The following is a 115343-nucleotide window of genomic DNA, read 5'->3' on the forward strand; positions in this document are numbered from 1 at the left end:
GGCGATTGAAACTTTTGTCCATCGTATTGCACGTCACATCGCCGGACATGCAGCGTCTCTGCATCGGCTCGACGGCATCGTGTTTACCGGCGGCATTGGCGAAAACTCCCGGCTTATTCGCCACCTGGTGATGGAACGTCTGGCGGTGTTCGGCATTGAGATCGATCCGGTAAAAAATGCCCAGCCAAACAGCTCAGGCGAGCGGATCGTCACTACGCCGACCTCCCGTGCCGCCTGCGTCGTGATCCCCACTAACGAAGAAAAAATGATCGCACTGGATGCCCTCCGTCTTGGAAAGGACTGTCTGGCTGCGGCGTACGTCTGATACAGAGAGAAAATCATGAAGGTAACGATTGATACCCGCATCGCCCCCTACAGCGACGCGTGGGCCGGTTTTCGCGGCAATGACTGGCAGGACAGTATTAACGTGCGCGATTTTATTCAGCACAACTATACCCCGTACGAAGGCGACGAATCGTTTCTTGCGCAGGCGACGCCTGCTACGACGGCGTTGTGGCAAAAAGTGATGGAGGGGATTCGTCAGGAAAATGCGACCCACGCCCCTGTCGATTTTGATCTGAATATTGCCACGACGATCACGGCTCACGGCCCGGGATACATCGATAAGAAACGGGAAACGATCGTGGGTCTGCAAACGGATCAACCGCTGAAGCGAGCGCTGCATCCGTACGGCGGGATCAACATGATCCGCAGCTCGTTCGAAGCCTACGGTCGCGAAATGGACCCGCAGTTTGAGTATGTGTTCACCCATCTGCGGAAAACCCACAATCAGGGGGTCTTTGACGTCTACTCGCCGGAGATGATGCGCTGCCGTAAATCCGGCGTGCTCACGGGCCTGCCGGATGGTTACGGGCGAGGGCGTATTATTGGCGATTATCGCCGCGTGGCGCTTTATGGGATCCGCTATCTGGTGAACGAGCGCGAATGCCAGTTTGCCGACCTCCAGCCGAAGATGGAGCGGGGCGAAGATCTCGAGGCCACCATCCGCCTGCGTGAGGAGTTAGCGGAACATAAACGCGCCCTGCTGCAGATCCAGCAGATGGCGGCCGCGTACGGCTACGATATCTCTCGTCCGGCGATGAACGCGCAGGAGGCGGTGCAGTGGCTCTACTTCGCCTACCTCGCTGCCGTGAAGTCGCAAAATGGCGGGGCCATGTCGCTCGGGCGCACCGCGACCTTCCTCGATATTTATATTGAACGCGATATGCAGGCAGGGCGTCTGAATGAGATCCAGGCGCAGGAGCTGATCGACCATTTCATCATGAAAATCCGCATGGTGCGTTTCCTGCGCACGCCGGAGTTCGATACCCTTTTCTCAGGCGATCCGATTTGGGCCACGGAAGTAATCGGCGGTATGGGGCTGGATGGCCGGACGCTGGTCAGCAAATCGTCGTTCCGTTACCTGCACACGCTGCACACTATGGGGCCTGCACCCGAACCCAACCTGACGATCCTCTGGTCAGAGAAACTCCCGATCGCCTTTAAGAAATATGCCGCAGAAATGTCCATTGCCACGTCGTCATTGCAGTATGAAAACGACGATCTGATGCGCGTGGATTTTGACAGCGATGATTACGCCATTGCCTGCTGCGTCAGCCCGATGGTTATCGGCAAGCAGATGCAGTTCTTTGGTGCGCGTGCCAACCTGGCGAAAACGCTGCTGTACGCCATCAACGGCGGGGTGGACGAGAAGCTGAAGATCCAGGTCGGGCCTAAAACCGACCCGCTGCTGGATGACGTGCTGGATTATGAAACCGTCATGGCGAGCCTGGATCATTTTATGGACTGGCTGGCCGTACAGTATGTCAGCGCGTTAAACCTCATCCACTATATGCATGATAAATACAGCTATGAAACCTCGCTGATGGCGCTGCACGACCGCGACGTACACCGCACTATGGCGTGCGGGATTGCCGGTCTGTCGGTGGCGGCGGATTCACTCTCGGCAATTAAATATGCCGCCGTGAAACCGGTACGTGACCATACCGGGCTGGCGGTCGATTTTGTGATAGAAGGAGAGTACCCGCAGTACGGCAATAACGACGATCGCGTGGACAGCATCGCCTGCGATCTGGTTGAGCGCTTTATGAAAAAAATTCAGGCGCTTCCGACGTACCGCAACGCGGTGCCGACGCAGTCGATCCTGACCATCACCTCCAACGTGGTCTACGGTCAGAAGACCGGTAACACGCCGGATGGTCGTCGTGGTGGGACGCCGTTTGCGCCTGGCGCTAACCCGATGCATGGACGCGACCGCAAGGGGGCGGTTGCCTCGTTGACCTCGGTGGCGAAGCTGCCGTTCACCTACGCCAAAGACGGCATCTCGTACACGTTTTCCATTGTGCCGCAGGCGCTGGGTAAAGACGAAGGGGTGCGTAAAACCAATCTGGTGGGCCTGCTGGACGGTTATTTCCATCATGAAGCCTCCATTGAAGGCGGCCAGCACCTGAACGTGAATGTCATGAACCGGGAAATGCTGATGGACGCCATTGCCCATCCGGACAATTACCCTAATCTGACGATCCGGGTTTCAGGGTATGCCGTGCGGTTTAATGCGCTGACGCGCGAGCAGCAGCAGGACGTCATTTCACGAACCTTTACCGAGGCGATTTAAATCCGTGGCCTCTTTCAGCCCCCTCAAAAGGGGGCTTTTTTATTTCGTGAAGCCCGTCACTTTTGGCAATTTTTTCTATTTCGTGTTCGATAAGAGAAAACTTTGCTTAACTTTGAGAAAGACCTGATAAATTGTGTGGCTTTTTTCTCTCACCTCCCCGGTATGATCGCTCCATTCCAATAATACGCGCCTGCAACCCTCACACTCATTATCGCTGATGAGTGGAAACTCAAAATAATAACTGTCTACCCTACAAAATAAGCGAGAGCCCAATGGATACGGCGACAAACAGCAGCGTAATAGTGAATGACTCCCCGGCGGCAAGGCGGGCGGGAATGAGTGAGCGTGAATGGCAGGACGCGATTAAATTCGACAGCAATGATACCGGCTGGATAATCATGAGTATCGGAATGGCGATCGGCGCAGGGATTGTTTTTCTCCCGGTGCAGGTTGGTTTAATGGGTCTGTGGGTTTTCCTGCTTTCATCGATAATTGGTTATCCGGCCATGTATCTTTTTCAGCGGCTGTTTATTAACACGCTGGCAGAGTCACCCGAATGTAAAGATTACCCAAGCGTCATTAGCGGCTATCTGGGCAAAAACTGGGGCATCTTATTAGGCGCGCTCTATTTTGTGATGCTGGTGATCTGGATGTTTGTTTACTCCACGGCCATCACCAACGACAGCGCCTCTTATTTGCATACCTTTGGCGTGACGGAAGGTCTGCTGTCCGAAAATCCGTTCTACGGTCTGTTTCTTATTTGTATTCTGGTAGCGATTTCTTCGCGCGGTGAAAAGCTGCTGTTTAAAGTCTCCAGCCTGATGGTGCTGACGAAGCTGTTTGTGGTGGCGGCGCTGGGGCTGTCGATGATAGGGCTTTGGCATCTGGCAAACGTGGGCATGCTGCCCCCGATGGGCCTGCTGATTAAAAACGCCATTATTACGCTGCCCTTCACCTTAACGTCGATTCTGTTTATTCAGACCTTAAGCCCGATGGTCATTTCCTATCGTTCACGTTCGACCTCCATTGAGGTGGCACGCCATAAAGCGCTACGGGCGATGAATATCGCGTTTGCCATTCTGTTTGTGACGGTCTTTTTCTATGCGGTGTCGTTCACGCTCGCCATGGGGCATGACGAAGCGGTAAAAGCCTACGAGCAAAATATCTCCGCCCTGGCGATTGCGGCGCAGTTTATTAGCGGTGACGGCGCGGGCTGGGTAAAAATCGTCAGCGTGATCCTGAATATTTTTGCCGTAATGACCGCCTTCTTTGGCGTCTATCTGGGCTTTCGCGAAGCGACGCAGGGCATCGTAATGAATATTCTGCGCCGTAAGATGCCTGCGGACAAAATTAATGAACGCAGCGTGCAGCGCGGCATTATGCTTTTCGCCATTCTGCTGGCCTGGAGCGCCATCGTCTTAAATGCCCCGGTTCTGAGCTTCACCTCTATCTGTAGCCCGATCTTCGGCATGGTGGGATGCTTAATTCCGGCCTGGCTGGTCTATAAAGTCCCGGCGCTGCACAAATATAAAGGCGTATCGCTGGTGATCATTATTATCACCGGGTTGCTGCTGTGTGTTTCTCCTTTCCTCGCGTTCTCCTGAGGTATGAATAAGGTTGTCACGATGTCAGAGCAAATCAATCCTAAATGGACGCAGTTTATTCAGGCTGTACAGGAAGAAGTTAAACCGGCATTAGGCTGTACAGAACCCATTTCGCTGGCGCTGGCCTGTGCGATGGCTGCCGCGCGACTGTCCGGTGACGTCACGCACATCGAGGCCTGGGTTTCGCCTAATCTGATGAAAAATGGTTTAGGCGTGACGGTGCCCGGCACGGGTATGGTCGGGCTGCCTATTGCTGCCGCGCTGGGCGCTATCGGGGGAAATGCCCAGGCCGGGCTGGAGGTGCTGAAAGCGGCGTCTGATGACGCCATCGTCCGGGCAAAAGCCTTGCTTAACGCAGGAAAGGTCCAGGTCAATCTGCAGGACCCCTGTGAGGATATTCTCTACTCGCGGGCCTGTGTCTACGCAGGCAAAGCGTCTGCCAGCGTGACCATTGCCGGGGGCCATACCCGCGTGGTGCAGATTGTCTGTCAGGGGGAAACCTGTTTTTCCCTTGATGAGCAGCAGCAAAGCGGCACAGTCGATCCGCTCGGGGTGCTCGCGGATACCACGCTTGCGGAGATTCTGGAATTTGTCGAGCAGGCGCCGTTTTCGGCCATCCGCTTTATTCTTGAGGCCGCGCATCTGAATGACCGTCTTTCTCAGGAGGGATTGTCCGGCAAATGGGGGCTGCATATCGGCGCGACGTTACGTCATCAGCAGCAGCGAGGGTTTATCGCGGAGGATGTCGGATCGTCGATTGTGATTCGTACCAGCGCCGCGTCGGATGCCAGAATGGGCGGCGCAACGCTGCCCGCCATGAGCAATTCCGGATCGGGTAACCAGGGCATTACGGCCACGATGCCGGTGCTGGTGGTGGCAGAACACCTAAAAGTCGACGAAGAGACGCTGGCGCGTGCGCTGATGCTCTCGCACCTGTCTGCCATCTATATCCATCACCAGCTTCCGCGTTTATCCGCACTGTGCGCGGCCACAACGGCAGCCATGGGCGCGGCGGCAGGGATGGCCTGGCTTCTGGACGGGCGCTATCAGGCGATTGCCATGGCGATAAGCAGCATGATCGGCGATGTCAGTGGAATGATCTGCGATGGCGCGTCGAATAGCTGTGCGATGAAGGTATCCACCAGCGTCAGCAGCGCGTGGAAAGCGGTGATGATGGCGCTGGAGAATACGGCTGTCACCGGCCATGAAGGCATTGTTGCCCACGATGTGGAACACTCCATTGCTAACCTGTGTGCGCTGGCATGTCGGTCAATGCAGGCGACTGACCGACAAATTATCGAGATTATGGCGAGTAAAATTTAACGGTTTCCCTCTCCTTGCAAAGGAGAGGGGGCGTTTACACGGGTAAATCAATCAACAGCGCGCGCAGCGGTGAATCAGCTACCAGCGTAATATTCGCTTCATCACGAATAAACGCCCCGTCACCGCAGGTGAGCGCTTCTTTCTCTTCCGCATGCGTTAACGCGTGCACGGTGCCATGAATCGACTGCAGATAAGCTCGCGGGCCGTGAAGCTGGAAACGGGCCTGCTCGCCTTTTTTCAGGTCGATATGGTGTATCCATGCCTGCTGGCGCAGTTGCAGACTCTCCTGACTGCCGTCCGGCGAGGCGATAAGCTGCTGCTGGCCTCCCTGAAGGGTAACTTTTTGCACCAGCGGATTTTCGCGCTGTGGACAGGCATCCAGCCACAGCTGCATGCGGGTCAGCGTCTTATCTTTGCTGAGATTATGTTCGCTATAGCTAATACCGGGTTGCGTTGAGATAAGCAACGCTTCGCCTGCCTTCGCCTGGACATGATTGCCCTCGCTGTCGCGGTATTCTGCTTCGCCTTCCAGGATGATATTCAGGATATCCACTTTCGGATACGTGCGTGGCTGGAAGGAGGCCCCGGGTGCGAGCACTTCCTGATTCAGCACGCGCAGTGAGGCGTAACCGAGCAGTTTAGGGTCAAAGTAATGTCCAAATGAGAAGGTGTAGCGGGCCTGCAGCCAACCGAAATCGGCCTGTCCGCACTGTTTTGCTGTTCTTGTCGTAATCATAAAACTGCCCTCTCTTTACACTAAAACAATGGTAAAGGTATGGACGCTTCATTGTTAGCCAGATATTCTGCCCGGTATGTTCAAATTTCCTGAATGAGAACGAAATGGCTAAAGAGAGAGCTTTGACGCTTGAGGCGCTGCGCGTAATGGACGCCATCGACAGGCGGGGCAGTTTTGCTGCGGCGGCAGATGAGCTGGGGCGCGTACCGTCCGCCCTGAGCTACACCATGCAAAAATTAGAAGAAGAGCTGGATGTGGTGCTCTTCGACCGTTCCGGTCACCGAACCAAGTTCACCAACGTGGGCCGTATGCTTCTTGAGCGCGGCCGTGTGCTGCTGGAAGCGGCAGACAAGCTCACCACGGATGCAGAAGCCTTAGCCCGCGGCTGGGAGACGCATCTGACGCTGGTCACAGAAGCGCTGGTCCCCACGGTGGCGCTCTTCCCGCTGGTGGATCGTCTGGCCGCCAAAGCCAATACGCAGCTTTCGGTCATCACAGAGGTGCTGGCGGGGGCGTGGGAACGTCTGGAAACGGGCCGGGCTGATATCGTTATTGCGCCGGATATGCACTTCCGTTCCTCTTCAGAGATCAACTCGAAAAAGCTCTACAGCGTGATGAACGTCTACGTGGCGGCACCGGATCATCCGATTCACCAGGAGCCGGAGCCGTTATCCGAAGTGACACGTGTGAAGTACCGCGGCGTGGCCGTGGCGGATACCGCGCGTGAGCGCCCGGTATTGACGGTTCAGCTGCTGGATAAACAGCCGCGTCTGACGGTCACTTCACTGGAAGATAAACGTCAGGCCCTGCTGGCAGGACTGGGCGTGGCAACAATGCCATACCCTTTCGTCGAGAAAGATATTGCCGAAGGACGCCTGCGCGTGGTCAGCCCGGAATATACCAGCGAAGTAGACATTATTATGGCGTGGCGTCGTGACAGTATGGGCGAAGCCAAATCCTGGTGTCTGCGTGAAATACCAAAATTATTTGCCCACAAATAAAAACGTTGCCCGGTGGCCTTTCGCCACCGGGCGATGAATTATGTATTCAGTTTGGGGTTGGCCCCGAAGCGGTTGTCGCCTACGGTCCCTTTTTCACAGAGGAAACACAGCAGAACCAGCCAGCCAATAACAGGGATCACGATAAGTAACAGCCACCATGCGGAACGTTCGGTATCATGTAAACGACGGAAGGCCACCGCCCAGGTAGGGATAAGCGTCAGGATAGAATACAGGGCAGAAATAGAAGCCAGAATCCACACATCCAACATAACGACGGCTCTTGAAAGCGCCAGCGTTATCAACGTATTGATCAGAATGAACATCCAGTACTCTTTACGACGCGCGCGTCCACTAAAACCAAAATAATTTTTTAATACCTTCAAATACCAATCCATAACACCTGTCCTTAGACATTTAACCCGCTCGTTCATTGAGCGAACAATATTATAGGTGGCAGTAAAATACAGGCGAAGAGCGGCGAAGCAAGTTTAAGAATAACGAACACTTTTTTTGAACGTTAAACACCTGCGACACCGCAGAAGGGATCAATATTGCTTTAATTTCGGATCGGGTCCAAAACGGTTGTCGCCAGGCGTGCCGTTCTGACAGTTGAAGATCAGGATCACCAGCCAGCCGATCACCGGGATCAGCAGAAGCAACAACCACCACGCCGAGCGATCGGTATCATGCAGACGACGGAACACCACCGCCCATGAAGGCAGAAAGACCAGTATCGCGTAGATTGTTGTGAGAATACCTTCGCCGCCTGCGCGCTCCCAGCCGAGAATTTTGTCGACAATCCCCAGCACCATCGCCAGGATGAAGTTCACCAGAATAAACATCCAGTACTCTTTGCGACGGGCGCGGCCACCAAATCCAACGTAGTTTTTTAGTACTCTTAAATACCAGTCCATTTTCCTTGCCTCGATAATCAGTCAATCACTTGTTTTTTAAGCAATCAAGGTAAGGATAGCTGGAGATTATGAATTAAAAAAGGGCATTTCCTCGTCATCCTTTACGCGGCCTGTGTGCTGGCTGGAATCGCTTACCCCAGTCACGTACGCCGGTACGCTCCTGGGGTTCGCACAGGGCGAATTATTAAGGTTAAAGATTGATGTCCTGAATAATTAACCGAAACGGACGTCGCGACCGTGCGGCTCGTCGAGGTCCTGCCACGGGCCAATGGAAATAATACCCGTCGGGTTAATCGTTTTATGGCTGCGATAATAGTGGGTGCGAATATGATCGAAATCGACCGTTTCAGCAATTCCCGGCGTCTGGTAGAGATCGCGCAGGAAGCCGGACAGGTTGAGATAATCGCTGATGCGATGCTTATCGCATTTAAAGTGGGTGACATACACCGGATCAAAGCGCACCAGCGTGGTCCACAGTCGGATATCCGCTTCGGTCAGACGGTCGCCGGTGAGGTAGCGATGCTGGCCAAGGATCTGCTCCAGACGCTCCAGCGACTCGAAGACCTTCGTCACCGCTTCGTCATAGGCTTCCTGGCTGGTGGCGAACCCGGCTTTATAAACGCCGTTATTGACGTTGTCATAAATCCAGCTGTTCAGCTCATCAATTTTGTCGCGCAACTCGACCGGATAGTAATCACCCGCACGCGCGCCCAGCGCATCAAATGCCGTGTTGAACATGCGAATGATCTCCGCCGATTCATTACTGACGATGGTCTGATTTTTCTTGTCCCAGAGAACAGGGACAGTGACGCGGCCGGTATAGTGCGGATCGGCGCGAAGATAGAGCTGATACATAAAATCGTGGTGATACAGCGTGTCGCCGGTGGCGGCCGGGAAATCGCTGTCAAAGGTCCAGCCGTTTTCCAGCATGAGCGGATTCACGACGGAAACAGGAATGAGCGATTCCAGCCCTTTCAGCTTACGGACGATCAGCGTGCGGTGCGCCCACGGACAGGCGAGAGAAACGTACAGATGATAGCGGTCTTTCTCCGCGGCAAAACCCTCTTCGCCACCCGGCCCCGGTCCACCGTCCGCGGTGAGCCAGTTTCGGAAAGCCGAAACGGAACGCTTGAAGCGTCCTCCAGTGGATTTGGTGTCATACCAGGTATCTTGCCAGACGCCGTCAACGAGTTGTCCCATGTTTTCCTCCTCTGGAAAGCAAAAGCGAGGAGAATTCTCCTCGCTTTGTTTAATCAGTATAGCGTGATTACCACTTCTTATTCAGCACGCGGTCAATGCTGTATGCGCCAGGACCGGTGATAGCCAGAAGCAGGAAACCGCCAGCAATAGTCAGGTTTTTCATGAACATCAGAGAGTTCATGCCTTCCGCAAAGTTGCTGTGGAAGATAAAGGCAGTCAGCAGGGTGAAGCCTGCGGTAAACAGCGCTGTGGTACGGGTCAGGAAGCCAAACAGAACGGCCAGGCCGCCGCCGAACTCAAGCAGAATGGTCAGCGGTAACAGGAACCCCGGAACGCCCATCGCTTCCATATATTGCTGGGTACCTGCGTAGCCGGTGATTTTGCCCCAGCCTGCGGTGATAAACAGAATTGGCATCAAAATGCGTGCGACCAGTACACCAACATCTTCTAATTTTTTCATTTTACTCTCCAGGGAACCACAATGGTTGCTGATTATTTTTTGTGTGCAAATCCGGGGTTATACCGCGTGTTTGCTGTCGATGGAGAGGATATTAAACGTGACGAATGACAATTGTTAGCAAGGAAAACTGTCAAACTTCATCAAAGATATTGAGCAAGGGAGAAGGGGAGATGAACTTGCCGGGCAAAAGGCGTACCGCCCGGCAACTTCAGGCAGACTAACGTAACTGCTGCTGACGTAACGTGGCTTTTACCAGACGCCATGCGCTCCACACGCCAAAACCGCGGCGCGCCCAGCGAACCAGCATGCTGGGGTGGCGAACTGTCCAGATAGCCATCACGCTGCTCCCGACCAGTGCCCAGGAGCGTAAGCTCAGCAGGGTGTTCCAGCCGCGATCGTAAGAGTGCGTGACCTCGAGCCAGTCGCGACGGCTGGCAGAAAGATCCAGCCGCTGCTGCTGGATCTCACTGAGCAGATACGCTTTACGCTTCAGACGTTCAGTTTTGCTGCTCACGACTTGTCATCCTCCAGCAGGGAACGATCGTTAGCGAGCTCCTGGCGGGTGTGGCGCAAAAACGTGGACTGGCGCGCTTTACGCAACGTCCAGATACCGCCTATTAATGCGGCCACCAGCAGGACAACGGTGGTCGCGATCATCGCATTCAGTCGATACTGCGGGTCAATGGCCCAGATGATCAATACCATCAGGCTCATTAAACCAAACGCGGCAAAGAGCATGGTCAGCCCCAGCATCAACAGCATCTGGAAGAGATTTGCTTTCTCCTCTTCCAGTTCAATGACCGCCAGACGTACGCGCGTTTCGGCAATGCCCACCAGCGTGGTTAAAATCCGCTGGCCGATGCCGAGGACGTTTTTAGCAGGCCCTTGTGCGTTACGAGGATCTTCCATAATCAACGACGCGTCAGGAGTACGCCCAGAACCACACCCACGGCGGCACCGATACCAACGCCCGTCCACGGATTATCGCGAACATATTCGTCAGCACGAGCAGCCGCTTCACGCGTTTGCTTCGCCAGCGCATCGCCGGTTTCACCCAGACGATAGCGGCTCTCTTTCAACGCGCTCTCTGCTTTGCTACGCAGTTTGCTCAACTCTTCTTTCGATTTATCGGATGAGGAGTTCAGCACCTCTTCCAGGGTATCCGCCAGGGATTTCAGTTCAGCGCGCAGATGTTCTGAGGTGGTATCTTTAGACATGATTTTCTCCTGTGAGATTTCCGTTAACTCAATATTCGCGAGCTTCCAGCGCTTTCAGTTCTTCCTGTGCCTCTTTCAGTTTCTTCTCGCGCCTGGCAATCTTATCCGCATCACCTTTCTCGTTCGCTTCTTTCAGGTCCTGACGGCGTTCCGCTATCTCTTCCTTCTGTTCCGCGATTTTTTCCTGATGTTCAGCACGCAGCTTACTGTCTGAGCAGTTGGCTTTGACTTCGCTCAACGCTTTTTTCAGACCGTCAATACGGTTCTGGTTGTTATGCTTTTCGGCATAACTGATCTCGCGTTGGATCTCCTGCTCCTTCTCCTGACACAAGGTGTTAGCAAAAGAGGCCGTGCTGATTGAAAAAAGGGCTAATGCCAGAGTGATGCGGTATTTCATTATAGAAACCTTCCATTGTTTACGGTCTGCCCAAGGGTGTGACCGTTTTCCAGTTACAAGCGGAGAACTTCTGTTGGGTGCTCCGCGTACTTAAGCATAGTAAGTAAACGGCAATATCACCAAAGTGAGTGAAAAGATTCAGAATCCTCGTAATTAGCCAAACCGGTGCGACGTATCGCGCAGGCGGGTTAACCAGGCAGAGGTGCGGCTGTCATCATCCTGTAACGCAATGATATATCCGCGCGGCAGCGTTCTGTCGAGGACCTCTTTAGCTGCAATACTCTGTGCGCTGGAATCAAATTTGATCAGCAGAACATCGTCTTGCGGGGTAATACTTTTAAAGCGAATGCCGTTAGCGTCCAGATGGTGCCAGACGGAAAAACCGTCCGGTACGCTGGACCCCTGATTCATAGGGCGAATCGCCAGCGTAGACTCCTGATGCTGAACCGCAGCCCAGATCAGAATCATGATGCTTAATAGCATCAGCGCAGCCATAGCAAAGGAGAGGCGGCGCAGAGAATGGGGTGAGATTGCCATGTTATCCCTTGGCTCCGTATTTCTTTTTCCAGAGCACATAAAGAGAGCCGAGCAAGCCAAACACCAGCAGCACGACCGGGAGCAGCATCAGGCATGACATCAGCTGATCTTCATACTTGAGGAACACCGGTGTTTTGCCCAGCAGATAGCCCAGCGTGGTCAGAATAAGCACCCACAGCAGGCCGCTCATCCAGTTGAAGAACTGAAAACGCGCGCTGCTTAAACCGGAAAGACCCGCAATGGTGGGCAATAAAGTCCGCACAAAGGCAATAAAGCGCCCCAGCAGCAGGGCCGACAGCCCGTGTTTGTGAAACAGATGATGGGCACGCTGATGGTAATGCGCCGGCAGATGAGAGAGCCAGTTCTGGACAATGCGCGTATTGCCCAGCCATCGTCCCTGGATATAGCTCACCCAACAGCCCAGGCTGGCGGCAATGGTCAGTAAAAGCACCGTCTGGGGAAAGGACATCGCCCCTTTAGCACAGAGAACGCCGACCAGAACCAACAAACTGTCGCCAGGCAGAAAAGCGGCGGGAAGTAATCCATTCTCAAGGAACAGAATCATAAACAAGACGAAATAGAGCATACCAATCATCGAGGGATTGGCCAGCGTTTCAAAATCCTGAGCCCAGAGGGCATTCAGTAATTGGGTCAAAAGTTCCATTCAGTGTTCCTGGAAATCGGTTAACGTCATGCCTGTTTTCCGGGGTAAACAGCACGGCGACATTATTATGATTTCATTATGGTCGCTCGCGGACACATGGTGGTGGCCAGAACTGTTCCCTGTTAAATGGCGGGGTAAGCAAGCACTAACTTCTAAACAACGGCAATTTGAATCCAATTGTAACAAAGCCCAACGTATTGCGTCACAGTATTTACCGCATGCTGGAAAAATGATTTTGGACTATGAAACAGAGAGGAGGCGAGGGGATTTACACAGGCTGACACTATATGTATTTTGCTTACCTCTTTCAGCCAGAAGGCGCAACGAAGCGCCTGCCAGCCGAAAGGAAAACTATTTTGCCTGACTGGCGGCGGTATCGAGATGAACGACCGGATTATCGGCAAAAAGATAGCGGTCGGCGTTGAATTCGAAGTCGTCGCTGGTTTCGTTAAACAGCATCAGCTTGGTGTTCTCCAGATGCTGCCACATCGCCAGTTTCGCCGCGTGCGGATCTTTACGAATCAGCGCTTTAAGAATTTGGTCATGATCGTCACACCAGTTATCGACGGTGCGTAAATCAATATGATCGTGCAGTTTCTTCCAGTACGGGTTATGAACGCGCTGAGTCCACATTTTTTCGACAATGGCGGCCAACGCCGTGTTTTGCGTGGCTAAGGCCACCTGAACGTGGAACTGTAAATCCCATTCGGAATCGCGGAAGCATTTTTCTTTGCGCGCTTTATCCTGGATCTCCATCAGCTTCATGATGTCTTGCTTCGTCACCTGGGTCGCGGCGAATTCAGCGATATTGCTTTCGATGAGCTGACGCGCCTGAAGCAGTTCAAAAGGACCATAGCTGGCAAACTCCAGACTTTCATCCGGCACCGGCGAGTGTTTTGGCTGGTTCGAGATAACGTGGATCCCGGAGCCTTTGCGCACTTCAACGTAGCCTTCCACTTCGAGCATAATAATGGCTTCACGAACCACCGTGCGGCTGACGCTCTTCTCATCGGCAATAAAGCGTTCGGCGGGCAGCTTATCCCCGACAAGGTATACGCCTTGCTCAATGCGATCTTTCAACTCAGCAGCGAGCTGCTGATAAAGGCGGCGGGGTTCGGTGATTTCCATATGCGCTCCAGGCAGGGTACGGCGGATTATTTGTTATACCACTTTTGCGCGCCAGTCTCCAGATTTCGCCATGAAAAAAGCCGCCCGCAGGCGGCTTCTGTGATATGACGCGTGACGCTAACTTTGAGTGGCGGGTCCCCCCAGGGACTCTTTTTGTAACTCTTCCGCCGATTTGCTTTTCAGCACCGTCCAGATCACCACGGCACCCAGCAGGTCGAAGATAGCCAGCACCGCGAACAGCGGGCTAAAGCCAATGGTATCCGCCAGCGCACCGACCACCAGTGCGAACATGGTACTGGCGGTCCAGGCGGCCATACCGGTCAGGCCGTTGGCGGTTGCCACTTCGTTACGTCCAAAGACGTCAGAAGAAAGGGTAATCAGCGCACCGGACAGAGACTGGTGAGCAAAGCCGCCGATACACAGCAGGGCGATGGCGACATACGGGCTGGTGAACAGACCAATCATACCCGGGCCAATCATCAGCAGTGCGCCCATGGTGACCACCATCTTACGTGACACGATCAGGTTCACGCCAAACCAGCGCTGGAACAGCGGTGGCAAATAGCCGCCAACGATACAGCCCAGGTCAGCAAAGAGCATCGGCATCCAGGCGAACATCGCAATCTCTTTCAGGTTAAAGCCATACGCTTTAAACATGAACAGCGGGATCCAGGCGTTGAAGGTCCCCCAGGCCGGCTCTGCCAGGAAACGTGGCAGTGCGATACCCCAGAACTGACGGGTGCCCAGAATCTGTATAACGGACATTTTTTTGCCGTTGTCGGTCTGGTGCTGAGACTCCTGACCGCCAATGATGTAATCACGTTCTTCGTCAGAGAGTTTTTTCTGATCGCGCGGGTGTTTGTAGAAAATCAGCCAGGCCATGGCCCACGCAAAGCTCAGCACGCCAGAGATAATGAACGCCAGCTGCCAGCTGTGCATCACAATCGCCCACACCACCAGCGGCGGAGCAATCATGGCACCAATGGAGGAGCCCACGTTGAAGTAGCCCACCGCAATGGAGCGCTCTTTTGCCGGGAACCATTCGGAGCTGGCCTTCAGGCCCGCAGGGATCATGGCGGCTTCTGCCGCACCGACCGCACCACGCGCCAGCGCCAGACCACCCCAGCTTCCTGCCAGCGCCGTAGCGCCACAGAAAATAGCCCAGGTGACCGCGAAGAAGGCATAACCGATTTTGGTGCCCAGTACGTCCAGCAGATAGCCCGCAACAGGCTGCATGATGGTATAAGCCGCGGAATAGGCCGCGATGATGTAAGAGTATTGCTGCGTGGAAATATGCAGCTCTTCCATAAGCGTTGGCGCTGCCGCCGCTATGGTGTTACGCGTCAGGTACCCCAGCACGGTGCCCATCGTCACCAGTGCAATCATGTACCAACGTAACCCTTTAATTTTACGCATGTAAAACCTCATCGTTATAGTAATGCCGCGCCGGGGCACGGTAATAACTCGACCGTTGCCGGGAGCTGTCTTGTAACGGGAGGGCGTAACGGGAAACAAATCCCGGAACGGCCCGAACCTTGCCAGTTGTAATCGTGCATAAGTCGGTATCCGTACCGCTAATTCCGATGATTAAACACCGGTAACGCATTCCGTCGGCTTATATGTTGCGACGGCGAAAAGATAACTTGTCATACAACTTTAAAAGGTGAGTGACATCACAAATGTGTGAATCTTTGTGTGGTCATTATTTACCGCCGACAAAGCCAGGGCTGGCGCGGCTTGCGCGAGGGTTTACTCCTTTCAGGGTAATTAATTTGTCGACGTTTATTGATCTAACTCACGAAAAAAACTACTGACGCTGGAAATTGGTGTGATAACTTTGCAGCATCTGAACATATGCTTTAGCTTTCTGACGCTCTCGTTATAGAGGAAGACGATAATGACGCCGTTTATGACCGACGATTTCCTGTTAGATACCGAATTTGCCCGCCGTCTTTACCACGACTACGCAAAAGACCAGCCGATTTTCGACTACCATTGCCACTTACCGCCGCAGCAGGTGGCCGAAAATTATCGTTTCAAAAACCTGTATGACATCTGGCTGAAAGGTGACCACTATAAATGGCGCGCCATGCGTACCAACGGCGTGGCCGAGCGCCTGTGTACGGGTGATGCGAGCGATCGCGAGAAATTTGACGCCTGGGCGGCAACCGTGCCTCACACCATTGGCAATCCGCTCTATCACTGGACGCACCTTGAGCTGCGTCGTCCGTTTGGCATCACCGGTAAACTGCTTTCGCCTGCCACCGCAGACGAAATTTGGGATCAATGCAACGAACTGCTGGCACAGGATGCCTTCTCTGCACGCGGCATCATGAAGCAGATGAACGTGAAAATGGTCGGCACCACGGACGATCCTGTCGATTCACTGGAGCATCATGCCACGGTTGCGAAAGACAGCACGTTCGATGTCAAAGTGCTGCCTAGCTGGCGTCCGGATAAAGCGTTCAACATCGAACAGGCAACGTTCAGCGACTATATGGCGAAGCTGGCGGAGGTTTCCGATACCGATATTCGCCGCTTTGCCGATCTGCAAACCGCGCTGACCAAACGTCTGGACCACTTCGCTGCTCACGGCTGTAAAGTGTCTGACCACGCGCTGGACGTGGTGCTCTTTGCCGAGTCTAACGAAGCCGAACTCGACAGCATTCTGGCACGTCGTCTGGCGGGTGAGTCCTTAAGCGAGCATGAGGTGGCGCAGTTTAAAACCGCCGTGCTGGTCTTCCTCGGTGCGGAATACGCCCGTCGTGAATGGGTACAGCAGTATCACATTGGCGCGCTGCGAAATAACAACCTGCGTCAGTTTAAACTGCTGGGTGCGGATGTCGGTTTTGACTCCATCAACGACCGTCCGATGGCGGAAGAGCTGTCGAAACTGCTGAGCAAACAGAACGAACAGAACCTGCTACCTAAAACCATTCTCTATTGCCTGAACCCACGCGATAACGAAGTGCTGGGCACCATGATCGGCAATTTCCAGGGTGAAGGTATGCCAGGCAAGATGCAGTTCGGCTCTGGCTGGTGGTTTAACGATCAGAAAGACGGTATGGAACGTCAGATGACGCAGCTGGCGCAACTGGGCCTGTTAAGCCGCTTTGTGGGCATGCTGACCGACAGCCGCAGCTTCCTTTCTTATACTCGCCATGAATATTTCCGCCGCATCCTGTGCCAGATGATTGGCCGCTGGGTGGCTGCGGGCGAAGCGCCAGCCGATATTCAACTGCTGGGCGAAATGGTGAAAAACATCTGCTTTAACAATGCGCGTGACTACTTCGCCATTGAACTGAACTAAGGCCGTTTGAGGTTGATATGCAATACATCAAGATCCATTCGCTGGATAACGTTGCGGTAGCCCTGGCGGATCTGGCCGAAGGCACCGAAGTGACTTTTGACACGCAATCCGTCACCTTACGCCAGGCGGTTGGCCGCGGGCATAAGTTTGCGTTAGTCCCCATCGCAAAAGGGGAAAACGTTGTGAAATACGGGTTGCCCATTGGTCATGCGCTGGCGGATATCGCGCCGGGTGAATACATTCATTCCCACAATACCCGCACCAATCTCAGCGATCTGGACGAGTACAGCTATCAACCTGATTTTCAGGCCGAAGAAGGGCAGGCAGAGGATCGCGACATCGCGATCTACCGTCGCGCCACGGGTGAGGTGGGTATCCGCAACGAACTGTGGATCCTGCCGACCGTGGGCTGCGTGAATGGTATTGCGCGTCAGATTCAGAATCGTTTTCTGAAAGAGACCAACAATGCCGAAGGAACCGATGGCGTATTCCTTTTCAGCCACACCTATGGCTGCTCGCAGTTAGGCGATGACCATATTAATACCCGCACCATGCTGCAAAACATGGTGCGCCACCCGAACGCGGGTGCGGTGCTGGTCATTGGCCTTGGGTGCGAAAACAACCAGGTGGATGCTTTCCGCGAAACGCTGGGGGATTTTGATCCTGAGCGCGTGCACTTTATGGTGTGCCAGCATCAGGATGATGAAGTGGAGGCGGGCCTGGAGCAGCTTCACCAGCTGTATGAGGTGATGCGTCATGACCAGCGTGAGCCTGGCAAGCTGAGCGAGCTGAAATTTGGTCTTGAGTGCGGCGGGTCTGATGGCCTGTCCGGAATCACTGCGAATCCAATGCTGGGCCGATTCTCGGATTATATGATCGCCAACGGCGGCACCACCGTGCTGACCGAAGTGCCGGAAATGTTCGGTGCAGAACGTATTCTGATGAGCCACTGCCGCGACGAAGAGACGTTTGAAAAAACCGTCACCATGGTGAACGACTTCAAACAGTATTTCATTGCCCACAACCAGCCGATTTATGAAAACCCCTCGCCGGGCAACAAAGCGGGCGGGATCACGACGCTGGAAGAAAAGTCTCTCGGCTGTACCCAGAAAGCGGGCGCCAGCCAGGTGGTGGACGTGCTGCGCTATGGCGAGCGTCTGAAAACGCCGGGTCTGAACCTGCTGAGCGCACCGGGTAACGACGCCGTGGCGACCAGCGCCCTGGCGGGAGCCGGGTGCCATATGGTGCTGTTCAGTACGGGTCGCGGTACGCCGTATGGTGGTTTTGTCCCCACGGTGAAGATTGCCACCAACAGCGAACTGGCGGCGAAGAAAAAGCACTGGATTGATTTCGATGCCGGACAGTTGATCCACGGTAAAGCGATGCCGCAACTGTTGAATGAATTCGTGGATACCATCGTTGAGTTTGCAAACGGTAAGCAGACCTGTAACGAGAAGAACGACTTCCGCGAGCTGGCCATCTTTAAGAGTGGTGTGACGCTGTAGTCAGTGCCCTCCTGCGGGAAACGGGCGGAAACGGGCGTTAATAGTAAAAACGGCAACCTTTTGGTTGCCGTTTTGCTTTTACGTTAGCCACCGGGCTTTTGGTCTACCCGCGTAACGCGTTCTTCGCTAAACGCGCGTCTTCTGCCTGGCAGGCGGCGGCAGTGAACAGCACGTCGGTAGAGGAGTTCAGTGCGGTTTCGCAGGAGTCCTGCAACACGCCGATAATAAAGCCGACGGCCACCACCTGCATGGCGATCTCATTCGGGATGCCGAACATGTTACATGCCAGCGGAATCAGCAGCAGTGAGCCTCCCGCCACGCCCGATGCGCCACAGGCGCACAGCGATGCCACCACGCTCAGCAGCAGGGCCGTTGGCAGGTCAACCGGGATACCCAGCGTGTGAACCGCCGCCAGCGTCAGCACCGTAATGGTGATGGCCGCGCCCGCCATGTTGACGGTTGCGCCCAGCGGAATGGAAACCGAGTAGGTGTCGCGATCCAGATTCAGCTTCTCGGCCAGCGCCATATTCACCGGAATATTCGCGGCAGAGCTGCGGGTAAAGAATGCATACACGCCACTTTCACGCAGACAGGTCAAAACCAGCGGATAAGGGTTACGGCGGATCTGCCAGAAGACCAGCAGCGGGTTAATCACCAGCGCGACCAGCAGCATACAACCAATCAGGACCATCAGCAGTTGAGCGTAGCCCCAGAGCGTCTCGAAACCGGTGGTCGCCAGCGTGGAGGAGACCAGGCCGAAGATACCGATGGGCGCAAAACGAATCACGATTTTCACGATAAAGGTCACGGCGTTCGAGATATCGTTAACCAGGTGTTTTGTGGTTTCGTTACCGTGACGCAGCGCGAAGCCCAGGCCAACCGCCCAGACCAGAATGCCGATATAGTTTGCGTTAAGCAGCGCATCAATAGGGTTTGAAACCATGCTCATCAGCAGGCCGCGTAAGACTTCCACAATGCCGGATGGCGGCGTGATATCGCCCGCTGCGCTGGTCAGGTGCAGCGTAGACGGGAACAGGAAACTGAACACCACCGCGGTCAGCGCGGCAGAAAATGTCCCCAGCAGGTAAAGGAAGAGGATAGGGCGGATATTTGTTTTCTGACCGTGCTGATGATTGGCAATCGACGCCATCACCAGCATTAACACCAGGACCGGTGCGACAGCTTTTAGCGCGCCCACGAACAGCGTGCCCAGAATTCCCGTGGCTATCGCGGCGGGTTTTGACACCAGCGCCAGCAGAATACCCAGTACCAGCCCGACCAAAATTTGCTTAACGAGGCTGCCCTGCGCCAGGCGCGCAAGAAGACCATTGGAGTGTGTGCTCATACAAAATTCCTAAGTGAAATTGCGTTCCATCCTGGATGTGCTCTAAGTCACATTTATGTCCGGATGTAAGTAGATGTTTGCCTGGATGAGTATAGGGAAAGCGCATGCGGAGGGAAGCGTAAAATGCTGGATTTTACGTGTTGCGTCATAATTTTTAACTAATTCGTTACAATAATGTGGGGTAGCGCTATGCGTACCCGCAGAAGGTTCTGCCCGGCGGCTCATGCGCCGGGCAGGACGATTATTCCACGTGTTGCTTCTTATCGTGCTGGCGGTTAACCCAGGTATTGATCAACAGCGTCACGATCAGGATCCCGAACACCACGCCGAGCGAAATCGCGATCGGAATGTGGTAGAAGTCGACAATCAGCATCTTGATACCAATAAACACCAGAATCACCGACAGGCCGTACTTCAGCATGGAGAAGCGTTCCGCCGCCCCTGCCAGCAGGAAGTACATCGCACGCAGACCCAGGATGGCGAACAGGTTAGAGGTCAGGACGATAAACGGGTCGGTGGTGACGGCGAAGATAGCCGGAATACTGTCTACCGCAAAAATGACGTCGCTCAGCTCAACCAGGATCAGCACCAGCAGCAGCGGGGTGGCGAACAGCAGGCCGTTCTTGCGCACGAAGAAATGCTCGGTTTCGATTTTATCGGTCATGCGCAGGTGGCTGCGGATCCACTTCACCAGCGGTTTTTCACCAATGCCGGTCTCATCCTCTTTCGCCAGCGCCATTTTGACACCGGTGAACAGCAGGAACGCGCCAAAGACATACAGCAGCCATTCGAACTGGGTAATCAGCCAGCTTCCGGCGAAAATCATGATGGTACGCAGGATTATCGCACCCAGCACGCCGTACACCAGCACGCGACGCTGGAGGGCAGCAGGCACCGCAAAATAGCTGAACAGCATGAGCCAGACGAAGACGTTATCCACCGCCAGCGCTTTTTCAATGAGATAGCCGGTCAGGAAGGCGAGCGCCTGAGGATCGGCGACCGCACGGCCTTCGGTTGATGCAAGATACCACCAGAAGGCGGCACAGAAGAGCAGAGAAAGGGAGACCCATACCAGCGACCAGACGGCAGCTTGCTTGATGGACATGCCATGTTCACCGCGACGGCCCTGCAAAAAGAGGTCAATCGCCAGCATGATCAGCACGACAACCGCGAATCCGCCCCACAACATAGGAGTGCCGACAGAATGCATATTATTTTCCTTACACATAAAAACAAAAACGGCCATAGTCAGAAGACGATAGCCGTTGCGTTTTATATGCAGGGACCTCGCCTTCCGGCAAGGTCTCACTTACAACCCATAAAGCACGCTTAGCTGCTTTACGCGTTGCCCGGCGACCGGATGCGATAATGCACGCATCGTAATGACGACCCACCGGCAATGAAGTTACTCCCCTTTGCAGGTAACAAAATATGTCAGGACAGTGATTTCGTCAATGCCCTGACCGATTTCATTACACAGCTTTACGCGGTCATTTCCGCGTTCACGCCGTCTGCCGGGAACACCACGCCCGTTTGCCGACGGATTTCCGTCTGCAGCTTCGCCGTGGTACGACTGACGGCAAGCCCCGGGTGGTTTACTTCGTTGTTTTCAACCAGGCGCGCGAAGACCTCTGCCTCATAGAGCATAGTGTTAATATGCTGAGGCTGCGTCAGCTCTTGCGGTTTCCCTCCGCGCGGCACAATGCTCACTTTCTGGCACTCGGAGATTTTCTCAATCACCAGCGAGCCAGCTTCGCCCTGAATTTCGCTCGGTAGTACGGAATCACTCACCTTGGAGTGCTGCAGCGTTACGCTGAAATCCCCGTAATCAAGCACAACCAGGCCGTGCGCATCCACGCCGCTCTCCAGCAGGCTGGCGTGGGCCGTCACGCCGTGCGGCTCACCCCACAGCGCCACGGCAGAGGCGAGGCAATAAAAGCCGATATCCATAATCGAGCCGTTGGAGAAGGCCGGATTAAAGGTGTTCGGGTTTTCGCCGTCCAGATAACGCTGATAGCGCGAGGAATACTGGCAGTAGTTGATAAAGGCTTTACGCACTTTGCCAATTTTCGGCAACGACTGCTGTAAAAGCAGGAAATTAGGCAGGCTGGCAGTTTTAAAGGCTTCAAAAAGCACCACCTGATTTTCCCGGGCCAGCGCAATGGCGGCCTCTACTTCCTGAATATTCGAGGCCAGCGGCTTTTCGCAAATCACTTGTTTTTTATGCGCAAGGAAGAGCAACGTTTGCGCAGAGTGAAGCGAGTTCGGGCTGGCGATATAGACGGCGTCTATTGCGTCGCTTTGCGCCATCTCGTCAAGCGAGGTAAACAGATGCTCGACGGGATAATCACTGGCAAAGGTCTGCGCCTGTTCAAGGCGGCGTGAATAGACGGCGGTGAGTTTGAATTTGCCGGTTTCATGGGCGGCGTCGACGAACTGGCGGGTGATCCAGTTCGTCCCAATGACTGCGAAACGTATCATAAACGTTTACGTACTCCGTAGCGGGGAACCTTTTGTCACTGTAGCACGTGATTATTGCAAAACCAGTGCGCTACTGCGCATTACTCTTTAACGATAAATGCGTCAGCCACAAACGGGTGTCAAATTCCAGCTGGTGATACTGCGGCTCCATATGGCAGCACAGCGAATAGAACGCCTTGTCATGCTCTTTTTCCTTGAGATGCGCCAGCTCATGTACCACGATCATACGTAAAAAAGCCTCTGGCGCAGTGCGGAAAACGGTCGCCACGCGGATCTCAGCTTTCGCTTTCAGCTTGCCGCCCTGTACGCGAGAGATGGCGGTATGCAGACCCAGGGCATTTTTCAGCACGTGGATTTTGTTGTCGTACATCACCTTATTGATCGGCGGTGCGCTGCGCAGGTAACGATTTTTCATATCCTGCGTGTACTGCCAGAGGGCTTTATCCGTCGCGAAATCATGCGTACCCGGATAACGCTTTTCCAGTACGGCGCCCAGCTTTTGCTCGGCAATTAAGCTGCGAACCTGGGAAAGTAAGTTCTCCGGGTAGCCCTGGAGATAAGTAAGTTGGTTCATCAAAGCCCCAAATGATCAATAAAACGGGTATACTCACGCACCCTTTTCAGGGATAACGCCAAATTTTACCACTCAGGAGGGCCGATGAGCCACTTAGACAACGGTTTCCGTTCACTCAACCTTAAACGTTTCCCGGAAACGGACGACGTTAACCCACTGCAGGCGTGGGAAGCGGCGGATGAATATTTGCTGCAACAGTTGGATGAAACTGAAATTAGCGGCCCGGTTCTGATCCTGAATGATAGTTTCGGCGCGCTGGCCTGTGCGCTGGCTGAACACTCGCCTTACAGCATCGGTGATTCATATCTCAGTGAACTGGCGACGCGTGAAAACCTGCGTCACAACGATATCGCTGAATCCAGCGTTAAGTTTCTCGACAGCACCGCCGACTACCCACAGGCGCCGGGTATCGTGTTGATTAAAATCCCGAAAACCCTTGCGCTGCTGGAACAGCAACTGCGCGCGCTGCGTCTGGTCGTGACCCCTGAAACCCGCATCATTGCCGGCGCGAAAGCGCGCGATATTCACAATTCCACCCTGGAGTTGTTCGAAAAAGTGTTGGGGACAACCACGACGACGCTGGCCTGGAAGAAGGCGCGTCTGATTAACTGTACCTTTACGCAACCCGCGCTTGCAGAGGCATCACAGACGTTAAGCTGGAAGCTGGAAGGGACCGACTGGACGATTCACAACCATGCGAACGTCTTCTCACGTACCGGTCTGGATATTGGCGCGCGCTTCTTCATGGAACATCTGCCGCAAAATCTGGAAGGCGAAATCGTCGATCTGGGTTGCGGTAACGGCGTGATTGGCCTGACCCTGCTGGAGAAAAACCCGGAAGCCAGCGTCGTCTTTGCCGATGAATCGCCGATGGCCGTAGCCTCCAGCCGCCTGAACGTTGAAACCAATATGCCAGAGGCGCTGGACCGCTGCGAGTTTATGATCAATAACGCCCTGTCGGGCGTAGAGCCGTTCCGTTTTAATGCGGTGCTCTGTAACCCGCCATTCCATCAGCAGCACGCTCTGACGGATAACGTTGCCTGGGAGATGTTCCACCACGCCCGCCGCTGTCTGAAAATCAACGGTGAGCTGTATATCGTGGCGAACCGCCATCTGGACTACTTCCACAAGCTGAAGAAGATCTTCGGCAACTGCACCACCATTGCCACCAACAACAAGTTTGTGGTGTTAAAAGCGGTGAAGCTGGGACGCCGTCGCTAAGGGCGCTGTGCCCGGCGGCGCTTTGCTTGCAGTGGCCTACGGTTTTGTAGGCCCGATAAGCGCAGCGCCGCCGGGATAAATTTAAATCTCTAGTGCCAGCTTCGTCCCTTGCGCAATGGCACGCCGCGCATCCAGCTCCATCGCCACGTCACACCCGCCAATTAAATGCACCGTTTTGCCCGCCTTACGCAGGGGATCAACCAGCTCTCGTCGCGGCTCCTGTCCGGCGCACAGAATAACGTTATCCACAGGCAGGACCTGCGACTCACCGCCCGTCAGCACGTGTAAACCCTCGTCGTCGATCTTCTGGTAGCTCACCGCCGGGATCATTTTCACACCGCGTGAAAGCAGGGTAGCGCGATGGATCCAGCCGGTGGTTTTGCCCAGTCCTTCACCTGGTTTGCTGGCTTTGCGCTGAAGCATCACAATCTGACGCGGGCTTTTTGGCAGCTGCGGCCCTTCCGGACGAAGCCCGCCCGCTTGCGTCAGGCTGGTATCAATGCCCCATTCCACACAAAACTCAGCGATATTCTGGCTGGTGGCTTCGCCGGGCTGGCTTAAATACATTGCCGTATCAAAGCCGATCCCGCCGCAGCCGATAATAGCCACCTTTTCGCCCACCGGCATTTTGTCCCGCAGTACGTCCAGATAACTCAGTACCTTAGGATGATCGATACCTTCGATCTCAGGCGTGCGCGGGGCGATCCCGGTGGCGACGATCGTTTCATCGAAATCGAAAAGATCGTCCGCAATGACATACTGATTAAGCCGCAGATCGACGTCCGTCAGGTCGATCATTCGGCGGTAGTAGCGCAGCGTCTCGTAAAATTCCTCTTTGCCGGGGATCTGTTTGGCAATATTAAACTGCCCGCCGATCTCTGCCGCCGCATCGAATAACGTCACCTTGTGGCCACGCGCCGCGGCATTGACGGCAAACGCCAGGCCTGCCGGACCGGCACCAATCACCGCCAGGCGTTTTGATGTGACGGCCGGAACGATGGGCATTTTTGTTTCATGACAGGCCCGGGGATTGACCAGACATGAAGTGACTTTGCCTGCGAAGATCTGATCAAGGCAGGCCTGATTACAACCAATGCAGGTGTTGATCTCATCGGCGCGTCCGCTCTGCGCTTTGGAAAGCAGTTCGGCATCCGCGAGGAACGGGCGGGCCATCGACACCATATCAGCGTCGCCGTTTACCAGCAGATCCTCTGCGACCTGCGGATCGTTAATCCGGTTGGTGGTCACCAGCGGGATTGAGACGCGGCCCTTGAGCTTGCGCGTGACCCAGCTAAATGCGGCGCGGGGAACGGCGGTGGCGATAGTGGGGATGCGCGCTTCGTGCCAGCCAATGCCGGTATTGATAAGCGTCGCGCCCGCAGCTTCCACGGCCTGTGCCAGCCTGACCGTCTCTTCGAACGTGCCGCCACCCTCTACCAGGTCAATCATCGACAGGCGAAATACGATGATAAAATCGGTGCCGACCCGCTCGCGTACCGCGCGGACCACGTCGACGGCAAACCGCATCCGGCGGGTGTACTCTCCGCCCCATTCGTCGTCGCGCTGATTGGTGCGAGCGGCCAGAAATTCATTAATCAGGTAGCCTTCAGAACCCATGATCTCCACGCCATCGTAACCCGCCTCCCGCGCCAGCGCCGCACAGCGAGCGAAGTCATCGATTAACGCCAGAATCTGGTCATGGGTCAGCGCATGGGGTTTGAAAGGGTTAATGGGGGCCTGAATCGAGGACGGAGCCACCAGATTCGGTTGATAGCTATACCGTCCGGTGTGCAGAATCTGCAGGGCAATTTTGCCGCCTTCGCTATGCACCGCGTCGGTTATCATCCGGTGATGCGGCAACTGGCTGACATCGTTCAGCACCGCACCGCCCTCCATTGTCACGCCGCTTGACGCCGGCGCCACGCCTCCCGTCACAATCAACGCCACCCCGTGGCGGGCGCGCTCGGCATAAAAGGCCGCCAGACGCTCGGCCCCGTCCGGACGTTCCTCCAGACCGGTATGCATCGACCCCATCAGGACGCGATTTTTAAGCGTGGTAAATCCCAAATCGAGCGGGGCGAATAACGACGGATAGCGGCTCATACTCTCTTCCAATGTAAAATTATTGTTATGTGGTCGGATGAGTTACTAATTTAGCCAGTCGCGGGCAAAAGGGAAAAGGGGAGTGCAGTGAATGTGATGGGATTCAAAGATCTTATCCGGATTCCCTTCAGTGAAGAGTGTGAGGCAAGCTCCGTTTTTTTGCAGAAAGCTATTTTATTCTCACCTTCAATAACGCTAACACATTGATTATTAACAAGGTGAATATGAAATGATTAATGGTTTAGCCTCATCAATGTATCTTCCCGCCACGCTCTTTGAAACTGTCACGGGCTTCAATGCCCATTATGCGGACGATATGAAATGCGGCGACATGGGGGATCGGGAATTGCTGTCGTTTGGACTCAAAGATGTTTCAGCAAAAGTCGATCCTTACCGGCTCGTGCGCTATGACTTCCCTCTTAGATATCCTCTCGAGGGATTTTTAGGATCGCCTCCGCGCGGAACAAAAATTTCGCATCAGGAATGCGTTAATATTTTATTTACCGAAATGAAAGAGCTTTCGGCAATGTTTTCATTTACGGGTGAATATAAGATGTTGATCCGAGAGCTGATTGATCATTTTAGATTTGGAAAAGGGAGTAATTTCTACAGCTTAAGATTGAATGCCGCTTTTCAAAACAGGATTGAAAGGATGAGTCATGAAGGTCCAGCTTTTAAAATAAAAGAATCCATTCATGATTATTTTCTTTACAATAAACATGAGCTAAATATAAGTTCACTTATACATGATTTAAAAGTGGTTTTATATACTGCAACCTTGGATAAATTTAATTCTAAAACAGATCGAATAAATGGACTTGGTATATCAATTCACGATATTTCAGCACAAAATATAACCCTTCTCGATCTTCAGAAATACGCCATGGGATGGGATGCTACGTTAATATTTAAAGCTCAGGATCATTTTGGACTGGACATTATAGATATAAAAAAAGACAAATACAGAAACTTTCGTTTCTTCCGTATCTGGTTCTTTTTACAGAGGCACAGAGATTACGCTTTTAAACCCTTCTTTACTGATTTCCACTCTGTAGTGAGAATAGGTGAATATTAATGAATAATAAAATGGCAAAAATGCTTCTGTTGCTATTTTTATCAGGAGGTTTTTATAACCTTTGGACACTGCGCCCTGTCAATATAGCATATGTCTATTCTGATGCTGGCTCAGATCTGTCTATCGTTGTAGACCATTTACCCTGGACGGACAAAGAAAAAATAGACTGGTATATGTCTCGTCGAGAAGAGTTAGCGCGTAACTATCCTTTATACAATGATTCTATACATTCTATCAATATCCTGGATATCGGTGAGGGATTTACAAATTATAATGAAATGCCAGACGAGGATCTTTTGTGTTTTCCGACTATTCAAACCGACCGCAGTTGTATCCTGAGGGAGCATTTATTGATTGTGAATGAATACCCGGATCGCAAAGCTGTTTTTTATATCGTAACTGATCAAACGACATATCAACTCGTCGCAGGGGATAAAATTGAACGCGTCCAAAGGCCAGATTAATGGCGCAAATTTAAGTTGACGATGTTGCTGCACAAAACATACGTTTTTTAACTTCAGGAGTACGCCATGGGATGGGATACCACGTTAATATATAAATATCAGGAACATTTTGGGCTGGACATTATAGATATAAAAAAAGAGATATACAGAAATTTTCGTTTCTTCCGTATAGGGTTTTTTTTGCCACGGCACAAGGACTTTGCCTTCAAACCACTTTTTACAAATTTTCAAGCCGTCTTTCGCACTGGTGAGTATTAATGGCTTTCCTTCTGTTTATGAGAAAATCACTGGCAGCACTCTTTATCATTGCTGCATTATATAATATGTGGTCTTTGCGACGGATTAACGTTTTAATGGTCGATCATATTTTAGCAGGTGATTATGTTATTGCTGTTGATCATCTTCCCTTAACAGACAGAGATAAAATAAATTGGTTTAATGATAATAAAAAAGTGCTGCAAGAACAGTTTAACATTTCAATAAGTGATTTTAATAATATTGTCATCATGGAGGCTGTAGAGGGTGTCAGAGATATTAATAACCATTGGGATGAAAATTATTATTGTTTCACTCAAACGAAAAGTGAATTCCGGTGCGTTGATAAGGACCTGCAGGTAAATATATATCGTTCTGAGGATAATACTTTGACATTCTATATACATAGCTATGGCGGTGTTTATGTGCAGGCGATGGATGGCAGTATAATTAAAACTAATTATGAAAATTATTTTTTGGATTTGGATGACAGAATAGGAAAAAATCTTGACCGATGGCTGCTTCGTTAAACATTCTCTCTTTTCTTTCACGTGTGCTGGCGCAGCGATCATCGCTGCGCCAGCGGCCTGTTTTTAAGGCGCAACAGAACGTACCGTTTTGACCAGTCCCGGCGCCTGCCACATCGATGTCGTCAACCCGCTATCCACCAGCCCAAGCTGATCGGCGTATACCGCCTGCCACTTCTGCATCATGCCGTCGTACAGGTCACGGTGTTCTGGATTGGGCGTAAATTCCCGGCTCCATTTCACCAGTCGCTCGCCGGTTCCGGCCATATCGGCATATAACCCTGCGCCGGAGCCCGCGGCAATCGCACAGCCCAGCGCGGTTGCCTCTTTCACTTCCGGCACGCGCACGGGCAGGCCGGTGACATCGCTTAAAATCTGGCTCCAGAGTGCGCCTTTGGCGCCGCCGCCCGCAAAGACCAGGCTCTCAAACTGCACGCCAGAGAAACGGGAAATTTGCGCCAGGTTACAGGCGGAGACAATCGCCGCATTCTCTTCAAGGGCGCGGAATAAGGTCGCTTTATTGCACTTTTCCGGGTCAATGGAGAGGTTAATAAACGACGGGGCGGCGTGATACCACTGTTTGAAGTGCATCGCGTCGGAGAAAATAGGCATCACGCCGTGCGAGCCAGCCGGCACGCGTCCTGCCATCTCTTCGAGCAGGGAGTAGGTGTCCATCCCCATTCGTTCGGCGATGAGCTTCTCTTCAGCACAGAACGCATCGCGGAACCAGCGCATGGTTAGGCCGGTAAAGAAGCTGATTGACTCTGCCTGCGCCATACCGGGGATCACATGAGGGTTAACGCGAATATTCATGTCAGGATCGGTCCGCACCTGCGGCAGGTTGACGACCTGCTGCCAGAACGTGCCGCCCAGCACCGCCGTTTGTCCGGCGCGGACCACGCCTAATCCCAGACACCCCAACTGCACGTCACCGCCGCCCATCACCACCGGCGTGCCTTCGCGCAGGCCGCTTTGCTGCGCGGCTTGCGGGGTAATCACGCCGAGTACGGTGCCGGTCTCTTTCACGGGCGAGAGAATATCGGCGCGCAGTCCGGCCATATCCAGCAGTGCCGGACGCCAGTCGCGGCTAAAGAGATCCAGCATTCCCGTGGTGCCCGCGTTCGACGGGTCAACGGCCAGTTCGCCGGAGAGCTTCGCCGCCAGCCAGTCGCTGATCATGGTGATGGTCGCCGCGTTGCGGTAGATGTCAGGCCGATGGTGGGCCAGCCACAGCAGGCGCGGCATGGCGCTCAGGGCCAGCGTCTGGCCAGAGACGTCATACACCTCGGATTCAAAACGGTCGTCGTGGATCTCTTTGAGTTCAGCCACCTCGCGGCTGGCGCGCGCGTCAACGTTCGCGCAGGCCCAGATGGCGTCGCCGTTGCGATCATACAGCACAATCCCTTCCCGCATTGAGCAGCAGGCGACCGACTGAATCTCTGCCCCGGTCAGGTGGGCGCGATCCAGCGCCTGATGAATACACTGGCAGGCCAGGCGCCAGTTCGTATCCAGATCGAACTCCATGGAGCCGGGAACATTTTCCACGCTCAGGTGCTTCCACTCGGCCTGGCCGACGGAAATTTGAGTGCCGTGTAAGTCAAAAATCACGGCGCGAACGCTGCCTGTCCCTGCATCTAACGCTAAAAGGTAACTCATGAGCATGCCTCAAAGTTAGCGCGGGGTAAGGGGCTCTCAGTTCGCCAGAGCCAGCACCGCGCGGGCTGTCGTCTCTTCCGTCACCAGGCCATTGATACGGCGACCTTTCAGTGCGGCATATATTGCCTCTGCTTTCTCTTCTCCACCGGCGACGCCAACGATGGTGGGCAACTGCGCCAGTTCGTCGAGCGTCACGCCCAGTAACTCCTGATGGATGTCCAGATCCTCAACCCGTTCACCTGCGGCGTTGAGGAAGTAGCCGAGAATATCGCCCACGGCGCCTTTTCGCGCATACATGAGCTGTTCACCTTCACTGATGTACCCTGAACGCAGGATAGTGGCATCGCGATGCTGATTCACCGCGCCAATCCCGACGACCGCCACGTCGGCGGCGGTCGCTGCGAGGATCACATCCCGCACGCTGGTTTCACGACGCAGGATCCCGGCGACTTCCGCCGATGAAACCCGAAGCGGCGCGGGGATCATGCTGACGCGACACGCCGCATCCAGTTGTCCAATCCCGGTCATATAAGGACCGACACCGCCGGACAGGGTGACCAGACGTACCTGCTGAGAGCTGATAAATCCGCTCAAATGCTGCAAACAGCTCATGGTGGTTTCACCAAACCCCACCGCCAGCAGCTGGCCTGGCTCCAGTACCCCCATCAGCGACTGCGCGGCGCCAATGCCCAGCCGGACGTTCATCGGGGGCGTATTCAGCGCGGGCAGGACGCGTGCCAGCTTCAGCCCAAACCGTTGCTGTAACTCGGTCTCCAGCGCCAGACACCCCTCGTAGCGGGAGTTGATCTGCACGCGAATCACGCCGGACTGCCGGCCTTTTTCCAGAAGCCGGGAGATTTTCAGGCGCGGCAGGCCAAGGCGCTCGCCAATGTCGTTCTGGGTCAGCCCATCGTGGTAGTAACACCAGGCGACGCGAGCGACCAGTTCCTCTTCCGCCAGCGCCAGCCCGGCAAACCGTCCTTCTTCAGCAATGCGTTTATCGCTCATGTTTGAACTCTTATAAAAATTTAGAACATATGTTCGTGATGACGCGAAGGGAAACTGTGAGCCACGCGACAAAACGGATCTTTTAGATTCTTTTGGTTATATCTGGATCTAAATCGATAAAACTGTGATCCCTGCACGGTTGTAAATATAGTTCACCGTCTACGCTTTTGAACATTATTAAATCTAAAAATCATTTGTTCAATAGCGGAGCGATGATGACAGTTCTGATTGAGGCGTGCGGTATCCATAAAGCATTCTCCGGGGTGCCGGTACTTAAAGGCATTGATTTCACGCTGCTTTCCGGTCAGGTGCATGCCCTGATGGGCGGGAACGGGGCCGGAAAATCAACGTTAATGAAAATCATCGCAGGGGTAGAGACGCCCGATAAGGGTGAACTTTGTGTGGCAGGAAAGCCTTTTGCGCGCCTTAAACCCGGCCAGGCTCATCAGCTAGGTATCTACCTGGTTCCGCAGGAATCGTTGTTATTTCCCAATCTGACCGTGCGCGAAAATATCCTTTTCCGCCTGCCGCGGGAGAACGATCTTCATCAACGCCTCGATGACAAACTCCAGCAGCTGCAGTGTCAGCTCAATCTGGATGCGGCCGCCAGTACGCTGGAGGTGGCGGATCAACAGATGGTCGAGATCCTCCGTGGCTTAATGCGCAATGCGACGATCCTGATCCTGGATGAACCAACCGCATCGCTCACTCCCGGTGAAACCGAACGGCTCTTTCGCCAGATCCGCGCCTTGCAGGCGCTGGGGGTCGGTATTGTTTTTATCTCGCATAAGCTGCCGGAAATCCGCCAACTGGCCAGCCATGTCTCGGTGATGCGCGACGGCGCCATCGCCCTGACCGGGGAAACGGCCCATTTCGATGACGCGGCGTTAATAGCGGCGATGACGCCCGTAAGCCGTGAGCAGGGGCTGAGCGATACACAAAAACTGTGGCTGGCGCTGCCCGGTAATCGCCGGACGCAGGCGCAGGATTTTCCGGTTTTGCGGGTTGAGGATCTGACCGGTGAAGGCTTTATCGATCTGAATATGACGATCTACGCGGGGGAGATCGTCGGGCTGGCCGGGCTGGTGGGATCCGGGCGCACCGAGTTTGCCGAGACCCTCTACGGCCTGCGTCCGGTGCGCGGGGGGCGGATCTGGCTGGAAAATCAGGATATAGGTGGGGAAACGGTGCAGACCCGTCTGGAAAAAGGGCTGGTGTATCTGCCGGAGGATCGACAGGTCTCAGGCCTGTTTCTTGATGCGCCCGTGCGCTGGAACACCGTCGCGCTCAACGAGCCTTCCCTCTGGCAACAGCCGCAGCGCGAAGCCGCCGTGGTGGAGCGTTATCACCGGGCGTTGGGGATCAAACTGACCCATCCTGACCAGCTCGTCCGCACGCTTTCCGGTGGCAATCAGCAGAAGGTCCTGCTGGCGCGCTGCCTGGAGGCGAACCCATTGCTGCTGATTGTGGATGAGCCCACGCGCGGGGTGGATGTCTCCGCCCGGGCTGATATCTATCAGTTGATCAAAAGCGTGGCCGCCCAGAACGTGGCGGTACTGATGATCTCAAGCGATCTTGATGAATTTCCAGGGCTGGCCGATCGCGTACTGGTCATGCATCAGGGGGTACTGAGCGGGGAACTGCCGGGGCAGGCGGTGAGCCTGGATCGCATGATGGCCCTGGCCTTCGGAGGACAAGCATGAAAACGCTACTCAAAAACCGTGAACTGAGCGCTTTTCTCGCGATTATGGCGCTGTTTGGCGTTCTGATTGCGCTCAACCCTGCTTATCTCAGCTTTCAGACGCTGGGGATGATCTTCGCCAGTTCGCAAATTCTGATCCTGCTGGCGCTGGGGGCGACGCTGGTGATGCTCACCCGCAATATCGACGTTTCCGTTGGGTCCACCGTCGGGCTTTGCGCCATTGCGGTCGGCGTGGCGCTGAATAATGGCTACAGTCTGCCGGTTGCGATGCTCTTCGCGTTGACCATCGGCGCGCTGGCGGGGGCGTTTAACGGCCTGCTGGTGGTAGGGCTGCGTATTCCGGCGATAGTTGCCACACTGGGCACGCTCGGGCTTTATCGCGGCGGGATGCTGTTATGGACCGGCGGGAAATGGATAGAAGGGCTGCCACCGGCGCTGAAGACGCTGTCCGAACCTGTACTTATCGGTGTTTCACCGCTCGGTTTTCTGGTGCTGATCCTGGCGGGCGTAAGCGCCTGGATTTTCTCGCGCACCGCCTTTGGCCGCGATTTTTATGCCGTTGGGGATAACCTTGCTGCTGCCCGACAGCTGGGCGTGGCGGTGAACCGTACGCGGATGATCGCCTTTACCCTCAACGGCATGCTGGCGGCCTGTGCAGGGATCGTCTTCGCCTCGCAGATTGGCTTTGTGCCCAACCAGACCGGCAGCGGGCTGGAGATGAAAGCCATCGCCGCCTGCGTGCTGGGCGGTATCTCTCTGCTGGGTGGAACCGGAACGCTGGTTGGCGCGTTTCTCGGCGCCTTCTTCCTGACGCAAATCGATACCGTGCTGGTGCTGTTCCGCCTGCCCGCCTGGTGGAACGACTTTATTGCCGGACTGGTGCTGCTGGGCGTGCTGGTGCTCGACGGACGGCTGCGTCAGGCGCTGACGCGTCATCAGCGGGCGCTGAAATACAGTCGTTTCCAGCCGGGAAACAGAGGGGGAAAGCACGTTACCCCGTTTCCAAAACGCAAAAAAGAGGTGGCGTAAATGAAGCTTAACTGGGCATTCACGTTACTGATTTTACTGGTGCTGGAAATCCTGCTGTTCGGCCTCCTCAATCCGCGCATGCTGGATATCAACATGCTGCTTTTTAGCACCAGCGATTTTATCTGCATCGGCATTGTCGCGCTGCCGCTGACGCTGGTGATCATCAGTGGCGGGATCGATATTTCGCTGGGTTCTACCGTGGGGCTGTGCGCCATTGCTCTCGGGGTCATGACGCAGTTCGGCCTGCCGATGTGGATGGCGATCCCGCTTACGCTTCTGCTTGGGCTGCTGTGCGGCTTATTCAACGCCGCGCTTATCCACTACACCGGCATCAGCCCGCTGGTCATCACCCTCGGCACGCTCTATCTCTACGGCGGCGGTGCGCTGCTGCTTTCTGGCATGGCGGGGGCGACGGGTTACGAAGGGATCGGCGGCTTACCGGACAGCTTCACCGCGTTCGCGAATCTCACGCTCTTTGGTTTGCCGATCCCGCTGGTGCTGTTTGCAGTGGTGACGCTCTTCTTCTGGCTGATTACCCATCGTGGGCGCTTCGGCCGCCATCTCTTCCTGATGGGGCAAAACCCGCGCGCGGCGCGCTACGCCGCGCTGTCGGTCAACGGCATGCCTTACGTGCTCTATGGGCTGGTGGGCGTGGCATCGGCGATGGCGGCGCTGGTGATGGTCTCCTATTTCGGCTCGGCGCGTTCCGATTTAGGCCGCGATCTTTTAATGCCCGCGCTGACCGCTGCCGTACTGGGCGGGGCCAATATCTATGGCGGCTCGGGTTCCGTACTGGGTACAGCACTGGCGGCGCTGCTGGTGGGGTATCTGCAACAGGGGTTACAGATGGTCGGCATCCCCAACCAGGTGTCGAGCGCGCTGTCAGGGGCGCTGCTGGTGGTGGTGGTGATGGGACGTTCGCTGAGCTTGCACCGAGAGTGGGTGCGTACTTTCTTCACAAAACATACCCGGAGCTTAAGATGAAAATAAAACTGATAGTCATGTGTCTGGCGCTCAGCGTGGCGGCAGCACAGGCCGCCGATCGCATTGCTTTTATCCCGAAACTGGTGGGCGTGGGCTTTTTCACCAGCGGCGGCAACGGCGCGAAGGAGGCGGGCAAAGACCTGGGCGTTGATGTGACTTACGATGGCCCGACCGAGCCTAGCGTCTCCGGGCAGGTGCAGCTTATCAATAACTTCGTCAACCAGGGCTATAACGCCATTATCGTCTCGGCGGTATCGCCTGACGGCCTTTGTCCGGCGCTCAAGCGGGCCATGCAGCGGGGCGTTAAGGTACTGACCTGGGACTCTGACACCAAACCGGAATGCCGCAGTATCTATATTAATCAGGGCACGCCAGAGCAACTCGGCGGCCTGCTGGTGGAGATGGCCGGAAAGCAGGTCACCAAACCCAATGCCAAAGTCGCGTTCTTCTACTCCAGCCCCACCGTCACCGACCAGAACCAGTGGGTGAAAGAGGCCAAAGCCAAAATCGAGAAAGATCACCCGCAGTGGCAGGTCGTCACCACGCAGTTTGGCTATAACGACGCCACTAAATCGCTGCAAACCGCCGAAGGGATCTTAAAGGCCTATCCGGATCTGGATGCGATCATCGCCCCGGATGCCAACGCGCTGCCGGCAGCCGCGCAGGCAGCGGAAAACCTGAAGCGAGAAGGGGTGGCGATCGTTGGATTCAGCACGCCTAACGTAATGCGTCCGTACGTTGAGCGCGGCACGGTAAAAGCCTTTGGCCTGTGGGATGTGGTGCAACAGGGCAAAATTGCGGTCAATGTCGCCGATCGTTTGTTGAAAAAAGGCGATCTTAACGTGGGCGACAGCCTGGACGTAAAAGGTCTCGGTACGCTGAAGGTCGAGCCGAACAGCGTGCAGGGCTACCAGTATGAAGCGAAGGGTAACGGCATTGTGTTGCTGCCGGAGCGCGTGGTGTTCACCAAAGAGAACATCGGTAAATACGATTTCTGACGGGGGAGAAAATGGCTGATTTAGACGACATCAAAGACGGCAAAGATTTTGGCATTGGCACACCGCAGGTCAACGTACCCTATACCCTTAAGGGCTGTGGCGCGCTGGACTGGGGGATGCAGTCCCGACTGGCGCGTATTTTCAATCCAAAAAGCAACCGTACGGTGATGCTGGCCTTCGACCATGGATATTTTCAGGGCCCGACCACCGGGCTTGAACGCATCGATCTGTCGATTGCCCCGCTGTTTGCCGAAACCGACGTGCTGATGTGTACCCGCGGCATCCTGCGAAGCCAGGTACCGGCAGCCACCAACAAGCCGGTAGTGCTGCGCGCCTCGGGCGGCAACTCGATTTTAGGCGAGCTGTCGAACGAGTGCGTGGCCGTGGCGATGGAAGATGCGCTGCGCCTGAACGTCTGTGCCGTGGCGGCGCAGGTTTACATTGGCAGCGAATTTGAACACCAGTCGATCAATAACATTATCAAGCTGGTGGATGCGGGAAACCGCTACGGGATCCCCACGCTTGCCGTTACCGGCGTGGGCAAAGAGATGGCGCGGGATGCGCGTTATTTCTCGCTGGCCAGCCGCATTGCCGCAGAGATGGGCGCCCAGTTTGTGAAAACCTATTTTGTGGAGGAGGGGTTCGAAAAAGTCACCGCCAGTTGTCCGGTGCCGATTGTCATCGCCGGAGGCAAAAAGCTGCCGGAGCTTGAGGCGCTGGAGATGTGCTTCCGCGCGATCGATCAAGGGGCATCAGGCGTGGACATGGGGCGTAATATTTTCCAGTCCAGCGCGCCGCTCGCCATGCTCAAAGCGGTGAAAAAAGTGGTCCATGAGAACCTGAGCGCCCGTGAGGCGTTCCAGTTCTGGCAGGACGAAAAACAGGGAGAGGCAAAATGAACGTGACGTTAGTGGAAATAAATATCAAACCCGAGCGCGTGGATGAGTTTCTGGAGGTGTTTCGCGCCAACCACGAAGGGGCCATAAAGGAGCCGGGAAACCTGCGTTTTGACGTCTTGCAGGACCCGCGGGTGAAAACCCGATTCTATATCTACGAAGCCTACAAAGACGAAGAGGCCGTAATGGCGCACAAGCAAACGCCCCACTATCTGGCGTGCGTGGACAAGCTTGAGGCGCTTATGTCGGAGCCGCGCAAGAAGCGCTGCTTTATCGGGTTGTTGCCGGAGTAGAGCAGCGCCCACGGTGACCACGCAGGCGGATAAGCCTGGCGGCGTAACGTCCCCCTCCCGCCGGAGGGGGAGGCGTATCACGCTTCTTCCACACTCACCCGCATGGCGGCCAGCGCCTTGCGGGCCGCTTTCAGCACCTGCTCGCACTGCTCTATCGTCAGCGTAAGCGGCGGCTCAATCCGGATCGTTTTGGAATTATTCAGCGTTCCGGCGACCAATACCCGCTGGCGGAACATTTCGCTCGCAAAGGTATAACCGGTTTCGTTATCGACAAACTCAATCGCCATTAACATCCCTTTTCCCCGTGCATCCTGCACCAGATCCGGGTATTCACGACCCAGTTGCAGGAATCCATCCAGCAGCATATCGCCTTTCTGCTCTGCCTGGGCAGGCAGGTTCTGTTCCAGCAGAACGTTGATGGTCGCCAGCGCGGCGGCGCAGGAGAGCGGGTTGCCGCCGAAGGTGGTGGTATGCAGGAAGGGGTTGTCAAACAGCACCGAGAAGACCTCTTCGGTTGCGACCGTCGCCCCAATCGGCATCACCCCGCCGCCGAGCGCTTTGGCAAGGCAGAGGATGTCCGGCTGAACATTTTCGTGTTCGCAGGCAAACATCTTGCCCGTGCGTCCCATTCCGGTTTGCACTTCATCCAGGATCAGCAGTGCGCCAAACTCATCGCACAGCTGGCGAACCGCAGGCAGATAGCCCGGCGGCGGCAGGATCACGCCGCCTTCACCCTGGATGGGCTCCAGAATCACCGCCGCCACATCATCTCCGGTTTTCCGGCAGTCGGTGAGCTGGGTCCGCATGGCATCAATGTCGCCAAACGCCACATGACGAAAGCCCGGCAGCAGCGGCATAAAGGGGTTGCGGAAGGTTGATTTGGCGGTGGCAGACAAAGCGCCGAGCGATTTGCCATGGAAAGCGCCGGTAGTGGCGATAAAGGTGAACTTTCCGCGCGGCGACTGATAGGCCTTAGCGAGCTTAAGCGCCGCTTCCACTGACTCTGTGCCGCTGTTGCTAAAGAAGCTGTATTTCAGTTTACCAGGCGTTAATGCGGCCAGCGTTTTCGCGAGCATCGCGCGAAGCGGGTCGAGTAATTCCTGGCTGTGAAGCGGTTGTTTTGCGAGTTGATTCTGTACGGCGGAAACCACAACTGGATTACGGTGCCCCACGTTGAAAATGCCAAAACCCCCCAGGCAATCTATAAATTCCTGTCCCTGGGTGTCGACAAGCGTATTCAGACTGCCCGCCTGCCACTCTACGGCTCCGTAATCCCCGCCAGCGGTAACAGATTTTCGATACTCTAAAAATCCCGGATTCACATGCTCTTTGAAGTAATCAATCACCTCTCGGTTAAGTTGTTTCATCTCCTCATGATCAAGCGTTTGCTTCTCAATGAGATTCAGTGCGTGCGCGGTACAGGCAAGAGCCGAGGCGCTGGAAGGTAACCTGTTCAAAATAAGCTCCGGAGGATCGCGTATCACATGATACTGCGTTAAGTATTGCAGGGATTACGCCACTTCCGGGGGCTTTACGAAAATCGGGATAAACGCCAGGTGAAAATAATATTGCGCAATATTTAATCATGCCGGAGGCGGGGGAGCCTGGTGTCCCGCTGCGCTTTTGTGAAAGAGCAAGACCCCTTTCAGGGCAATTGCACCACGCAGGTGCATGTCGGAGAATGTAGCCATCGTTAACCTATCCTCCTTTGTAGGTAATTTCTTTATGAAAGTATTCAAAATCAATCAATTAAGAAAGCATACAAAAAGTGCGGTTTAGCTTAAATATGCGATCTCGATCGGTTTTAACAACTAAAGATAAATTCTTTACCGCCGAAAAGAGATTAATCCACAAATTTAACAATCGAATAACCTGCAAGGGATGCCCATCATGTTTTCTCAACCCTACGTCAGCCAGAATGAATATCCGCTGAACGACGACACCACGTTAATGTCCACCACCGATCTGCACAGTCATATGACCCATACCAATGACACCTTTGTGCAGGTGAGCGGCTATCAGCTTCATGAATTGCTGGGGCAACCTCACAATCTGGTCCGCCATCCTGATATGCCGAAAGCCGCGTTTGCGGATATGTGGTATACGCTCAAACAGGGTGAGCCGTGGAGCGGTATTGTTAAAAATCGCCGCAAAAATGGTGACCACTACTGGGTGCGTGCGAATGCGGTGCCGATGGTACGCGGTGGGGAAGTGACGGGCTATATGTCGATTCGTACGCACGCCACGAGAGAAGAAATTGCCGCGGTTGAGCCGCTTTATCAAGCCCTCAACGAAGGCCGATCCAGCAAGCGAATCCATAAAGGATTAGTGGTGCGCAAAGGCTGGCTGGGTAAATTACCCGCCATGCCGCTACGCTGGCGCGTGCGCTGCGTGATGGCAGGATTATTTGCCGTACTGGCCGCCACGCTGGTGGCAAGCCAGGGCGGGCTGCTGGCGGTGGCGGCCAGTGCGCTGGTGACGATCCTGGGCACGATGGTGTTTGAGCAGCAAATCGTGCGTCCTGTAGAGAACGTGGCCCGTCAGGCGCTGAAAGTGGCGACCGGCGAGCGCAACAGCGTGGAACATCTTAACCGCAGCGATGAGCTGGGGCTGACCCTGCGGGCAGTGGGGCAGCTGGGGTTGATGTGTCGCTGGCTGATAAATGATGTTTCAAGCCAGGTGGTGAGCGTGCGCGACGGCAGCGATCGTCTGGCAAAAGGCAACGACGATTTGAACGATCGTACCCGACAGACGGTTGCCAACGTCCAGCAGACGGTGACCACCATGAACCAGATGGCGGCATCGGTCCAGAGCAACTCTGAAACCGCGGCGGCGGCGGATAAGCTCTCGATGGCGGCCAGCGGTGCGGCAACGCAGGGCGGGAATGCGATGCAAACCGTGGTGAAGACAATGGATGAAATTGCCGACAGTACCCAGCGCATCGGCTCCATTACCAAACTGATTAACGATATTGCCTTCCAGACCAATATTCTGGCGCTGAACGCGGCGGTAGAAGCGGCGCGTGCCGGCGAGCAGGGAAAAGGCTTTGCGGTGGTGGCGGGCGAAGTTCGACATCTGGCCAGCCGGAGCGCCAATGCGGCCAATGATATTCGCAAGCTGATTGATGCCAGTGCGAATAAAGTGCAATCGGGCGCCGACCAGGTTCACGCAGCAGGGCGGACGATGGACGACATTGTGACGCAGGTGCAAAACGTCACCAGCCTGATTGCGCAGATCAGCCACTCCACGTCTGAGCAGGCGACGGGTCTTAACGATCTTACCCGTGCCGTCGCCGAGCTGGATGGCATTACGCAGAAAAACGCCGATCTGGTTGAAGAAAGCGCCCGCGTCTCGGCAATGGTGAAGCATCGTGCGGGTCGCCTTGAAGATGCGGTAACCGTGCTCCATTAAACTCAACCCGTTCCAGTAAAGCCGTTTATTTCGCCAGAAATAAGCGGCTTTTTTGTTCAGCGTCCTTGGGCTTATTTGTGACTTTTTTGTTAAAATAATATTAAGTAACTAAATAATACCGTTCATTTATTTTTCCTGCAGAGAATCTGGCTGCGGGCTGATATTTAAAAATAATCCGTTCCGGTGGTTGTATAACGATCGATTATCAATAATTAATAGTCCCTGCCTATCCATATCGACAGTTATGAAATATAAAAACGATCAAAGTCATAAAGTTAGCGGAGAAGTGACCGATAAAACTGAACGTTGAGGAATAATCCCATTGATGGAGTATATATGTTCTTACGTAACGTTAAGATCGGCACAAAGTTATTTTTGGCTTTCGGGTTCTTTATTGTCTTGATGATCGTGAGCGCGAGCCTGTCGCTGATGAGTCTCAATCGAGCTAATAACGGAATGCAATCTATTATCTCCACTGTCTATCCCACAACGGTTAAAGCTAACCAGCTCATCGATAATTTTCAGGAATTTGTTAGCACTCAACAGCTCATGCTGCTGGATGAAAAAGGCACCTATGCGGGGGAATCACAGCAGCGCCTGAAAGCCATTAGCGGGCAGATTACGCTGATACTGAAGGATTTGAATGCAGCCCTGAAGGATGCAGAATCGCAACGCATTCTGGCTGGCATTGGCGAGGTGCGCCAGCAGTACCTTGACTCCCGTTATCGCATTTTACAGTCCGTGCAAAACAACGATCGTGCCGGGGCGATTGAGGAGATGATGACCCACACCGTCACCCTGCAGCGGGCCTATAAAGCCAAAGTGCAGGAGCTGATCGCGGTGCAAAATAATGAGATGAAAAGCGCCGGTAAACAGGTGGAAGGCGATTTCACCACCAACCGTCTGATGCTTCTCGCGCTGACGTTGATAAGCGTTATCGCCGGTAGTGCGATGGGCTGGTTTATTGTGCGATCAATCACTCGCCCGCTCGGCGAGGCGGTCACGTTCGCAGAAGCCATTGCCGAAGGCGATTTAACCCGCACGATATCTGCGCGCTCCGGTGATGAAACGGGCCAGTTACTGCATGCCCTGATGGAGATGAAAACCCGGCTCCTGACGATCGTCCAGCAGGTGCAAACCGGTTCGGAAAACATCTCCAGCGCGGCGGCGCAGATTGTGGCAGGAAACCAGGATCTGGCAGCCCGAACCGAAGAGCAGGCCAGCTCCGTTGAGCAGACGGCCGCCTCCATGGAACAGATCACCGCGACGGTCAAAAACACCGCGGCTCATACCGGTGAAGCAACAACTCTTTCCGCAGATGCCGCGACCGTGGTGAAAAACAACGGTGAGATGATGAAGCAGGTCACGCAAAAAATGCGCCTGATTAATGACACCTCCAACCGGATGTCTGACATCATCAACCTGATTGATGCGATTGCGTTCCAGACCAACATTCTTGCGCTGAATGCGGCCGTCGAAGCGGCGCGCGCGGGTGAGCATGGACGCGGCTTTGCGGTTGTGGCCGGAGAAGTGCGTCAACTGGCGCAAAAAAGCGCGTCATCGGCGAGTGAAATACGCCAGCTTATCGAAAGCTCGACCAGCCAGACTCAGGACGGTATGAACCTGGTGGAAAAGGCCAGCGGCCTGATTAATGGCATGGTCGGCAACGTGGAAGGGATGGATATGATCCTGCGCGAAATCCGCCAGGCCAGCCATGAGCAGACCGAGGGTATCTCGCAGATCAACAGCGCTATTGGCCTGATTGACTCCACCACGCAACAAAACTCCGCGCTGGTGGAAGAGTCTGTTGCGGCGGCGGCTTCCCTGAACGATCAGGCCCTGCACCTGAAAGAGCTGGTAAAAGTATTCCGCGTGCGCGAGGAGGCGCTGGCTTAATCCAGCTGCGTTATGTCCAGCGATGCACGGTCAATAATGCCGATAATCTGTTTAAGCTGTGCATCGCTTAGCCCTTCCTGGTTCACTTTGAGATCCAGTACGGCTTTAAAGTTATCTAATGCCCGCTTCATCTGCGGGTTTTTCCGCAACTGAAAGCCCACGCAGCGCGCTTTCACGCGTTCCTGTATGTGCTCCAGATGTTCCTGGTTTTCGTCCAGCCAGTGCTGTCCGGCGACGGTAATGGCAATTTTCTTCCGCCCGTTTTCCTCTTCAGAGATAGTGATGAACTGCTGATCCTGCAGGAAATCGAGGGTAGGGTAAATCACGCCCGGGCTGGGGGTGTAATTACCCTGCGTCAGGGTTTCGATCTCCTTGATAAGTTCATAGCCGTGGCTCGCATTGCGGGTGAGAATCTCCAGGATCACCAGGCGTAACTCCCCGTGCCCAAAGAAGCGCTGACGACGCCCGCCGCCGCCGTGGTGCTCACCGCCGCGTTGGTGGTGCTCGCCACCACGTCCGTGGTGGTGGTGACCGCGCTCAAAACCGTCGTGTGAATGTCGCATGTTGTCTCTCCTTAATTTGATATATCTAATTTATATCTAAAAATGATAAATGTGCAACAAGCATGGCCAGTAAATTTATAAATTATTAATATTAGAGGGTTTTTGGTTGTTTTCTGCCACCCGGTTTACGCCGCATTTTCTATATCAAAAAAATTCTTGCATTCTTCGTGGATAGCAATCATTATCATTTGAACCAATTTTAGATATATCGTAATCACATTCATGAAGGCAATGACATGACATCTACCCGCTATCCACAACGTGTTCGTAATGAACTGCGCTTTCGCGAGCTGACCGTGCTCCGCGTCGAGCGCGTGAGCGCTGGTTTTCAGCGTATTGTCCTGGGCGGCGAAGCACTGGAAGGCTTTAGCTCAAAAGGATTTGATGATCACAGCAAAGTGTTTTTCCCGGCCCCCGGCACGGCCTTTGTGCCACCGGTCGTCACGGAGGAGGGTATCGACTGGGGAGAGGGCGTGCGCCCGCAGGCCCGCGACTATACGCCGCTGTATGACGAAGGACGCCATGAGCTGATGCTTGATTTCTTTGTGCACGATGGCGGTATCGCAAGCGACTGGGCCGTGCAGGCAAAAGAGGGGGATACGCTCACTATCGGAGGACCGCGCGGTTCGCTGGTAGTACCGGAGGATTATGCCTGGCAACTCTACGTGTGCGATGAGTCCGGCATGCCCGCGCTGCGTCGTCGGCTCGAAGCCATTGCCCGATTGCCGGTTCGCCCGGAGATTCATGCCGTGGTCACCGTTGGGGATGCCGCTTATCAGGTGTATCTGGCCGATCTTGATTTCAACATCACCTGGATACCGGGGCATGACGAACAGGCGATCGCCGATCATCTGGCTTCACTGACGGTGCCAGAGAATGATTATTTCATCTGGCTGACCGGGGAAGGAAAAGTGGTGAAACGGCTGAGCCGCCAGTTCGACACTGAGGCGATTGATCAACAGCTGGTGCGTGCCAGCGCATACTGGCACGCTAAATAGCTACGCGGCGGTATCCAGCTGCGCCTCGTTCACCTGATGTTCAAGCGAGGCGCGCACGTCGTGCAACGCTTTCTCCTGCTGGGCGAAATAGCTTTCCATATTGCTCAGTGAGGAGACAAGAAGCCACGACTCCTCTTTTTCCAGCTCGGCCAGTTCATTGACCAGCGTGTCGATTTGCTCGCGCACCTGCGTCATTTTTTTACGGATGCGCTCTAGATCGTTCAATCTGTCGCTGGCCATCAAGGGCTCGAATCCTTGTTGCAGGCGTGCGACCAGGGAACGAATCGCTTTTACGTCACCGCGTTGCTTAGCCTGATTGAGCTGGACCATCATGGCATTGGCCTCTTCTTTCAGATCGTCAGCGACCAGATCCGGGTGACAGAGTTTACTTGCCTGCCGCCAGAGCCGTTTCAGCTCGTTTTGATCTTCTTCAGAAAGATCTTTCCCTTTACGCAGCCGTATTTCAGCATCGTGGTGCTGCTCACGATACTTTTCGTACTCTTCGTTTGCCTCATCCCGGGCCTGTCGCGCCGGCTCTTCTTCCCGCGTCAGGCCCGTTTCCAGCTCCTGCGCTTCGTTCAGCAGATTGGCAATAAGATCGCTTTGCTGCTGTAAATGCTTACGCGCGTCGCTGGCCTGTACCGAATCGGCGGGCAGATCGCGCCAGCGCTGGGTGAGCGTCGCAAGCACCTCTACCGCCTGCGCCATATAGTGCTGACAGCGGCGATAATCCTCTTGTCTGCGACGAAACTCCGCCTGCTGGCGGCGCAGATTGAGTTCCGCGAGGGTCTTTCGCAGCGACAGGATTTGCTGCATCAGCGGGCCCAGGCGTGAGAAATAGAGATCGTTAAATTCATCCAGCTGCTGCACGCGGGCATTGCGGCGATCGATAAGGTCTCGCAGGCGCTCTTCCAGCGCTTTCAGTTCCAGCTTGCTGGCGGCCACCTGCGGATCGCGCCACTGGGTGATAGCCCGTTGGCTTTGCAACCATTGCGTTATCGCCGCCATCGCCACGGTGTAATTTTTATTCTCAAGCGCGGAGACGATCGCCTGTAGCTCTTCGTCAAACGCTTCACTTTTCAGCCGTGCCAGTTGGCTCAGAATGATGTCGTCATCTTCCAGCTCAATGGCATTTTTAATGATTTCTAGCCGTTTGATCGGTGTGCTCATGATGCCTTTCGCTTTGGCGCTTAAGTATTTGAGTTAAGGATAGTTGTGGTCACAGCTACAGGAAATAATACACACGGATGATGATCGGCGCGACGGATGATTTCTTTAGTTTTTATGGTTTGTGAGGAGGATTGGGGGATCTGATGGGAGATCGATAATGGGGAGTATCCTTTATTGAGTTGAGTAGACTCACGATAAACGTGTCGAAGAAATCATTACTGATGGCCCGGAAAGCGGTATGAGTTAACGATGGAATTTTAAATAGTGGATAACCTATTGTTTTTACTAGAGATAGGTAATTTTTTGATATTTTATGACTCGAAATGGTTCCTCCATGTAAGAATGAAAGATTCATGGCCCCTGAACTGCAATCTCACTGTGTTTAGACCCTACTACCATTTTTTATGAAAGAAGTTATAATCCAGTATTCTCCTCCTCTTAAAATATCACCATGGATTATTTATTTTTAATACTGTTAGTGGCATTCACATTTGCAAACGCATCACTTATACGCACTAAAGCGTTAATCGTTGTGATTTATATATTAATGTTCGCTTTCTGGTTTGTTTGTAATATGTTCACCGGAAATGGTGTGACAGACGCAGTTTATTATCATTTAAAGAGCGATATTCATGGGGCATCAGTCGACGATATTCTGCCAAAGGTTTATGCAGCGTTGTCTTTTATTTCCCTCTGTTTACTTATCTTAGTGGGCGCATTTAAATTCAGGAAAAAAATTTCCGCAAAAAAAGCCATAATTTTCAATGGCCTCTTTGTTGTAATTTGTTTGGTGGCTGTTAGTCAGTCGCGTGCATTAAAAAATGTATATAATTCTTTTCCGGATGATTCGTTCGGGAAAGGCTTCGAGGTGGCCGAGAAATACAATGGTGTAGATTACAGAATTGATCATAAATATAACTATGTATTTATCTATGCAGAAAGTCTCGAAAGGACTTTAAGAAATATAAACGGCGTGAACTATATTCCTCATATAAGCCGTATTGCCGATAACTATCTTGATTTTACAAATATTGAACAAATTCCTGGCATGGGGTGGACCATGGCCGGGATGGTTAATACCCAGTGTGCTGTTCCATTAGTTCTTCCTCAGGGTAATAGTGCGAGCAATATGTCACACTTCCTGGCTGGTGCCGATTGTATCGCAACGCATTTACAAAAAGCGGGTTATGCTACGGAATTCGTACGAGGTAGTGACAAAGAATTTGCCGGTGGCGACAAATTCTTTTCCCAGCATGGATGGCTATACCAGCATGACAAAAATTATTTTTTGGATAATAACTTATTGAGCGAAGGGGAAGTTAGTGGCTGGGGGGTTCATGACGATAAGTTGATAGATCACGTCTACAGTGAGTTTGAGCGTCTTTCGAATAGTCGAAAAAACTTTCTGCTCTCATTTTTAACAGTTAATACTCATCCACCTGCAGGTACCTACTTATCCGTTTGTGACGGGAATATCCCTGACAATATTGATAATCCTATGCTGAAATCAGTCAGTTGCTCTGATTTTTTATTAGGACGACTTATTAATAAAATTATTGATTCTGCCTATTTTGATAATACTATAATCGTCCTTGTGTCAGATCATTTAATGATGGCAAATTCGGCTAGTGATAACTTAGATAAAATTCAGGATGCACGACGAAATAATTTTATTATCATTAAAAAGGGTTTGAAGGCACAACAGATTGTTAAACCAGGTACCTTATTAGATGTTTGGCCAACTATTCTGGATGTCTCATCTGCCAGCAATCCTGACTTTGGATTTGGCCACAGTCTGCTGAGTACTACCAAAAGTGATATATTGAGTGCATGGCATGAAAGTAAAAATATCAGTAATTACCTGGGGTTTGCATCATCTCTCTGGAGCTTTCCATCGCTAAAAGATCCAATGAGGTACAACGGTGATTCGTTAACTATTGGTCAGCAGCAATATCGAATCCCTCTCTATGGAATTGCGGATAAAAATAAGAATATCAAGAGTGTTTACTTCGAAGCTTTTGCGCTAAATGCTCAAAAACTCATTAAGGAAGGAGATACGCTATTTTACATTAATGACTGTTCCATGACATCAGAAAATAAAAAGGGACTTTGCGGTTATGAATTAACCAAACAGGAGACAACTCAATATGAGATTAGGGATAGTGGTGTAGTTAATCGTCATGTTATTCATACCGGGTCGCCTTTATATACGAAGGACTTTATTTCAATATCTTCAGGTCCTCTGAATGTTGAGACGGGTATCAATGATGGTTTTCAAACGTTTGAAATGCCACGCGGCATGAATTTTTTCTCCATTTATAATGGCCGCCTGGAAAAAAATCATCAATTCGGCTTTGATACTTGTAACAACCAACAGATTGACCTGAAAATGGTGAACCAACGTCTGCATGAAGAGGGTAGGCGTCTGCTCTTCGCATCCAATGATTCAGCGTTTTGTATTCCCTATGAAGTCAGGCCGTCGATCAATCAAGTGTTACGTTCTGATGCAGCCAGCAACCTGGCTTCCAGACAACAGGTAACGGGTCTCTATGGCAAAAACGAAACCCAGTCCATCATCGGTGTGCCTGAAAAACCACTGGATATTTTTGTTTCGAAGGACGACCTTAAACTTTACCCGCTTTGCACTATTTTCAGCGAGTGCAAATAACCTTCACACTAGCCAACGCCTGCTAATCTTAACCGCACAAGACCAACAAAAAAGCCACTCGCTAGAGTGGCTTAATTATATGATTTTAAAGCTAAAATTTGGTGGCCCCTGCTGGACTTGAACCAGCGACCAAGCGATTATGAGTCGCCTGCTCTAACCACTGAGCTAAGGGGCCGTGGCGGTGAATTATAGAGTAACTCCCCTCAGCAATCCAGCCATTCGCACCTGCCTGCTGTTTTTATAAACAATGCATAATCAATCCTTTATACTTGTATGATGATGCATTGATCGGGAGTAAGGATGATTAACGATATTTTGGCCCCTGGCCTGCGGGTGGTGTTTTGCGGTATCAACCCGGGCAAGTCCTCGGCACACACGGGTTTTCACTTCGCGCATCCGGGAAATCGCTTCTGGAAAGTGATTCATCAGGCGGGGTTTACCGACCGACTACTGAAGCCGGAAGAAGAGCAGCATCTGCTGGATACGCGCTGTGGGATCACGATGCTGGTCGAGCGGCCTACGGTGCAGGCGAGCGAGGTGAACCTGCACGAGCTGCGTAGCGGCGGGCGGGAGCTGGTCAAGAAAATAGAGGATTATCAGCCTGCTGCGCTGGCGATCCTGGGAAAGCAGGCCTACGAGCAGGCGTTTAGCCAGCGCGGGGCACAGTGGGGCAAACAGAGTATTTCCATTGGCGTGACCCAGGTCTGGGTATTGCCGAATCCGAGCGGACTGAACAGGGCGTCGCTGGATAAGCTGGTCGAAGCGTATCGGGAACTGGATGAAGCGCTTATCGTGCGGGGATTATAACTGCCGGAGCCAGCGGCTCCGGCAGCACTGTCAGAACTCGAAGCGTGCGCCCATATTATAGCGGCGTCCTTCCAGCATGGCTGACTGGTTAGAGGTGGTGGTGTAGATCGGATTCACGTCAAACAGGTTATAGATACCCGCCATCAACGTGATGTTCTTGTTCAAATGGTAACGCGCCCCTAAATCAACCAGCGCGTAGGCCTCGGTAGAACTCGATTTACCGATATCCGGTGAGTTACTGCGCCAGCTTGCTTTCGTCCACAGTTCAAGATCGTTTTGCGCGTTCCAGGTCAGGGACAGGTTAGCCATACTGGTTGGGAAATCGTTCAGCGCATAGCCTTGATACTGTCCGCTTTTCTGCTCGCTGTGGGTATAGGTGTAGTTCGCATTTGCTTTCAGGGCGGCTGTCACCTGCCAGTCACCGTTCAGCTCCAGACCATAGATTTCCGCATCGCTGACGTTGAAATACTGTGAAACCTCTTCCGCTTGATACCCGTTGTAAACGCACTTCTGTGTGGCTGTTGCGGTACAGATCGTGTAGTCACTGATTTTATCTTTAAATTTGGTGAAGAAGACCGTGGCGTCCAGCGCCAGCGCGTCCTGCTGCCAGTAGACACCCAGTTCGGTGTTAACGCTCTTCTCCGGTTTCAGGTCATCGTTGCCGATCCCAATGAAGGAATAAGGATAGGACCCATAAACGCTGGTGAAACCTTCATTATTCTGACGCAGATCCGGCTTTTTATAGCCTGCCGACACACCGCCTTTCAGCGCCCAGTTCTCATCCAGCGTCCAGTTACCGTAAAGCTTCGGCGTGACGTGGTAGCCAAAGTAGCTGTCGTGATTCAGACGTGCCGAGGTGGTCAGAGTAAAGTCCGGGACTATCATCCACGCATCTTCAGCGAAAATCGCCCAGCCGTTGCGGGTGATTTTGCTGACCGGCTCTACGCCCGGTACTTCCTTGTCTGCGATGCCGAAGGTGTCATTCAGTTCGTTACGGGTGAAGTTAGCCCCCAGCGTCAGCTTATGATCGCCCAGCGTAAAGGTGTTCGCACTGTTGGCCTCATAGTTACGCTGCTTGATAAACTGTGAACTCATGCCCGGCACGCGGTATTCCGTTTTGGCGTTTTCATAGCTGATAAAGTTCTTCACCTCCAGCAGATCGTCGCCGTACCAGGCGTGCTGAGAGAGCGACGCGGCGTCGCGATCGAAGTCCCATTGCCAGGCTTTATCGTTGTGAGATTTAACCTGATGCCCTTTAACCACGTTCAGATCCCACAGCTCGGTATCGGTCGGCGACATATTAATGGTCGCATCCAGGTTACCTGCCTGATGCTTCACAAAGCGCTCGTCCTGTGGGCTGTCGTCGTCCCGACGATCGAGATAGTCCGCTGCCAGGCTAACGCCCAGCTTGCCCGGAACGATCGGTCCCATCAAAAAGGCATTCGTCTGATTGGTATTACCGTATTCGCTCTTCTCCTGCAGGAAATAGTTATCCTCCAGTACGCCGGTCCATTTATCGAGGTTATAGGCTTTTTTGGTGATGACGTTGACCACGCCACCAATAGCGTCCGAGCCATAGAGCGAGGACATCGGGCCACGGATCACTTCGATGCGCTCGATGGCGGCAAGCGGCGGCATAAAGGCCGCTTCCGTGCCGATATGATGACCATAGGGGCGGGATTCCCTTGTCGCCTGTTTGATCCCGTTAACCATATAGGCGGTATAGGTGGAGTCCATGCCGCGCATCTGCACATCGCCCGTGGCAAGGCTGCCGTGACCATTACCGACCAGGACGCCAGGCATTTCGCGAAGCGCTTCGGTGACGTTCTGGTTCGATCGGGTGTTCAGTTCTTTTTCACCCATGACGGAGATGGTAGCAGGCGCTTCGCGGCGCTCCTGGCTGAAACCGGTGGCGGTCACCACCAGTTCATCTTCGTTAGCGGGGGTAGTTTCTTCGGCAAAAACGGCCGCAGGAAGGGACGTCAGGGCGAGTGAAATCGCCAGCGCCATGCGTGTCTGGTTAATCACGACGCTCTCCTCAGAAGTGGGTTAAATCGAGTTTGAGTACGTAATCAGCCTTATTGGCTTTTTCATCCTGCTTCACGCTGACGTAGAGCGTTTTGCTGTCCGGCGAAAGCACCATACTGTTTGGCATGGCCGCCGTTTTTACGCTGTGTTTTACGCGATAGGTGTCGGCGTCGATGACGCTTATCTGACGGGCGTTACGGTGCGTGACGTACACTTCGTTGCGCGCCGGATTGTAGAGCGCGGCAATGGCGTTAGGCGTCGGAATGCGATGGATGAGCTTGCCAGAGTCGAGCTGAACGACCAGCACATCGGCGGTATTGGTATCGGCGATAAACCCTACGTTTTTGGCCGGGTTAAGGGCGATGTTGAGGAAGTAATGTTCAGGCTCGCGAGGATCGACTTTTACGCGGGAAAGTTCCTGAGACGTTTTACCGTCCAGCGTGATCAGTTCGCCTTTGCCGGTGACGGCGTAAACCTTATCACTCGCTTCATCGACTGCAAAACCGACCGGGTCCATCTTTTTAAGCGTATGAACCAACTCTTGTTTTTGTGTGTCGATTACCCAAAGCACGCCTTCATCTTTACTTGCGATACCCGAGACGTAGAGGCGCTGATGCTTTTTATCCAAAACCGCTTCACGAACATGAGCGCGGGTTTTGGCGTCCGACAGCTGGATGGTCTTCACCTCTTTGTTGGTACGCGTATCCATCACCGTGATTGAGCCATCCAGGGCATTGCCTAAAAACAACAGATGATTGGGTTCATCCAGCGCGACAGAAAAGGGGCGACGTTGAGTCGTGATACGATCTTTGATGGCGAGAGAGTCAGCGGCGAGAAGGAAAACGTTGCCTGCGGGTTTATCTTTCTCAAAAGAGGGCGCAGAGGCGACATAGAGGGCGTTTTGCCCGGCATCATAGGCCAGTTCATAAACACCCGGGCCAAGCGGCTGTGATGGGAAAGGCTCTTCAGTAAATTCCTTAGCGAAGAGTGAACCAGCGTGAAGTACCAGAGATAGTGCAATCGCACTAAAGAGTTTTTTCTGCAATGTATTGATAGACATGTAATTTTTCTTTACAGTAGTTTACGAAAAGAAAAATGATAATGAAAATAACTATCATTTGCAATTGCATGTTTATGCGGCGACCCCTACCAATTTTTGTACCTCCTGATGGTCAGGCAAAAAAAAAGCTCCCCGAGGGGAGCTTTTCATCTGCAGGACAGATTAATCGTCCAGGAAGCTACGCAGGACTTCAGAGCGGCTAGGGTGACGCAGTTTGCGCAGGGCCTTCGCTTCGATCTGACGAATACGTTCGCGGGTAACGTCGAACTGTTTACCCACTTCTTCCAGCGTGTGGTCGGTGTTCATATCGATACCGAAACGCATACGCAGGACTTTTGCTTCACGGGCGGTCAGGCCAGCCAGCACGTCGTGTGTGGCAGCACGCAGGCTCTCGGTAGTGGCAGAGTCCAGCGGCAGCTCGAGGGTGGTATCCTCGATGAAATCACCCAGATGTGAATCTTCATCATCACCGATTGGTGTTTCCATGGAGATAGGCTCTTTGGCGATCTTCAGCACTTTACGGATCTTGTCTTCCGGCATCAGCATGCGTTCAGCCAGCTCTTCCGGCGTTGGCTCACGGCCCATCTCTTGCAGCATCTGGCGGGAGATACGGTTGAGTTTGTTGATCGTCTCAATCATATGCACCGGGATACGGATGGTGCGTGCCTGATCCGCGATAGAGCGGGTGATAGCCTGACGGATCCACCAGGTTGCATAGGTGGAGAACTTGTAACCACGGCGGTATTCAAACTTATCTACCGCTTTCATCAGACCGATGTTGCCTTCCTGGATCAGGTCCAGGAACTGCAGGCCACGGTTGGTGTATTTTTTCGCGATAGAGATAACCAGACGCAAGTTCGCTTCAACCATCTCTTTCTTCGCACGGCGGGCTTTCGCTTCACCGATAGACATACGACGGTTGATGTCCTTCACCTGCTCGATGGTCAGGCCGGTCTCTTCTTCGATCTGCTGCAGCTTGGACAGGCTACGGTAGACGTCTTCTTTCACGTCGTGGAGCTTTTCAGACCACGGCTTGTTCATGGCGATAGCGGCGTTGAACCAGGTTTCGCTGGTTTCGTTGCCAGTGAAGAGCGTGATGAAGTTTTTCTTCGGCATCTTGCACTGCTCAACGCACAGTTTCATGATGATGCGTTCCTGGGTGCGCACGCGATCCATCATGACGCGCATGCTGTTTACCAGGTAGTCGAACTGCTTCGGCACCAGACGGAACTGTTTGAAGACTTCAGACAGCTTCAGGATCTGTTCCTGAGCGGCGGCATGGCTACGGCCTTTCGCTTTGATGGTGTCACGTGCCAGTTCGTACTGTGTACGCAGTTCGGCAAACTTCTCGCGAGCCAGCTCAGGGTCGATGCTGTTGTCGTCATCGCTGCTATCGTCGTCGTCTTCTTCTTCTTCGTCATCGTCCGCTATCTCTTCCTGAGACAGTTCAGAACCCACGTGGGTAGCGGTCGGTGCCAGGTCTTCTTCTGCGTTTGGATCGACAAAGCCAGTGATCAGATCGGACAGACGGGCTTCTTCAGCCTCGACGCGATCGTACTGTTCAAGCAGATAGGTAATGGCTTCAGGGTACTCAGCAACGGAACACTGAACCTGGTTGATGCCGTCTTCGATGCGTTTCGCGATGTCAATTTCGCCTTCGCGGGTCAGCAGTTCAACGGTACCCATTTCGCGCATGTACATACGAACCGGGTCAGTGGTTCGTCCGATTTCGGATTCCACGCTGGAAAGCACCTGTGCGGCAGCTTCTTCAGCATCTTCGTCGGTGTTGTTGGAGTTTTCAGCCAGCAACAGATCATCGGCATCCGGTGCTTCTTCCATCACCTGAATGCCCATGTCATTGATCATTTGGATGATGTCTTCGATTTGATCTGAATCGACGATATCTTCCGGCAGATGGTCATTGACCTCGGCATAGGTCAGATAGCCTTGCTCCTTACCGCGTTGGACAAGAAGTTTCAGCTGTGACTGCGGGTTTTGCTCCATAAGACGGTATCCACACTTATTTCGTTTGATTGGTGTCGGCGGTGCTGCTACCAACATTTAAAGCGAGGGCGTACTTATATTAGTGCCGCTGCCTCTCAGTGCGGCTGCCGGGGGCTTCCCGATCGATATTCGGCACTTAAGCCGTTAAATACTTTAATCTTTTTGTTTTATTTCTTTGCCAGTTCCTGGTTTAACATCCAGAGTTCCCGGCGTTCTTCGCTGCTTAAACCATGAGTGCGCTCGCGGGCAATCAGCTCCTCCTGGCGCAGTTCAAGCATCGAATCAAACATATGGTTGAGTGAGTCGGTGAACGTTTTTTCTGCGATATCCTTATCTGCTATATCGTCCCACATCGACAGTTTTTCAAGGGTTGCAGACGCATTTGTTCCGCGATAATGCTCTAAAAGCTGACCGGTGGTCAGACCTGGCTGCGCCAGACAGGTGTCAACCAGTTCTGCGAATAGGCCAAGTCCCGGCAGCTTTTCATAGTCCAGACCCGCCAGCGAAGGCACGTTGGGTGCCAGTTCCGGGTTCTGCACCAGCAATCCTATCAGTATACGCATGGTTGTGCGTTTTAGCTGAGGCGCGGGGCGAACCGTACCGTTTTCAGACAATTTCGGCATTAAACGTTCAAGCTGGCTGTCGTCCAGTATGCCCAGCTTATTCCCCAGCTCCTGACGCAGATAAATGCGCAACGTTTCGCCCGGCACCTGCGTAATCAGCGGCAGCGCCAGCGTGCTTAACTGCGCACGGCCGTCTGGCGTACTCAAATCAACCTGCGGCATCAGGCTGTTAAACAAAAACGTGGAGAGCGGCTGTGCCTGCTCCATCCGCGCTTCAAACGCCGCTTTGCCCTCTTTACGCACCAGCGTATCCGGGTCTTCACCGTCGGGCAGGAACATAAAGCGTAGCTGCCGCCCGTCGGTCATATAAGGGAGTGCCGTTTCCAGCGCTCGCCAGGCGGCGTCGCGACCGGCGCGGTCACCGTCGTAACAACAGATAACGTTGTTTGTCGCACGGAACAGCAGCTGAATATGGTCGGCGGTGGTTGACGTGCCCAACGACGCAACGGCGTAGTTGATGTCATACTGCGCCAGCGCAACCACATCCATATAGCCTTCGACCACCAGCAGGCGCCTGGGTTCAGCATTATCCTGCATCGCCTCATAAAGACCGTACAGCTGGCGGCCCTTATGGAAAATATCGGTCTCCGGGGAGTTCAGGTATTTCGGCAGGGCATCGCCCAGCACGCGTCCACCAAAACCAATCACCCGTCCACGCTTGTCGCGAATGGGGAACATCACCCGTTCGCGGAAGCGGTCGTAGCTTCGTCCCTGGTCATTGGTGACCAGCATGCCCGCATCGATAAGCGATTTACGATCTTCGCTATTGCCGCCAAAACGCTTTAACACGTTGTCCCAGCCGGGCGGGGCGTAACCAATAGCGAAACGCGCAATGACATCGTCACTCAGACCGCGCTGTGTCAGATACTGACGCGCAGGCTCAGCGGCAGCGTGCTTAAGAGACTGTTGGTAAAACGAGTTCAGACCCTCCATCAACTGATACAGCGTTTGCCGTTGATGGCGTTCGATCTGGCTTGGCCCACTGCCTGCTTCATACGGCACTTCAAGGTTATGCATCGCCGCCAGCTCTTCGACGGTTTCAACGAACTCGAGCTTGTCGTAGTTCATTAAAAAATCAACGGCATTCCCGTGAGCACCACAGCCGAAGCAATGGTAAAACTGTTTTTCACCGTTAACGGTGAAGGAGGGGGTTTTTTCGTTATGGAAAGGACAGCACGCATGGTAGTTCTTGCCCTGCTTTTTCAGCTTAACCCGCGCGTCGATGAGATCGACGATGTCGGTTCTGGCTAGCAGGTCATTGATGAATACGCGTGGGATTCGTCCGGCCATATGCCCCAAAAAATTTTAGTAACTCATAAACGAAAACAAGCCGCGCATTCCTTTCGGAAGCACGGCCTTACGACTACAACTCTGTCTGTCAATTGAGGGCGGGTGCCCTCAACAGATTAGTACAGACGAGTACGGCGTGCGTTTTCGCGAGCCAGTTTCTTCGCGTGACGTTTCACAGCAGAAGCTTTAGCGCGCTTACGTTCAGTCGTTGGTTTTTCATAGAACTCACGACGACGAACTTCAGCCAGAACACCTGCTTTTTCGCATGAACGTTTGAAGCGACGCAGTGCTACGTCGAACGGCTCGTTTTCACGTACTTTAATTACCGGCATGTAACTCTCACCTTTGATAAATTCGGTTTGCCGCTGGCATCAACGCCAGCTTATTTCAAAATGGTGCGGAATTTTACTGCAAATGCTGCTGCTTTGTAAAGCACCGATGCGATTTTGAAAGGGACTTTTATAAGGGAGAAGAGTATACACGAGGCTTCTTCCTGGGGCGAACAAAGTTTTACATCAACCCGCATAGGCCCTACACTGCGCGGTACAGAAACGAGGTAAAACAAGTCATGCGTGTACTGGGTATTGAAACATCCTGCGATGAAACCGGCATCGCTATTTACGACGACGAAAAAGGCCTTCTGGCCAACCAACTGTATAGTCAGGTGAAATTGCACGCTGATTATGGCGGCGTGGTGCCCGAACTGGCGTCTCGCGACCACGTGCGTAAAACCGTTCCGCTGATTCAGGCGGCGCTGAAAGAGGCGGGTTTGAGCGCAAAAGAGATCGATGCGGTGGCCTATACGGCGGGTCCGGGTCTGGTCGGCGCGCTGCTGGTCGGCGCAACCGTTGGACGTTCTCTGGCGTTTGCATGGGATGTCCCGGCGATTCCGGTTCACCATATGGAAGGGCACCTTCTGGCACCGATGCTGGAAGACAATCCGCCTGATTTTCCGTTTGTCGCCCTGCTGGTTTCCGGCGGCCATACTCAGCTTATCAGCGTGACCGGGATCGGCCAGTACGAACTGCTCGGCGAATCCATTGATGATGCGGCCGGTGAAGCCTTTGACAAAACGGCCAAACTGCTCGGTCTGGATTATCCCGGCGGCCCGATGCTCTCTAAGCTGGCGTCACAGGGCGTCGAGAAGCGGTTTGTATTCCCGCGTCCGATGACCGATCGTCCGGGGCTGGATTTTAGCTTCTCCGGGCTTAAAACCTTCGCGGCGAACACCATCCGCAATAACGAGAACGACGATCAAACCCGTGCGGATATTGCCCGCGCGTTTGAAGACGCCGTGGTTGATACGCTGATGATCAAGTGTAAACGCGCGCTGGATCAGACCGGATTTAAGCGTCTGGTGATGGCGGGGGGCGTCAGCGCCAACCGCACGCTGCGTGCGAAGCTTGCTGAGATGATGCAAAAACGGCGTGGCGAGGTCTTCTACGCCCGTCCGGAATTTTGTACCGATAACGGGGCGATGATCGCGTATGCGGGCATGGTGCGGGTCAAAGCGGGTGCAACGGCAGACCTGAGCGTGTCCGTGCGTCCGCGCTGGCCGCTGGCGGAGCTGCCTGAGGCATAACGTTTTCCGACGGCACGGCGTGCGCCGTGCCGTCAGTTAGCAGGCTGGCTACCGGGTGAGAACCCACTACACCTTCAGCATTCCTTTTTCTTCCAGAAACGCAATAATCTTCGTCAGACCGTCGCCCGTTTTCAGGTTGGTAAACGTCCAGGGACGTTCGCCGCGCATGCGATTGGTGTCGCGCTCCATGACCTCGAGAGAGGCCCCCACGTACGGCGCAAGATCGGTTTTGTTGATCACCAGAAAATCGGACTTCGTGATCCCCGGTCCCCCTTTGCGCGGGATCTTTTCCCCTTCCGCCACGTCGATCACGTAGACTGTCAGATCCGCCAGTTCCGGGCTGAAGGTCGCGCTCAGATTATCGCCGCCGCTTTCGACAAAAATCAGATCCAGATTACCGAATTTTTCGCTCAGCGCTTCCACGGCGGCGAGATTCATTGAGGCGTCTTCACGGATCGCCGTATGCGGGCATCCCCCGGTTTCAACACCGACAATGCGTTCTGGCTCAAGCGCACCTGCTTCGGTCAGGATGCGCTGATCCTCTTTGGTGTAAATATCGTTAGTCACCACCGCAAGATGGTACGTGTCGCGCATCGCTTTGCAGAGCGCTTCCAGAAGTGCCGTTTTGCCCGAACCGACCGGGCCGCCCACGCCGACGCGCAGCGGGTGTTTGTAATCAGACATAGGGATCCTCATGAACGGAATAACCGTGAATATTGTGTTTCATGGCGGGCAGAGGCGATGGCAGAAAGAGGCGTGGCGGCCCCAAGCCGATCATCCGTACGCAGAAATGCCGTCTCAAACCCGCAGGCAAAATGGTCGCTCAGGTCGATGATTAACTGCTGCGCCGCCTGTTGCCCAAAAGGCACCAGCTTAACGCCCGCCATCACCGCGCTTTCAATCCAGCTGTAGCCGAGACTCAGCGCCAGCGACTGAACGTCAATCTCCCAGCGCACACCGAGCCATGCCATACCGCACAGCTGGCTTTTGGCAAATAAGGGCAGCCAGTCGATGGGGCAATCGGGCTCCCAGCTTTTAATCAGACGGGTAAACGCGGCGCCCCGGTTGCGCTCCTCTTCGCGAAGCTCGTGCGTTTCACGGCAGGCGAGAAGATACGCTGTCCAGCGCGCTGCACTCGCCACATCATCCTGTTCGCAGGCATGATACAGGCGGGAGAAAAGCGGCAAATCAACGCAGAAAAAGCTCTGCTCCATCTGCTGAATCTGCCAGCGTTTAAACGCCGCTGGCGTGGTTATCCATCCCGCTTCAACCGCCCACTCCAGCCCTTGTGACCAGGTAAAAGAGCCTACCGGCAGGCTGCTGCTGGAAAGCTGCATCAGGCGTAACTGCTGGCGGTTAGGCTCCATGCTGCCCTTAATGCGCGTGCGCGTGGGAATGACCATGGCTTTCACTGGCGTAAGCTCCGGCCTCCGGTTCAAACGGCAGGTGGGCAAAGGTCACCTCCAGCCCGAACTGGCGCAGCATATCGTCAAGGACGTGGTCGTGGTGATAGCGCAGTTCGCCGGGCATCACCTGCAGCGGCACGTGGCGATTCCCCAGGTGATAGCAGGCGCGGGCAAGCAGCCAGGGATCGGTGCAGCGGATAACGGACACGGATTCCGGGGCGGCGATCACTTCAACCACCTCACTGCCGTCTTCGGTTGCCAGCAGATCGCCGCCCCGGAGCAGCAGGCCGCGGGGGAGCATCAGTCCGGCTTCGCGCCCGTCGTTCAACGCCACTCTGGCACGGCTCTTAACGCGAATATCGATGGGCAGCGTGACGCGGGCAGTCACGTCATGCGCATGGTCCAGCCGTTGGGTGAGGGTGATCATCATCGCTCCTTAGAAAAGAAAATAGCGTTGCGCCATCGGCAGAACGTCCGCCGGTTCGCTGGTTATCAATTCGCCGTCAATACGGACCTCGTACGTCTGGGCATCAACGGTGATATTCGGCATCAGATCGTTGTGAATCATGTCGGTTTTTTTCACCGTCCGGCAGCCTTTCACCACGGCGATGCCGCTCTGCAGGTTCAGCCGCTGCGGGATGCCTTCCGCCTCGCCGGCCTGTGAGATAAACGTCAGGCGCGTGGCGTGACGCGCAGCGCCAAGGGAGCCAAACATAGGACGATAGTGCACGGGTTGCGGCGTGGGTATCGAGGCATTGATATCCCCCATAGGGGCACAGGCGATCATCCCGCCTTTGACAATGGTGGCGGGTTTAACGCCAAAAAAGGCGGGCGACCAGAGCACCAGATCGGCAAGTTTCCCCGCCTCGATCGATCCCACTTCGTGGGCGATGCCGTGCGTCAGCGCCGGGTTGATGGTGTATTTGGCGACGTAACGTTTCACGCGAAAATTGTCATTATCGCCCGACTCCTCAGCGAGCGCGCCGCGCTGGACTTTCATCCGGTGAGCCACCTGCCAGGTGCGGATGATCACTTCCCCCACGCGGCCCATCGCCTGAGAATCGGAAGAGGTGAGGGAGAACGCGCCGATATCATGCAGGACATCTTCTGCGGCAATGGTTTCCCGACGAATACGCGATTCGGCAAAGGCGACGTCCTCGGCAATATCCGGATCGAGATGATGGCACACCATCAGCATATCGAGGTGTTCGTCGAGGGTATTCACCGTGTACGGCAGCGTCGGATTGGTGGAGGAGGGCAGAATATTGGGATGCGCGCAGGCCGTAATAATATCCGGCGCATGGCCGCCACCGGCCCCTTCAGTATGGAAGGTGTGAATCGTCCGTCCCCCGATGGCGTTCAGCGTGTCCTCGACAAAACCGGCTTCGTTGAGCGTGTCGCTGTGAAGCGCCACCTGAATATCCATCTCTTCAGCCACGCGCAATGCACAGTCGATGGTGGCCGGGGTTGACCCCCAGTCTTCATGAATTTTAAGCCCTATCGCGCCAGCGGAGATTTGCTCGCGCAGGGCATCAGGATTGGCGCTGTTCCCTTTCCCGAGCAGGCCGATATTCACCGGCAAGGTCTCCACCGCCTGCAACATGCGGGCGATATACCTGGGACCGGGCGTACAGGTCGTGGCGTGAGTCCCTGCCGCCGGGCCTGTGCCGCCGCCGATCATGGTGGTGACGCCAGAAACTAACGCCTCTTCCGCCTGCTGCGGGCAGATCCAGTGAATGTGCGTATCGATCCCGCCGGCGGTGACGATCTTGCCTTCGCCCGCGATCGCCTCGGTGGCCGCGCCAATGGGGATCGTCACGCCGGGCTGAATATCCGGGTTGCCCGCTTTGCCGACGGCGAAGATCCTGCCGTCTTTCACGCCGATGTCCGCTTTAACGATCCCCCAGTGATCGACGATCAGCGCATTGGTGATAACCAGATCCACGCACTCCTGAGCGGTCATTTGCCCCTGACCCATGCCATCGCGGATCACTTTTCCGCCGCCGAATTTCACCTCTTCACCGTAGACGGTGAGATCTTTTTCCACCTCGATCCACAGTTCGGTATCCGCCAGCCTGACTTTGTCACCGGTGGTCGGGCCGAACATATCGGCGTAAGCCTGGCGTGACATCTCAGCCATTGTGATCCTCCAGAGCGCCCATGACGTCGCCGCGAAAACCAAAAATGCGTTGCGCACCGGCAACCCGCACCAGCGTGACGTCGCGCTTTTGTCCTGGCTCAAAGCGCACGGCGGTGCCTGCGGGAATATTGAGCCGGTACCCTTTTGCTGCCTGACGATCGAACTTCAGCGCGGGGTTCACTTCATAAAAATGATAATGCGATCCTACCTGAATCGGCCTGTCGCCATGATTTTCGACCACGATGCGCTGCGTCTGACGATCGACATTAATGGCTATCTGCCCGGGTTGGATCTGGTATTCGCCTGGGATCATCGCGTCCGCCTATTGGATCGGGTTGTGGACGGTGACGAGCTTTGAACCGTCCGGAAAGGTCGCTTCTACCTGGATATCCGGGATCATCTCCGGTACACCCTCCATAACCTGCGTACGGGTCAGGACGTGACGGCCCGCTTCCATCAGATGCGCCACGGTCTGCCCGTCACGCGCGCCTTCCATGATAAAGGCGCTAATCAACGCGACAGATTCCGGGTAGTTGAGCTTAACGCCGCGCGCAAGGCGACGTTCCGCCACCAGCGCGGCGGTAAAGAGCAACAGTTTGTCTTTTTCTCTGGGCGTCAGTTCCATCGCATCTCTCTCAGGTCTGCCAGATTCGCGGCGAATATGGCGTTTTATCGGTTAATAAGGGACGAAGGTCCTGCCAGATATCGCGCATCACCTGCTGGCAGATCAGGTTATCGTCAGATAAAAAACGCACGGAAAGCAGGTTTTCCGTCAGGGTCGCGCCCGCCATATTTTCAAAGGGGCCGAGCCGCTGGCGTACCGCTTCAAGGTGAGGCTCGCTGGCGGGGTAGAACAGCAGCGTGCCGATCCAGGGGTAATGCATGACAGGGTCAAGATGGCCGTCTGCCAGATGCTGGCGTTCGATGAGCAAGGGTTCGCCATCCAGCCAGACCTCAAGCCGACTCTCAATCGTCCCGTGGCTGAACGTTTCGTGGATGACCGGACGGCCCAGACAAAATAGCTCCCAGGCCAGCAGCGTGCTGGCGCGATGCAGATGAAACACGGAGCGCAGGGTGGCATGCGTGCCGGGAAAGAAAATCGTATCCTGCGGCAGCCACTCCAGGGTGGCCTCTTCCTCAAGATAAAAATGCTGGCGCAAATGGGCCTGTGCGCCGCTGCTCCGGTAAAACTTGCTGGCGCCGGGCATGGTCATCAACACGTGGCTTTTGGGTTCAAGACGAACGCTGATATCCAGCGTATCGCCCCCCACTATGCCCCCCGGAGGATGCAATAAATAAAGATGGCAGGTGCCCCCTTCAGGATAAAAAGGGCGCTGAACGGTCAGGGGGCCGACATGCTGTGCAGACCGCAGAAGCGTTTTATCTGCCGGGCAGGAGAAATGCAGTGCGAGCGACGCTTGCCAGCCAGTGGTCTGCTTTTTTGCTGGTGTGCCTGGCACAATATCGCTCCTGTTGCCCTTACCCGAATATGCCGAGTATGGATCAGCCGTTAGCGATTTTTGTCATAGGAAAAGATGATGGTGCGGCAGAATGCGATAAGGAAAAGCCCGGGAGCGCCGGGCCTTATTTCTTTTTCTTTTTCTTCAGCTTCGTCCAGATTTTTGTCTCCTGACGCCGCCACAAGCGCTGAATATTGTCATGATGGCGCAGCAGAATTAGGCAGGAGAGCATGGAGACCGGGAAGGTAAACTGAGGTTTAAACCACCAGACGTAAAACGGCGCGATCAGCGCGCTGACGATGGCCCCCAGGGAGGAGTAACCGCTTAACAAAATGGTCAGCAGCCAGGTGCCCGCCATCACGCCAGTTAAATCCCAGCCGATAGGCGCAATGGCGCCAAAGGCGGTGGCGACACCTTTCCCGCCTTTGAAACCGAAGAAGACCGGCCAGATATGACCAACGCAGGCGGCGATGGCGATAAGCCCCAGCCAGAACGGCGTAACGCCCAACGCATACGCGCCCCAGACGGGTAACATTCCTTTCAGAACATCAAAAATCAAAACCGCTACGGCTGCTCCTTTGCCGCCAATTCGTAGTACATTGGTCGCCCCGGGATTTCCGGAGCCGCTGACGCGGGGGTCAGGCAATCCGGCGATGCGGCAGACCAGAATGGCGCTGGAGATTGAGCCGCAAAGATAGGCGAGGAGAATCATTCCAGGCGCGATTGCACTCATAACGCTGTTCCGTTTTGAAAATGTATCTGTGTTCTCAACATCTGTGGATAATACGCATAATTCGCCGGAAGTGGTATCCGGTTTAGCCAAAAAGCAGGCAGGTCGTGATGGATATTGTATTTATAGAGCAACTTTCGGTAATCACCACTATTGGTGTTTATGACTGGGAACAGACCATCGAACAGAAATTAGTGTTCGATATCGAAATGGGGTGGGATAACCGCAAATCGGCAAAAAGCGACGATGTGAACGACTGTCTGAGCTATGCCGATATCAGTGAGGCGGTGGTGAAGCACGTCGAAGATCAACGTTTTGCGCTGGTGGAACGTGTGGCAGAAGAGGTAGCGGAACTGCTACTGACGCGTTTTAACTCACCCTGGGTGCGCATCAAGGTGAGTAAACCGGGCGCCGTGGCGCGTGCGGCTAACGTTGGCGTCATCATTGAGCGTGGCAAAAATCTGAAAGGAAATAATTAAGGTCATAATCGCTAAACCATTTTCTGTTATACCGGTCTTAAAGCTGTATCTTTCACGGTAGCCTTTAGGGTCACCGTTTTTTTATATCTTTTTAGGGGTTTATAGATGAGCGATATGCACTCGCTGCTGGTGGCGGCAATACTGGGTGTGGTCGAAGGATTGACGGAGTTTCTGCCTGTTTCCAGCACCGGACACATGATCATCGTGGGTCACCTGCTGGGCTTTGAAGGTGAAACGGCAAAAACGTTTGAAGTGGTAATCCAGCTGGGTTCCATTCTCGCCGTGGTGGTTATGTTCTGGCGACGTTTGTTCAGCCTGATTGGCATTCACTTTGGTCGTCCCCCTCAGAGAGAGGGTGAGGGAAAAGGGCGTCTGACGCTTATCCATATTCTGCTCGGCATGGTTCCGGCGGTGGTGCTTGGCCTGGCTTTCCATGACATGATCAAATCGCTGTTTAACCCGATTAACGTGATGTATGCGCTGGTGGTTGGCGGCGTGCTGCTGATTGCGGCTGAATTGCTGAAACCGAAAGAGCCAAAAGCGCCTGGTCTGGACGATATGACCTATCTTCAGGCGTTTATGATTGGCTGTTTCCAGTGCCTGGCGCTGTGGCCTGGTTTTTCACGTTCAGGGGCCACCATTTCAGGCGGGATGCTGATGGGCGTGAGCCGCTATGCGGCGTCTGAATTCTCTTTCCTGCTCGCCGTACCTATGATGATGGGTGCAACCGCGCTGGATCTTTATAAGAGCTATCACTTCCTGACTGCGGGCGACATTCCGATGTTTGCCGTGGGCTTTGTGACCGCCTTCATTGTGGCGCTGATCGCCATCAAAACCTTCCTGCAGCTGATTAAATGTATCTCGTTTATCCCGTTCGCTATTTATCGCTTTATCGTTGCGGCAGCCGTTTACGTGGTCTTCTTCTGATCAACAGCCCTCAGTCTTTTGGCTGAGGGCACCGCTCTTCCTTCCAGTCGGCAACCGCCTGAATCCGTCGTTTTGTTAACTCTTCACGAATCTCAGGCCCGGTAAATCCCGCCTCAACCACCTCCCGCGTCGGAACCGCTCTGGCCACGTCCCAGGCCTCACGCAGTAAACGGCCCTGAGCGTAATCACAGGCTTCAAAACCCGTACGGCCGCGCACGTCGGCTTCACTGGTGAGCGCAATCTGCACGACGCGTTGTGGTTTACGCCACGCGTCAATATTGTCGAATAACTTCACGATAGTGGCAGGCTTAAGGATGGGGAAGGTATGAATGAGATCGTGGAATTCGGCCACCAGCTTCGCCAGATCGCGGATCTCATTAGGGACACGCAGGCGCTGGCAAATCTTCTCAACCAGCTTCACCCCCGCCGGACCATGACCGTGATGGCGCGGCCACATCGATTTCGGGGTTAAACCCTTGCCCAGGTCGTGGCACAGCGTGGCGAAACGAACATCCACCTCAGGGCTGAGCATGGCGGCCATGCTCAAGGTCATCAATGTATGAATGCCCGTGTCGATTTCCGGATGCCACTTCGCAGGGGCGGGGACGCCGAACAGGGCGTCAATTTCCGGGAACAGCACCTTCAGCGCGCCACAGTCGCGAAGCACCTGGAAAAAGACCTGAGGATTACGGGTGGTGAGCGCATTTTCCGTCTCTTTCCAGACGCGTTCAGGGGTGAGGTGTTCCAGCTCTCCGGCATCCGTCATGGCGGTCATTAGCGCGATCGTTTCATCGGCGATGCGAAAGCTTAAATGCGCGTAGCGTGCAGCGAATCGCGCCACGCGCAGCACGCGCAGAGGATCTTCAGAAAAAGCCGGTGAGACGTGACGTAAAAGACGTTTCTGGAGATCATCCTGGCCGCCGTAGGCGTCAATGATATTGCCTTCTTCGTCCTGCGCCAGGGCATTGATGGTCAGGTCGCGGCGCAATAAATCCTGTTCAAGCGTAACGTCAGGTGCGGCATAGCAGGTAAAGCCGGTATAACCAAAACCGGCTTTCCGCTCGGTGCGGGCAAGGGCGTACTCTTCCCGGCTTTCAGGATGAAGGAACACGGGAAAATCGCGGCCTACCTGCTGGTAGCCCGCATTAAGCATCTCTTCTGGCGTGGCGCCGACCACAACCCAGTCTTTATCTTTGACCGGCAGACCTAACAACGCATCACGAACCGCACCACCGACCAGATAACTCTTCACGCCCACTCTCCCGTTTTCTCTTTTCGCAAGATAATACGTAAGTGTGGCAGAGAAGACGAGTTAGTTCATCCAGCGGTCTTTACGCTTACGGCTTGGAATGAGCATTGGCAGCACCAGACCCAGCACCAGACCGACGCCCAGCACGCCGCCGCCATACATAAACCACTGCATGATGATGGTGCGTTGTTTGTCATCGAGCTGGAGATTGGCCGCACTGACCTTTTTCTGGGCGACGATCAGCTCGTTTTTCAACTTCTGGTTCTCGTCTTTCAGCCCGTTGATCACGCTGTCGCTTTGCGCCACTTTCTGCTGCATTTCAGCGGTGCGCTGATTCCAGGTGGTGTCGATATTGTTCAGCTTATCGGTCAGGGTTTTAACCTGATTTTCCAGATCCGGCACGCGGGTGCGCAGGCTCGGCACGTTGCTCAGCTCTTTTAACGGGATCCAGGAGGTGCGGCCGGTACTGTCGCGCACCTGACCATAATTTGTGTCTGCATTGGTTTGCAGTAAAACCACTTCCTCGCCGGCGTTAACCGTACCCACGAGGCGATAATTGTCTCCGGGGCCACTACGTACCCAGGTGTTCAGTTCGTCAGAAACGTAACGCTTTTCTTCAGCGTGGACAGTGGTCGCGGCGCTAAAAGCGAGGAAAGTTAGTCCAATCAGGCGTAATTTAAGCATCATAGTCGTTATTTTCATAAAAAGTGGAACGATAGTAGTGGCAACAGTGTCTCCACGCAAAGCATTCGTCAGCAATCGGAATCATCTGTGTCACCCTTATTCACATTTACGCCCGTCAAATTGCTCATTGCGTGGCAATTTGGCGCAAAATACTATGTACTGACAAATAAATGGCGAGGAAGTTCGCCTCCATTGACGCGCCTGTGACGCAACCATAAGTAGATAACAATGGCTCAAGAGATCGAATTAAAATTTATCGTCGAAAAAGACAGCGTTGATGCGCTGCGCACCCATCTTCATACGCTATCCGGTGAGCACCATGAGCCGGTCCAGCTGCAGAACATCTATTACGAAACGCCTGATAACTGGCTTCGCAGCCACGATATGGGGCTGCGTATTCGCGGTGCGAACGGCCGTTATGAGATGACCATGAAAATCGCCGGTCGTGTCGTGGGCGGGTTGCACCAGCGTCCTGAATACAATATCGACATCGAGAAAGCAGAACTTGACCTGGCGCGCTTCCCGAGTGAAGTGTGGCCCAACGGCGAGCTGCCGGAAGCGTTATCTTCGGCGGTACAACCGCTTTTCAGCACCGATTTCAGCCGTGAAAGATGGCGGGTGAAAGAGGGACAGAGCCGTATTGAAATCGCGCTCGATCAGGGTGAGGTGAAAGCGGAATCCGGTCAGGAACCCCTTTGCGAACTCGAGCTTGAACTGCTGGAAGGCAATCCTGAAGACATCCTCAAGCTGGCGCACAAACTGGTGGGCTTGTCGTGCCTGCGCCAGGGAAGCCTGAGTAAGGCCGCACGCGGCTATCACCTGGCGGCGGGCGATGCGCCGCGCGTCGTGAAGCCCACGACCATCCTGAAAGTGGCGCCGAAAGCCAGCGTTGAGCAAGGGCTGGAAGCTGCCCTGGAGCTGGCCCTGAGCCAGTGGCAGTATCACGAAGAGCTATGGGTACGCGGCGTCAAAGAGGCGAAAGCCCACGTGCAGGCCGCCCTCGGGTTGGTGCGTAACGCGCTGGTCGTATTCGGCGGCATCGTTCCACGTAAAGCGAGCACTCACTTACGTGATCTGCTCACGCAAACCGACGCGCTGATGGCGACGGATGTCTCTGCCGAAACGGCGGTTTACAGCCCGCAAACGGCGGCGGCAAAGCTGGCCTTAACGGAGTTTCTGGTGACGCGTGGCTGGCAGCGTTTCCTCGATGAGAAAGCGCAGAAGAAAATTGCCGAGTCGTTTAAGCGATTTGCCGATACCCATATGTCCCGTAGCGCCGCTGATTTAAAAGCTGTTTTTGCGCAGCCGCTCGGGGATCAGTATGCCGACCAGCTGATTCGCCTGACGCGCAATATTGACAGCATTTTGCTGCTGGCAAGCGCCTACGACGGGGTGAAAGCACAGTTCTGGCTGGAGAACTGGCAAGGTCTTCGCCACGCAATCGAAACGCGTCAGCGCATCGAAATTGAACACTTCCGTAATGAGGCTATTTCGCAGGAGCCATTCTGGCTGCACAGCGGAAAACGTTAACTCTCAGGCAAGGAACTCCAGGATGCCGCTTTCTTCACCGTTACAGCAACACTGGCAGACGGTTTGTGAACGTCTGCCAGAATCGTTATCTGCCGCTTCGCTAAGCGAGCAGGCGCAGCAAGTGCTTACATTTAGCGATTTTGTGCAGGAGAGTATCGTCGCCAACCCCGACTGGCTGGCCGAGCTTGAAGCCGCGCCACCGCGGGCGGACGAGTGGCAGCAGTACGGGCAATGGCTGCACGATGCGCTGGCGGAGGTCACCGACGAGCCTGCCTTAATGCGCGTGCTGCGTCAGTTCCGTCGCCGCGTGATGGTGCGAATTGCCTGGGCACAGTCGCTGGCATTACTCAGTGAAGAGAGCACATTACAGCAGTTGAGTTGCCTGGCGGAGACCCTGATCGTGGCCGCCCGCGACTGGTTATACGATGCCTGTTGCAGGGAGTGGGGCACCCCATGCAGTGAGGAGGGCGCACCCCAGCCGCTGATGATTTTAGGCATGGGCAAACTGGGCGGCGGCGAGCTGAATTTCTCCTCGGATATCGATCTGATTTTCGCCTGGCCGGAAAAAGGCTCGACGCGCGGGGGACGCCGCGAGCTGGATAACGCCCAGTTCTTTACGCGTCTCGGCCAGCGCCTGATAAAAGCCCTCGATCAGCCGACGCAGGACGGCTTTGTCTATCGGGTGGACATGCGTTTACGTCCCTTTGGCGATAGCGGCCCGCTGGTGCTGAGCTATGCCGCGCTGGAAGATTACTACCAGGAGCAAGGGCGCGACTGGGAACGCTATGCCATGGTGAAAGCGCGGATCATGGGCGATAAGCAGGATCAGTATGCCGACGAGCTGCGCGCCATGCTGCGCCCGTTTGTTTTCCGTCGCTATATCGATTTCAGCGTGATCCAGTCGCTGCGCAACATGAAAGGGATGATTGCCCGTGAAGTGCGCCGTCGTGGGCTGAAAGACAATATCAAGCTGGGCGCTGGCGGCATTCGCGAGATTGAATTTATCGTGCAGGTGTTCCAGCTGATTCGCGGTGGACGTGAACCCTCGCTGCAATCCCGTTCCCTGTTGCCGACGCTGGCCGCCATCGACCAGCTTCATCTGCTGCCGGAAGGCGATGCGCAAACCCTGCATGACGCCTATCTTTATCTGCGCCGCCTGGAAAACCTGCTGCAGAGCATTAACGACGAACAAACCCAGACCTTACCGGCAGACGAGTTAAACCGTGCGCGACTGGCCTGGGGTATGCGTGCAGAGGACTGGGCAGCGCTGACCGCGCAGCTGGAAGAGCATATGGCGGGCGTGCGGCGTATTTTTAACGACCTGATTGGCGACGATGAGAGCGAATCGCCGGAAGATGCGCTGTCGGAGCACTGGCGCGAACTGTGGCAGGATGCGTTGCAGGAAGACGATACAACGCCGGTCCTGGCGCATCTGAGCGATGACGATCGTCATCGCGTGGTGGCCCTGATCGCGGATTTCCGTCTGGAAATCAACAAGCGCGCCATCGGCCCGCGTGGCCGTCAGGTGCTGGATCAGTTAATGCCGCACCTGTTAAGCGACGTCTGTTCCCGTGCCGATGCCCCCGTACCGCTGTCGCGCCTGACGCCGCTTTTGTCGGGCATCATGACCCGTACCACCTATCTTGAGCTGTTAAGTGAGTTCCCTGGCGCGCTAAAACACCTGATCACGCTGTGCGCCGCCTCCCCGATGGTGGCGAATAAACTGGCGCGTTATCCGCTGCTGCTGGATGAACTGCTCGATCCCAATACGCTCTATCAGCCTACCGCCACCGATGCCTATCGGGATGAGCTTCGCCAGTATTTGCTGCGCGTGCCCGAGGAGGATGAGGAGCAACAGCTGGAAGCGTTGCGGCAGTTTAAACAGGCGCAAATGCTGCGCGTGGCCGCCGCCGATATCGCCGGTACGCTGCCGGTAATGAAAGTGAGCGATCATCTCACCTGGCTTGCCGAGGCCATTATTGATGCCGTCGTCCATCAGGCATGGGTACAGATGGTGGCGCGGTATGGGCAGCCGAAGCACCTGGCGGATCGCGAGGGGCGCGGTTTTGCCGTGGTTGGCTACGGCAAACTGGGCGGCTGGGAGCTGGGGTACAGTTCCGATCTTGATCTGATTTTCCTGCACGACTGCCCGATAGACGTCATGACCGATGGCGAACGCGAGATCGATGGACGACAGTTTTACCTGCGTCTGGCGCAGCGCATTATGCATCTGTTCAGCACGCGCACCTCGTCAGGCATTTTGTACGAAGTGGATGCCCGCTTGCGCCCGTCCGGCGCGGCGGGAATGCTGGTCACCTCCACGGAGTCGTTCGCCGATTATCAGCAAAATGAAGCCTGGACGTGGGAGCATCAGGCGTTGGTTCGCGCACGTGTGGTGTATGGCGATCCGCAGCTGAAGCAGCAGTTTGATGCCATTCGTCGCGATGTGCTGACCGTCAGGCGTGAGGGCAGTACGCTGCAAACCGAGGTGCGTGAAATGCGCGAAAAAATGCGCGCTCACCTGGGCGGTAAGCACCGCGATCGCTTTGATATTAAAGCCGACGAAGGCGGAATTACCGACATTGAATTCATCACGCAATTTCTGGTGCTTGGGCATGCCCATGATAAGCCGAAGCTGACACGCTGGTCAGACAACGTGCGCATCCTCGAACTGTTAGCGCAAAACGACATCATGGACGAGCAGGAAGCACGGGCGTTAACCCATGCTTACACCACCCTGCGCGATGAGTTGCACCATCTGGCGTTACAGGAGCAGCCTGGGCATGTGGCGCTGACGTGCTTTGAAGAAGAACGTGAACGGGTCCGCGCCAGCTGGCAGAAGTGGCTTGTGGAACCGTGCGTAACAAAACAAGTGTGATATTATCGCGCGCAAATTGTGAATCTTTCTGGAGTCAGGAATGAAAGTAACACTGCCAGAGTTTGAACGTGCTGGGGTTATGGTTGTCGGTGATGTGATGCTGGATCGCTACTGGTATGGGCCAACCAGCCGTATCTCACCGGAAGCCCCCGTCCCGGTGGTGAAGGTGGATACCATTGAAGAGCGCCCCGGCGGCGCGGCAAACGTGGCGATGAACATTGCTTCACTGGGCGCGCATTCGCGCCTGGTCGGGCTGACCGGCATCGACGATGCGGCGCGTGCGCTGAGCAAGTCGCTGGCGGACGTGAACGTGAAGTGTGACTTTGTCTCTGTTCCGACTCACCCGACCATCACCAAGCTGCGCGTGCTTTCCCGCAACCAGCAGCTGATCCGCCTCGACTTTGAAGAAGGGTTTGAGGGCGTTGATCCAGAGCCGTTGCATGAGCGCATTAACCAGGCGCTGGGCACGATTGGCGCGCTGGTGTTGTCCGATTACGCCAAAGGCGCGCTGGCCAGCGTGCAGACGATGATTCAGCTGGCGCGCAAGGCTAACGTGCCGGTATTGATCGATCCGAAAGGGACCGATTTTGAACGCTATCGCGGCGCAACGCTGCTGACGCCAAATCTGTCTGAATTTGAGGCGGTGGCGGGCAAGTGCAAAACCGAAGCGGAACTGGTCGAACGCGGCATGAAAATCATTGCTGATTTTGAACTGTCTGCGCTGCTGGTCACCCGTTCTGAGCAGGGGATGACCCTTTTACAGCCGGGCAAAGCGCCGCTGCATTTACCGACTCAGGCACAGGAAGTGTACGACGTGACCGGGGCCGGTGATACGGTGATCGGCGTGCTGGCGGCGACGCTGGCGGCGGGTAACTCTCTGGATGAAGCCTGCTACTTTGCGAACGCGGCAGCGGGCGTGGTGGTCGGTAAACTGGGTACTTCGACCGTTTCGCCAATCGAGCTGGAAAACGCCGTGCGGGGTCGTGCCGATACCGGTTTTGGCGTTATGAGCGAAGACGAGCTGAAGGTGGCCGTGGCCGCTGCGCGTAAACGCGGTGAGAAAGTGGTGATGACCAACGGCGTATTCGACATTCTGCATGCGGGTCACGTCTCTTATCTGGCGAATGCCCGTAAGCTGGGCGATCGCCTGATTGTGGCGGTAAACAGCGATGCGTCGACCAAACGCCTGAAAGGAGAAACCCGTCCGGTGAATCCGCTGGAGCAGCGTATGATTGTGCTCGGCGCGCTGGAAGCGGTGGACTGGGTGGTCTCGTTTGAAGAAGACACCCCGCAGCGCCTGATTGCCGGTATTTTGCCGGACCTGCTGGTGAAAGGCGGCGATTACCAACCGGAGCAGATCGCGGGCAGCGAAGAGGTCTGGGCCAACGGCGGCGAAGTGATGGTACTCAACTTCGAGGACGGGTGTTCAACCACCAACATCATTAAGAAGATCCAGAAAGACAGCCAGTAACCCACGCGGGCATCAGCCCGCCCCTCTCCCACGGGGAGAGGGAGCAAACACAAAAAACGGCAACCGAAGTTGCCGTTTTGCATTGACCTTATGCCTGATCGTCCACCGGTGGAATGGCCGGGGCAGGCTTCACTTCTTCTGGCGCATGGCGGTTTTCCAGCTCGTTCAGGCGCTGTTCCAGTAACGCGATTTTCTCGCGGGTGCGCAGCAGAACCTGCGTCTGCACGTCAAACTCTTCACGGCTCACCAGATCCAGACGCGTCAGCTGCGACTGCAGGACCTGGCGAATTTTCTTCTCGACGTCATCACCAAATTCACGAATTCCTTTCGGCATGGATTCATGGACCTGACGGGCAATTTGTTCAATTTTTTTCGGGTCAATCATTGTCGTTTCCCTTGATGAAAGGTGTTAGAGACTATTGTAGCGCGTTACGCTCATCCATAAACCAGAATTGTTTGAAGCTTATGCATTGCCCGGAGAAATCAATAGCGTTATAGTTATCACGCTTATTCTCAGGGCGGGGCGAAATTCCCCACCGGCGGTAAATCAGCCTTGCGCTGAAAGCCCGCGAGCGCTTTGGGTGAAAACTCAAAGGTCAGCAGATCCGGTGTAATTCCGGGGCCGACGGTTAGAGTCCGGATGGGAGAGAGTAACGATCAAGTCGGGCACGGCCCGCTCACGTTATTTTTTTGCCGCTTGTACGGTACTCCTAAGACTGCCCTGATTCTGGTAACCATAATGTTAATGAGGTTTTTTTACCATGAATCAGACGCTACTTTCCTCTTTTGGTACTTCCATTGAACGTGTTGAACACGCATTAGATGCGCTGCGCGAAGGCCGCGGTGTCATGGTGCTTGACGACGAAAACCGTGAAAACGAAGGCGACATGATTTTTGCCGCCGAAAACATGACCGTTGAGCAGATGGCGCTGACCATCCGTCACGGTAGCGGCATCGTCTGCCTGTGTATCAACGAAGAACGCCGTAAACAGCTCGACCTGCCAATGATGGTTGAAAACAACACCAGCGCTTTCGGTACCGGTTTTACCGTGACTATCGAAGCTGCACACGGCGTGACCACCGGTGTTTCTGCCGCCGACCGTCTGACGACCGTGCGTGCCGCCATTGCCGATGGCGCAAAACCTTCTGACCTGCATCGTCCAGGCCACGTATTCCCGCTGCGTGCCCAGGCAGGCGGCGTGTTAACGCGTGGCGGCCACACCGAAGCCACCCTCGATCTGGTGACCCTGGCGGGCTTTAAGCCTGCGGGCGTGCTGTGTGAACTGACTAACGATGATGGCACCATGGCGCGTGCGCCGGAGTGCGTCACCTTTGCCCGCTTACACAATATGCCGGTCGTGACCATCGAAGATCTGGTGGAATACCGCCAGGCGCACGAGCGCAAAGCCAGCTGAAAACGCTGACGTAAAAAAGCCGGGAGATGCCCGGCTTTTTTGTTTTTAGTTAAAGCAGGAAAGCAGGGCGAGCACATCCGGGAAGGATAAGCGCGTCCCGGATTTTAGCCGATGCCTGCCGCCTGAAGCAGCACCAGGCTTAAGCCCATCACGGACATTCCGCACAAGACGCCGTAGCTCGGGTTGCTTTCCGGGTCGATCTCTTTCGCCAGCGGCATCAGCTCATCGACCGACAGCGCCACCATGATACCGGCGACGGCAGCCATAATAGCCGCCATGACCACGGGCGAAATCATACTGCCCAGAATCAACCACGCCAGAATGCCACCCAGGATCTCGGCCAGGCCGGAAATGCCTGCCCAAAAGACGGCGGTGCGTTTTGAACCTGTGGCGGCATATACCGGCCCGGCGACCGCCAGCCCCTCTGGAATGTTATGCAATGCCACCGCCAGCGCGATGCCGAATCCCAGCTCCAGATTATTGCTTGCCGTGACATAGGTGGCGACGCCTTCCGGGAAGTTATGCAGGCTGATACCGAGCGTCAGGAGAATGGCGGTGCGTTTGATATTGTGGGGCTGCGGCGATGCTTTTTTTCGCATTAAATCCTGCGGATGTGCATGCGGGAGCAGGCGATCGAGGGCGAAGTAGCCCAGCAGGCCACACACGAACATACTGTAGCCCAGAACGGGCGACATCCCCTGCGTTGCCAGCGCGGCAGGGAGCATTTCCATCAATGAAATAAGCAGCATAATCCCTGCGGCAAATCCAAGGGAAAAAGCCAGCATACGGTTTGAAGGCTTCTGACCAAGGACGCCCAGAAACGCCCCGATAAACGTGGCCGCGCCTGCAAGAAGGGTCAGAATCAAGGGGACTGACATTCACTGCTCCTTTTGATAATCATTCATGCTAATGACTCATCTTCGGTAAAGCGAGAGGGCAAACGCTGCTTTACAGATTCCTTACATTCAAATTTCCTGATGATGATCATCACCGTTATCTGAGTTCATCTTAGTCAGAGAACGCGTAATGTAGAACCATTAAATTGACACCTTCAGTAAGGATATCACCATGACTTCTTTTCGTATGCCAGCACTGTTTTTGGGCCACGGTAGCCCGATGAACGTCCTGGAAGATAACGTCTATACGCGTGCCTGGCGTCATCTTGGCGAGACGTTGCCGCGTCCGAAAGCGATAGTGGTGGTCTCCGCACACTGGTTTACCCGCGGGACAGGGGTGACGGCTATGGAGGCACCGAAAACGATCCATGATTTCGGCGGTTTTCCGCAGGCACTGTACGATACTCATTACCCGGCGCCCGGTTCGCCTGCGCTGGCGCAGCATCTGGTCGAGTTATTGGCGCCTGTCCCCGTGGCGCTGGATAAAGAGGCCTGGGGTTTTGACCATGGCTCCTGGGGCGTGCTGATCAAAATGTACCCGGAAGCCGATATCCCGATGGTGCAACTGAGCATCGACAGCACAAAACCGGCGGCATGGCATCTTGAGATCGGACGTAAGCTCGCCGCACTGCGCGACGAAGGCGTAATGCTGGTGGCAAGCGGGAACGTCGTGCACAACCTGCGTACCGCGCGCTGGCATGGGGACAACACGCCGTATCCGTGGGCATCGTCGTTTAACGAGTTTGTGAAAGCCAATCTGACCTGGCAGGGCCCTGCGGAAGAGCATCCGCTGGTGAACTATCTTGAACATGACGGTGGTGCATTATCTAACCCAACGCCGGATCACTTCCTGCCGTTGCTGTATGTATTAGGAGCGTGGGACGGGCAGGAAGCGGTCACCGTTCCCGTTGAAGGCATGGAAATGGGCAGCATCAGTATGCTGTCTGTGCAGGTGGGTTAACGTGCGCCGTGCGCATTGAGAGGGCTGAGGTGCGGGCAGAATGCCGCACCCCAGCATAACGACTTACTCGACAAAGATATGTGGATAGAAACGTGACAAATCCTGGGTAATCAAAGCCCTGTCTTCACGAATACCGATCCCGGCTGGCCGATCGTTGATAAGCCAGCTGCCGATCAGCGTATAGCTGTCGCCAAATTTAGGAAGCTGATAAAATTCCTGGACGATCATCCCTTCTTCGCCGTAAGGCCCTTCTACCGCTTCCAGCGTTTTGCCGTTTTCGATAATCGACACGTTCGCGCCTTCGCGGGAGAAAATGGGCTTCACGACATACTTATGCATTGGCGGGAAGTCATCTTCAGCAAAGTAGGCCGGCAGCAGATTCGGGTGATTCGGGAACATTTTCCACAGCATTGGCAGCAACGCTTTATTGGAGATGATGCTCTTCCAGGCCGGCTCCAGCCAGCGTACGCCTGCATCTTCCAGTTTGGTCGAGAACGTTTCACGCAGCATATACTCCCACGGATACAGCTTGAACAGATTACTGATGATCTGGTCCTGAGTATCGGTGAATTCACCGCGTTCGCCTAAACCGATATCTTCGATATAGAGGAATTCCGTGGCCACTTCTGCTTCGGCTGCACAGTCCTGCAGATACTGCACGGTACCACGATCTTCCACGGTATCGCGACAGCAGGCGAGATGCAGCAGACTGAATCCGTGCTGTTCGCGCAGCTCAGTAAATCGCTCAATGAGCTTTTCCTGCAGGCTGTTGAACTGGTCGCTGCCTTCCGGCAGGTTACCGGCATTAGCCTGATCTTCCAGCCAAATCCACTGGAAGAATGCCGCTTCGTACAACGACGTTGGCGTATCGGCATTGTTTTCGAGAAGCTTAGGTTCAGTGACGCCGTCCCAGGCCAGATCGAGGCGAGAGTAGAGTGAAGGCTGATTCGTTTTCCACGACTGACGCACAAAATTCCAGGTGTGCTTCGGGATACGGAATTTAGCCATCAGTTCATCGCTTTCGATAACCTGTTCAACCACCTTCAGGCACATCTGGTGCAACTCGGCGGTGACCTCTTCGAGTTTATCAACCTGGGCTAAGGTCAGCTTATAATAAGCATCTTCACACCAGTACGGTTCACCGTACATGGTGTGAAAGTTAAAGCCATATTCGGTCGCTTTTTCACGCCAGTCCGGGCGTTCAACAATACTGACTCGTTCCATGATCAGCCGCCCATGGAGCGGGTAGTGGATCCCGTCGCACTACGCTGCATGGTGGACTGTTTCGCAACGGACTCACCAAAACCGCCACGGGTTACCGTGCTGGTGGTCGCGGGCTTAGGCGCCATCGCCGTTTTCGGTACCGTCATGGTCCGGCCTGGCTGTGCAGCCCCGTAGTTTTTACCCGTCGCATCGGTGTATTTACCGTAAGCCGGGCTGGACGGGTTTTTAGAGCTAAACAGCGGCTGCTGCTGGAAGCCTGCGCCCCCGCTCATCATACGACCCATCATGTAACCTGCCATCAGCGGCATCCAGAAACTGCCGCTCGACTGGTTTTGCGCCTGGTTTTCTGGCGCCATGCCTGCCTGAGCAGGGGCCTGCTGGCACTGGCCTTCACCGAATTCAGCAATACAGTCTTCGCGCGTCGCATATTTCGGCGCGGTCTTCTCCGCTTCTTTCAGCGCGTTGTTATACGCCGTGGTACATTCCGCGGATTTGCCGGTGGCCGCCGAGCAGTCGTCAGCGTTCTGGTACATCGACACGGTTTCGTCGCTTTGCTCGCAGCCCGCCAGCATAATTACTGCGGTGATCGCCAGGGCGACAGGTGTCAGGTGGCGTGCATTCCAGTTCTTGCGGAACGACGCGTGATTAATCGTTTTTGTCCGTTTCATTTTTGTCTTCCAGGACCCAGTGGTAGTACATAGGAAATAAGGCTTAGGATAGTGGATAGGTGGTCGAAATTGAAGCGAAGAGGGGATGTGAGGGGGATCTTTACGTTGACTTACGTTTGGATGTGACAGGGCGCCTGCTTACCGGGCCTACGATGAAGTAGGCCCGCCAGGCGAGGCGCCATCAGGTAAAGCTTAGTGGCGGAACGGATTCGTGCCGCTGCTGGCTGGCGCAGCAGTGGTGGTACGCGCGGCAGCAGGCTGTGCTGCTGGCATATCCGCGTTGCCATTGCCGTTAAAGTTATCCACGGCGGCGTCCTGCTGCGGGTTTTCCGGCGCGACGTTTTCAGGCGCGGTTGAAACCGGTTTGCCCAGCGTGTTGTTCAGCATTTGCAGGTCTTGCTCGTTCAACGTCCCTAATGCTGATTTGATGTTCAGCTGATTAATCAGGTAGTTATAACGTGCGCTGGAGAGCTGCTGTTTTGCGTTATAGAGCGTAGTGGTGGCATCCAGCACATCGACGATAGTACGTGTACCGACCGAGTAGCCTGCTTCCATCGCATCCAGGGAGCTTTGAGCAGAAACAACGGCCTGTTTGTAAGCGTTGATGCTGCTGATGGAGGCGTTCACGTTGTTAAAGGAAGAACGCACGGTCTGCACCACGTTACGGTGGGCGGTTTCCAGCTGCTCGCTTGCGCCAACAAAGTTGTACTGCGCTTGTTTGACCTGAGAGTTCACCATCCCACCCTGATACAGCGGCATGGAGAAGGTCAGACCCACTTTATTCTGACCCATGTTGCTGTCATCGTATTGTGCGCTGTTGGTTTTAGAGCCGCTGTACGTCGTGTCAGACACGCCGGTAGAGGCGGTCAAACCCAGAGTAGGCAGATGCCCATCCTGTGCCTGGCGGATTTGCTCACGCGCCAGGTCCTGGCTCAGACGAGCCTGTAACAGGGCGAGGTTGCGGTTTTCAGCTTCTTTCAGCAGCGCATTGACGGCCTGCGGCTTATCCGTTTTGAAATTGTCGACGTTCAACGAAGCCAGTTCCGGGTAGTAGTTACCGGTCACCTGACGCAGTGATTCCAGCGCGTTATCCAGGTTGTTACGGGCAGTCACTTCGTTCGCCAGCACGCTGTCGTATTGTGAACGGGCGTTCTGCACGTCGGTAATCGCGACCAGGCCGACGTTAAAACGCTGTGTCGTTTGGTCTAACTGACGATAAATCGCCTGTTTCTGCGCTTCGGTGTAGGAGAGCGAATCAATTGCGCTCAACACGTTGAAGTAGGCCGTCGCGGTGTTCAGGATCAGCGTTTGCTGATCGGTCTGATAGGTGACGTCCTGAATACCGGCGCTCTTTTCCTGCAGAGTCAGCGCACGCCATTTGGACATATCAAACAAGGTTTGCGTTAATTGCAGAGATGCGCTGGTGGCATTAGAGTTAACGCCATTCGCATCACGGAAGCCATTGCTGTAGGTGTAATCTGCGCCTAAGCCCAATTGCGGCAGCAGCGGGCTGCGTGCTTCGTTAATCTTTTCGAACGCAGCGTCACGATCGGCCGCTGACTTACGCAGTTCAGGGTTGCCCAGACGTGCTTGCTGATAAACCTGTAACAGGTTTTCTGCCTGGCTCATCGCGCTGAAGCCCGTCAGGCTCAGGCCGATAAGGATGGGGAGCAATTTCTTCATTTGCATTCCTTGTTGTGAAGCAGTATTAGCGCTGATCTAATCAAAAATAATTGCCGATTCTAACAGAATCATACACACCAAAAGGTTGGCGTTACGTGCCATCCGGCGGTATTTTGCACCAATCTAGCATATAGCCTATAAAACGGCAGCCAAACAGCCTTGAAATTCATGATTTCCACACAATTGTGAAAGGATACCGCCATGCAAAAACCAGAGACGTTTCCAATGACCTTCGCCAAAAATGATGTAGAAATTATTGCACGAGAAACGCTTTATAGCGGATTTTTTTCACTGGAACTTTACCGTTTCAGGCATCGGTTATTTAACGGTGAAATGAGTGGCGAAGTGCGACGTGAAATTTTTGAGCGCGGGCATGCCGCAGTCTTGCTACCCTTTGACCCAGTGCGCGACGAAGTCGTGCTGATTGAGCAGGTCCGGATAGCGGCCTATGACACCAGTGAAAGCCCGTGGTTGCTGGAGATGGTGGCCGGTATGATAGAGGATGGCGAAACACCGGAAGACGTTGCCCGTCGTGAAGCCGTGGAAGAGGCCGGCCTGGTCGTCGGACGCACTAAACCAGTGTTAAGCTATCTGGCAAGCCCGGGTGGCACCAGCGAACGATCGTCGATTCTGGTGGGCGAAGTGGACGCCACGACCGCAGAAGGTATTCACGGTCTGGCAGATGAAAACGAAGATATTCGTGTTCATGTGGTGAGCCGGGAGCAGGCTTACCAGTGGGTAGAAGAGGGGAAAATCGACAACGCGGCTTCTGTCATCGCCCTGCAATGGCTGCAGCTGCATTATCAAGACTTACGAAACGAGTGGACAAAATGAAGCGCTATACACCTGACTTCCCAGAAATGATGCGACTGTGCGAAACCAACTTCGCGCAGTTACGCCGCCTGCTGCCTCGAGAAGACGCGCCCGGCGAAACGGTTAGCTATCAGGTGAGCAACGCGCAGTATTCCTTAACGATTACGGAATCAACGCGCTACACCACGCTTGTCGAAATCAAGCAAACGGCGCCGACGATCAGCTACTGGAGCCTGCCGTCAATGACGGTTCGGCTTTATCATGACGCTATGGTGGCTGAAGTGTGTTCAAGTCAGCAGATCTTCCGTTTCAAAGCGCGGTATGATTACCCTAATAAAAAGTTGCATCAACGCGACGAAAAGCATCAAATTAACCAGTTCCTTGCGGACTGGCTTAGATACTGTTTAGCACATGGAGCAATGGCGATTCCGGTTTGTTAGCGTCATAAACCTACCTAAGGACACCATTTGGAAAGCCTGTTGAACCTGACTGTTGCTGGTGGGGCGCCAGTCAGGATATTACAAATTACCGATACTCACCTGTTTGCCGAAAAACATGAAACGTTGTTAGGGGTAAATACCTGGGAGAGCTACCAGTCAGTACTGGACGCCATTCATGCCCAGCAGCGCGCATGTGATTTAATTGTCGCTACGGGCGATCTGGCACAGGATCAAAGCGCCGCGGCCTATCAGCATTTTGCTGAAGGCATCGCGAGCTTTAGCGTGCCCTGCGTCTGGTTGCCGGGAAACCATGATTTCCAGCCTGCCATGTACAGTGCGCTTCAGGACGCGGGTATCTCTCCAGCCAAGCGTGTTTTTGTGGGCGAGCACTGGCAGATTTTACTGCTCGATACGCAGGTCTTTGGTGTTCCCCACGGTGAACTGAGCGACTTTCAGCTTGAATGGCTGGAGCAGAAGCTGATTGCCGAACCTGAACGTCAAACCTTACTCCTTCTTCATCATCATCCGCTTCCGGCCGGATGCAGCTGGCTGGATCAACACAGTCTGCGCAATTCGGCGGCGCTGGATCGGGTGCTGATGAAATACCCGAATGTGAATACGCTGCTGTGCGGACACATTCACCAGGAACAGGATCTCGAGTGGAATGGCCGCCGCCTGCTGGCGACGCCATCAACCTGCGTACAGTTTAAACCCCATTGTGCCAACTTCACCCTTGATACTATTGCGCCGGGCTGGCGCTGGCTGGAGTTGTACCCAGATGGCTCGCTGAGCACGGAAGTCTGCCGACTGGAAGGCGCACAGTTTAACCCGGATACCGCTTCAGAAGGATACTGATGTCAACGCTCCTCTATCTTCACGGATTCAACAGTTCTCCACGCTCTGCGAAAGCCACGTTGTTTCGCCAGTGGTTGCATGAACATCATCCGCACATCGAGATGATTGTGCCGCAACTGCCGCCCTATCCGGCGGATGCGGCAGAAATGCTGGAGTCAATTGTGATGCGTCAGGGCGGAAAAAACTTTGGTGTGGTTGGGTCGTCGCTGGGGGGATATTACGCCACCTGGCTGTCGCAATGCTTTATGGTGCCTGCGGTGGTGGTTAACCCTGCCGTACGTCCATTTGAGCTATTACAAGACTATCTCGGCCAGAACGAGAACCCCTACACCGGACAACAATATGTGCTAGAGTCACGCCATATTTACGACCTCAAAGTCATGCAGATAGACCCTCTCGAAGCGCCGGATCTCATCTGGTTGCTGCAACAGACGGGTGATGAAGTGCTGGATTACCGCCAGGCAGTGGCGTATTACGCATCCTGCCGCCAAACTGTACAAGAGGGCGGAAACCATGCTTTCACGGGCTTTGAGGATCATTTCACCCAGATTGTCGATTTTCTTGGTCTGCACAGCCACTGACAATCACTGCGAATTGCTAGTTAAATCATGACGCAAACCTATAACGCTGATGCCATTGAGGTCCTCACCGGGCTTGAGCCGGTTCGCCGCCGCCCGGGGATGTATACCGATACCACGCGCCCAAACCACCTGGGCCAGGAAGTGATTGATAACAGTGTGGACGAAGCGCTGGCAGGCCATGCCAAACGCATCGACGTTATCCTGCACGCCGACCAGTCGTTAGAAGTGATTGACGACGGACGCGGCATGCCCGTCGATATCCACCCGGAAGAAGGGGTGCCAGCCGTTGAGCTGATCCTCTGTCGTCTGCACGCCGGGGGGAAATTCTCCAACAAAAACTACCAGTTCTCCGGCGGCTTGCATGGCGTGGGCATCTCCGTGGTCAATGCCCTGTCAAGACGCGTGGAGGTCAACGTGCGTCGCGACGGCCAGGTCTATAACATCGCGTTTGAAAACGGCGATAAGGTCCAGGATCTCCAGGTTGTCGGCACCTGCGGTAAGCGCAATACCGGCACAAGCGTCCATTTCTGGCCGGATGAAAGCTTCTTCGACAGCCCCCGTTTCTCCGTTTCTCGCTTAACGCACATTCTGAAAGCCAAAGCGGTGCTGTGCCCGGGCGTTGAAATCACCTTCAAAGATGAAGTCAATAACAGTGAGCAGCGCTGGTGCTATCAGGACGGTCTTAACGATTACCTGAACGAGGCGATCAACGGCCTGCCGACGCTGCCGGAAAAACCGTTTCTCGGTAATTTTACCGGTGATACGGAAGCGGTGGACTGGGCGCTGCTCTGGCTGCCGGAAGGCGGTGAGCTGCTGACCGAAAGCTACGTCAACCTGATCCCTACCATGCAGGGCGGAACGCACGTAAACGGCCTGCGTCAGGGTCTGCTGGACGCCATGCGCGAATTCTGCGAATACCGCAATATCCTGCCGCGTGGCGTGAAGCTGTCGGCGGAAGATATCTGGGATCGCTGTGCGTATGTGCTGTCGGTCAAAATGCAGGATCCGCAGTTCGCCGGACAGACTAAAGAGCGCCTCTCGTCACGCCAGTGCGCGGCATTTGTGTCGGGTGTGGTGAAAGATGCGTTTAGCCTGTGGCTCAACCAGAACATACAGACCGCAGAAATGCTGGCGGAAATGGCAATTTCCAGCGCTCAGCGACGCCTGCGCGCAGCCAAAAAAGTGGTGCGTAAAAAGCTGACCAGCGGTCCGGCGCTGCCGGGCAAACTGGCGGACTGTACCGCACAGGATCTGAATCGTACCGAACTCTTCCTCGTGGAAGGGGATTCAGCAGGCGGATCGGCGAAACAGGCACGCGATCGTGAGTTTCAGGCGATCATGCCGCTCAAGGGTAAGATCCTTAACACCTGGGAAGTCTCTTCTGACGAAGTGCTGGCCTCGCAGGAAGTGCACGACATCTCTGTGGCGATCGGTATCGATCCGGACAGCGAGGATCTGAGCCAGCTGCGCTACGGTAAAATCTGCATTCTGGCGGATGCGGACTCGGATGGTTTACACATCGCCACGCTGCTCTGCGCGCTGTTTGTGAAACATTTCCGCACCCTGGTGAAAAATGGCCACGTCCACGTGGCGCTGCCGCCGCTCTACCGTATCGATCTCGGAAAAGAGGTCTATTACGCGCTGACGGAAGAAGAAAAAGCAGGTGTACTGGAACAGCTGAAGCGTAAGAAGGGCAAACCGAACGTACAGCGCTTTAAAGGGCTGGGCGAAATGAACCCGATGCAGCTGCGCGAAACGACCCTCGATCCGAATACCCGCCGTCTGGTGCAGCTGGTGATCAGCGACGAAGACGAACAGCAAACCAATGCCATGATGGATATGCTGCTGGCCAAGAAGCGCTCGGAAGACCGACGCAACTGGCTGCAGGAGAAAGGGGATATGGCCGATATCGAGGCCTGATGTCCTCATCCTGACTCAGGTATCGAAAGCCCGGTAAGCGTGAGCGCTACCGGGCTTTTTTACATCAAAAATCCATCTTCACCGTAAACTGCACTTCGCGTGGATCGCCAATCTGGTTACCCAGATTATTCGTTGCAATGGATGAGGTGTAGTAGGTCTTATCAAACAGATTCTTGACGTTCAGCTGCAGCGTCACCGGGTACTGCCATTTCATCTTATACGCCGCAAACGCGTCAGCGATAAAATAGCCCGGAAGGTAGTAGTCCGCCCCGTTGGTTGCCGAGCGACGGCTCACACCATGCCCTCCGCCGCCGAGTGTCAGCGTATTACCGCCGATGACGTTCTGTATGTCATAGGTCAGGAACAGAGAACCGGTGTGACGGGGGACATTGGGTAAGGGTTTGCCTGCATAATCAGGATCTTCCAGGACCTTTGCGTCCGTGTACCCGTAGCTGGCGATGAGGTTGGTGTTTTCAGTTAACGAGCCCGCGAGATCCACTTCCACCCCTTGCGAACGCACGCGACCAGCGGTTTTTGCCACCGTTTCATCACCGATGCTTTCGGTATAGAGGACGTTGCGCTTATGAATATCAAACAAGGCAATGTTGGCGGTAATACCGTTGAAAAGGTCAAACTTAGCGCCTATTTCGTAAGCATTAGAGGTTTCTGGCGGCAAGTTGCCAATGTAGCTGGCAATCGATGACTGAGGCATAAACGTCTGGGAGTAGTTCGCAAACAACGACACGGCCGGCGTAAGCTTGTAAACCAGTCCCGCTTTCGGCGTCCACCGATCGTCACGGCTGTCAGTATTCACGTTAAAGGGGCGACCTTTCCCGGCATACTGAGTGTAAGACTGATAGCGAATCCCGGTTACCGCTATCCATTTATCGGTCAGATACAGGGCGTCCTGCGTATAGGCAGAATAGCTCTCCTGTTTGATCGTCTGATCGCTGTCAGATGCCGACACGGTGGTGCATTTGCTCAGATCCCCGTAAGTCGGATGATAGATATTAAACCCTTTCACGTTCTTACAGCGGATCATATCCGTGCGCAACAGATCGTAATTCTCGTACGACACGCCAGTCAGGATCTCGTTATAGAAACCGGCAATATCCAGGTTACCCTGCAAGTCAGCCCGCGTGGCGTGCATACGCTGGGTTGAACCTTGAGTGGCGTCAACACGACGGGTGAGATTGCCGGTGGTGGCGTCATAGGCCATGACGCGGGCCTGATTGTCCGTATATTTGTCCTGGCTGAAGCTGTAGTCAAACTTCGCAGTCCATTGGCTGTTAAGGCGGTACTCCGCGTTGAGTTGCGCCAAATCTGACTCACCGTCGGTAATGTTAAACGGCTCGTCGAACCGGGTTTTAGGATCCACTTTAACCGGCTGTTTGGTGTTGAGATCGAACAGGGTCCCTCGATCGAAGGGGACCTGATAATCCCGGTGTGAATAGAGAACGGTAACGGTCGCATCATCACCCAACCAGGACAGCGACGGGGCGATAAAGGTGCTGCGTGTTTTACCGAAGTTACGCCAGTAATCTTCTTTCTGATATTCACCCGTAAGGCGCCAGGCCAGCCGTGTGCCTTCAACAGGGCCGGTCATATCCAGTTGTCCGGTACCGCCACCAAAACTGCTGGAGGTGGCTGAAATCGAGCCGCCAAACCTGTTTTCGGGTCGTTTCGTGATCACGTTGATCAAGCCGCCCGGATCCAGAATCCCATACAGCGTCGATGCCGGACCTTTCAGTACCTCAACCCGCTCCGTGGCGGCGTTAAAGCTGCGCGGTAAGACGGTGCGCAGGCCGTTGGTCATGATGGATCCATCACGATTCGCCCCAAATCCACGGCGAACGAACGCATCCTGTGTGCCGCCGAGGGTGTTGGTTTGCACAACGTTGCTCACGTTGTACAGCGCCTCATCGAGGGAGGTGACATGCTGATCTTCAAGAACCCGATCGCTGACGGTATTGACCACCTGCGGGATATCGAGCATGGGCATGTTGGTGAGCGTAGCGGTTGAGGTATTTAACGGCTGATAGCCATTGGTGGCCTCTGTCTTTGCATTTGGATCGGCGGTGACGGTCAGCGTTTCATCGTCTTTTTCGGTGCGGGTACCGGCAGACTGCGCCAGTGGCGCGACGAACAGTAAAGAAAAGAGCAAACGCCCCGTTATCCCGGAGAGTGAAGGTGTGAACTTAGCCATTAACATCTGTTTCCCAAAGAACTCAACGAATTATCGCGAGTGAAAGTGGTGTTTCATTGCCCGAAAAGCGTGCCCCGTTAAGCTTTCTTAAGCTTCGGGTTTGTAATGAGAATCATTCAATCATGCGGCAATGTAGTAGTAAATGGAAAAAAGAAAAAATCGACTACCGCTGAAAAAGGATCAAAAACTCCCTGCGATACATGCACTAAACTACTGAAAATCATCATTATAGTGTGATTGATTCCTCAGGTTTTTGTGCAGTTAACCCCTGTTTTTATTAGGGTATGCATCCACTTGACTACTACAGAGAGCAAGGTCAGAATCCTCAAAAGAGAATGAGTTTTATTTTTATTTATCCATTATTTATTTAATTGGCGTTCACGTGGCAAATCATTCGGCAGACACAGGGCTGGTTCTGGAAAACCTCTCTGCGGGTTATCAGAAAAAAATCATTATTGATGATATTTCCCTCACGCTTCCTTCAGGGAAAATGACCGTTCTGGTTGGGGCTAACGGCTGTGGGAAATCAACCCTCCTCAGTACGATGGCGCGTTTGCTGCAACCGATGGGTGGGGCAGTACTGTTAGACGGCAAAGCCATACACCAACAACCCACTAAAGCGGTTTCCCGTTGTTTGGGTATTTTGCCGCAATCGCCGCTGCTGCCAGAAGGGTTAACCGTGTTTGAACTGGTTTCACGCGGGCGCTTTCCGTGGCAAAACTTCATGCGTCAGTGGACGGAGGCAGACGAACGAGCGGTAGACGAGGCGCTGCGCCTGACCAATACAGACGCTTTTGCACATTTGCCTGTAGAAAGCCTTTCAGGTGGACAACGGCAGCGCTGCTGGATAGCCATGGCGCTGGCACAGCAAACTCCAACGATATTGCTCGACGAGCCAACGACCTTTCTCGATCTGCGTTATCAGGTGGAGATCCTTGAATTACTGCATGATTTAACCCGCCATCATGGTCGAACGGTGGTGGTTGTCCTGCACGATCTCAATTTCGCGGTCAACTACGGCGACACGCTGATCTTTCTGCGTCAGGGGCGGGTGGAAGGTGTGCTTCATGAGGGGGATATCTGTACCCCGGAGCTGATTAAAACGGTCTTCGACGTCGAGGTGCAGGCCTCGGTTAATCCGCTTACCGGCAAACCTTTCTTCATACCGTTTCGTCGTCAGACAGGACAGGCCGGATGAAGACGAGTCTGGCATCGCTGATGTTTATTCTCCTGCTCTGCGCGGGGGCTATCGTTCACCTGGGATTGGGGGCGCGATATATTGCGCCGCATACCGTGGTGCAGGCACTTATTGATTTCAATCCCCGTGACTTCGATCATAACGTGATCGTCAACCTGCGATTACTGCGTCTGGTCGCTGCGGTCATTGTCGGTGCGGCGCTTGGCGTTGCGGGAGTCTTGCTACAGGCAATTATCCGTAATCCATTGGGTGAACCGCATATTCTTGGCCTGAACGCGGGAGCGGCCCTGGCGGTGGTGCTGACCAGCGCCCTCGGCCTGACGTTGCCGTTTGGTCGCCCACTTATCGCAGCCGTGGGGGCAGGAACCCTCTTTCTGCTGGTTTTGATGCTCTCTTCAGCCGGTCGCGTCGGGTTAACGCCCATGAAAGTTACGCTTTGCGGTGTGGCTCTTTCGGCTTTCACCGCGTCGATCACCGCCGCCATATTGATCCTTGATGAGCAAACATTCCAGGCGCTGCGGACGTGGCTGGCGGGTGACCTGGCCGGGCTGAGCTGGGCGACGACTCAAACCGCCGCCTGGGTTGCCGCTGCGGGGTGGGCATTGTCGGTGTGGCTCGCCCCCTCTCTGAATACGCTGGCGCTCGGCGACAAAATGGCGCAAGGGCTGGGCCTTTCCCTCCTCAGAACGCGCTTTCTGGCATTACTCGCAACCGCGTTGCTCTGTGGCGCAGCGGTAGCGATTGCCGGGCCGATTGGTTTTATCGGACTGGTGGTGCCCCAGCTTATCCGGCGTCTGGTCTCGGTTGATTTACGCGTCATGGTGCCGCTCTCAGCCTGCTGTGGCGCGCTGGTTTTATTACTGGCGGATATCGCCGCCCGCGTGCTCTTTACGCCACATGAGCTGGCGACCGGCGTGATGACTGCGCTGGTGGGGGCTCCCGTCTTTATTCTCATGGCGACGAGGTTATTTAAATGAGCCGGACGAGTCTGCGTGCCGGGCTGTATCCGCTGCGGCTTAGGCTTTTTTCCGCGCTGGTCCGGCCCCGGGCGTTAGTCTGGCTTGCGGTGCTGCTCGCGTTAGCCCTCACTCTCGGACTCTTTGGCCTGACGCAGGGAACATTTGCCCTGCCTTCGTCCTCTCTCGGGCATGCGCTATTTCATCCCGATAGCCTGAGCGCAGAGGCTCGCTATATCGTCCAGGATATCCGTCTGCCGCGTCTGCTGATGGGGTTACTGTGCGGTGCGATGCTCGGTGTGGCGGGGGCAGCTATGCAATCCCTCACCCGCAATGGCTTGGCCGATCCGGGGCTTATCGGCGTGAAAGAAGGCTGTAGCGTGGCGGTGCTGCTGTTGATTTTCCAGTTTCCCGCAGTGGGCATCGTCTGGCGTCCGGTGGCCGGAATCACCGGCGGTCTGCTCACGGCGTTGCTGGTGGTGGTGCTGGCGCGGGATATCTCGCGTCCGCGTTTTATTCTTACGGGCATTGGCGTGTCATGGGCGTTTGCGGCAGGCATGGGCGTCTTTATGACCACCGCCGATATACGCGATGTGCAAACGGCGATGCTGTGGCTGGCGGGAAGCTTACATGCCGCCAACTGGACGCTGCTGGGCGTGGCGGCAGGTTGGGCGCTGCCCGCGTTTATTTTACTGCTGTGTACCTGTCGGGCGGCGGACGTGGCTCTGCTGGGCAACCCGACAGCGCGCGGTCTGGGCGTGCGTCCGGCACGTCTGGCGATGTTACAGGTGTTGGCGCCGGTGCTGTTGACCGCCGCGTGCGTCTCCTGCGTGGGGAGTATCGGCTTTGTCGGCTTAATCGCACCGCATATGGCGCGTTTTTTGTTGCGTGGCGGGCAAGCCAGCGTGTTGTCAGGGAGCGCAGTGTTGGGCGCGTTGTTGGTACTGGTTGCCGACAGCATTGGGCGACTGGCATTTCTGCCGCTGCAACTGCCTGCGGGCATTGTGATTTCGCTGATTGGCGGACCGTTTTTCCTGGCGTTGCTCTGGCAACGTCGGGATCGTTTTTAAAAAGGGGAGCAGCATGCGTGTATGGTTAACTGTTTTACTGCTGGCAGGCTTTAGCGTAAGCGCGGCTGAGCCTGTTCAGACATTCACCGACGATCTGGGCCGTCACGTGACGGTACCCGTCCACCCGCGTCGTATCGTCTCGCTGCATGATTTAGACATCACGATTCCCTTGATTGAGCTGGGTGTCCCTCCGGTCGCCAGCCATGGCCGCACGCGCCCTGACGGCAGCCATTTTATCCGCTCCAGCGGGATGTTAACGGGCGTGGATTTTGACAACGCCGATATCCAGTTTATCGGTACGGCCGATATTGATATTGAGGCCATCGCCGCCGCCAAGCCGGATCTCATCATCACGGAGCCGACGCGCAATACGCCGATTGAACAACTGGAAAGAATCGCCCCCACGGTGAGCATTGATCATCTTGACGGTGGCGCGCCGGAAATTTATCGCAAGCTGGCCCAGCTCACCGGGACCCAGGCGCGACTGCGGATTCTGGAGCGACGCTATCACGAGCAGATCAACGCGCTGAAAGCGACAATCGAGACCCGTAAAATTTCGGTGTCGGTCATCCAGGCTAATCAGGGCAAGATCACCGCCATGCACACCTATCATTCGCTGGGCCGTGTGCTGCGGGACGCCGGGTTTACCTTCCCGCCGCTGATCGAGAGCATTCCTGAAGGGGGACGTATTGATGTCAGCGCCGAACGTTTGCCGGACCTGGATGCAGACTTTGTCTTTGCGACCTGGCGGGGCGATACAGGCGGTAAACCCCAGGATGAACGGGCCGCAATGGAGAGCGTCATGCCTGGCTGGTGTCAGTTTCTCACCGCCTGTCGGACCGGGCACTATGTGTTGATCTCGCGTGAGGAGGCTATTTCCAACTCCTTTGCCTCGTTAGGGCTGATGGCAGCCCAGGTTCAGTCGCAGATTGCGGGCCGTCCGCTGCCGGAGGCGCCATGATCCGCAAAGAAAAAGCGCGTGTTGACGTTTACGGCGAACGTTTTCGCGCCCGCGAGCATCTGCTTTCGCCGCGTCTGGCCCTGGTTGCTGGCTGGATCAACGAAAACCGCGAAGCCGTCATGGAGCACACGGCAATGGAGATCGCGGCTCAGCTTAACACCTCCGACGCGACCGTGGTGCGGGCGATTCAGGCGCTTGGATTTGCCGGGCTGCGGGATCTGAAGCAGACGCTTGAGCATTGGTTTGGCCCGGCCATCAGTTCCGGCGATAAAATCTCTTCTACGGTAAATGTCCTGACCAGTGATGTGAACTCCAGCATCGATTTTGTGCTGGAGGGACATCAACACACCTGCGACGTGCTGTCTGAACCCGCCAATCGCTACGCCATGGCGCAGGCGGTCGCGCTGCTGAGCGAGGCACGTCAGGTGGCGATATTTGGCATAGGCGCTTCGGGCATTCTGGCGGAATATACCGCCAGAATGTTTAACCGGATGGGGCTGCCCGCCACACCGCTAAACCGCACGGGGATTGGTCTGGCTGAGCAAATCATTGCGCTTCAGCGTGGTGATGTGCTGGTGATGATGGCGCAGAAATCTGCCCACCGCGAAGGGCAAACCACGCTGCGCGAAGCGAAACGATTGGGCATTCCGACCATTTTGTTGACCAACGCGCTGGACTCCCGTTTCAGCAAAGAAGCCAGCGTGGTGATACACGTCCCGCGCGGTGGCGAAAAAGGCAAAATCCCGCTGCATGGCACAGTATTGTTATGTCTGGAGATGCTTATTGTGTCGGTGGCCTCCACGAGCCCACAGCGCAGTATTAAATCGATAAAGCGGATCAACGAATTGCACCGTGGATTAAAACCGGGGAAGAAGAGTACGTAGATGACTCTTTCGGTACTGCAGGGGCGTCTCGCCGATGCCCTTTTTGAAGGCGCTGATAAAATACGTCACCTCGGAAAATCCTACCTTCAGCGCAATGTCTCCCACGCTCTCTTCCGTGTGGAGCAGGCATTCGCAGGCTTTTCGCAGCCTGAGCGTATTCAGGTAATCATGAATTTTTTCGCCTGTTTCAGCATGAAATTTCCGCGAGACATAGCTGCGTGATTTACCTAGCTCGCCGGCCAGCGCATCCAGGCTAAATTTCTGCTGATAGTGCTCATCGAGCCAGAACATGACCTGACTCCCAATCCCGTGCCGACTGCCGGGCTCACCCGCGTCATCATCCGGTAGCAGGGCAAAAAGGCTGATAATCAGGCTGGCGATATTTTCACTGTTCAGAGGGGCATGATAGCGGCTAAACAGGCGATCGATATGGGAATGGCACTCCGCCATATCGGCGATCCAGGCTTTGCCGCCGCGTCGCGACAGATTTTGCAGCCGCTGACGGGTCTGGGGAAAATCGCGCAGCGTCTTCATAACCGCATGCTGATCCAGATGAATAATGGTGCGCCGGTAACTGCCTTCCGCTTGTTCATCCACCATCACGTTATGCAGGGTAAATGGCGGAAAAAAGAATAACCGTCCAGGCCGCATGGTGTACTGGCGATTATCAACAATCACGATGCCAAAGCCCTCTTCGACGTACAAAATCTCCAGGCACTGATGCCAGTGGTGATAACGCACGGTATTGGCGAATAAGCGGCTAAACGATACCAGCGTATCGTTCAGGGCGATGGGTTCAAGATGATCCGTTGCAGGCGTATCGTACATAGTGCAATAAAACTCAATTTTTCCCCGTCCATTTCTCTTTATAAACCACCTTTTTAAATTTTCTCAACTGAGGGTTTATTCATCTCTCATGCGTGTGAGCTGGCTAACATTTCTGCACCTTATGGATTCTCTATGCTTTGCCGCAGATGATTACGAGGAAGAGCGTATGTGGGCGACAAACAGAGAAAAATCAAAACCGTTGTCTTCTCGACAGGATGTGGTGACGTCATTGAATGTCCTGCTTGGCGCGCTGGACAAGCAGTTTCCGCCAGGCCAGTCGCGCATTTCGCTGGGCGAGACCTGTGCGCACTACAGCGCAGACATTGCCCGGATGGAAGGTCTGTCGCGGGCGCTGTGGGGCCTGTTTCCGCTGATGGCCTCCGGCGAGGCAACGCCGTACAGCGAAAAATACCTTACGGCGATCAAACTCGGCACCGATCCGCACAGCGAAGAATACTGGGGTGATGCGGGCCCTTTCGATCAGCGTCTGGTGGAGATGGCCGCGTATGGGCTTGGGCTGACGTTACTGCAGGACCGACTGCTGGCGTCATTTAGCGAGCGCGAGGTAAAAAACCTGCACGCGTGGCTGAACCAGATTACCGATGCGCAGATGCCGGACAGTAACTGGAACTACTTTGCCATTATGGTCCAGCTCGGTTTTAAACGTGCCGGTTTACCCTTCGATCCACAGGCGATAGAGCGTCGTTTCGACATGATGGACGCTTACTATCTGGGTGACGGATGGTATTCCGACGGGGCAGGTCGACCAAAAGATTATTACATCTCGATGGCGTTCCACTTTTACGGCCTGATTTACGCCACGCTCGGCGATGATGAAGAGAGGGCCGTTGTCCTGCGTGAACGCGCCCGACAGTTTGCCCAGGATTTTATCTTTTTTTCGGCGGCCGACGGGGCCTCGGTGCCTTTTGGCCGCAGCCTGACCTACCGCTTCGCGATGGTCGCCTTCTGGAGCGCGGTCGCCTTTTCCGGTCTGGAGGTCTTCACGCCAGGCATTGTAAAAGGCATCGTGTTGCGCCACCTGCGCTGGTGGCAGCAGCAACCTATTGTCGATCGCGACGGCATTTTGACGCTGGGGTTTGCCTGTCCCAATCTGGTGATGTGCGAAGACTATAACTCACCCGGGTCGCCCTACTGGGCGCTCAAAACCTACCTGATTCTCGCCCTGCCGGAGAGCCATCCTTTCTGGCAGGCAGAAGAGCAGCCGCTGCCGGTCCTTGCCGAAAAACAGGCCATCCCGCACGCCCAGCAGCTCCTGATGCATAGCGACCATTCTCAGCACGTGGTCTTGCTCACGGCCGGACAGCTTGAGCTGAATAACTACGTCAATACCGAGGCAAAATATACCAAATTTGCCTATTCCAGCCGCTTTGGTTTCACCATTGAGCGTGGGCGTTATGGTCTGAAACATGCCGCCTGTGACTCCATGCTGCTGCTTGCCGATGGCGACGGTTATTTCCGCGGGCGTCGGGAGTGCGACGAGGTACGCGTCGATGAAAATTATATTTTCTCGCGCTGGTCGCCCTGGCATGACGTTCAGATCGCGAGCTGGCTGGTGCCTTTTGGCGACTGGCATATCAGACTGCATCGGATTAACACCCAGCGCGAACTGCAGACGGTGGAAGGCGGGTTTGCGGTCATGAAAACAGTGCATCAGATTCAGGGGCGGGGCAGCTACCTGTCGGCCACCAACGGCAGCAGCAGTATTGTCGATCTGTCAGCAGAGATTGCTCGCCAGCCGGATAGCCTCGTCACGCCGCCGAACAGCAGCATTATGTTTGCAGAATGCGCCTCTGTTCCGATCCTGACCACGCCGCTTGGGAAAGGAGAGCACTGGCTTTGTTGCGCGGTTATGGCGTCGGGCGATCCCGCTAAAACGGCGGCAACGCCACAGCTTCACATAACAAATAATCAGGTTGCCCTTCACGATCCTGAATGCGAACGCACGCTGTCGTTCTCTCTATAACTCTGGACCCTACCTGTCGGCGAGGATGATATGAAAAGTCTGTCAACGAGCAATAAAGCAGAATATTACAAAATCAGTAGCTTTATCTTTCTCTATTTCTTTACCTGGTCTGCCAGTATTGGTCTTCTGGCTATCTGGCTGGGACAAAAGGCTAACCTGAGCGGGTCGGTGATCGGGACCGTGTTTGCGGTAAACGGAATTTTCTCGGTTATCTTAAAGCCGATATATGGCTATATTCTCGATAAAATCGGCATGAGTAAATATCTGCTCTATTTTGTGGTCGTGATGTCGGCCCTGATGGCGCCGTTCTTTATTTACGTCTATCAACCGCTGTTATTATCTAACACGATGCTGGGTATTATTATTGGTGCCCTGTATTTGAGCTTTGCCTGGTACGCTGGCGTGGCGGCCTGCGAATCCTATTCCGATCGCTTTAGCCGTTTAAACGGCATGGAGTTTGGCCAGATCCGCATGTGGGGTTCGCTTGGCTGGGCGGTGGCGTCATCGTTCTCCGGTTTGCTGTTTAATTTATCCCCTTCGTATAACTTTATTATGGGCAGCGTGGCCTCGGTCATCATGCTGATTGTGCTGCTAAACCTGAAAGTAAACACGAACTCCGTTCATGCGGGCGAGGTGTTGACCAAAGAGAAAATTGCCCCGGCGGATGTCTATGCCTTACTGCGTAACCGCAAATTCTGGGCCTTTTGCCTCTACGTCGCGGGCGTGGCCTGGATGATGTTTATTGCTGAACAGCAGTTCTCGCGCTATTTCGTTACCTTCTTTGATGATATCCACCAGGGCAATGCGGTATTTGGCTATCTCGGCACCGTGCAGTCGGGCATGGAATTTGTCATGTATATGGTCATCCCGCTGTTTGTGAATTTCATTGGGGCCAAACGCGGGCTGTTAATCGTGGGGCTGGTGGTCGGCGCGCGGCTGATTATTTCCGGGATATGCGATTCGCACCTGTTAATTTCCGTGCTTAAGCCGCTGTACGGTCTGGAAATCTGCCTGCTGTTAGTCTCCGTCTTTAAATATATCGCCGAGCATTTCGATAAGCGCGTCAATGCGACCATGTATTTACTGGGGTATCAGGCGATGCTGTATGTGGGGAATGTCGTGGTGTCCTCACCGGCGGGATATATGTATGACCGCATCGGCTTTGAACAGACCTATATCATTATGGGCGCCACGGCGCTGACCTTTACGCTCATTTCTGCCTTCACGTTATCCGCCTGCCAGAGCAAATGGCGGGGCACGCGGGAAACCACGCTCGCAGAACAAACACCGTTACGATAATTCACGCCGTCAAAGAAGGAACCGAAATATGTTAAGTCATATCGTTGAGGAACGTCTGGCCACCATTCCCGCGCCCGTCGATACACGCCAGTTTAGCGATGAACTGAACTCCGCGCGCAGCCATGTCCTTGAACTGATTAGCCGTCATTTAACGGAGTTCGGTGATAAATTTCCTGCAGAAACCTGTAAAGAGGGGTTCTATCCCCTGACCGACAACGTGGAATGGACCACCAGCTTCTGGACAGGCCAGCTTTGGCTGGCATGGGAAATGAGCGGTGAGGATAAATTTCGCCGTATGGCCGAGAAACATGTGCGCTCGTTTGGTCTGCGCATTGCCGGACGACACGACACCAATACGCACGATCTGGGCTTCCTGTATACGCTCTCCTGTGTGGCAGGCTGGCGGTTAACCGGTAATCGTGAGGCGCGGAGCTTTTCGCTGCTGGCAGCAGAAGCGCTGCTTGAACGTTTTCATGAGAAAGCCAGGATCATTCAGGCCTGGGGAGATCTGAGCGATCCCGAACAGGCCGGACGCATGATCATCGACTGCAATATGAACCTGCCTTTGCTCTACTGGGCGAGTGAACAGACGGGCGATCCGCGCTTTGCCGAAGCCGCAAAAGCCCATGTGCACCAGGCGGCGAAATACCTTATCCGCGAAGATGCTTCCACTTTCCATACCTACTATATGGATGTGAACACCGGCGCGCCGCGCTACGGCAATACCCAGCAAGGCTACGCCGATGACTCCTGCTGGTCACGCGGCCAGGCGTGGGGGATTTATGGCTTCCTGCTGAGCTATATCTATACCGGCGATGAAACGATGATTGCCCTGTCAAAACGGCTGGCAAACTACTTCCTTAATCGACTGCCGGAAGATTACGTTTGCCACTGGGATCTGGCGCTGGTGGGCACCGATGCGCTTCGCGACGCTTCGTCTGCGGCAATTGCGGTCTGCGGTCTGCTGGAGCTGGTGAAGCACCTGCCGGTGACCGATCCGGATCGCGAGCGTTACCTGGAATGGGCGAAAGGCATCATGTCTTCTTTGACGAAGCACTACCTGATGGGGAAAGAGGAGAAGGGCAACGGGCTGCTTAAGCACTCGGTTTATCATCTGGCGAGCGATAAAGGCGTGGATGAGTGCGCAAGCTGGGGAGATTACTTTTACGTGGAGGCGCTGGTGCGCTTTACCCAGAGCTGGAAGCTGTACTGGTAAAAACGACGGGGTGGATCACAACCCCAGAACGTCAGTAATCACCTTTCGATAGGGCGTGCTGATTTGAGCCGGTACGCGGTTCAAATAGTCCCGTGCATGATCCCGCGTTTCGCCGGTAAGGCTGTCGAGGTAGGCAATCGCCTCGTCAACGGTGGGAACGCGGCCTTCCATTGCGGCGCTACGGGGCGGAAGCCCCGTCCAGATGAGGGCATCAATTCCCCGCTCTGCTGCCCATGATGAGAGAAAACCGCAGTTGCGTCCGGTAATCAGCAGCGAGCCGATACCGTCACAGCGTGCCTCGGGGATCGCCTCCCGCTTGCGTAGCGCTTCACAGGCCTGGCTTAGCGTTGTCACGCTAAGCCAGGCCCACAGCACGGGCACGGCAGGGGCATTCATACAGAGCGCGGTAGCCAACTCTCCACCATCGCTCACCCGACAAAACTCCACGGGCAGCGCGGGGCCGTCAGGTTTCCACTCTCCGTCAACGGGCAGCGGACCATATTTCCAGATTAACGAACCCCAGCCAAGACAGGCTATTTTCATCCTTTCGCTTTCCGTTGTCGTCAGGCTTTAGGGATACGCAGCGTCTGGCCGGGATAGATTTTATCGGGGCTTGAGAGCATCGGGCGGTTCGCCTCGAAGATCTTGTTGTACTGGTTGGCGTCACCGTACACGGTTTTGGAGATGGCGCTTAGAGTATCGCCGGACTTCACCGTATAGTAAGTGGCTTCGTCTTTGGCATCGGTCGCGGTGATATTGTTCTCGACCTCGCTGACACCAGCGATATTCCCCACGGCAACCTGGATTTTCTCCTTCTGCTCCTGGGTCAGGCCATCGCCCGTGACGCTGGCTTTGCCGTCGGTCACGTTCACCTGCACTTTTTCGGCACCGGGAATGTTCAGTTTCTTGAGGTGCTCTGTGACTTTCTCACCCTGACCTTTATGGTCAGTCAGGTTGTCCCAGAGTTTTTCGCCTGCTTCTTTTACAAAATTAAAAAGACCCATTCCATCCTCCTGTTAAACATGAAGTCAGAATAAGCATAGCAGGTGGCAGGCATTCCCTCTCCGAAGGGAGAGGGATGTCAGGGATTATTTACACCCCTTGCTCCAGAATACGGATGTGGGTTTCCAGAACGTTACCTTTTACCGCTTCGCTCCACGCTTTCATGTGCGGGGTCTGCAGATGCGCGTCGAGGTGTGCAACGGATTCCCACTGCTCAACCATGATGATGGAGTCTGGCGCGGTGGACTGGAAGCTCGCGTCAGTGGTGGCATCCACCATCGGCGCGTAGCCGTGGCAGCCTTCTTCTTTCAAAACGGTTGGGATAATTTTAACAAACTCATCCAGTACCGCCTGGCGGTGATGTTGGCCTGGACGGGTACGAATTTCAGCAATAACGGTAAGCATGATTAACTCCTTCTAATTCCAGGCTAACAGTTAAGCAAAAATTTCGGCCAGATGCTTGCGATATTCTGCGATATAACGCGGGACATCGGGCATTTTAATCACGTCATTGACGATAAAGGTCGGCAGCGGCTCCATGGCCAGGAACTGGTTCGCCTTATGGAAAGGCAGATAGGCGCCGTCGACCCCCACGCCATGGAAGAACTGATCTTCATCGGTGAAGGCATCCAGCGGGGCGTTCCAGGTCAGGGACAGCATATATTTTTTGCCGTGCAGCAAACCGCCGGATCCATATTTTTTCGAGGCATCAGAACGCGTGCGACCATCGCTGGCGTACAGCGAGCCGTGGCCTTCGGTGAAGACATCGTCCATATACTTTTTCACGGTCCACGGCGCGCCCATCCACCAGCCCGGCATTTGCCAGACCACAACGTCGGCCCAGAGGAAGTTTTGTACCTCTGCGTGCACATCATAGTCGCCATCGGTACGCACGACTCTGACATCATGCCCGGCGTCGCGCAGAAAACCATCCGCGACCTCGGTCAGGGTGTCATTTAACTGGCCGTTAGAGTGGGCAAACTTTTTTGCCCCGTTAATAATCAGTATGTTGCTCATAATTTGTCCTCACGCTGAGAGATTGAGGACAATTCTACGCGCGATAGCGAGGCGGAGTAATAAGCAAAATGTGCAAAGTCTTTTGCGCTGGACGCAATAATTGCTCACCAGCTTATCCGCGCGATAAACCCGCCATCCGGGGCGTTTCCGAGCGTCAGCGTCATGCCGTGCAGGGCGGCGATGCGTTTAACGATCGACAATCCCAGCCCGCTGCCCGTCTCATCCTGGCCGGGCGGGCGATAAAAACGCTCTCCCAGTCGGGTCAGCGTTTCCGGCGCAATGCCGGGTCCGTTATCGCGAACCGTAAAGCTGCGGGCCTCCAGGGTAACGTCTACCTCACTGCCGCGCGGGCTGTAGCGTATCGCGTTATCCAGCAGATTCCGGACCAGCAGGCTGAGCAGTAAGGGCTGTCCGGAACGCGTGACCTGTTCCGCCTTCACGTTCAGACGTACCTCGATACCCGCCTGATGCGCAGGATGGTAGATATCCATCACCGACGATTGCAGTAAATCGGCCATCCGGACAGGCTCGATATCGTCCAGATTATCCAGCGAATCCAGACGGGAGAGCGTCAGGAGTTGTTCCACCAGTCGGGAGGCCCGATCGATGCCGGCGTGCAGTTGTACCAGCGCCTTTGCCTGAGCCTGCGGGTCATCCAGCGACAGCTGGGCGACTTCGGTCTGGACCTTCAGGGCCGTCAGGGGGCTGCGCAACTCATGTGCCGCGTCAGAGGTAAAACGCCGCTCACGGCTCATCATCTCCTGAGTACGTTCAAACAGATGGTTAAGCGCGTCAAGCAGGGGGCGCACTTCGCTGGGGACCGATAGATTGAGTCGGTCAGTGGCATCGGGAGAACGGCGGCGCAACGTCTGGGCCAGGTTTTTCAGTGGTTTCAGCTCACGGCTCAGCAAGACAATCAGTAACAGCAGCATGATGGGCAGCGCCACCATCCACGGGATCAGTTGAGAACGGACAATATCCATCGCCATATCCTGGCGGTATTCCCGTTCCTGACCCACTACCACCCGGTATTTGCCGTTGGGCGCGGTCAGCCACAGAAAGCGCCATGCGTCGTTATCATCCTGCAGGTGTCCATCGGTAAAGCCATCGCGACGGTAATGTCCGGGAATATCGCGGCCATTCTCCCCGTCATTGAGCAACATGTTGCCGTCAGGAGAGAAGATGGCGAAGGCCAGCGCGTCATCGTCCAGATGCCCATGTCGGGCCTTTTTAGGCACGTCCTGCATCAGCGCAGACGCCGTATGCGCGTCTAACTCCATCGTCAGCAGCCGTTTGGCAAACAGCATTTGCTGGGTATCAAACAGCTTATCGAGTTTATGCGTCGTTTGTTGCCAGGCCACCACGCTTGCGGTAAACCATGCCGTGAGCGACAGGAGCAAAAAGAGCAGCGTCAGCCGCAGTTTCAGGCTCAGGCGTTGGGTCAGTTTCATGCGTCACCCAGGGTGTAGCCGATGCCGTGTACGGTGCGGATAAAATCACTTCCCAGCTTTCGGCGTAAATGATGGACGTGGACTTCCACGGCGTTGCTGGAGACATCATCGTCCCAGTTATAGAGTTTTTCTTCGATCAGTTTGCGCGGCAACACGCGTCCGGCATTGCGCATTAAGAGCTCCAGCAGAGCAAACTCCTTCGGCTTGAGCGCCAGCGTTTCGCCATTAAGCGTGGCCACCAGGCTTACGGGATCCAGGATGACGTTGCCATGGCGAAGTTCGCTGCGCGTCTGACCGTGGCTGCGTCGCACCAGCGCTTCAAGTCGGGCGGCGACTTCAATCAGCGCAAAGGGTTTGCAGAGATAATCATCTGCCCCCAGACGCAGCCCCTCGACGCGCTGGTTAAGCGCATCACGGGCGGTCAGGATCAGCACCGGCTCACTGCGGCCGCTCTCTCGCCAGGCATGGAGGATCGCCAGCCCGTCGATTTCGGGCAGCGTCAGATCCAGCACGACGGCATCATAAGGCGCGGAATAGAGCGCGGCTTTGCCTGTTTTACCCTCGGTAAACCAGTCCACGCTAAAACCCATTTTGCTTAAGCCCGCCTTGATGCCATCGCCGATCAGCTTGTCGTCTTCAATCAGTAAAATGCGCATGTTTCCTCCTTGATGTCGCCAGTAAACCTCCTGGCCGAGGCTGCTGTACAGTAAAAATAAATAAATTTTCCCCTTAAGAAGTTGTTAAGGTTTACTCTGTTTAATGGACTGCGAAACCACATTAAAGGGAGAGATGAAGATGAAAAAATTCGCTGCACTCGCTGCCATCATGATGATGACTACGGCACCGGTCTTTGCTGCACAGGGCGGTTTTAACGGCCCTTCTGCAACCGCAACCCAGACGCAAACCCAAACCCAGCAGGGCGGTTTTGTCGATAACAACGCCAACCTCACCACCGCGGCAAAAGTCAAAGAGATGAAGGACGACAGCTGGGTGAAACTGCGCGGGAACATCACCGAGCGCGTGTCTGATGACCGCTACAACTTCCGCGATGAGTCCGGAACCGTGGTCGTTGAGATCGACCACAAGCGCTGGAACGGCGTGACCGTAGGCCCGCAGGATAAAGTGGAACTTCAGGGTAAGGTCGATAAAGACTGGAACGAGTTCGAAGTCGATGTAAAACAGGTTATCAAGCTGAATAAATAATTTCAGATAGAAATTACCTATACATGCCGATCGCTAGCCGATCGGCATTTTTTTGTTGTTAATCCCAGTTCCCGTAGGGGTAGGTTTTGCCCTTAATAAAATCCTGCGTTGACTGGATAAAATTAAATAATCCGCCGGGGACGACATAGTCTTTGCATAGTGTCAGGTCTTTACCGGAGCGGGTCCTGAGCTTAATGGGCTTAACGGGAAGGCTGGGCCGTCCTTCGACGTCAGAGAACCAGATTTTGACTTTGCCTCCCGGAGACAGGCCAAATACCATTCTGTTGTACCAAACAGGTGCGCCGGAAGGTCGAGTATGGTCAGCAGGCGTTTTCATACGCAGCCAGGTTTCTGGCCCAAAAATGGCGCTGGTTTCATACGTTTCCTGATCAATATAAGACTCCCAGCAGAAGACGATGTACTGAGGGGGTTTTTTGGCTTTGTTGAAGTTGATGCTGGGGCCATGAATAGCAGAAGCCCACTTATCGATGGAGTCTGGACCTCGTGAAGTCTGGTCAAGGGTATTGAAGATATAACGATAACCATCAGTATCTATTATTCGGACATGAGTGGCTTCTGCCCTCAAATATTTTGGAGTGACAAAAGAAAAGCTCCAGTATTCATATGGCAGTGTCCAGTCCGCGCTGGCGGCCTGTTTGGACTGAACGGGATAAGTTTTTCCGGAGCTACACCCTGCAGCGGTCAGCGCCAGGAGGGACATCACTAGCGTAGGTATTTTCATGGTATTCATCCCTGTTAGTCCCAGTTCCCGTACGGGTAGGTTTTGCCCTTAATAAAATCCTGCGTTGACTGGATAAAATTAAATAATCCGCCGGGGACGACATAGTCTTTGCAAAGTGTCAGGTCTTTACCGGAGCGGGTCCTGAGCTTAATGGGCTTAACGGGAAGGCTGGGCCGCCCTTCGACGTCAGAGAACCAGATTTTGACTTTGCCTCCCGGGGACAGGCCAAATACCATTCTGTTGTACCAGACAGTCTCTCCGTACCAGGTATGGTCAGCAGGCGTTTTCATGCGCAGCCAGGTTTCTGGCCCAAAAATGGCGCTGGTTTCATACGTTTCCTGGTCAATATAAGACTCCCAGCAGAAGACGATGTACTGAGGGGGTTTTTTGGCTTTGTTGAAGTTGATGCTGGGGCCATGAATAGCAGAAGCCCACTTATCGATGGAGTCTGGACCTCGTGAAGTCTGGTCAAGGGTATTGAAGATATAACGATAACCATCAGTATCTATTATTCGGACATGAGTGGCTTCTGCCCTCAAATATTTTGGAGTGACAAAAGAAAAGCTCCAGTATTCATATGGCAGTGTCCAGTCCGCACTGGCGGCCTGTTTGGACTGAACGGGATAAGTTTTTCCGGAGCTACACCCTGCAGCGGTCAGTGCCAGGAGGGACAGCAATAGCGTAGGTATTTTCATGGTTCTCATCCCTGTTAATCCCAGTTCCCGTACGGGTAGGTTTTCCCTTTGTTGATCTCCTCAACGGAGATGACCTTTTTATAGTCTTCAGCGGGCGTGGCGTAGTCTTTGCAAAGGGTCAGGTCCTTACCGGAGAGGGTCCTGAGCTTAATGGGCTTAACGGGAAGGCTGGGCCGTCCTTCGACGTCAGAGAACCAGATTTTGACTTTGCCTCCCGGGGACAGGCCAAACACCATGCTGTTGTACCAGACAGTCTCTCCGTACCATGTATGGTCAGCAGGCGTTTTCATGCGCAGCCAGGTTTCTGGCCCAAAAATGACGCTGGTTTCATAAGTCTGTCGGTCAGCATAGGAATCCCAGCAGAAGACGATGTACTGAGGGGGTTTTTTGGCTTTGTTGAAGTTGATGCTGGGGCCATGAATAGCAGAGGACCACTTATCGATCGAATCTCGAACGTGAGAAGTCTGATCAAGGGTGTTGAAGATATAACGATAACCATCCGTATCAATTATTCGGACATGAGTGGCTTCAGACCACACATCTTTTGGAGTGACAAAAGAAAAGTCCCACTCTCCGGTGGGCAGTGCCCAGTCCGCACTGGCGGCCTGTTTGGACTGTAAAGGGTATGACTTCTGCATCACACAACCCGATGTTGTCATTAGCAACGCAACGGTAAGTATGTTTAGCGTTTTCATCGTTTTATTCCATCCATGTTATAAACGGTTCGGGTCCAGTTCTCGTCCGGTCGGTTTACAAAGCCGATAGTTTCGGATGCCGCAGTGCCGCCCTGTAGCTCCCCGGTCTGCCTGAGCGTAACGGCGTTCCAGTGGGCTGAGCAGTGGATAAAGTTTCTGGCAATTATGTCCACTTCGGCAGGCGTAAAACCCGGGACGGATTTATGCTGGCGGACTAGTTTGCCCATCGCTCTGGCATGTTCGCAGTACGCCTTAAGTTCGTCAGGAAGAGCGTATATAGGGTCTTGTTCAATATCAGCAAATAGTGCACCTCCCTCCTTTGCCGCATCTACCATCACCCGAAGCGCCACCTTCGACCAGGCATGTCTCACCACACGATGGCGTAGTGTCAGAGCGGCAAAAGTGCGTTTTTGCGGCTGACTGTAGCGATCGGCGGGAGCATAGTCGTCTTCCCAGATCTCCGGGGTGATCGCATTAGTATGGATAAGCGGCATGAGTGTGGGGCAGTGCGCCAGCTCGTGCAGTTGCTCTTTTGCCTGCCGGTAAACGCGCGAGTTGGCCCCAGGTTGATTCGCCGGCCGCGTTTCGACTTGTGGACGGGTTAGAAAGAGATCTTCACGCAGCTGCGGCAGATATCCGCCACCAATATCGGAATGCGCGCCGGGGAGTGCCAGCTCAGGCCAGGCGGGAGCCACGCTGTTAAGGGCGAAGTTATAGCGGCACTCATGCTGGGCGGTGATATGAAAAACCTTTTGCGCCACGCCAGGGCGTAGAAGGATATTAACGTCACCAGTGTCCGCGCTGTGCGGATCGAGACCGTTTGTCACGGTGCCGACTGCGGCTACGGTATCCATGATGCCGAGAAAGCGGGTTTTTCCCGCTGGGGTTCCGGAGTAGCTAAATTTGCTTAAGCCTGTTGAGATGGCATGGATTATGGCTTGGTCTCCTGCCCGGACGCGGTTAGCAAAATGGCGGGCCGCCGCGGCCCCACGGCTGAAGCCGAAGATGTCAAACATAAGATTCTCGACTACAAACTTTCCTGTGAGCCTGGCGATTACAATTTTTATTGCCTTTGCCAGCTGCGCCACCGCATCGTCAGTTTTGGCGATAATCCCTGTCGCTGCGCTTCCTAGCCCCAGGCCTATCGGATCATCCGGTTCGCCTGCCCGGGTGCCGATCCCCTCCACATACAGAACGCCCTGGATATAGTTGCTGTCTTGCGGGTAGTTTTGCTCATAAAGTTTATTGAGCCAGTGAATGTTCGTGTAATATCCCAGGTAACTGCTCGCGCCCACTCCGCGAATCCCCATTTTCTCCGAGACATTCTTAGCAAGAATGCTTTCCGCATCAGGATCCTCGATATCAAAATGTTGTGCGGTTAGGGCTTTAAGCATGCTCCCCGTATTCACAGCATTATTACCTGTGCCGTCGAAGAAAATGCCCATTACCAGGGTCGCCTTGCGTTCCGGCGGCTGCGGCGGCAGCGGTATTTTCTGGACAATCGGGAGCAACTGAGGGGATTGATCCGGTATTAACTGATCATAAAACTCGGTACCGGCAATGAGATGGCGGCAACAAATATAATCATACTCGACTGATACATATTCATACGGTAAATCTTTTAAGGTGATTTTACAGTCCAGGGACTGAATTCTGGCAGCGCGAAGTTCAATAGTATAATAATTTTCCAGCCGACCATATTGATTGATTCGATAAATATCAAACAACATATTCAGCCGTTCATTATTATTGATTGCGTTATTAAGTAATGGAGAGCTTTTATCCAGAGTTTTGCAAAAACGCAGCCCGTGGTGATGCGTGCCACCCGGATTCCGGCTGGCGGCCTGCATCAGGCCAAAGACCTGAATTTCGTCTTCATGCCCCATTTGATAACGATTGCCAATGGATTTTTGCGAACCGCAGCCTGCGGAAATGTTTCCCTGAATATCACCCTCAAGTCTTAAATAAATAAGTTGACTCATTTATTTTCCTGAGTGGAATTGATAGCGGGATAAGCGTAACGTGAAATAAGTTTATTTATTCTGCCTTTAATCAAATAAAAACCAGTTGATGCACTTTATTTACCCGTTACAGGTACGCCTTATTGCATGAAATGCTGTTAAAAATGCCGCACGGATCCCTCTGAAAAGGGCGAAGGCTGGCGTTGTTTTCTTTGTGACTCATCACGCCAGATAGGGTAGTATCTGCGGCAATATTGCCTGAAACCCGCAGGTTTCTGAGTTGAGGAATCACACGTAATGAGTGACATGGCAGAGCGCCTCGCGCTACATGAATTCACGGAAAATGCCTACCTGAACTACTCCATGTACGTCATCATGGACAGGGCATTGCCGTTTATCGGTGATGGTCTGAAGCCCGTACAGCGCCGCATCGTCTATGCGATGTCCGAGCTGGGGCTGAGCGCCAGCGCCAAGTTCAAAAAATCCGCCCGTACCGTCGGTGACGTGTTGGGTAAATACCACCCGCACGGTGACATCGCCTGCTATGAAGCGATGGTGCTGATGGCACAGCCGTTCTCCTACCGTTATCCGCTGGTCGATGGTCAGGGGAACTGGGGGGCGCCGGACGATCCCAAATCCTTCGCTGCGATGCGTTACACCGAATCTCGCTTGTCCAAATATGCCGAAGTGCTGTTGGGTGAGCTGGGGCAGGGGACGGTTGACTGGGTTCCAAACTTTGACGGAACGATGCAGGAGCCGAAAATGCTGCCTGCGCGTCTGCCAAATATCCTGCTGAACGGCACCACCGGCATTGCCGTGGGCATGGCGACGGATATTCCGCCGCACAACCTGCGTGAAGTGGCGAAAGCCGCCATTACCCTGATTGAACAGCCGAAAACCACGCTCGACGAGCTGCTGGATATCGTTCAGGGGCCGGACTACCCGACCGAGGCGGAAATCATTACCTCGCGTGCGGAAATTCGCAAAATCTACCAGAACGGTCGCGGCTCCGTGCGTATGCGCGCGGTGTGGACCAAAGAAGACGGCGCCGTGGTGATCACCGCGCTGCCGCACCAGGTGTCGGGCGCGAAAGTGCTGGAGCAGATTGCGTCCCAGATGCGCAATAAAAAGCTGCCGATGGTCGACGACCTGCGTGACGAATCCGACCACGAAAACCCCACCCGTCTGGTGATCGTGCCGCGCTCCAACCGCGTGGACATGGAGCAGGTGATGAACCACCTGTTTGCGACCACCGATCTGGAAAAAAGCTACCGCATCAACCTGAACATGATCGGTCTCGACGGTCGTCCGGCGGTGAAAAACCTGCTGGAGATCCTAACCGAATGGCTGGCCTTCCGCCGCGATACCGTTCGCCGCCGTCTGAACTATCGCCTGGAAAAAGTCCTCAAGCGCCTGCACATCCTCGAAGGTTTGCTGGTGGCGTTCCTGAATATCGACGAAGTGATTGAGATCATCCGTTCTGAGGACGAGCCGAAGCCGGCGCTGATGTCGCGCTTTGGCATCAGCGAAACCCAGGCCGAGGCGATCCTTGAGCTGAAGCTGCGTCATCTCGCCAAACTGGAAGAGATGAAGATCCGCGGTGAGCAGAACGAGCTGGAAAAAGAGCGCGATCAGCTGCAGGCGATTCTGGCCTCCGAGCGCAAGATGAATACCCTGCTGAAGAAAGAGCTGCAGGCCGATTCCGATGCCTTTGGCGACGATCGCCGCTCGCCGCTTCACGAACGTGAAGAAGCGAAAGCCATGAGCGAGCATGACATGCTGCCGTCTGAACCGGTGACTATCGTGCTGTCTCAAAGTGGCTGGGTACGCAGTGCAAAAGGGCATGATATCGACGCGCCAGGTCTGAGCTACAAAGCGGGCGACAGCTTTAAATCGGCGGTAAAAGGCAAGAGCAACCAGCCGGTGGTCTTTATCGACTCTACCGGTCGAAGCTACGCCATCGACCCGATCACGCTGCCTTCTGCGCGGGGTCAGGGTGAGCCGATTACCGGCAAACTGACGCTGCCGCCGGGCGCAACGGTTGATCATATGCTGATGGAGAACGATGAGCAGAAACTGCTGATGGCCTCCGACGCAGGTTATGGCTTTATCTGTACCTTCAACGATCTGGTGGCGCGTAACCGCGCCGGTAAGGCGATGATCAGCCTGCCGGACAATGCGCATGTGATGACGCCGCTGGTGATTGAAAACGACAGCGACATGCTGCTGGCGATCACCGTTGCAGGCCGTATGCTGATGTTCCCGGTCAGCGATCTGCCGCAGCTGTCGAAAGGCAAAGGCAACAAAATCATCAGTATTCCGTCGGCGGAAGCGGCGAAAGGCGAAGATGGCCTGGCGCATCTGTTTATTCTGCCACCGCAGAGCACGCTGACCATTCATGTCGGTAAGCGGAAAATTAAGCTGCGTCCGGAAGAGTTGCAGAAGGTGGTTGGGGAACGCGGACGTCGCGGCTCCCTGATGCGCGGTCTGCAACGCATCGACCGCGTGGAGATTGACTCACCGCACCGCAGCAACGCGGGCGACAGCGAAGAGTAAGCCGTGATTACGCCCCTCCGTTCAGGAGGGGCGCTCCCGTTAAAATTTCCCGTAAAAACGTTGTTAATTCGTGCGTTGCGATTAACAATACGCGCGTGTAATAAAGTCCTTACCTGGCCACAGGTGAAGTATAATTGTCAGCTGTTGGGGCTTCAGAGGTCGCTATGCTATTTATTGTTCGAACCATTCTTACCGTTATTTATTGTCTCCTGGTCTGTATTTTCGGCTGCATCTGGTGTTTGTTCAGCCCGCGTAACCCAAAACATGTCGCCACCTTTGGTCACATGTTCGGTCGTCTTGCGCCGCTGTATGGCCTGAAAGTCGAACAACGCCTTCCTGAAGGGATGACTGATTTCAGCAACGCCATTTATATCGCTAACCATCAGAACAACTACGATATGGTGACCGCGGCAAACATTGTGCAGCCCCCCACCGTCACCGTGGGTAAAAAAAGCCTGCTGTGGATCCCGTTCTTTGGTCAGCTCTACTGGCTCACCGGTAACTTGCTGATTGATCGTAATAATCGTGCAAAAGCGCACGGTACGATTGCTGAAGTGGTCAATCACTTTAAGAAGCGTCGTATTTCTATCTGGATGTTCCCGGAAGGGACGCGTAGCCGTGGTCGCGGTCTGCTGCCGTTTAAAACGGGCGCGTTTCATGCTGCAATTGCGGCAGGTGTTCCAATTATTCCAGTGTGCGTTTCAAATACTTCTAATAAGATTAGCCTTAACCGTCTGAAAAACGGGTTAGTGATTGTCGAAATGCTGCCGCCGGTGGATACCAGCAAATATGGCAAAGATCAGGTGCGCGAGCTGGCAACGCATTGCCGTGAACTGATGGCTCAGCATATTGCCCAGCTCGACAAAGAAGTCGCAGAAAGAGAAGCCGCCGGAAAGATTTAATCCGGCGTTAAAGGGAAAAAGATTTCCCACGTTGTCAGTCGTTTCAGATGGAGCTTATATGTCACTCAGTCGGCGTCAGTTTATTCAGGCTTCGGGAATCGCCCTTTGTGCGGGTGCGGTTCCCCTGACAGCCAACGCCGCGGGGCAGCAACAGCCGCTGCCTGTTCCGCCGTTACTGGAATCCCGTCGTGGTCAGCCCCTTTTCCTGACGATGCAACGCGCCCACTGGACATTCACGCAGGGAACGCGCGCGTCGGTGTGGGGTGTTAACGGGCGCTATCTTGGCCCGACGATCCGCGTCTGGAGCGGCGATGACGTTAAGCTTATTTACAGTAACCGTCTGACTGAAAACGTTGCGATGACCATCAGCGGTCTGCAGGTGCCGGGTCCGCTGATTGGCGGTCCTGCGCGCATGATGTCCCCCAGCGCCGACTGGGCACCCGTGCTGCCGATTCGACAGAGCGCATCCACGCTGTGGTATCGCGCTAACACGCCTAACCGCTCGGCTCAGCAGGTCTATAACGGGCTGGCGGGCATGTGGCTGGTGGAAGATGAGATCAGCAAATCTCTGCCGATCCCCAACCATTATGGCGTGGATGATTTCCCGGTCATTATCCAGGATAAGCGGCTGGATAATTTTGGCTCACCGGAATACAGCGAACCGGGCAGCGGCGGCTTTGTCGGGGACACCTTGCTGGTCAACGGCGCGCAAAGCCCGTATGTCGAAGTGTCGCGCGGCTGGGTACGTCTGCGTTTACTGAATGCGTCAAACGCGCGTCGTTATCTGCTGCAGATGAGCGACGGTCGTCCGCTGCATGTTATTTCAGGCGATCAGGGCTTCTTGCCTGCGCCGGTATCCGTTAAACAGCTGACGCTGGCCCCGGGCGAACGCCGCGAAATCCTGGTGGATATGACTAACGGCGATGAGGTTTCCATCACCTGTGGCGAAGCGGCAAGCATTGTGGATCGTATTCGGGGCTTCTTTGAGCCGTCGAGTATTCTGGTCTCTACGCTGGTGCTCACGCTGCGTCCGACGGGTCTGTTACCGCTGGTGACGGACAGCCTGCCGATGCGCCTGCTGCCCGAAGAGATCCTGACCGGTTCGCCCGTCCGTAGCCGTGATATTACCCTGGGAGACGATCCGGGTATCAACGGCGCGCTGTGGGATGTCAACCGCATTGATATTACGGCGCAGCAGGGGACCTGGGAGCGCTGGACGGTGCGTGCCGAAATGCCTCAGTCGTTCCATATTGAAGGCGTAACGTTCTTAATCCGCAACGTCAACGGGGCGATGCCGTTCCCGGAAGACAGAGGCTGGAAAGATACCGTCTGGGTCGACGGGCAGGTTGAGCTGCTGGTCTATTACGGTCAACCTTCGTGGCCGCACTTCCCGTTCCTGTTCCACAGTCAAACCCTGGAGATGGCGGATCGGGGATCGGTCGGCCAGCTGCTGGTAAACCCCGCACCGTAATCTGCTCTTCCCCTCTCCCTGTGGGAGAGGGCAAATTTAGCTCGCTCCGCTCTTCCCACTCTACCTGTGGGAGAGGGTCGGGGTGAGGGCAACAGCCCGCATAATACCCCTTCATTTCCCGCATTATTCCAGCGTATAATCCCCGCCCTTTGTTTATTTTTTCTTCGGAAGCATTATGAGCGCAATATCCTTGATCCAGCCGGATCGAGACCTCTTCTCCTGGCCGCAGTACTGGGCAGCCTGTTTTGGACCGGCGCCGTTCCTGCCGATGTCCCGTGAAGAGATGGACCAACTGGGCTGGGACAGCTGCGATATCATTCTGGTGACAGGCGATGCCTACGTCGATCACCCGAGTTTTGGCATGGCCATCTGTGGCCGTATGCTTGAAGCGCAGGGCTTCCGGGTCGGGATCATCTCCCAGCCAGACTGGAACAGCAAAGAGGACTTTATGCGCCTCGGCAAACCCAATCTGTTCTTCGGCGTGACGGCGGGCAACATGGATTCCATGATCAACCGCTACACTGCCGACCGCAAACTGCGTCATGACGACGCCTACACCGCCGATAACCTGGCGGGTAAGCGACCGGATCGCGCCACTTTGGTTTACACCCAGCGTTGTAAAGAAGCATGGAAAGACGTGCCGGTCATCCTGGGTGGGATTGAAGCGAGCCTGCGCCGCACCGCGCATTACGATTACTGGTCTGATACCGTGCGCCGTTCGGTGCTGGTGGACTCAAAAGCCGACATGCTGATCTTCGGTAACGGCGAACGTCCGCTGGTTGAAGTGGCCCATCGCCTGTCTCAGGGTGAGCCGGTATCGGCTATCCGTGACGTGCGAAACACCGCAATCATGGTGAAAGAGGCGCTGCCAGGCTGGACCGGCGTCGATTCGCGTATCATTGATATGCCCGGAAAAATCGACCCCATCCCCCATCCGTACGGGGAAGATCTGCCTTGCGCCGATAACAAACCCGTCGAGCCGAAGAAAGCCGAAGCGAAAGCCGTTGTTGTCCAGCCGCCGCGTCCAAAGCCATGGGAAAAAACCTACGTACTCTTGCCCTCCTTCGAGAAGGTCAAAGGGGACAAAGTGCTCTACGCCCACGCCTCGCGTATTTTGCACCATGAAACCAACCCGGGCTGCGCCCGCGCGCTGATGCAAAAACATGGCGAGCGGTATATCTGGGTGAATCCACCGGCGATCCCGCTTTCTACCGAAGAGATGGATAGCGTGTTCGCTCTGCCATATAAGCGCGTGCCGCATCCGTCTTATGGCGACAGCCGCATTCCCGCCTACGATATGATCCGTTTTTCGGTCAATATTATGCGCGGCTGCTTTGGCGGCTGCTCTTTTACTCTTGTTTTTATGTATTTAGAGTTAAACTCTACTTTTCTATTTTTAGAATTCAAGCTATTCATCGTAATTGAGAGATATCCTTTTAATGTTCAGCAAGCCTGTTAAAAGCACTTTATCTGAACCGCGTTTTGCCTAAATCCTGCTCAATATATACTCTCCCTGAGTTCTGAAATCCTCAAATTCCCCAATCTTAAAGCATTGATACATAGATGATGTCAGATAATGCGCAATCATCTCACCGCCAATATGGATCCGTTCCGGGTGTGAGTATGTCGCCTGTATAGCCCTTTGTTCATTCATCATTACAGGAATTGTCTGCAACAAATCCCCATCCAGGATTTGGCACTCAGGTTTTACTCCTGTTCCGTATTGTAATTGCTCTGATTCGAAATCATGGACTGAGCGATAGGCGAACGAAACGATATTTCCTGTTTCCTCGCAAATTGCGAACTGATAAACACTGGTTGTCACCGTTGAAGAAGAGGGAATTGCATGGTCATGCTTGTATTGTTTCCACAGCCTCCTTAGACAGGCCGATGTATGATAATTGAGATTTTGTATACCTGATACGACCATTCTGGTTGATGCTTCAAGCAACCAGGTGTTAGAAAATCCACCTGCCCCCGTACCTGCTATGATGGTTCTTAGCTGGGGGATGTAACCTGCTTTGGAAACAAAAGATAACGGCTCCCCATTATCGGTGACGGCAAGGGTATCTGTTACAATCAGTGCTTGTGCTTCGTCTGTATAAAATATCAGTGATGACATATTTTCCTCATCCAGAAAAGACATTACATGAATCACAGAACAGGTCACTACAACCACGTGAAAGGGAGTCAGACCATTTTCCAGAGGTAAATATATTCTTGTGTTTGGACGCGTTGCGGTTCTCTGTAAAAAATATATAGCACAAACAAAAGTCCCCGCAGGGATAAATATAGTTATATGCGCTTTTTCTGCTGGCTTTTACAATTGAAAGTGACAGGTAAACGAAATGTGTTACAGGTTTCTTTTGCTTTTCGTTGGGTTCTGTATATGCGAATTTACCCTGTGTGTTATTTTTGCAATGGACTCAGGCTGTATTCAATCAATTAAGGTTTACTTCTGGCATTAAGATGTATCCGTTGCCTGTTTTTTAAGGGCACGGTTTGTGCCGGGAAATGAAAATCACATCTTAAGTTCTTCACTCAAAGGATTTGTGATGTTTATCACGTATGGTCCGGGTAACGTGTTGAGGTCAATGTATTGCATCGTGATGGTGTCGTTACATCTTTTACTTTCCTCCTGATTTGCATATTCACTCCCGGCAACCTGGTTGTTTGTTTTTTCTTCTTCCGGATTTATAGTGTAGGCATGAGGTGGCGTTTCAGGGCGACAGACTGTGAGGATAATCACTAACATTCATGCGCGTTATGGGCGTGTCAGCAAACTGGATGCAACAGAGCCGAAACTGAAATTTGAACCCGGATTTCTGTATGCTGAAATACCTTATATTAGCGGCATCCAGAATCGAAAACTGAGCCGATATGTACACTTTTATCTTATGGATAAAGCTATCCTGCAGGCCAGGGATTTAAAGCCTTTAGCCCGGGCATTTTTACGCTGGATAAGGTGGCTGGAGGATAACGGACTTGACCCTTTCACCCCGGGAACGTTGAAATACCAAAGCCCTACATATGGCTTCAGGGAGTATCTTCTGGGGGCCGTAAGGCAGGGGCGCATCGCCTCATCCACCGCGGCGGTGTACATCAGCGTTATCCGACGGTTTTACGTATTTCTGGGCAAGTGTGGTGAGCTGGCTGCCAGCTCATTTTTTACGTTGGTCGAAAAAGTCGTTGACGGGCGACGCAAGGTGATAAGTTCGGATCTTGCCATCAGGATAACCAGCACAACAAAAAGGACAATCAACCCACTGAATGATGCAGAGGTTCATATCCTGGATGAGGCACTGAAATCTGAGTCCGGGTTGTTCAGTTTAATGATTGTGCTGATGAAAAATTGTGGGTTACGGCTGGATGAAATGCTGACCCTGCCGTCGTCACTCTTTACTGAAGAGTACCTTGCCAGTGTCCCTGTATCTGAGTTGACCATCAGGGGGCTTCATATTGGTCCGAGATGCGGAGTTCATACGAAGTTTGGGATGACGCGAGAACTCTTCATCACCAGACGATTGTACGAGCAGGTTCTGGATTATCTGGCGGATGAGGAGTATGAAAAGAAGATCCAAAAATGGCGTGCACGACAGGGTGGGGAAGGGCGGCACGAGCCTTTATTTTTAATGGCAAACGGGAAACGGATGTCTGAAAAAGCCTTTTACTCCCGCTGGTACAGTTTTCGCCATCGCCTGGCCCGGTCTGCTCCGGGAAATGTGTTCAGACATAAACCCCATGATTTGCGGGCAACGTTTGCGACCCATTTTTTACGCTCGGCACTGAGTTGCTATCCCGATCAGGCCGCAAATGCGCTGGGTACAGTAAAATACTGGATGGGCCATAAAAGCGAAAATACGACGATGAAATACATCGTCTTTCTTCAGCAAAACCAGATTTCTGATGCAGTCGCCGGGGTCATGGACGCATTGATTGACGGTGCTGCAGGTCGCGATGGAGCCATATATGAGCCGGAGTGAAACGCAGATAACGTGGATGGCCGAAAATGTGCTGTCATGGGAGACGGTCAGCGGACACATCACTCAGCGGGATCTGAACCGATATTATTTACTTGACGTTTATCTTCAGGCTCATTTTTCAGATTATGTGTTGCTCCCCGGATGGTTTAGTGAACATTCGCATCTTGCCCGCCCTGAAAAACGCGATTTTATTGCCTCTCTGAAACGATTTCTTCTGTCTTACCGTCCCGCCGGAAGGTTAACCATTTTCCGTTATCTCAATATGTTTTTTATATGGCAGTCAGTCAATCAGTATGACTATGGCACGGCTGAAGGCGTTGAAATGTATATTAAACATCTCATGAACGATATTCGTCGGCGAAAAATTTCAGTCAGGATGGCAAGACACTACTTGTCCGTGGTCAACCGGTTTTTGCTTACGGGCGGGCAGATTCAGAGGCGGTATGAATATGAATTCTTACCGAAAGGAACGTATCAGCAGCAGGGAAGGGATAGCTATACCAGGAATGAACTTTCCGAGATCCTGAGGCAGTTGTCATCCATGAATGAGTTCCTTGCGGGATGTATCCGGGAGCATATCGCTAAATCGGAAAAAGGGGTGCGGCATTTCTCACCGTCTTTGCTGGCACCTGTTTATGAAGCGTATTTCCGGTATCCGGGAGAGAACGGGGTCAGCAGGGCAGAGATCATCATCAGGGACGTTCTGGAAAATTACTTTCTTACTTCTTTTTTTCTGTTCTGTTACCACACATGGGGAAACACCTCTCAGGTTCTGGGTCTGACGCGGGATGATATACATCTGGATGAAAAGGGTATCAGCACTGATTATGTTTATAAGGGGAGAGCGAATAAGTATATACGTCTGACGATAGGTAAATCGGAGTATGTGACCAAACGTGCGGGCTATTACTGGTTTCTGTCTTTTATCAGGCTCAGGGACGACATCGTTAACTATCTGGTTTCCGCAGATAACTTCCCTCCGGTACAGGCGCTGTTTCTGAGTGAGCCGCAGGTGAAATTCCGTAAGCTTTATTCTCTTAATCCCAGTCATCTGACTAAATTTTCTAACTCTGAGGGGGCGTGGGCCACGATGCGGCAGCTTAATCCCTCGCTTCCATCAATTACCGTTTCTGGCTTGCGCAAAACGTCTGAGCAGTATACGGACAGAACATTAAAGAATGGTCTGATTACGGCGGAAAAAGCACAGCATAACTGGGGCACTTACAGGCGGAATTATGCTGCAGGTAACCCACAGGGGGCGAAGGAAAACTTCAGTGCTGCACTTGATACGCTTATGAATCAGGGGATTGC

At 54.2% G+C, this 115343-nt stretch carries 105 protein-coding genes, 1 tRNA gene, 2 pseudogenes and 1 riboswitch (2 of these 109 running past the window's edge); of the genes and pseudogenes, 51 read left to right on the plus strand and 57 right to left on the minus strand.

The features are described 5' to 3' along the window. From tdcD to LZP96_RS12590, 4 genes are all read left to right on the plus strand, one after another. Window positions 1-325, plus strand: partial view of a propionate kinase gene (tdcD, locus tag LZP96_RS12575; RefSeq protein WP_064327517.1) — the final stretch only. It extends 884 nt beyond the left edge of the window; the window shows 325 of its 1209 coding nt (coding positions 885-1209); its start codon lies beyond the left edge, outside the window; the stop codon is at window positions 323-325. 15 nt (window positions 326-340) lie between these two features. Next, on the plus strand, window positions 341-2635 hold the full coding sequence (gene pflB / locus LZP96_RS12580) for a formate C-acetyltransferase (protein ID WP_064327516.1): 2295 nt from the start codon (window positions 341-343) through the stop codon (window positions 2633-2635). A gap of 272 nt (window positions 2636-2907) precedes the next feature. Beyond that, on the plus strand, window positions 2908-4239 hold the full coding sequence (locus LZP96_RS12585) for an SLC5/6 family protein (RefSeq protein WP_064327515.1): 1332 nt from the start codon (window positions 2908-2910) through the stop codon (window positions 4237-4239). Between the two features lie 21 nt (window positions 4240-4260). Next, a complete protein-coding gene (locus LZP96_RS12590; RefSeq protein WP_064327514.1) occupies window positions 4261-5562 on the plus strand; it encodes an L-cysteine desulfidase family protein in 1302 nt (433 codons plus the stop codon). Between the two features lie 34 nt (window positions 5563-5596). Here the strand turns inward: LZP96_RS12590 and LZP96_RS12595 are convergent, their stop codons facing one another. Continuing rightward, window positions 5597-6298, minus strand: a complete 702-nt coding sequence (locus LZP96_RS12595) for a pirin family protein (protein ID WP_064327513.1) — start codon at window positions 6296-6298, stop codon at window positions 5597-5599. Between the two features lie 104 nt (window positions 6299-6402). Here LZP96_RS12595 and LZP96_RS12600 point away from each other — a divergent pair, with 104 nt between their 5' ends. Further along, on the plus strand, window positions 6403-7299 hold the full coding sequence (locus LZP96_RS12600; RefSeq protein ID WP_064327512.1) for a LysR family transcriptional regulator: 897 nt from the start codon (window positions 6403-6405) through the stop codon (window positions 7297-7299). A 38-nt stretch (window positions 7300-7337) separates the two neighbouring features. Here the strand turns inward: LZP96_RS12600 and LZP96_RS12605 are convergent, their stop codons facing one another. The 12 genes from LZP96_RS12605 to LZP96_RS12660 form a co-directional block, all read right to left on the minus strand. Continuing rightward, window positions 7338-7694: a DUF805 domain-containing protein gene (locus LZP96_RS12605; RefSeq protein WP_064327511.1), complete on the minus strand. Its 357-nt coding sequence runs from the start codon at window positions 7692-7694 to the stop codon at window positions 7338-7340. A gap of 150 nt (window positions 7695-7844) precedes the next feature. Continuing rightward, the gene (locus tag LZP96_RS12610) at window positions 7845-8213 is read right to left on the minus strand and encodes a DUF805 domain-containing protein (protein WP_064327510.1); all 369 of its coding nucleotides are present in this window, start codon (window positions 8211-8213) and stop codon (window positions 7845-7847) included. Between the two features lie 213 nt (window positions 8214-8426). Continuing rightward, the gene (locus tag LZP96_RS12615; RefSeq protein WP_064327509.1) at window positions 8427-9413 is read right to left on the minus strand and encodes a glutathione S-transferase family protein; all 987 of its coding nucleotides are present in this window, start codon (window positions 9411-9413) and stop codon (window positions 8427-8429) included. 67 nt (window positions 9414-9480) lie between these two features. Beyond that, window positions 9481-9873 (minus strand): DoxX family protein, encoded by a 393-nt coding sequence (locus LZP96_RS12620; protein ID WP_064327508.1) that lies wholly within the window; start codon window positions 9871-9873, stop codon window positions 9481-9483. A gap of 217 nt (window positions 9874-10090) precedes the next feature. Next, on the minus strand, window positions 10091-10387 hold the full coding sequence (locus LZP96_RS12625; protein WP_064327507.1) for a YqjK-like family protein: 297 nt from the start codon (window positions 10385-10387) through the stop codon (window positions 10091-10093). Next, window positions 10384-10782, minus strand: coding sequence for a phage holin family protein (locus tag LZP96_RS12630; protein WP_064327506.1), 399 nt, complete (start codon window positions 10780-10782; stop codon window positions 10384-10386). The genes LZP96_RS12625 and LZP96_RS12630 overlap by 4 nt, the downstream gene beginning before the upstream one ends. 2 nt (window positions 10783-10784) lie before the next feature. Beyond that, window positions 10785-11090, minus strand: a complete 306-nt coding sequence (locus tag LZP96_RS12635) for an ElaB/YgaM/YqjD family protein (protein ID WP_064327505.1) — start codon at window positions 11088-11090, stop codon at window positions 10785-10787. A gap of 28 nt (window positions 11091-11118) precedes the next feature. Continuing rightward, on the minus strand, window positions 11119-11487 hold the full coding sequence (locus LZP96_RS12640) for a DUF1090 domain-containing protein (protein ID WP_258926041.1): 369 nt from the start codon (window positions 11485-11487) through the stop codon (window positions 11119-11121). A 153-nt stretch (window positions 11488-11640) separates the two neighbouring features. Beyond that, window positions 11641-12024 carry an EnvZ/OmpR regulon moderator MzrA gene (gene mzrA, locus LZP96_RS12645; RefSeq protein WP_064327503.1) on the minus strand — a complete coding sequence of 128 codons (384 nt, stop codon included), beginning with the start codon at window positions 12022-12024 and terminating at the stop codon, window positions 11641-11643. A 1-nt stretch (window position 12025) separates the two neighbouring features. Continuing rightward, window positions 12026-12688 (minus strand): DedA family general envelope maintenance protein YqjA, encoded by a 663-nt coding sequence (yqjA, locus tag LZP96_RS12650; RefSeq protein ID WP_064327502.1) that lies wholly within the window; start codon window positions 12686-12688, stop codon window positions 12026-12028. A gap of 351 nt (window positions 12689-13039) precedes the next feature. Continuing rightward, entirely contained in the window at window positions 13040-13816 is a 777-nt protein-coding gene (gene exuR, locus LZP96_RS12655; protein WP_064327501.1) for a transcriptional regulator ExuR, read from the minus strand. 117 nt (window positions 13817-13933) lie between these two features. After that, window positions 13934-15232, minus strand: coding sequence for an MFS transporter (locus tag LZP96_RS12660; protein WP_064327500.1), 1299 nt, complete (start codon window positions 15230-15232; stop codon window positions 13934-13936). Between the two features lie 481 nt (window positions 15233-15713). Here LZP96_RS12660 and uxaC point away from each other — a divergent pair, with 481 nt between their 5' ends. Next, a complete protein-coding gene (gene uxaC / locus LZP96_RS12665; RefSeq protein WP_064327499.1) occupies window positions 15714-17126 on the plus strand; it encodes a glucuronate isomerase in 1413 nt (470 codons plus the stop codon). A gap of 17 nt (window positions 17127-17143) precedes the next feature. After that, the gene (locus tag LZP96_RS12670; RefSeq protein ID WP_064327498.1) at window positions 17144-18631 is read left to right on the plus strand and encodes a UxaA family hydrolase; all 1488 of its coding nucleotides are present in this window, start codon (window positions 17144-17146) and stop codon (window positions 18629-18631) included. Window positions 18632-18734: 103 nt separating this feature from the next. Here LZP96_RS12670 and sstT read toward each other — a convergent pair whose 3' ends face one another. The 4 genes from sstT to LZP96_RS12690 form a co-directional block, all read right to left on the minus strand. Beyond that, on the minus strand, window positions 18735-19976 hold the full coding sequence (sstT, locus tag LZP96_RS12675) for a serine/threonine transporter SstT (protein ID WP_064327497.1): 1242 nt from the start codon (window positions 19974-19976) through the stop codon (window positions 18735-18737). Between the two features lie 241 nt (window positions 19977-20217). After that, window positions 20218-21186 (minus strand): TerC family protein, encoded by a 969-nt coding sequence (locus LZP96_RS12680; RefSeq protein ID WP_064327496.1) that lies wholly within the window; start codon window positions 21184-21186, stop codon window positions 20218-20220. Between the two features lie 272 nt (window positions 21187-21458). After that, window positions 21459-22457 (minus strand): Gfo/Idh/MocA family protein, encoded by a 999-nt coding sequence (locus LZP96_RS12685; protein WP_258926044.1) that lies wholly within the window; start codon window positions 22455-22457, stop codon window positions 21459-21461. 70 nt (window positions 22458-22527) lie between these two features. Then, window positions 22528-23031, minus strand: a complete 504-nt coding sequence (locus tag LZP96_RS12690; protein WP_064327494.1) for a YgjP-like metallopeptidase domain-containing protein — start codon at window positions 23029-23031, stop codon at window positions 22528-22530. A gap of 84 nt (window positions 23032-23115) precedes the next feature. Here LZP96_RS12690 and rlmG point away from each other — a divergent pair, with 84 nt between their 5' ends. Next, window positions 23116-24252 carry a 23S rRNA (guanine(1835)-N(2))-methyltransferase RlmG gene (gene rlmG, locus LZP96_RS12695; RefSeq protein ID WP_064327493.1) on the plus strand — a complete coding sequence of 379 codons (1137 nt, stop codon included), beginning with the start codon at window positions 23116-23118 and terminating at the stop codon, window positions 24250-24252. A gap of 81 nt (window positions 24253-24333) precedes the next feature. Here the strand turns inward: rlmG and LZP96_RS12700 are convergent, their stop codons facing one another. After that, window positions 24334-26355, minus strand: a complete 2022-nt coding sequence (locus LZP96_RS12700) for an NADPH-dependent 2,4-dienoyl-CoA reductase (RefSeq protein ID WP_064327492.1) — start codon at window positions 26353-26355, stop codon at window positions 24334-24336. Window positions 26356-26584: 229 nt separating this feature from the next. Here LZP96_RS12700 and LZP96_RS12705 point away from each other — a divergent pair, with 229 nt between their 5' ends. The 4 genes and pseudogenes from LZP96_RS12705 (at window position 26585) to LZP96_RS12720 (ending at window position 28679) form a co-directional block, all read left to right on the plus strand. Next, complete coding sequence (locus LZP96_RS12705) at window positions 26585-27430, plus strand: YPO3983 family protein (RefSeq protein ID WP_258926045.1); 846 nt, start codon at window positions 26585-26587, stop codon at window positions 27428-27430. Beyond that, window positions 27430-27894 (plus strand): DUF943 family protein, encoded by a 465-nt coding sequence (locus tag LZP96_RS12710; protein ID WP_064327490.1) that lies wholly within the window; start codon window positions 27430-27432, stop codon window positions 27892-27894. Before LZP96_RS12705 ends, LZP96_RS12710 begins: the two co-directional genes overlap by 1 nt. 63 nt (window positions 27895-27957) lie before the next feature. Further along, a pseudogene (locus tag LZP96_RS12715) lies at window positions 27958-28152 on the plus strand (DUF3289 family protein); the annotation flags it as partial. Further along, window positions 28152-28679 (plus strand): DUF943 family protein, encoded by a 528-nt coding sequence (locus LZP96_RS12720; RefSeq protein WP_064327488.1) that lies wholly within the window; start codon window positions 28152-28154, stop codon window positions 28677-28679. The pseudogene LZP96_RS12715 and the gene LZP96_RS12720, both read left to right, overlap by 1 nt. Before the next feature lie 63 nt (window positions 28680-28742). Here LZP96_RS12720 and lsrK read toward each other — a convergent pair whose 3' ends face one another. Both lsrK and lsrR read right to left on the minus strand, forming a co-directional pair. Continuing rightward, a complete protein-coding gene (gene lsrK / locus LZP96_RS12725; RefSeq protein WP_064327487.1) occupies window positions 28743-30332 on the minus strand; it encodes an autoinducer-2 kinase in 1590 nt (529 codons plus the stop codon). 36 nt (window positions 30333-30368) lie between these two features. After that, window positions 30369-31340, minus strand: coding sequence for a transcriptional regulator LsrR (gene lsrR / locus LZP96_RS12730; protein ID WP_064327486.1), 972 nt, complete (start codon window positions 31338-31340; stop codon window positions 30369-30371). Window positions 31341-31555: 215 nt separating this feature from the next. Here lsrR and lsrA point away from each other — a divergent pair, with 215 nt between their 5' ends. From lsrA to lsrG, 6 genes are read left to right on the plus strand one after another with little or no spacing between them, the layout of a single operon-like run. Continuing rightward, window positions 31556-33043: an autoinducer 2 ABC transporter ATP-binding protein LsrA gene (gene lsrA, locus LZP96_RS12735; RefSeq protein ID WP_064327485.1), complete on the plus strand. Its 1488-nt coding sequence runs from the start codon at window positions 31556-31558 to the stop codon at window positions 33041-33043. Further along, a complete protein-coding gene (gene lsrC / locus LZP96_RS12740; RefSeq protein WP_064327484.1) occupies window positions 33040-34071 on the plus strand; it encodes an autoinducer 2 ABC transporter permease LsrC in 1032 nt (343 codons plus the stop codon). The genes lsrA and lsrC overlap by 4 nt, the downstream gene beginning before the upstream one ends. Then, window positions 34072-35055, plus strand: a complete 984-nt coding sequence (gene lsrD / locus LZP96_RS12745) for an autoinducer 2 ABC transporter permease LsrD (RefSeq protein WP_064327483.1) — start codon at window positions 34072-34074, stop codon at window positions 35053-35055. Then, a complete protein-coding gene (gene lsrB, locus LZP96_RS12750; RefSeq protein WP_064327482.1) occupies window positions 35052-36053 on the plus strand; it encodes an autoinducer 2 ABC transporter substrate-binding protein LsrB in 1002 nt (333 codons plus the stop codon). Before lsrD ends, lsrB begins: the two co-directional genes overlap by 4 nt. Window positions 36054-36064: 11 nt before the next feature. Next, window positions 36065-36952, plus strand: coding sequence for a 3-hydroxy-5-phosphonooxypentane-2,4-dione thiolase (gene lsrF / locus LZP96_RS12755; protein WP_064327481.1), 888 nt, complete (start codon window positions 36065-36067; stop codon window positions 36950-36952). Next, entirely contained in the window at window positions 36949-37242 is a 294-nt protein-coding gene (gene lsrG / locus LZP96_RS12760) for a (4S)-4-hydroxy-5-phosphonooxypentane-2,3-dione isomerase (RefSeq protein ID WP_064327480.1), read from the plus strand. Before lsrF ends, lsrG begins: the two co-directional genes overlap by 4 nt. Before the next feature lie 77 nt (window positions 37243-37319). Here the strand turns inward: lsrG and ygjG are convergent, their stop codons facing one another. After that, window positions 37320-38699 (minus strand): putrescine aminotransferase, encoded by a 1380-nt coding sequence (gene ygjG / locus LZP96_RS12765; RefSeq protein WP_064327479.1) that lies wholly within the window; start codon window positions 38697-38699, stop codon window positions 37320-37322. 433 nt (window positions 38700-39132) lie between these two features. Here ygjG and LZP96_RS12770 point away from each other — a divergent pair, with 433 nt between their 5' ends. Both LZP96_RS12770 and LZP96_RS12775 read left to right on the plus strand, forming a co-directional pair. Beyond that, a complete protein-coding gene (locus tag LZP96_RS12770) occupies window positions 39133-40653 on the plus strand; it encodes a methyl-accepting chemotaxis protein (RefSeq protein WP_258926047.1) in 1521 nt (506 codons plus the stop codon). A 336-nt stretch (window positions 40654-40989) separates the two neighbouring features. Then, window positions 40990-42549: a methyl-accepting chemotaxis protein gene (locus LZP96_RS12775; RefSeq protein WP_064327477.1), complete on the plus strand. Its 1560-nt coding sequence runs from the start codon at window positions 40990-40992 to the stop codon at window positions 42547-42549. On the opposite strand, the gene LZP96_RS12780 is transcribed toward LZP96_RS12775, so the two are convergent. Next, window positions 42546-43112, minus strand: coding sequence for a PadR family transcriptional regulator (locus LZP96_RS12780; RefSeq protein WP_064327476.1), 567 nt, complete (start codon window positions 43110-43112; stop codon window positions 42546-42548). The two genes, LZP96_RS12775 and LZP96_RS12780, sit on opposite strands and share 4 nt — an antisense overlap. Before the next feature lie 236 nt (window positions 43113-43348). Here LZP96_RS12780 and LZP96_RS12785 point away from each other — a divergent pair, with 236 nt between their 5' ends. Next, window positions 43349-44110 (plus strand): siderophore-interacting protein, encoded by a 762-nt coding sequence (locus LZP96_RS12785; protein WP_258926048.1) that lies wholly within the window; start codon window positions 43349-43351, stop codon window positions 44108-44110. Here LZP96_RS12785 and LZP96_RS12790 read toward each other — a convergent pair whose 3' ends face one another. Beyond that, window positions 44111-45280: a coiled-coil domain-containing protein gene (locus LZP96_RS12790; protein WP_064327474.1), complete on the minus strand. Its 1170-nt coding sequence runs from the start codon at window positions 45278-45280 to the stop codon at window positions 44111-44113. Between the two features lie 451 nt (window positions 45281-45731). On the opposite strand from LZP96_RS12790, the gene LZP96_RS12795 reads away from it, so the two are divergent. Further along, window positions 45732-47948: a phosphoglycerol transferase I gene (locus LZP96_RS12795; protein WP_064327473.1), complete on the plus strand. Its 2217-nt coding sequence runs from the start codon at window positions 45732-45734 to the stop codon at window positions 47946-47948. Between the two features lie 99 nt (window positions 47949-48047). On the opposite strand, the gene LZP96_RS12800 is transcribed toward LZP96_RS12795, so the two are convergent. Further along, window positions 48048-48123, minus strand: a tRNA-Ile gene (locus tag LZP96_RS12800). Between the two features lie 125 nt (window positions 48124-48248). On the opposite strand from LZP96_RS12800, the gene mug reads away from it, so the two are divergent. Continuing rightward, complete coding sequence (mug, locus tag LZP96_RS12805; protein WP_064327472.1) at window positions 48249-48755, plus strand: G/U mismatch-specific DNA glycosylase; 507 nt, start codon at window positions 48249-48251, stop codon at window positions 48753-48755. A 30-nt stretch (window positions 48756-48785) separates the two neighbouring features. On the opposite strand, the gene LZP96_RS12810 is transcribed toward mug, so the two are convergent. The 5 genes from LZP96_RS12810 to rpsU form a co-directional block, all read right to left on the minus strand. Next, on the minus strand, window positions 48786-50783 hold the full coding sequence (locus tag LZP96_RS12810; protein WP_258926049.1) for a TonB-dependent receptor domain-containing protein: 1998 nt from the start codon (window positions 50781-50783) through the stop codon (window positions 48786-48788). A gap of 10 nt (window positions 50784-50793) precedes the next feature. Further along, window positions 50794-51843, minus strand: a complete 1050-nt coding sequence (yncE, locus tag LZP96_RS12815) for a 7-bladed beta-propeller protein YncE (protein WP_064327470.1) — start codon at window positions 51841-51843, stop codon at window positions 50794-50796. Between the two features lie 162 nt (window positions 51844-52005). Then, a complete protein-coding gene (rpoD, locus tag LZP96_RS12820) occupies window positions 52006-53904 on the minus strand; it encodes an RNA polymerase sigma factor RpoD (protein ID WP_257789907.1) in 1899 nt (632 codons plus the stop codon). 110 nt (window positions 53905-54014) lie between these two features. Continuing rightward, entirely contained in the window at window positions 54015-55760 is a 1746-nt protein-coding gene (gene dnaG, locus LZP96_RS12825; protein ID WP_064327468.1) for a DNA primase, read from the minus strand. A gap of 116 nt (window positions 55761-55876) precedes the next feature. Beyond that, complete coding sequence (rpsU, locus tag LZP96_RS12830; RefSeq protein WP_001144069.1) at window positions 55877-56092, minus strand: 30S ribosomal protein S21; 216 nt, start codon at window positions 56090-56092, stop codon at window positions 55877-55879. A gap of 236 nt (window positions 56093-56328) precedes the next feature. Between rpsU and tsaD the strand changes: the two genes are divergently transcribed. Then, window positions 56329-57342 (plus strand): tRNA (adenosine(37)-N6)-threonylcarbamoyltransferase complex transferase subunit TsaD, encoded by a 1014-nt coding sequence (gene tsaD, locus LZP96_RS12835; RefSeq protein ID WP_064327467.1) that lies wholly within the window; start codon window positions 56329-56331, stop codon window positions 57340-57342. Window positions 57343-57408: 66 nt separating this feature from the next. Here tsaD and ureG read toward each other — a convergent pair whose 3' ends face one another. From ureG to plsY, 8 genes are all read right to left on the minus strand, one after another. Further along, window positions 57409-58026, minus strand: coding sequence for an urease accessory protein UreG (gene ureG, locus LZP96_RS12840; RefSeq protein WP_064327466.1), 618 nt, complete (start codon window positions 58024-58026; stop codon window positions 57409-57411). A gap of 8 nt (window positions 58027-58034) precedes the next feature. Next, the gene (locus LZP96_RS12845) at window positions 58035-58709 is read right to left on the minus strand and encodes an urease accessory protein UreF (RefSeq protein WP_064328192.1); all 675 of its coding nucleotides are present in this window, start codon (window positions 58707-58709) and stop codon (window positions 58035-58037) included. A 7-nt stretch (window positions 58710-58716) separates the two neighbouring features. After that, window positions 58717-59175 carry an urease accessory protein UreE gene (gene ureE / locus LZP96_RS12850; protein ID WP_064327465.1) on the minus strand — a complete coding sequence of 153 codons (459 nt, stop codon included), beginning with the start codon at window positions 59173-59175 and terminating at the stop codon, window positions 58717-58719. 9 nt (window positions 59176-59184) lie between these two features. Continuing rightward, window positions 59185-60888, minus strand: coding sequence for an urease subunit alpha (gene ureC, locus LZP96_RS12855; RefSeq protein ID WP_258926050.1), 1704 nt, complete (start codon window positions 60886-60888; stop codon window positions 59185-59187). Then, a complete protein-coding gene (locus LZP96_RS12860; protein WP_064327463.1) occupies window positions 60881-61201 on the minus strand; it encodes an urease subunit beta in 321 nt (106 codons plus the stop codon). Before LZP96_RS12860 ends, ureC begins: the two co-directional genes overlap by 8 nt. A 9-nt stretch (window positions 61202-61210) precedes the next feature. Continuing rightward, window positions 61211-61513 carry an urease subunit gamma gene (locus LZP96_RS12865; protein ID WP_064327462.1) on the minus strand — a complete coding sequence of 101 codons (303 nt, stop codon included), beginning with the start codon at window positions 61511-61513 and terminating at the stop codon, window positions 61211-61213. A 10-nt stretch (window positions 61514-61523) separates the two neighbouring features. Continuing rightward, entirely contained in the window at window positions 61524-62348 is an 825-nt protein-coding gene (locus LZP96_RS12870) for an urease accessory protein UreD (RefSeq protein WP_082904949.1), read from the minus strand. 124 nt (window positions 62349-62472) lie between these two features. Further along, window positions 62473-63081 carry a glycerol-3-phosphate 1-O-acyltransferase PlsY gene (gene plsY / locus LZP96_RS12875; RefSeq protein ID WP_064327461.1) on the minus strand — a complete coding sequence of 203 codons (609 nt, stop codon included), beginning with the start codon at window positions 63079-63081 and terminating at the stop codon, window positions 62473-62475. Between the two features lie 107 nt (window positions 63082-63188). On the opposite strand from plsY, the gene folB reads away from it, so the two are divergent. Both folB and bacA read left to right on the plus strand, forming a co-directional pair. Then, complete coding sequence (folB, locus tag LZP96_RS12880) at window positions 63189-63557, plus strand: bifunctional dihydroneopterin aldolase/7,8-dihydroneopterin epimerase (RefSeq protein WP_064327460.1); 369 nt, start codon at window positions 63189-63191, stop codon at window positions 63555-63557. 105 nt (window positions 63558-63662) lie between these two features. Continuing rightward, the gene (gene bacA, locus LZP96_RS12885; protein WP_064327459.1) at window positions 63663-64484 is read left to right on the plus strand and encodes an undecaprenyl-diphosphate phosphatase; all 822 of its coding nucleotides are present in this window, start codon (window positions 63663-63665) and stop codon (window positions 64482-64484) included. Window positions 64485-64494: 10 nt separating this feature from the next. On the opposite strand, the gene LZP96_RS12890 is transcribed toward bacA, so the two are convergent. Together LZP96_RS12890 and LZP96_RS12895 are read right to left on the minus strand one after the other, a co-directional pair. Next, window positions 64495-65736, minus strand: coding sequence for a multifunctional CCA addition/repair protein (locus LZP96_RS12890; protein ID WP_258926051.1), 1242 nt, complete (start codon window positions 65734-65736; stop codon window positions 64495-64497). 60 nt (window positions 65737-65796) lie between these two features. Continuing rightward, on the minus strand, window positions 65797-66417 hold the full coding sequence (locus LZP96_RS12895; RefSeq protein WP_064328189.1) for a TIGR04211 family SH3 domain-containing protein: 621 nt from the start codon (window positions 66415-66417) through the stop codon (window positions 65797-65799). Window positions 66418-66645: 228 nt separating this feature from the next. On the opposite strand from LZP96_RS12895, the gene LZP96_RS12900 reads away from it, so the two are divergent. From LZP96_RS12900 to hldE, 3 genes are read left to right on the plus strand one after another with little or no spacing between them, the layout of a single operon-like run. After that, window positions 66646-67947 carry a CYTH domain-containing protein gene (locus LZP96_RS12900; RefSeq protein WP_064327458.1) on the plus strand — a complete coding sequence of 434 codons (1302 nt, stop codon included), beginning with the start codon at window positions 66646-66648 and terminating at the stop codon, window positions 67945-67947. A 22-nt stretch (window positions 67948-67969) separates the two neighbouring features. Beyond that, on the plus strand, window positions 67970-70825 hold the full coding sequence (glnE, locus tag LZP96_RS12905) for a bifunctional [glutamate--ammonia ligase]-adenylyl-L-tyrosine phosphorylase/[glutamate--ammonia-ligase] adenylyltransferase (protein ID WP_064327457.1): 2856 nt from the start codon (window positions 67970-67972) through the stop codon (window positions 70823-70825). Window positions 70826-70865: 40 nt separating this feature from the next. After that, window positions 70866-72296 (plus strand): bifunctional D-glycero-beta-D-manno-heptose-7-phosphate kinase/D-glycero-beta-D-manno-heptose 1-phosphate adenylyltransferase HldE, encoded by a 1431-nt coding sequence (gene hldE / locus LZP96_RS12910; protein WP_064327456.1) that lies wholly within the window; start codon window positions 70866-70868, stop codon window positions 72294-72296. 88 nt (window positions 72297-72384) lie between these two features. Here hldE and ubiK read toward each other — a convergent pair whose 3' ends face one another. After that, window positions 72385-72681, minus strand: coding sequence for a ubiquinone biosynthesis accessory factor UbiK (ubiK, locus tag LZP96_RS12915; protein WP_064327455.1), 297 nt, complete (start codon window positions 72679-72681; stop codon window positions 72385-72387). Between the two features lie 120 nt (window positions 72682-72801). Beyond that, window positions 72802-72952: riboswitch (FMN riboswitch) on the plus strand. Between the two features lie 105 nt (window positions 72953-73057). Here ubiK and ribB point away from each other — a divergent pair. Continuing rightward, window positions 73058-73711 carry a 3,4-dihydroxy-2-butanone-4-phosphate synthase gene (gene ribB / locus LZP96_RS12920; protein ID WP_064327454.1) on the plus strand — a complete coding sequence of 218 codons (654 nt, stop codon included), beginning with the start codon at window positions 73058-73060 and terminating at the stop codon, window positions 73709-73711. Between the two features lie 104 nt (window positions 73712-73815). Here the strand turns inward: ribB and zupT are convergent, their stop codons facing one another. Further along, window positions 73816-74589 carry a zinc transporter ZupT gene (gene zupT, locus LZP96_RS12925; RefSeq protein ID WP_064327453.1) on the minus strand — a complete coding sequence of 258 codons (774 nt, stop codon included), beginning with the start codon at window positions 74587-74589 and terminating at the stop codon, window positions 73816-73818. Window positions 74590-74779: 190 nt separating this feature from the next. On the opposite strand from zupT, the gene ygiD reads away from it, so the two are divergent. Then, window positions 74780-75568: a 4,5-DOPA-extradiol-dioxygenase gene (gene ygiD / locus LZP96_RS12930; protein WP_064327452.1), complete on the plus strand. Its 789-nt coding sequence runs from the start codon at window positions 74780-74782 to the stop codon at window positions 75566-75568. A 63-nt stretch (window positions 75569-75631) separates the two neighbouring features. Here the strand turns inward: ygiD and LZP96_RS12935 are convergent, their stop codons facing one another. From LZP96_RS12935 to tolC, 3 genes are all read right to left on the minus strand, one after another. Beyond that, window positions 75632-76792, minus strand: coding sequence for a glutathionylspermidine synthase family protein (locus LZP96_RS12935; protein ID WP_064327451.1), 1161 nt, complete (start codon window positions 76790-76792; stop codon window positions 75632-75634). A 2-nt stretch (window positions 76793-76794) separates the two neighbouring features. Further along, window positions 76795-77460: a DUF1190 family protein gene (locus LZP96_RS12940; protein ID WP_064327450.1), complete on the minus strand. Its 666-nt coding sequence runs from the start codon at window positions 77458-77460 to the stop codon at window positions 76795-76797. A gap of 192 nt (window positions 77461-77652) precedes the next feature. Continuing rightward, window positions 77653-79143, minus strand: a complete 1491-nt coding sequence (gene tolC, locus LZP96_RS12945; RefSeq protein WP_064327449.1) for an outer membrane channel protein TolC — start codon at window positions 79141-79143, stop codon at window positions 77653-77655. A gap of 201 nt (window positions 79144-79344) precedes the next feature. On the opposite strand from tolC, the gene nudF reads away from it, so the two are divergent. From nudF to parE, 5 genes are read left to right on the plus strand one after another with little or no spacing between them, the layout of a single operon-like run. Continuing rightward, window positions 79345-79977, plus strand: a complete 633-nt coding sequence (nudF, locus tag LZP96_RS12950) for an ADP-ribose diphosphatase (protein ID WP_064327448.1) — start codon at window positions 79345-79347, stop codon at window positions 79975-79977. Next, complete coding sequence (locus tag LZP96_RS12955; protein ID WP_064327447.1) at window positions 79974-80396, plus strand: DUF1249 family protein; 423 nt, start codon at window positions 79974-79976, stop codon at window positions 80394-80396. Before nudF ends, LZP96_RS12955 begins: the two co-directional genes overlap by 4 nt. Window positions 80397-80423: 27 nt before the next feature. Continuing rightward, window positions 80424-81251 (plus strand): 3',5'-cyclic-AMP phosphodiesterase, encoded by an 828-nt coding sequence (gene cpdA / locus LZP96_RS12960; RefSeq protein WP_064327446.1) that lies wholly within the window; start codon window positions 80424-80426, stop codon window positions 81249-81251. Further along, a complete protein-coding gene (yqiA, locus tag LZP96_RS12965; protein WP_064327445.1) occupies window positions 81251-81832 on the plus strand; it encodes an esterase YqiA in 582 nt (193 codons plus the stop codon). Before cpdA ends, yqiA begins: the two co-directional genes overlap by 1 nt. Before the next feature lie 27 nt (window positions 81833-81859). Beyond that, complete coding sequence (parE, locus tag LZP96_RS12970) at window positions 81860-83752, plus strand: DNA topoisomerase IV subunit B (RefSeq protein ID WP_064327444.1); 1893 nt, start codon at window positions 81860-81862, stop codon at window positions 83750-83752. A 64-nt stretch (window positions 83753-83816) separates the two neighbouring features. Here the strand turns inward: parE and LZP96_RS12975 are convergent, their stop codons facing one another. After that, a complete protein-coding gene (locus LZP96_RS12975; protein WP_064327443.1) occupies window positions 83817-85958 on the minus strand; it encodes a TonB-dependent siderophore receptor in 2142 nt (713 codons plus the stop codon). A gap of 382 nt (window positions 85959-86340) precedes the next feature. On the opposite strand from LZP96_RS12975, the gene LZP96_RS12980 reads away from it, so the two are divergent. From LZP96_RS12980 to LZP96_RS13000, 5 genes are read left to right on the plus strand one after another with little or no spacing between them, the layout of a single operon-like run. Next, window positions 86341-87156, plus strand: coding sequence for an ABC transporter ATP-binding protein (locus LZP96_RS12980; RefSeq protein ID WP_064327442.1), 816 nt, complete (start codon window positions 86341-86343; stop codon window positions 87154-87156). After that, window positions 87153-88133, plus strand: coding sequence for a FecCD family ABC transporter permease (locus LZP96_RS12985; RefSeq protein ID WP_064327441.1), 981 nt, complete (start codon window positions 87153-87155; stop codon window positions 88131-88133). The genes LZP96_RS12980 and LZP96_RS12985 overlap by 4 nt, the downstream gene beginning before the upstream one ends. Further along, window positions 88130-89182 carry a FecCD family ABC transporter permease gene (locus LZP96_RS12990; RefSeq protein WP_064327440.1) on the plus strand — a complete coding sequence of 351 codons (1053 nt, stop codon included), beginning with the start codon at window positions 88130-88132 and terminating at the stop codon, window positions 89180-89182. The genes LZP96_RS12985 and LZP96_RS12990 overlap by 4 nt, the downstream gene beginning before the upstream one ends. A gap of 13 nt (window positions 89183-89195) precedes the next feature. Next, complete coding sequence (locus LZP96_RS12995; protein ID WP_064327439.1) at window positions 89196-90143, plus strand: iron-siderophore ABC transporter substrate-binding protein; 948 nt, start codon at window positions 89196-89198, stop codon at window positions 90141-90143. After that, a complete protein-coding gene (locus LZP96_RS13000; RefSeq protein ID WP_064327438.1) occupies window positions 90140-91027 on the plus strand; it encodes a MurR/RpiR family transcriptional regulator in 888 nt (295 codons plus the stop codon). Before LZP96_RS12995 ends, LZP96_RS13000 begins: the two co-directional genes overlap by 4 nt. On the opposite strand, the gene LZP96_RS13005 is transcribed toward LZP96_RS13000, so the two are convergent. After that, window positions 91001-91855 (minus strand): helix-turn-helix transcriptional regulator, encoded by an 855-nt coding sequence (locus tag LZP96_RS13005; RefSeq protein ID WP_064327437.1) that lies wholly within the window; start codon window positions 91853-91855, stop codon window positions 91001-91003. The genes LZP96_RS13000 and LZP96_RS13005 overlap by 27 nt on opposite strands. 166 nt (window positions 91856-92021) lie before the next feature. Between LZP96_RS13005 and LZP96_RS13010 the strand changes: the two genes are divergently transcribed. The 3 genes from LZP96_RS13010 to LZP96_RS13020 are packed head-to-tail and all read left to right on the plus strand — an operon-like array spanning window position 92022 to window position 96354. Beyond that, entirely contained in the window at window positions 92022-93839 is a 1818-nt protein-coding gene (locus tag LZP96_RS13010) for a DUF2264 domain-containing protein (protein WP_064327436.1), read from the plus strand. A 30-nt stretch (window positions 93840-93869) separates the two neighbouring features. Then, entirely contained in the window at window positions 93870-95138 is a 1269-nt protein-coding gene (locus tag LZP96_RS13015) for an oligosaccharide MFS transporter (protein WP_064327435.1), read from the plus strand. A gap of 28 nt (window positions 95139-95166) precedes the next feature. After that, complete coding sequence (locus LZP96_RS13020) at window positions 95167-96354, plus strand: glycoside hydrolase family 88 protein (protein WP_064327434.1); 1188 nt, start codon at window positions 95167-95169, stop codon at window positions 96352-96354. 15 nt (window positions 96355-96369) lie between these two features. Here the strand turns inward: LZP96_RS13020 and LZP96_RS13025 are convergent, their stop codons facing one another. The 6 genes from LZP96_RS13025 to qseB all read right to left on the minus strand — a co-directional run bounded on the left by LZP96_RS13025 (window position 96370) and on the right by qseB (window position 100480). Continuing rightward, window positions 96370-96897, minus strand: coding sequence for a hypothetical protein (locus LZP96_RS13025; RefSeq protein ID WP_064327433.1), 528 nt, complete (start codon window positions 96895-96897; stop codon window positions 96370-96372). A 20-nt stretch (window positions 96898-96917) separates the two neighbouring features. Beyond that, complete coding sequence (gene lysM / locus LZP96_RS13030) at window positions 96918-97358, minus strand: peptidoglycan-binding protein LysM (RefSeq protein ID WP_064327432.1); 441 nt, start codon at window positions 97356-97358, stop codon at window positions 96918-96920. A gap of 88 nt (window positions 97359-97446) precedes the next feature. Next, a complete protein-coding gene (locus LZP96_RS13035) occupies window positions 97447-97761 on the minus strand; it encodes a putative quinol monooxygenase (protein WP_064327431.1) in 315 nt (104 codons plus the stop codon). Between the two features lie 30 nt (window positions 97762-97791). Beyond that, on the minus strand, window positions 97792-98373 hold the full coding sequence (locus LZP96_RS13040; protein WP_064327430.1) for an NAD(P)H-dependent oxidoreductase: 582 nt from the start codon (window positions 98371-98373) through the stop codon (window positions 97792-97794). A 104-nt stretch (window positions 98374-98477) separates the two neighbouring features. Then, window positions 98478-99824, minus strand: a complete 1347-nt coding sequence (gene qseC, locus LZP96_RS13045) for a quorum sensing histidine kinase QseC (RefSeq protein ID WP_064327429.1) — start codon at window positions 99822-99824, stop codon at window positions 98478-98480. Then, window positions 99821-100480 carry a quorum sensing response regulator transcription factor QseB gene (qseB, locus tag LZP96_RS13050; protein WP_064327428.1) on the minus strand — a complete coding sequence of 220 codons (660 nt, stop codon included), beginning with the start codon at window positions 100478-100480 and terminating at the stop codon, window positions 99821-99823. Before qseB ends, qseC begins: the two co-directional genes overlap by 4 nt. 139 nt (window positions 100481-100619) lie before the next feature. On the opposite strand from qseB, the gene LZP96_RS13055 reads away from it, so the two are divergent. Further along, a complete protein-coding gene (locus LZP96_RS13055; protein ID WP_064327427.1) occupies window positions 100620-101027 on the plus strand; it encodes a YgiW/YdeI family stress tolerance OB fold protein in 408 nt (135 codons plus the stop codon). A 58-nt stretch (window positions 101028-101085) separates the two neighbouring features. Here the strand turns inward: LZP96_RS13055 and LZP96_RS13060 are convergent, their stop codons facing one another. Genes LZP96_RS13060 through tssD form a run of 4 tightly spaced genes read right to left on the minus strand, consistent with a single transcriptional unit; the run spans window position 101086 to window position 105141 of the window. After that, window positions 101086-101769 (minus strand): DUF2931 family protein, encoded by a 684-nt coding sequence (locus LZP96_RS13060; RefSeq protein ID WP_258926052.1) that lies wholly within the window; start codon window positions 101767-101769, stop codon window positions 101086-101088. A gap of 14 nt (window positions 101770-101783) precedes the next feature. After that, window positions 101784-102464 carry a DUF2931 family protein gene (locus LZP96_RS13065; RefSeq protein WP_258926053.1) on the minus strand — a complete coding sequence of 227 codons (681 nt, stop codon included), beginning with the start codon at window positions 102462-102464 and terminating at the stop codon, window positions 101784-101786. 14 nt (window positions 102465-102478) lie between these two features. Next, window positions 102479-103102, minus strand: a complete 624-nt coding sequence (locus LZP96_RS13070) for a DUF2931 family protein (protein ID WP_232462950.1) — start codon at window positions 103100-103102, stop codon at window positions 102479-102481. A 53-nt stretch (window positions 103103-103155) separates the two neighbouring features. Further along, window positions 103156-105141, minus strand: coding sequence for a type VI secretion system tube protein TssD (gene tssD / locus LZP96_RS13075; RefSeq protein WP_258926054.1), 1986 nt, complete (start codon window positions 105139-105141; stop codon window positions 103156-103158). Window positions 105142-105417: 276 nt separating this feature from the next. Here tssD and parC point away from each other — a divergent pair, with 276 nt between their 5' ends. From parC to LZP96_RS13095, 4 genes and pseudogenes are all read left to right on the plus strand, one after another. Then, entirely contained in the window at window positions 105418-107676 is a 2259-nt protein-coding gene (gene parC, locus LZP96_RS13080; RefSeq protein ID WP_258926055.1) for a DNA topoisomerase IV subunit A, read from the plus strand. 164 nt (window positions 107677-107840) lie between these two features. Beyond that, window positions 107841-108578: a 1-acylglycerol-3-phosphate O-acyltransferase gene (gene plsC, locus LZP96_RS13085; RefSeq protein WP_064327422.1), complete on the plus strand. Its 738-nt coding sequence runs from the start codon at window positions 107841-107843 to the stop codon at window positions 108576-108578. A 58-nt stretch (window positions 108579-108636) separates the two neighbouring features. Further along, window positions 108637-110049, plus strand: a complete 1413-nt coding sequence (ftsP, locus tag LZP96_RS13090) for a cell division protein FtsP (RefSeq protein ID WP_064327421.1) — start codon at window positions 108637-108639, stop codon at window positions 110047-110049. A gap of 175 nt (window positions 110050-110224) precedes the next feature. Then, window positions 110225-111400: pseudogene (locus tag LZP96_RS13095) on the plus strand (YgiQ family radical SAM protein); the annotation flags it as partial. Between the two features lie 135 nt (window positions 111401-111535). Here the strand turns inward: LZP96_RS13095 and LZP96_RS13100 are convergent. Then, entirely contained in the window at window positions 111536-112171 is a 636-nt protein-coding gene (locus tag LZP96_RS13100) for a hypothetical protein (RefSeq protein WP_023279901.1), read from the minus strand. Between the two features lie 613 nt (window positions 112172-112784). Between LZP96_RS13100 and LZP96_RS13105 the strand changes: the two genes are divergently transcribed. Further along, complete coding sequence (locus LZP96_RS13105; protein WP_007897923.1) at window positions 112785-114032, plus strand: tyrosine-type recombinase/integrase; 1248 nt, start codon at window positions 112785-112787, stop codon at window positions 114030-114032. After that, window positions 114019-115343 carry the 5' portion of a hypothetical protein gene (locus tag LZP96_RS13110; RefSeq protein ID WP_007897920.1) on the plus strand. It continues 442 nt past the right edge of the window, so 1325 of the gene's 1767 nt are visible here — the first part of the coding sequence; it begins with the start codon at window positions 114019-114021; its stop codon lies beyond the right edge, outside the window. The genes LZP96_RS13105 and LZP96_RS13110 overlap by 14 nt, the downstream gene beginning before the upstream one ends.

It is taken from the genome of Huaxiibacter chinensis (assembly GCF_022171985.1).
Classification (GTDB): Bacteria; Pseudomonadota; Gammaproteobacteria; order Enterobacterales; family Enterobacteriaceae; genus Enterobacter; species Enterobacter chinensis_A.

Excerpts from the sequence above, each read along its gene's own strand:
- pflB (WP_064327516.1), top strand. The coding sequence starts at position 341 with ATGAAGGTAACGATTGATACCCGCATCGCCCCCTACAGCGACGCGTGG.
- LZP96_RS12585 (WP_064327515.1), top strand. The coding sequence starts at position 2,908 with ATGGATACGGCGACAAACAGCAGCGTAATAGTGAATGACTCCCCGGCG.
- LZP96_RS12590 (WP_064327514.1), top strand. The coding sequence starts at position 4,261 with ATGTCAGAGCAAATCAATCCTAAATGGACGCAGTTTATTCAGGCTGTA.
- LZP96_RS12595 (WP_064327513.1), bottom strand. The coding sequence starts at position 6,298 with ATGATTACGACAAGAACAGCAAAACAGTGCGGACAGGCCGATTTCGGT.
- LZP96_RS12600 (WP_064327512.1), top strand. The coding sequence starts at position 6,403 with ATGGCTAAAGAGAGAGCTTTGACGCTTGAGGCGCTGCGCGTAATGGAC.
- LZP96_RS12605 (WP_064327511.1), bottom strand. The coding sequence starts at position 7,694 with ATGGATTGGTATTTGAAGGTATTAAAAAATTATTTTGGTTTTAGTGGA.
- LZP96_RS12610 (WP_064327510.1), bottom strand. The coding sequence starts at position 8,213 with ATGGACTGGTATTTAAGAGTACTAAAAAACTACGTTGGATTTGGTGGC.
- LZP96_RS12615 (WP_064327509.1), bottom strand. The coding sequence starts at position 9,413 with ATGGGACAACTCGTTGACGGCGTCTGGCAAGATACCTGGTATGACACC.
- LZP96_RS12620 (WP_064327508.1), bottom strand. The coding sequence starts at position 9,873 with ATGAAAAAATTAGAAGATGTTGGTGTACTGGTCGCACGCATTTTGATG.
- LZP96_RS12630 (WP_064327506.1), bottom strand. The coding sequence starts at position 10,782 with ATGGAAGATCCTCGTAACGCACAAGGGCCTGCTAAAAACGTCCTCGGC.
- LZP96_RS12635 (WP_064327505.1), bottom strand. The coding sequence starts at position 11,090 with ATGTCTAAAGATACCACCTCAGAACATCTGCGCGCTGAACTGAAATCC.
- LZP96_RS12640 (WP_258926041.1), bottom strand. The coding sequence starts at position 11,487 with ATGAAATACCGCATCACTCTGGCATTAGCCCTTTTTTCAATCAGCACG.
- mzrA (WP_064327503.1), bottom strand. The coding sequence starts at position 12,024 with ATGGCAATCTCACCCCATTCTCTGCGCCGCCTCTCCTTTGCTATGGCT.
- yqjA (WP_064327502.1), bottom strand. The coding sequence starts at position 12,688 with ATGGAACTTTTGACCCAATTACTGAATGCCCTCTGGGCTCAGGATTTT.
- exuR (WP_064327501.1), bottom strand. The coding sequence starts at position 13,816 with ATGGAAATCACCGAACCCCGCCGCCTTTATCAGCAGCTCGCTGCTGAG.
- LZP96_RS12660 (WP_064327500.1), bottom strand. The coding sequence starts at position 15,232 with ATGCGTAAAATTAAAGGGTTACGTTGGTACATGATTGCACTGGTGACG.
- uxaC (WP_064327499.1), top strand. The coding sequence starts at position 15,714 with ATGACGCCGTTTATGACCGACGATTTCCTGTTAGATACCGAATTTGCC.
- LZP96_RS12670 (WP_064327498.1), top strand. The coding sequence starts at position 17,144 with ATGCAATACATCAAGATCCATTCGCTGGATAACGTTGCGGTAGCCCTG.
- sstT (WP_064327497.1), bottom strand. The coding sequence starts at position 19,976 with ATGAGCACACACTCCAATGGTCTTCTTGCGCGCCTGGCGCAGGGCAGC.
- LZP96_RS12680 (WP_064327496.1), bottom strand. The coding sequence starts at position 21,186 with ATGCATTCTGTCGGCACTCCTATGTTGTGGGGCGGATTCGCGGTTGTC.
- LZP96_RS12685 (WP_258926044.1), bottom strand. The coding sequence starts at position 22,457 with ATGATACGTTTCGCAGTCATTGGGACGAACTGGATCACCCGCCAGTTC.
- LZP96_RS12690 (WP_064327494.1), bottom strand. The coding sequence starts at position 23,031 with ATGAACCAACTTACTTATCTCCAGGGCTACCCGGAGAACTTACTTTCC.
- rlmG (WP_064327493.1), top strand. The coding sequence starts at position 23,116 with ATGAGCCACTTAGACAACGGTTTCCGTTCACTCAACCTTAAACGTTTC.
- LZP96_RS12700 (WP_064327492.1), bottom strand. The coding sequence starts at position 26,355 with ATGAGCCGCTATCCGTCGTTATTCGCCCCGCTCGATTTGGGATTTACC.
- LZP96_RS12705 (WP_258926045.1), top strand. The coding sequence starts at position 26,585 with ATGATTAATGGTTTAGCCTCATCAATGTATCTTCCCGCCACGCTCTTT.
- LZP96_RS12710 (WP_064327490.1), top strand. The coding sequence starts at position 27,430 with ATGAATAATAAAATGGCAAAAATGCTTCTGTTGCTATTTTTATCAGGA.
- LZP96_RS12720 (WP_064327488.1), top strand. The coding sequence starts at position 28,152 with ATGGCTTTCCTTCTGTTTATGAGAAAATCACTGGCAGCACTCTTTATC.
- lsrK (WP_064327487.1), bottom strand. The coding sequence starts at position 30,332 with ATGAGTTACCTTTTAGCGTTAGATGCAGGGACAGGCAGCGTTCGCGCC.
- lsrR (WP_064327486.1), bottom strand. The coding sequence starts at position 31,340 with ATGAGCGATAAACGCATTGCTGAAGAAGGACGGTTTGCCGGGCTGGCG.
- lsrA (WP_064327485.1), top strand. The coding sequence starts at position 31,556 with ATGACAGTTCTGATTGAGGCGTGCGGTATCCATAAAGCATTCTCCGGG.
- lsrC (WP_064327484.1), top strand. The coding sequence starts at position 33,040 with ATGAAAACGCTACTCAAAAACCGTGAACTGAGCGCTTTTCTCGCGATT.
- lsrD (WP_064327483.1), top strand. The coding sequence starts at position 34,072 with ATGAAGCTTAACTGGGCATTCACGTTACTGATTTTACTGGTGCTGGAA.
- lsrB (WP_064327482.1), top strand. The coding sequence starts at position 35,052 with ATGAAAATAAAACTGATAGTCATGTGTCTGGCGCTCAGCGTGGCGGCA.
- lsrF (WP_064327481.1), top strand. The coding sequence starts at position 36,065 with ATGGCTGATTTAGACGACATCAAAGACGGCAAAGATTTTGGCATTGGC.
- lsrG (WP_064327480.1), top strand. The coding sequence starts at position 36,949 with ATGAACGTGACGTTAGTGGAAATAAATATCAAACCCGAGCGCGTGGAT.
- LZP96_RS12770 (WP_258926047.1), top strand. The coding sequence starts at position 39,133 with ATGTTTTCTCAACCCTACGTCAGCCAGAATGAATATCCGCTGAACGAC.
- LZP96_RS12775 (WP_064327477.1), top strand. The coding sequence starts at position 40,990 with ATGTTCTTACGTAACGTTAAGATCGGCACAAAGTTATTTTTGGCTTTC.
- LZP96_RS12780 (WP_064327476.1), bottom strand. The coding sequence starts at position 43,112 with ATGCGACATTCACACGACGGTTTTGAGCGCGGTCACCACCACCACGGA.
- LZP96_RS12785 (WP_258926048.1), top strand. The coding sequence starts at position 43,349 with ATGACATCTACCCGCTATCCACAACGTGTTCGTAATGAACTGCGCTTT.
- LZP96_RS12790 (WP_064327474.1), bottom strand. The coding sequence starts at position 45,280 with ATGAGCACACCGATCAAACGGCTAGAAATCATTAAAAATGCCATTGAG.
- LZP96_RS12795 (WP_064327473.1), top strand. The coding sequence starts at position 45,732 with ATGGATTATTTATTTTTAATACTGTTAGTGGCATTCACATTTGCAAAC.
- mug (WP_064327472.1), top strand. The coding sequence starts at position 48,249 with ATGATTAACGATATTTTGGCCCCTGGCCTGCGGGTGGTGTTTTGCGGT.
- yncE (WP_064327470.1), bottom strand. The coding sequence starts at position 51,843 with ATGTCTATCAATACATTGCAGAAAAAACTCTTTAGTGCGATTGCACTA.
- rpoD (WP_257789907.1), bottom strand. The coding sequence starts at position 53,904 with ATGTTGGTAGCAGCACCGCCGACACCAATCAAACGAAATAAGTGTGGA.
- dnaG (WP_064327468.1), bottom strand. The coding sequence starts at position 55,760 with ATGGCCGGACGAATCCCACGCGTATTCATCAATGACCTGCTAGCCAGA.
- rpsU (WP_001144069.1), bottom strand. The coding sequence starts at position 56,092 with ATGCCGGTAATTAAAGTACGTGAAAACGAGCCGTTCGACGTAGCACTG.
- tsaD (WP_064327467.1), top strand. The coding sequence starts at position 56,329 with ATGCGTGTACTGGGTATTGAAACATCCTGCGATGAAACCGGCATCGCT.
- ureG (WP_064327466.1), bottom strand. The coding sequence starts at position 58,026 with ATGTCTGATTACAAACACCCGCTGCGCGTCGGCGTGGGCGGCCCGGTC.
- LZP96_RS12845 (WP_064328192.1), bottom strand. The coding sequence starts at position 58,709 with ATGGAGCCTAACCGCCAGCAGTTACGCCTGATGCAGCTTTCCAGCAGC.
- ureE (WP_064327465.1), bottom strand. The coding sequence starts at position 59,175 with ATGATCACCCTCACCCAACGGCTGGACCATGCGCATGACGTGACTGCC.
- ureC (WP_258926050.1), bottom strand. The coding sequence starts at position 60,888 with ATGGCTGAGATGTCACGCCAGGCTTACGCCGATATGTTCGGCCCGACC.
- LZP96_RS12860 (WP_064327463.1), bottom strand. The coding sequence starts at position 61,201 with ATGATCCCAGGCGAATACCAGATCCAACCCGGGCAGATAGCCATTAAT.
- LZP96_RS12865 (WP_064327462.1), bottom strand. The coding sequence starts at position 61,513 with ATGGAACTGACGCCCAGAGAAAAAGACAAACTGTTGCTCTTTACCGCC.
- plsY (WP_064327461.1), bottom strand. The coding sequence starts at position 63,081 with ATGAGTGCAATCGCGCCTGGAATGATTCTCCTCGCCTATCTTTGCGGC.
- folB (WP_064327460.1), top strand. The coding sequence starts at position 63,189 with ATGGATATTGTATTTATAGAGCAACTTTCGGTAATCACCACTATTGGT.
- bacA (WP_064327459.1), top strand. The coding sequence starts at position 63,663 with ATGAGCGATATGCACTCGCTGCTGGTGGCGGCAATACTGGGTGTGGTC.
- LZP96_RS12895 (WP_064328189.1), bottom strand. The coding sequence starts at position 66,417 with ATGCTTAAATTACGCCTGATTGGACTAACTTTCCTCGCTTTTAGCGCC.
- LZP96_RS12900 (WP_064327458.1), top strand. The coding sequence starts at position 66,646 with ATGGCTCAAGAGATCGAATTAAAATTTATCGTCGAAAAAGACAGCGTT.
- glnE (WP_064327457.1), top strand. The coding sequence starts at position 67,970 with ATGCCGCTTTCTTCACCGTTACAGCAACACTGGCAGACGGTTTGTGAA.
- hldE (WP_064327456.1), top strand. The coding sequence starts at position 70,866 with ATGAAAGTAACACTGCCAGAGTTTGAACGTGCTGGGGTTATGGTTGTC.
- ubiK (WP_064327455.1), bottom strand. The coding sequence starts at position 72,681 with ATGATTGACCCGAAAAAAATTGAACAAATTGCCCGTCAGGTCCATGAA.
- ribB (WP_064327454.1), top strand. The coding sequence starts at position 73,058 with ATGAATCAGACGCTACTTTCCTCTTTTGGTACTTCCATTGAACGTGTT.
- zupT (WP_064327453.1), bottom strand. The coding sequence starts at position 74,589 with ATGTCAGTCCCCTTGATTCTGACCCTTCTTGCAGGCGCGGCCACGTTT.
- ygiD (WP_064327452.1), top strand. The coding sequence starts at position 74,780 with ATGACTTCTTTTCGTATGCCAGCACTGTTTTTGGGCCACGGTAGCCCG.
- LZP96_RS12935 (WP_064327451.1), bottom strand. The coding sequence starts at position 76,792 with ATGGAACGAGTCAGTATTGTTGAACGCCCGGACTGGCGTGAAAAAGCG.
- LZP96_RS12940 (WP_064327450.1), bottom strand. The coding sequence starts at position 77,460 with ATGAAACGGACAAAAACGATTAATCACGCGTCGTTCCGCAAGAACTGG.
- tolC (WP_064327449.1), bottom strand. The coding sequence starts at position 79,143 with ATGAAGAAATTGCTCCCCATCCTTATCGGCCTGAGCCTGACGGGCTTC.
- nudF (WP_064327448.1), top strand. The coding sequence starts at position 79,345 with ATGCAAAAACCAGAGACGTTTCCAATGACCTTCGCCAAAAATGATGTA.
- LZP96_RS12955 (WP_064327447.1), top strand. The coding sequence starts at position 79,974 with ATGAAGCGCTATACACCTGACTTCCCAGAAATGATGCGACTGTGCGAA.
- yqiA (WP_064327445.1), top strand. The coding sequence starts at position 81,251 with ATGTCAACGCTCCTCTATCTTCACGGATTCAACAGTTCTCCACGCTCT.
- parE (WP_064327444.1), top strand. The coding sequence starts at position 81,860 with ATGACGCAAACCTATAACGCTGATGCCATTGAGGTCCTCACCGGGCTT.
- LZP96_RS12975 (WP_064327443.1), bottom strand. The coding sequence starts at position 85,958 with ATGGCTAAGTTCACACCTTCACTCTCCGGGATAACGGGGCGTTTGCTC.
- LZP96_RS12985 (WP_064327441.1), top strand. The coding sequence starts at position 87,153 with ATGAAGACGAGTCTGGCATCGCTGATGTTTATTCTCCTGCTCTGCGCG.
- LZP96_RS12990 (WP_064327440.1), top strand. The coding sequence starts at position 88,130 with ATGAGCCGGACGAGTCTGCGTGCCGGGCTGTATCCGCTGCGGCTTAGG.
- LZP96_RS12995 (WP_064327439.1), top strand. The coding sequence starts at position 89,196 with ATGCGTGTATGGTTAACTGTTTTACTGCTGGCAGGCTTTAGCGTAAGC.
- LZP96_RS13000 (WP_064327438.1), top strand. The coding sequence starts at position 90,140 with ATGATCCGCAAAGAAAAAGCGCGTGTTGACGTTTACGGCGAACGTTTT.
- LZP96_RS13005 (WP_064327437.1), bottom strand. The coding sequence starts at position 91,855 with ATGTACGATACGCCTGCAACGGATCATCTTGAACCCATCGCCCTGAAC.
- LZP96_RS13010 (WP_064327436.1), top strand. The coding sequence starts at position 92,022 with ATGTGGGCGACAAACAGAGAAAAATCAAAACCGTTGTCTTCTCGACAG.
- LZP96_RS13015 (WP_064327435.1), top strand. The coding sequence starts at position 93,870 with ATGAAAAGTCTGTCAACGAGCAATAAAGCAGAATATTACAAAATCAGT.
- LZP96_RS13020 (WP_064327434.1), top strand. The coding sequence starts at position 95,167 with ATGTTAAGTCATATCGTTGAGGAACGTCTGGCCACCATTCCCGCGCCC.
- LZP96_RS13025 (WP_064327433.1), bottom strand. The coding sequence starts at position 96,897 with ATGAAAATAGCCTGTCTTGGCTGGGGTTCGTTAATCTGGAAATATGGT.
- lysM (WP_064327432.1), bottom strand. The coding sequence starts at position 97,358 with ATGGGTCTTTTTAATTTTGTAAAAGAAGCAGGCGAAAAACTCTGGGAC.
- LZP96_RS13035 (WP_064327431.1), bottom strand. The coding sequence starts at position 97,761 with ATGCTTACCGTTATTGCTGAAATTCGTACCCGTCCAGGCCAACATCAC.
- LZP96_RS13040 (WP_064327430.1), bottom strand. The coding sequence starts at position 98,373 with ATGAGCAACATACTGATTATTAACGGGGCAAAAAAGTTTGCCCACTCT.
- qseC (WP_064327429.1), bottom strand. The coding sequence starts at position 99,824 with ATGAAACTGACCCAACGCCTGAGCCTGAAACTGCGGCTGACGCTGCTC.
- qseB (WP_064327428.1), bottom strand. The coding sequence starts at position 100,480 with ATGCGCATTTTACTGATTGAAGACGACAAGCTGATCGGCGATGGCATC.
- LZP96_RS13055 (WP_064327427.1), top strand. The coding sequence starts at position 100,620 with ATGAAAAAATTCGCTGCACTCGCTGCCATCATGATGATGACTACGGCA.
- LZP96_RS13060 (WP_258926052.1), bottom strand. The coding sequence starts at position 101,769 with ATGAAAATACCTACGCTAGTGATGTCCCTCCTGGCGCTGACCGCTGCA.
- LZP96_RS13065 (WP_258926053.1), bottom strand. The coding sequence starts at position 102,464 with ATGAAAATACCTACGCTATTGCTGTCCCTCCTGGCACTGACCGCTGCA.
- LZP96_RS13070 (WP_232462950.1), bottom strand. The coding sequence starts at position 103,102 with ATGCAGAAGTCATACCCTTTACAGTCCAAACAGGCCGCCAGTGCGGAC.
- tssD (WP_258926054.1), bottom strand. The coding sequence starts at position 105,141 with ATGAGTCAACTTATTTATTTAAGACTTGAGGGTGATATTCAGGGAAAC.
- parC (WP_258926055.1), top strand. The coding sequence starts at position 105,418 with ATGAGTGACATGGCAGAGCGCCTCGCGCTACATGAATTCACGGAAAAT.
- plsC (WP_064327422.1), top strand. The coding sequence starts at position 107,841 with ATGCTATTTATTGTTCGAACCATTCTTACCGTTATTTATTGTCTCCTG.
- ftsP (WP_064327421.1), top strand. The coding sequence starts at position 108,637 with ATGTCACTCAGTCGGCGTCAGTTTATTCAGGCTTCGGGAATCGCCCTT.
- LZP96_RS13100 (WP_023279901.1), bottom strand. The coding sequence starts at position 112,171 with ATGTCATCACTGATATTTTATACAGACGAAGCACAAGCACTGATTGTA.